Annotated in this window: 102 protein-coding genes and 1 tRNA gene (1 of these 103 only partly in view); 64 read left to right on the top strand and 39 right to left on the bottom strand. The window is 71.0% G+C overall.

Annotated features, from left to right (window positions below; all coding sequences use genetic code 11):
- The 4 genes from BLQ63_RS21900 to BLQ63_RS21885 form a co-directional block, all read left to right on the top strand.
- Nucleotides 1-84: the end of a ThuA domain-containing protein gene (locus tag BLQ63_RS21900; protein ID WP_091039659.1), read on the top strand. The gene continues 687 nt to the left of window position 1, outside the view; 84 of the gene's 771 nt are visible here — the last part of the coding sequence; its start codon lies off the left edge, out of view; its stop codon occupies nt 82-84.
- Complete coding sequence (locus BLQ63_RS21895; protein WP_091039658.1) at nt 81-1202, top strand: Gfo/Idh/MocA family protein; 1122 nt, start codon at nt 81-83, stop codon at nt 1200-1202. Before BLQ63_RS21900 ends, BLQ63_RS21895 begins: the two co-directional genes overlap by 4 nt.
- Before the next feature lie 26 nt (nt 1203-1228).
- Nucleotides 1229-2371 (top strand): Gfo/Idh/MocA family protein, encoded by a 1143-nt coding sequence (locus tag BLQ63_RS21890; protein WP_290428033.1) that lies wholly within the window; start codon nt 1229-1231, stop codon nt 2369-2371.
- 388 nt (nt 2372-2759) lie between these two features.
- A complete protein-coding gene (locus BLQ63_RS21885) occupies nt 2760-4052 on the top strand; it encodes a hypothetical protein (protein WP_091039656.1) in 1293 nt (430 codons plus the stop codon).
- Between the two features lie 7 nt (nt 4053-4059).
- Here the strand turns inward: BLQ63_RS21885 and BLQ63_RS21880 are convergent, their stop codons facing one another.
- Nucleotides 4060-4473: a DUF7144 family membrane protein gene (locus BLQ63_RS21880; RefSeq protein WP_091039655.1), complete on the bottom strand. Its 414-nt coding sequence runs from the start codon at nt 4471-4473 to the stop codon at nt 4060-4062.
- A gap of 170 nt (nt 4474-4643) precedes the next feature.
- Here BLQ63_RS21880 and BLQ63_RS21875 point away from each other — a divergent pair, with 170 nt between their 5' ends.
- Nucleotides 4644-5054, top strand: a complete 411-nt coding sequence (locus BLQ63_RS21875; protein ID WP_091039654.1) for a DUF6325 family protein — start codon at nt 4644-4646, stop codon at nt 5052-5054.
- Nucleotides 5055-5064: 10 nt separating this feature from the next.
- Complete coding sequence (locus tag BLQ63_RS21870) at nt 5065-5355, top strand: SHOCT domain-containing protein (protein WP_091039653.1); 291 nt, start codon at nt 5065-5067, stop codon at nt 5353-5355.
- Between the two features lie 92 nt (nt 5356-5447).
- On the opposite strand, the gene BLQ63_RS21865 is transcribed toward BLQ63_RS21870, so the two are convergent.
- On the bottom strand, nt 5448-6098 hold the full coding sequence (locus BLQ63_RS21865) for a PaaI family thioesterase (protein WP_091039652.1): 651 nt from the start codon (nt 6096-6098) through the stop codon (nt 5448-5450).
- Between the two features lie 269 nt (nt 6099-6367).
- Here BLQ63_RS21865 and BLQ63_RS21860 point away from each other — a divergent pair, with 269 nt between their 5' ends.
- From BLQ63_RS21860 to BLQ63_RS21845, 4 genes are all read left to right on the top strand, one after another.
- Nucleotides 6368-7390: a zinc-dependent alcohol dehydrogenase family protein gene (locus BLQ63_RS21860; RefSeq protein ID WP_091039651.1), complete on the top strand. Its 1023-nt coding sequence runs from the start codon at nt 6368-6370 to the stop codon at nt 7388-7390.
- A gap of 71 nt (nt 7391-7461) precedes the next feature.
- Nucleotides 7462-8352, top strand: a complete 891-nt coding sequence (locus BLQ63_RS21855; protein ID WP_091039650.1) for a helix-turn-helix domain-containing protein — start codon at nt 7462-7464, stop codon at nt 8350-8352.
- Entirely contained in the window at nt 8349-9014 is a 666-nt protein-coding gene (locus BLQ63_RS21850) for an SDR family NAD(P)-dependent oxidoreductase (protein WP_091039649.1), read from the top strand. Before BLQ63_RS21855 ends, BLQ63_RS21850 begins: the two co-directional genes overlap by 4 nt.
- 49 nt (nt 9015-9063) lie before the next feature.
- Nucleotides 9064-9624 (top strand): 3'-5' exonuclease, encoded by a 561-nt coding sequence (locus BLQ63_RS21845; RefSeq protein WP_177155055.1) that lies wholly within the window; start codon nt 9064-9066, stop codon nt 9622-9624.
- On the opposite strand, the gene BLQ63_RS21840 is transcribed toward BLQ63_RS21845, so the two are convergent.
- Nucleotides 9615-12071, bottom strand: coding sequence for an ATP-binding protein (locus BLQ63_RS21840; RefSeq protein ID WP_177155054.1), 2457 nt, complete (start codon nt 12069-12071; stop codon nt 9615-9617). The two genes, BLQ63_RS21845 and BLQ63_RS21840, sit on opposite strands and share 10 nt — an antisense overlap.
- Before the next feature lie 145 nt (nt 12072-12216).
- Between BLQ63_RS21840 and BLQ63_RS21835 the strand changes: the two genes are divergently transcribed.
- Nucleotides 12217-13191 carry a DUF389 domain-containing protein gene (locus BLQ63_RS21835; protein ID WP_091039646.1) on the top strand — a complete coding sequence of 325 codons (975 nt, stop codon included), beginning with the start codon at nt 12217-12219 and terminating at the stop codon, nt 13189-13191.
- A 117-nt stretch (nt 13192-13308) separates the two neighbouring features.
- Here BLQ63_RS21835 and BLQ63_RS28595 read toward each other — a convergent pair whose 3' ends face one another.
- Nucleotides 13309-13791 carry a hypothetical protein gene (locus BLQ63_RS28595; protein WP_177155053.1) on the bottom strand — a complete coding sequence of 161 codons (483 nt, stop codon included), beginning with the start codon at nt 13789-13791 and terminating at the stop codon, nt 13309-13311.
- Between the two features lie 231 nt (nt 13792-14022).
- On the opposite strand from BLQ63_RS28595, the gene BLQ63_RS21825 reads away from it, so the two are divergent.
- The 8 genes from BLQ63_RS21825 (at nt 14023) to BLQ63_RS21790 (ending at nt 20061) form a co-directional block, all read left to right on the top strand.
- On the top strand, nt 14023-14928 hold the full coding sequence (locus BLQ63_RS21825; protein WP_091039645.1) for an NADP-dependent oxidoreductase: 906 nt from the start codon (nt 14023-14025) through the stop codon (nt 14926-14928).
- Between the two features lie 47 nt (nt 14929-14975).
- Complete coding sequence (locus BLQ63_RS21820; RefSeq protein WP_091039644.1) at nt 14976-15443, top strand: MarR family winged helix-turn-helix transcriptional regulator; 468 nt, start codon at nt 14976-14978, stop codon at nt 15441-15443.
- Nucleotides 15444-15495: 52 nt separating this feature from the next.
- Entirely contained in the window at nt 15496-16398 is a 903-nt protein-coding gene (locus tag BLQ63_RS21815) for an SDR family oxidoreductase (RefSeq protein ID WP_091039643.1), read from the top strand.
- Nucleotides 16399-16503: 105 nt separating this feature from the next.
- The gene (locus BLQ63_RS21810) at nt 16504-17808 is read left to right on the top strand and encodes a replication-associated recombination protein A (RefSeq protein WP_091039642.1); all 1305 of its coding nucleotides are present in this window, start codon (nt 16504-16506) and stop codon (nt 17806-17808) included.
- A gap of 199 nt (nt 17809-18007) precedes the next feature.
- The gene (locus tag BLQ63_RS21805; protein ID WP_143015038.1) at nt 18008-18334 is read left to right on the top strand and encodes a WXG100 family type VII secretion target; all 327 of its coding nucleotides are present in this window, start codon (nt 18008-18010) and stop codon (nt 18332-18334) included.
- A 35-nt stretch (nt 18335-18369) separates the two neighbouring features.
- Nucleotides 18370-18867: a WXG100-like domain-containing protein gene (locus tag BLQ63_RS21800; RefSeq protein ID WP_091039640.1), complete on the top strand. Its 498-nt coding sequence runs from the start codon at nt 18370-18372 to the stop codon at nt 18865-18867.
- A complete protein-coding gene (locus tag BLQ63_RS21795; RefSeq protein WP_091039639.1) occupies nt 18860-19594 on the top strand; it encodes a YwqJ-related putative deaminase in 735 nt (244 codons plus the stop codon). The genes BLQ63_RS21800 and BLQ63_RS21795 overlap by 8 nt, the downstream gene beginning before the upstream one ends.
- Nucleotides 19591-20061 carry a toxin-antitoxin system YwqK family antitoxin gene (locus BLQ63_RS21790; protein ID WP_091039638.1) on the top strand — a complete coding sequence of 157 codons (471 nt, stop codon included), beginning with the start codon at nt 19591-19593 and terminating at the stop codon, nt 20059-20061. The genes BLQ63_RS21795 and BLQ63_RS21790 overlap by 4 nt, the downstream gene beginning before the upstream one ends.
- Nucleotides 20062-20321: 260 nt before the next feature.
- Here the strand turns inward: BLQ63_RS21790 and BLQ63_RS21785 are convergent, their stop codons facing one another.
- On the bottom strand, nt 20322-20915 hold the full coding sequence (locus BLQ63_RS21785) for a TetR/AcrR family transcriptional regulator (protein WP_091039637.1): 594 nt from the start codon (nt 20913-20915) through the stop codon (nt 20322-20324).
- An 84-nt stretch (nt 20916-20999) separates the two neighbouring features.
- On the opposite strand from BLQ63_RS21785, the gene BLQ63_RS21780 reads away from it, so the two are divergent.
- Nucleotides 21000-22016, top strand: coding sequence for an NADP-dependent oxidoreductase (locus tag BLQ63_RS21780; protein WP_091039636.1), 1017 nt, complete (start codon nt 21000-21002; stop codon nt 22014-22016).
- Here BLQ63_RS21780 and BLQ63_RS21775 read toward each other — a convergent pair.
- A complete protein-coding gene (locus tag BLQ63_RS21775) occupies nt 21966-23066 on the bottom strand; it encodes a WD40 repeat domain-containing protein (RefSeq protein WP_091039635.1) in 1101 nt (366 codons plus the stop codon). The two genes, BLQ63_RS21780 and BLQ63_RS21775, sit on opposite strands and share 51 nt — an antisense overlap.
- Nucleotides 23067-23471: 405 nt before the next feature.
- Here BLQ63_RS21775 and BLQ63_RS21770 point away from each other — a divergent pair, with 405 nt between their 5' ends.
- Entirely contained in the window at nt 23472-23864 is a 393-nt protein-coding gene (locus BLQ63_RS21770; RefSeq protein ID WP_091039634.1) for a hypothetical protein, read from the top strand.
- A 415-nt stretch (nt 23865-24279) separates the two neighbouring features.
- Nucleotides 24280-25929 (top strand): RCC1 domain-containing protein, encoded by a 1650-nt coding sequence (locus tag BLQ63_RS21765; RefSeq protein ID WP_177155052.1) that lies wholly within the window; start codon nt 24280-24282, stop codon nt 25927-25929.
- Nucleotides 25930-26141: 212 nt separating this feature from the next.
- Here BLQ63_RS21765 and BLQ63_RS21760 read toward each other — a convergent pair.
- Nucleotides 26142-26216: transfer RNA gene (locus BLQ63_RS21760), tRNA-Val, on the bottom strand.
- 197 nt (nt 26217-26413) lie between these two features.
- Here BLQ63_RS21760 and BLQ63_RS29705 point away from each other — a divergent pair.
- Nucleotides 26414-28735 (top strand): rhamnogalacturonan lyase, encoded by a 2322-nt coding sequence (locus BLQ63_RS29705; protein ID WP_091039632.1) that lies wholly within the window; start codon nt 26414-26416, stop codon nt 28733-28735.
- A 197-nt stretch (nt 28736-28932) separates the two neighbouring features.
- Nucleotides 28933-31170 (top strand): hypothetical protein, encoded by a 2238-nt coding sequence (locus BLQ63_RS28590; RefSeq protein WP_091039631.1) that lies wholly within the window; start codon nt 28933-28935, stop codon nt 31168-31170.
- Nucleotides 31171-31256: 86 nt separating this feature from the next.
- Here BLQ63_RS28590 and BLQ63_RS21745 read toward each other — a convergent pair whose 3' ends face one another.
- Entirely contained in the window at nt 31257-32300 is a 1044-nt protein-coding gene (locus BLQ63_RS21745; protein WP_091039630.1) for an ABC transporter substrate-binding protein, read from the bottom strand.
- 143 nt (nt 32301-32443) lie between these two features.
- Nucleotides 32444-33502, bottom strand: a complete 1059-nt coding sequence (locus BLQ63_RS21740; protein WP_143015037.1) for an ABC transporter substrate-binding protein — start codon at nt 33500-33502, stop codon at nt 32444-32446.
- 91 nt (nt 33503-33593) lie between these two features.
- On the opposite strand from BLQ63_RS21740, the gene BLQ63_RS21735 reads away from it, so the two are divergent.
- The 3 genes from BLQ63_RS21735 to BLQ63_RS21725 are packed head-to-tail and all read left to right on the top strand — an operon-like array spanning nt 33594 to nt 36609.
- Nucleotides 33594-34673, top strand: coding sequence for a FecCD family ABC transporter permease (locus tag BLQ63_RS21735; protein ID WP_290428019.1), 1080 nt, complete (start codon nt 33594-33596; stop codon nt 34671-34673).
- The gene (locus BLQ63_RS21730; protein WP_218125418.1) at nt 34670-35749 is read left to right on the top strand and encodes a FecCD family ABC transporter permease; all 1080 of its coding nucleotides are present in this window, start codon (nt 34670-34672) and stop codon (nt 35747-35749) included. Before BLQ63_RS21735 ends, BLQ63_RS21730 begins: the two co-directional genes overlap by 4 nt.
- On the top strand, nt 35746-36609 hold the full coding sequence (locus tag BLQ63_RS21725; protein ID WP_218125416.1) for an ABC transporter ATP-binding protein: 864 nt from the start codon (nt 35746-35748) through the stop codon (nt 36607-36609). The genes BLQ63_RS21730 and BLQ63_RS21725 overlap by 4 nt, the downstream gene beginning before the upstream one ends.
- Before the next feature lie 79 nt (nt 36610-36688).
- On the opposite strand, the gene BLQ63_RS21720 is transcribed toward BLQ63_RS21725, so the two are convergent.
- Together BLQ63_RS21720 and BLQ63_RS21715 are read right to left on the bottom strand one after the other, a co-directional pair.
- On the bottom strand, nt 36689-38077 hold the full coding sequence (locus tag BLQ63_RS21720) for a sensor histidine kinase (RefSeq protein ID WP_091039627.1): 1389 nt from the start codon (nt 38075-38077) through the stop codon (nt 36689-36691).
- A 3-nt stretch (nt 38078-38080) separates the two neighbouring features.
- Nucleotides 38081-38842, bottom strand: coding sequence for a response regulator transcription factor (locus tag BLQ63_RS21715; RefSeq protein ID WP_091039626.1), 762 nt, complete (start codon nt 38840-38842; stop codon nt 38081-38083).
- Nucleotides 38843-39086: 244 nt separating this feature from the next.
- Here BLQ63_RS21715 and BLQ63_RS21710 point away from each other — a divergent pair, with 244 nt between their 5' ends.
- Nucleotides 39087-40352 carry an SDR family oxidoreductase gene (locus BLQ63_RS21710; RefSeq protein WP_091039625.1) on the top strand — a complete coding sequence of 422 codons (1266 nt, stop codon included), beginning with the start codon at nt 39087-39089 and terminating at the stop codon, nt 40350-40352.
- A gap of 171 nt (nt 40353-40523) precedes the next feature.
- On the opposite strand, the gene BLQ63_RS21705 is transcribed toward BLQ63_RS21710, so the two are convergent.
- Together BLQ63_RS21705 and BLQ63_RS21700 are read right to left on the bottom strand one after the other, a co-directional pair.
- On the bottom strand, nt 40524-41537 hold the full coding sequence (locus BLQ63_RS21705; RefSeq protein WP_091039624.1) for an S-adenosylmethionine:tRNA ribosyltransferase-isomerase: 1014 nt from the start codon (nt 41535-41537) through the stop codon (nt 40524-40526).
- Nucleotides 41534-42256: an SDR family oxidoreductase gene (locus BLQ63_RS21700; RefSeq protein ID WP_091039623.1), complete on the bottom strand. Its 723-nt coding sequence runs from the start codon at nt 42254-42256 to the stop codon at nt 41534-41536. The genes BLQ63_RS21705 and BLQ63_RS21700 overlap by 4 nt, the downstream gene beginning before the upstream one ends.
- 124 nt (nt 42257-42380) lie before the next feature.
- On the opposite strand from BLQ63_RS21700, the gene BLQ63_RS21695 reads away from it, so the two are divergent.
- On the top strand, nt 42381-43733 hold the full coding sequence (locus BLQ63_RS21695; protein WP_218125414.1) for a GAF domain-containing sensor histidine kinase: 1353 nt from the start codon (nt 42381-42383) through the stop codon (nt 43731-43733).
- Complete coding sequence (locus BLQ63_RS21690) at nt 43726-44364, top strand: response regulator (RefSeq protein WP_091039705.1); 639 nt, start codon at nt 43726-43728, stop codon at nt 44362-44364. The genes BLQ63_RS21695 and BLQ63_RS21690 overlap by 8 nt, the downstream gene beginning before the upstream one ends.
- A 7-nt stretch (nt 44365-44371) precedes the next feature.
- Here BLQ63_RS21690 and BLQ63_RS21685 read toward each other — a convergent pair whose 3' ends face one another.
- Complete coding sequence (locus BLQ63_RS21685) at nt 44372-45076, bottom strand: alpha/beta fold hydrolase (RefSeq protein ID WP_218125412.1); 705 nt, start codon at nt 45074-45076, stop codon at nt 44372-44374.
- Between the two features lie 396 nt (nt 45077-45472).
- Here BLQ63_RS21685 and BLQ63_RS21680 point away from each other — a divergent pair, with 396 nt between their 5' ends.
- Nucleotides 45473-46477 (top strand): hypothetical protein, encoded by a 1005-nt coding sequence (locus BLQ63_RS21680; protein ID WP_091039622.1) that lies wholly within the window; start codon nt 45473-45475, stop codon nt 46475-46477.
- A gap of 58 nt (nt 46478-46535) precedes the next feature.
- Here the strand turns inward: BLQ63_RS21680 and BLQ63_RS21675 are convergent, their stop codons facing one another.
- The 4 genes from BLQ63_RS21675 to BLQ63_RS21660 all read right to left on the bottom strand — a co-directional run bounded on the left by BLQ63_RS21675 (nt 46536) and on the right by BLQ63_RS21660 (nt 50211).
- Nucleotides 46536-47363: an aldo/keto reductase gene (locus tag BLQ63_RS21675; protein ID WP_091039621.1), complete on the bottom strand. Its 828-nt coding sequence runs from the start codon at nt 47361-47363 to the stop codon at nt 46536-46538.
- A gap of 124 nt (nt 47364-47487) precedes the next feature.
- Complete coding sequence (locus BLQ63_RS21670) at nt 47488-48324, bottom strand: aldo/keto reductase (protein WP_091039703.1); 837 nt, start codon at nt 48322-48324, stop codon at nt 47488-47490.
- Nucleotides 48325-48454: 130 nt separating this feature from the next.
- Entirely contained in the window at nt 48455-49441 is a 987-nt protein-coding gene (gene gmd, locus BLQ63_RS21665; RefSeq protein ID WP_218125410.1) for a GDP-mannose 4,6-dehydratase, read from the bottom strand.
- On the bottom strand, nt 49438-50211 hold the full coding sequence (locus BLQ63_RS21660) for a TetR/AcrR family transcriptional regulator (RefSeq protein ID WP_091039619.1): 774 nt from the start codon (nt 50209-50211) through the stop codon (nt 49438-49440). The genes gmd and BLQ63_RS21660 overlap by 4 nt, the downstream gene beginning before the upstream one ends.
- A gap of 363 nt (nt 50212-50574) precedes the next feature.
- On the opposite strand from BLQ63_RS21660, the gene BLQ63_RS21655 reads away from it, so the two are divergent.
- The 7 genes from BLQ63_RS21655 (at nt 50575) to BLQ63_RS21625 (ending at nt 61116) form a co-directional block, all read left to right on the top strand.
- Nucleotides 50575-52092, top strand: coding sequence for a high affinity choline transporter 1 (locus BLQ63_RS21655; RefSeq protein WP_091039618.1), 1518 nt, complete (start codon nt 50575-50577; stop codon nt 52090-52092).
- A gap of 244 nt (nt 52093-52336) precedes the next feature.
- On the top strand, nt 52337-53197 hold the full coding sequence (locus BLQ63_RS21650; protein WP_091039617.1) for an urea amidolyase associated protein UAAP1: 861 nt from the start codon (nt 52337-52339) through the stop codon (nt 53195-53197).
- Nucleotides 53194-53841 carry an urea amidolyase associated protein UAAP2 gene (locus BLQ63_RS21645; RefSeq protein ID WP_091039616.1) on the top strand — a complete coding sequence of 216 codons (648 nt, stop codon included), beginning with the start codon at nt 53194-53196 and terminating at the stop codon, nt 53839-53841. The genes BLQ63_RS21650 and BLQ63_RS21645 overlap by 4 nt, the downstream gene beginning before the upstream one ends.
- A complete protein-coding gene (locus BLQ63_RS29700; protein WP_091039615.1) occupies nt 53838-57566 on the top strand; it encodes an ATP-binding protein in 3729 nt (1242 codons plus the stop codon). Before BLQ63_RS21645 ends, BLQ63_RS29700 begins: the two co-directional genes overlap by 4 nt.
- 237 nt (nt 57567-57803) lie before the next feature.
- The gene (locus tag BLQ63_RS21635) at nt 57804-58949 is read left to right on the top strand and encodes an alkaline phosphatase PhoX (protein WP_091039614.1); all 1146 of its coding nucleotides are present in this window, start codon (nt 57804-57806) and stop codon (nt 58947-58949) included.
- 131 nt (nt 58950-59080) lie between these two features.
- Nucleotides 59081-60049, top strand: coding sequence for an NAD(P)/FAD-dependent oxidoreductase (locus tag BLQ63_RS21630; protein WP_091039613.1), 969 nt, complete (start codon nt 59081-59083; stop codon nt 60047-60049).
- Between the two features lie 101 nt (nt 60050-60150).
- Entirely contained in the window at nt 60151-61116 is a 966-nt protein-coding gene (locus BLQ63_RS21625; protein ID WP_091039612.1) for an NAD(P)H-quinone oxidoreductase, read from the top strand.
- A gap of 331 nt (nt 61117-61447) precedes the next feature.
- Here the strand turns inward: BLQ63_RS21625 and BLQ63_RS21620 are convergent, their stop codons facing one another.
- Complete coding sequence (locus BLQ63_RS21620; RefSeq protein ID WP_091039611.1) at nt 61448-61882, bottom strand: MerR family transcriptional regulator; 435 nt, start codon at nt 61880-61882, stop codon at nt 61448-61450.
- Nucleotides 61883-62041: 159 nt separating this feature from the next.
- Between BLQ63_RS21620 and thrS the strand changes: the two genes are divergently transcribed.
- Complete coding sequence (gene thrS, locus BLQ63_RS21615; protein ID WP_091039702.1) at nt 62042-64072, top strand: threonine--tRNA ligase; 2031 nt, start codon at nt 62042-62044, stop codon at nt 64070-64072.
- 45 nt (nt 64073-64117) lie between these two features.
- Here thrS and BLQ63_RS21610 read toward each other — a convergent pair whose 3' ends face one another.
- The gene (locus BLQ63_RS21610) at nt 64118-65611 is read right to left on the bottom strand and encodes a potassium/proton antiporter (RefSeq protein ID WP_091039610.1); all 1494 of its coding nucleotides are present in this window, start codon (nt 65609-65611) and stop codon (nt 64118-64120) included.
- Between the two features lie 81 nt (nt 65612-65692).
- Between BLQ63_RS21610 and BLQ63_RS21605 the strand changes: the two genes are divergently transcribed.
- The 6 genes from BLQ63_RS21605 to pdxS all read left to right on the top strand — a co-directional run bounded on the left by BLQ63_RS21605 (nt 65693) and on the right by pdxS (nt 70656).
- Nucleotides 65693-66238, top strand: coding sequence for an HIT family protein (locus BLQ63_RS21605; RefSeq protein ID WP_245681044.1), 546 nt, complete (start codon nt 65693-65695; stop codon nt 66236-66238).
- Between the two features lie 117 nt (nt 66239-66355).
- A complete protein-coding gene (gene pgsA, locus BLQ63_RS21600; RefSeq protein ID WP_091039609.1) occupies nt 66356-66979 on the top strand; it encodes a phosphatidylinositol phosphate synthase in 624 nt (207 codons plus the stop codon).
- Entirely contained in the window at nt 66972-67874 is a 903-nt protein-coding gene (locus BLQ63_RS21595; RefSeq protein ID WP_091039608.1) for a phosphatidylinositol mannoside acyltransferase, read from the top strand. Before pgsA ends, BLQ63_RS21595 begins: the two co-directional genes overlap by 8 nt.
- A gap of 10 nt (nt 67875-67884) precedes the next feature.
- Nucleotides 67885-69003: a glycosyltransferase gene (locus tag BLQ63_RS21590; protein WP_091039700.1), complete on the top strand. Its 1119-nt coding sequence runs from the start codon at nt 67885-67887 to the stop codon at nt 69001-69003.
- Between the two features lie 75 nt (nt 69004-69078).
- Nucleotides 69079-69582: a hypothetical protein gene (locus BLQ63_RS21585; protein WP_143015036.1), complete on the top strand. Its 504-nt coding sequence runs from the start codon at nt 69079-69081 to the stop codon at nt 69580-69582.
- Between the two features lie 153 nt (nt 69583-69735).
- A complete protein-coding gene (gene pdxS, locus BLQ63_RS21580; RefSeq protein WP_091039606.1) occupies nt 69736-70656 on the top strand; it encodes a pyridoxal 5'-phosphate synthase lyase subunit PdxS in 921 nt (306 codons plus the stop codon).
- 55 nt (nt 70657-70711) lie between these two features.
- On the opposite strand, the gene BLQ63_RS21575 is transcribed toward pdxS, so the two are convergent.
- On the bottom strand, nt 70712-71146 hold the full coding sequence (locus tag BLQ63_RS21575) for an SSI family serine proteinase inhibitor (protein ID WP_091039605.1): 435 nt from the start codon (nt 71144-71146) through the stop codon (nt 70712-70714).
- A gap of 125 nt (nt 71147-71271) precedes the next feature.
- On the opposite strand from BLQ63_RS21575, the gene BLQ63_RS21570 reads away from it, so the two are divergent.
- Nucleotides 71272-71568: a hypothetical protein gene (locus BLQ63_RS21570; RefSeq protein ID WP_091039604.1), complete on the top strand. Its 297-nt coding sequence runs from the start codon at nt 71272-71274 to the stop codon at nt 71566-71568.
- Here BLQ63_RS21570 and BLQ63_RS21565 read toward each other — a convergent pair.
- Nucleotides 71565-72179, bottom strand: a complete 615-nt coding sequence (locus tag BLQ63_RS21565; protein ID WP_091039603.1) for a hypothetical protein — start codon at nt 72177-72179, stop codon at nt 71565-71567. The genes BLQ63_RS21570 and BLQ63_RS21565 overlap by 4 nt on opposite strands.
- 55 nt (nt 72180-72234) lie before the next feature.
- Complete coding sequence (locus BLQ63_RS21560) at nt 72235-72645, bottom strand: hypothetical protein (protein WP_091039602.1); 411 nt, start codon at nt 72643-72645, stop codon at nt 72235-72237.
- 182 nt (nt 72646-72827) lie between these two features.
- Here BLQ63_RS21560 and pdxT point away from each other — a divergent pair, with 182 nt between their 5' ends.
- Nucleotides 72828-73463, top strand: a complete 636-nt coding sequence (pdxT, locus tag BLQ63_RS21555; protein ID WP_091039601.1) for a pyridoxal 5'-phosphate synthase glutaminase subunit PdxT — start codon at nt 72828-72830, stop codon at nt 73461-73463.
- A 20-nt stretch (nt 73464-73483) separates the two neighbouring features.
- Nucleotides 73484-74245, top strand: coding sequence for a YebC/PmpR family DNA-binding transcriptional regulator (locus BLQ63_RS21550; RefSeq protein WP_091039600.1), 762 nt, complete (start codon nt 73484-73486; stop codon nt 74243-74245).
- A gap of 55 nt (nt 74246-74300) precedes the next feature.
- On the opposite strand, the gene BLQ63_RS21545 is transcribed toward BLQ63_RS21550, so the two are convergent.
- Entirely contained in the window at nt 74301-75554 is a 1254-nt protein-coding gene (locus BLQ63_RS21545; RefSeq protein ID WP_218125409.1) for a multidrug effflux MFS transporter, read from the bottom strand.
- 272 nt (nt 75555-75826) lie between these two features.
- Between BLQ63_RS21545 and ruvC the strand changes: the two genes are divergently transcribed.
- The 6 genes from ruvC to secF all read left to right on the top strand — a co-directional run bounded on the left by ruvC (nt 75827) and on the right by secF (nt 81841).
- Entirely contained in the window at nt 75827-76378 is a 552-nt protein-coding gene (gene ruvC / locus BLQ63_RS21540) for a crossover junction endodeoxyribonuclease RuvC (protein WP_177155051.1), read from the top strand.
- Nucleotides 76375-76974 (top strand): Holliday junction branch migration protein RuvA, encoded by a 600-nt coding sequence (gene ruvA / locus BLQ63_RS21535; protein ID WP_091039597.1) that lies wholly within the window; start codon nt 76375-76377, stop codon nt 76972-76974. Before ruvC ends, ruvA begins: the two co-directional genes overlap by 4 nt.
- A 3-nt stretch (nt 76975-76977) precedes the next feature.
- Entirely contained in the window at nt 76978-78057 is a 1080-nt protein-coding gene (gene ruvB / locus BLQ63_RS21530; protein WP_091039596.1) for a Holliday junction branch migration DNA helicase RuvB, read from the top strand.
- A 98-nt stretch (nt 78058-78155) separates the two neighbouring features.
- Nucleotides 78156-78626 (top strand): preprotein translocase subunit YajC, encoded by a 471-nt coding sequence (yajC, locus tag BLQ63_RS30000; RefSeq protein ID WP_218125408.1) that lies wholly within the window; start codon nt 78156-78158, stop codon nt 78624-78626.
- 179 nt (nt 78627-78805) lie between these two features.
- Nucleotides 78806-80632 (top strand): protein translocase subunit SecD, encoded by a 1827-nt coding sequence (gene secD, locus BLQ63_RS21520; RefSeq protein WP_091039595.1) that lies wholly within the window; start codon nt 78806-78808, stop codon nt 80630-80632.
- A gap of 6 nt (nt 80633-80638) precedes the next feature.
- Nucleotides 80639-81841 (top strand): protein translocase subunit SecF, encoded by a 1203-nt coding sequence (gene secF, locus BLQ63_RS21515; RefSeq protein ID WP_091039594.1) that lies wholly within the window; start codon nt 80639-80641, stop codon nt 81839-81841.
- Between the two features lie 84 nt (nt 81842-81925).
- Here the strand turns inward: secF and BLQ63_RS21510 are convergent, their stop codons facing one another.
- Entirely contained in the window at nt 81926-82120 is a 195-nt protein-coding gene (locus BLQ63_RS21510; RefSeq protein WP_091039593.1) for a hypothetical protein, read from the bottom strand.
- Nucleotides 82121-82271: 151 nt separating this feature from the next.
- On the opposite strand from BLQ63_RS21510, the gene BLQ63_RS21505 reads away from it, so the two are divergent.
- Nucleotides 82272-83483, top strand: coding sequence for an FAD-dependent oxidoreductase (locus tag BLQ63_RS21505; RefSeq protein ID WP_091039592.1), 1212 nt, complete (start codon nt 82272-82274; stop codon nt 83481-83483).
- A 3-nt stretch (nt 83484-83486) separates the two neighbouring features.
- On the opposite strand, the gene BLQ63_RS21500 is transcribed toward BLQ63_RS21505, so the two are convergent.
- The 4 genes from BLQ63_RS21500 to BLQ63_RS21485 form a co-directional block, all read right to left on the bottom strand.
- Nucleotides 83487-83966: a hypothetical protein gene (locus BLQ63_RS21500; protein ID WP_091039591.1), complete on the bottom strand. Its 480-nt coding sequence runs from the start codon at nt 83964-83966 to the stop codon at nt 83487-83489.
- Nucleotides 83967-84233: 267 nt separating this feature from the next.
- On the bottom strand, nt 84234-86606 hold the full coding sequence (locus tag BLQ63_RS21495; protein WP_218125406.1) for a RelA/SpoT family protein: 2373 nt from the start codon (nt 86604-86606) through the stop codon (nt 84234-84236).
- A gap of 106 nt (nt 86607-86712) precedes the next feature.
- Nucleotides 86713-87609 carry a peptidylprolyl isomerase gene (locus BLQ63_RS29695; protein ID WP_091039590.1) on the bottom strand — a complete coding sequence of 299 codons (897 nt, stop codon included), beginning with the start codon at nt 87607-87609 and terminating at the stop codon, nt 86713-86715.
- Nucleotides 87610-87641: 32 nt separating this feature from the next.
- A complete protein-coding gene (locus BLQ63_RS21485) occupies nt 87642-87965 on the bottom strand; it encodes a hypothetical protein (protein WP_091039589.1) in 324 nt (107 codons plus the stop codon).
- A gap of 162 nt (nt 87966-88127) precedes the next feature.
- Between BLQ63_RS21485 and BLQ63_RS21480 the strand changes: the two genes are divergently transcribed.
- Both BLQ63_RS21480 and hisS read left to right on the top strand, forming a co-directional pair.
- Nucleotides 88128-88802 carry an MBL fold metallo-hydrolase gene (locus BLQ63_RS21480; RefSeq protein WP_091039588.1) on the top strand — a complete coding sequence of 225 codons (675 nt, stop codon included), beginning with the start codon at nt 88128-88130 and terminating at the stop codon, nt 88800-88802.
- Nucleotides 88803-88872: 70 nt separating this feature from the next.
- Entirely contained in the window at nt 88873-90195 is a 1323-nt protein-coding gene (gene hisS / locus BLQ63_RS21475; protein ID WP_091039587.1) for a histidine--tRNA ligase, read from the top strand.
- 49 nt (nt 90196-90244) lie between these two features.
- Here hisS and BLQ63_RS21470 read toward each other — a convergent pair whose 3' ends face one another.
- From BLQ63_RS21470 to BLQ63_RS21440, 7 genes are all read right to left on the bottom strand, one after another.
- Nucleotides 90245-91063: an RpnC/YadD family protein gene (locus BLQ63_RS21470; RefSeq protein WP_143015035.1), complete on the bottom strand. Its 819-nt coding sequence runs from the start codon at nt 91061-91063 to the stop codon at nt 90245-90247.
- A 180-nt stretch (nt 91064-91243) separates the two neighbouring features.
- Nucleotides 91244-92440 (bottom strand): NAD(P)/FAD-dependent oxidoreductase, encoded by a 1197-nt coding sequence (locus BLQ63_RS21465; protein ID WP_091039585.1) that lies wholly within the window; start codon nt 92438-92440, stop codon nt 91244-91246.
- A gap of 81 nt (nt 92441-92521) precedes the next feature.
- Nucleotides 92522-93457: a sigma-70 family RNA polymerase sigma factor gene (locus tag BLQ63_RS21460; RefSeq protein ID WP_091039697.1), complete on the bottom strand. Its 936-nt coding sequence runs from the start codon at nt 93455-93457 to the stop codon at nt 92522-92524.
- Between the two features lie 10 nt (nt 93458-93467).
- Nucleotides 93468-94658, bottom strand: coding sequence for an NAD(P)/FAD-dependent oxidoreductase (locus BLQ63_RS21455; RefSeq protein WP_091039584.1), 1191 nt, complete (start codon nt 94656-94658; stop codon nt 93468-93470).
- Nucleotides 94659-94770: 112 nt separating this feature from the next.
- Nucleotides 94771-95715: an RNA polymerase sigma factor SigJ gene (gene sigJ / locus BLQ63_RS21450; RefSeq protein WP_091039583.1), complete on the bottom strand. Its 945-nt coding sequence runs from the start codon at nt 95713-95715 to the stop codon at nt 94771-94773.
- A 56-nt stretch (nt 95716-95771) separates the two neighbouring features.
- The gene (locus BLQ63_RS21445) at nt 95772-96596 is read right to left on the bottom strand and encodes a hypothetical protein (protein WP_091039582.1); all 825 of its coding nucleotides are present in this window, start codon (nt 96594-96596) and stop codon (nt 95772-95774) included.
- Between the two features lie 174 nt (nt 96597-96770).
- Nucleotides 96771-97721, bottom strand: a complete 951-nt coding sequence (locus tag BLQ63_RS21440; RefSeq protein ID WP_091039581.1) for a hypothetical protein — start codon at nt 97719-97721, stop codon at nt 96771-96773.
- A gap of 277 nt (nt 97722-97998) precedes the next feature.
- Between BLQ63_RS21440 and gltB the strand changes: the two genes are divergently transcribed.
- The 6 genes from gltB to BLQ63_RS21410 all read left to right on the top strand — a co-directional run bounded on the left by gltB (nt 97999) and on the right by BLQ63_RS21410 (nt 110213).
- Nucleotides 97999-102579 carry a glutamate synthase large subunit gene (gltB, locus tag BLQ63_RS21435; RefSeq protein ID WP_091039580.1) on the top strand — a complete coding sequence of 1527 codons (4581 nt, stop codon included), beginning with the start codon at nt 97999-98001 and terminating at the stop codon, nt 102577-102579.
- On the top strand, nt 102572-104041 hold the full coding sequence (locus BLQ63_RS21430; RefSeq protein ID WP_091039579.1) for a glutamate synthase subunit beta: 1470 nt from the start codon (nt 102572-102574) through the stop codon (nt 104039-104041). The genes gltB and BLQ63_RS21430 overlap by 8 nt, the downstream gene beginning before the upstream one ends.
- Before the next feature lie 180 nt (nt 104042-104221).
- Nucleotides 104222-105631, top strand: a complete 1410-nt coding sequence (gene pyk, locus BLQ63_RS21425; RefSeq protein ID WP_091039578.1) for a pyruvate kinase — start codon at nt 104222-104224, stop codon at nt 105629-105631.
- Nucleotides 105631-106524 (top strand): acyl-CoA thioesterase, encoded by an 894-nt coding sequence (locus tag BLQ63_RS21420; protein ID WP_091039577.1) that lies wholly within the window; start codon nt 105631-105633, stop codon nt 106522-106524. The genes pyk and BLQ63_RS21420 overlap by 1 nt, the downstream gene beginning before the upstream one ends.
- 184 nt (nt 106525-106708) lie before the next feature.
- A complete protein-coding gene (locus BLQ63_RS21415) occupies nt 106709-108922 on the top strand; it encodes an acyltransferase family protein (protein ID WP_091039576.1) in 2214 nt (737 codons plus the stop codon).
- A gap of 97 nt (nt 108923-109019) precedes the next feature.
- A complete protein-coding gene (locus BLQ63_RS21410) occupies nt 109020-110213 on the top strand; it encodes a sulfotransferase family protein (protein WP_091039575.1) in 1194 nt (397 codons plus the stop codon).
- A 32-nt stretch (nt 110214-110245) separates the two neighbouring features.
- Here the strand turns inward: BLQ63_RS21410 and BLQ63_RS21405 are convergent, their stop codons facing one another.
- Nucleotides 110246-110758 (bottom strand): GNAT family N-acetyltransferase, encoded by a 513-nt coding sequence (locus BLQ63_RS21405; protein WP_218125405.1) that lies wholly within the window; start codon nt 110756-110758, stop codon nt 110246-110248.
- A 177-nt stretch (nt 110759-110935) separates the two neighbouring features.
- Here BLQ63_RS21405 and BLQ63_RS21400 point away from each other — a divergent pair, with 177 nt between their 5' ends.
- The gene (locus BLQ63_RS21400) at nt 110936-111181 is read left to right on the top strand and encodes a CsbD family protein (protein ID WP_091039573.1); all 246 of its coding nucleotides are present in this window, start codon (nt 110936-110938) and stop codon (nt 111179-111181) included.
- Between the two features lie 69 nt (nt 111182-111250).
- Here BLQ63_RS21400 and BLQ63_RS21395 read toward each other — a convergent pair whose 3' ends face one another.
- Nucleotides 111251-112306, bottom strand: coding sequence for a LacI family DNA-binding transcriptional regulator (locus BLQ63_RS21395; RefSeq protein ID WP_091039572.1), 1056 nt, complete (start codon nt 112304-112306; stop codon nt 111251-111253).
- Nucleotides 112307-112396: 90 nt separating this feature from the next.
- A partial coding sequence (locus tag BLQ63_RS21390) for a glycoside hydrolase family 2 TIM barrel-domain containing protein (protein WP_091039571.1) occupies nt 112397-114399 on the bottom strand: 2003 nt, incomplete at its 5' end.

Below are 114399 nucleotides of genomic sequence, written 5' to 3'. Positions count from 1 at the left end.
GAACGCGAGACGCCGACGCTGCTGCGCTACGAGACCGACGACTTCTTCAACGGCCAGGGCTACAAGGGAGCGTTCGAGCGATGAGCTTCCGCACCGTCACGACCGACGGGCCGCTGCGACTCGTCGTGGTCGGCGCCGGCGGCATGGGGCGGGCCTGGGCCCGCACCATCCAGGCCTCCGCCGACACCGAACTCGTCGGCATCGCCGACCTCTCGTCCGCCGCGGCCGAATCGGCCGCCGAGGAGATCGGCGTCCCCGGCCTCGCACTCGGGTCCGACGCGGTCGAACTCGCCCGCCGCGCGGGCGCCGACGCCATCGTCAACGCGACCATTCCCGAAGCGCACCACCCGGTCACGACCGCGGCCCTCCTCGCCGGCATCCCGGTCCTGGGGGAGAAGCCGGTCGCGGCCAGCGTGGCCGAGGGCCTGTCCCTCACCGCCGCGGCCGAGCACACCGGCGAGCTGTTCATGGTCAGCCAGTCCCGCCGCTACCACCGCTCGCTCCACGCGGCCAAGCGCCGCCTCGCACCGCTGGGCGCCGTCGGGATCGTCGCGGTCGACTTCTACAAGGCGCCGCACTTCGGCGGCTTCCGCGACGAGATGGACAGCCCGCTCCTGCTCGACATGGCCATCCACCAGTTCGACATGGCCCGGTTCCTCCTCGACGCCGACCCCGTCTCGGTCTCCTGCGAGGAGTACAACCCCGCCTGGAGCTGGTACGCCGGCGACGCGGCCGCGACCGCCGTCTTCGCCATGGAGGGCGGGGCCCGCTTCGTCTTCAACGGCAGCTGGTGCAGCCCCGGCTTCGAGACCTCCTGGAACGGCTCCTGGCGGATCTCGGCCGAGCGCGGCTCCGTGCTGTGGGACGGCGAGGGCGAACCCGGCGCCGACCCCGACGAGGACGCGGCCGAGGCCGTGGACGACCCCGGCCAGGAGATCGCGGGCTCGCTGCGCGAGTTCGTCGCGGCACTGCGCCACGGCCGGGAACCGATGGGGCGCGTGCACGCCAACGTCATGAGCCTGGCTATGGTCGAAGCCGCGACGCAGAGCGCTTCGCAGGGACGGCGAGTCGTGATCGACGACGTGCTCGACCGCTCCTACGACGCCGCGCTCGCGACCGAGCGCGACGCGGACGTGCTCGCCGTCATGAAAGCGTGGTCATCCGTCCGCGATGCCCTGAGCCACAAAGAGGAGCGTCAGTGAGCGAAACCCAGTCCCTGAACGTCGGCATGATCGGCTACGCCTTCATGGGCGCGGCCCACTCGCACGCGTGGCGCACCGCGCCGCGCTTCTTCGACCTGCCCCTCGCGCCCCGCATGACCGCGGTCGCCGGGCGCGACCCCGAACGCGTCGCCGCGGCCGCCGCGAAACTCGGCTGGGACTCGCACGAGACCGACTGGCGCCGCCTGATCGAACGCGACGACATCGACCTGATCGACATCTGCGTCCCCGGCGACCTGCACGCCGAGATCGCGATCGCCGCACTCGAAGCGGGCAAGCACGTCCTGTGCGAGAAGCCCCTGGCGAACTCGGTGGAGGAGGCCGAGCGCATGACGGCCGCCGCCGAGGCCGCCAAGGCCCGCGGCGCGTTCGCCATGTGCGGCTTCAGCTACCGCCGCACACCCGCGCTCTCGCTCGCGAAGCGCCTGGTCGAATCCGGTGCGCTCGGGTCGATCCGCCACGTGCGCGCCCAGTACCTCCAGGACTGGCTCACCGACGAGAACGCGCCGCTGACCTGGCGCCTCGACAAGGCGAAGTCCGGCTCGGGCTCCCTGGGCGACATCGGCGCGCACATCATCGACGCGGCGCAGTGGATCTCGGGGACGAACGTCACCGGCGTCTCGGCGCTGATGGAGACGTTCGTCAAGGAGCGCCCCGTCGGCGGCGACTTCGTCGGCCTGGGCGGCCACGGCGGCACCGACGGGCCGAAGGGCCCGGTCACCGTGGACGACGCCGCGATGTTCACCGCCCGGTTCGAGGGCGGCGCCGTCGGCGTCTTCGAGGCGACCCGGTTCGCACTCGGCCGCAAGAACGCGATGCGCGTGGAGCTCAACGGCTCCAAGGCCTCCCTCGCGTTCGACTTCGAGGACATGAACTCGCTGTGGTTCTACGACGCGGCCGACGAGCCCAACGCGGGCTTCCGACGCATCCAGGCCACCGAGCCCGAGCACCCCTACACGGGCAACTGGTGGCCGGTCGGCCACGGGCTCGGTTACGAGCACGGCTTCACCCACCAGGTGGTCGACCTCGTGGAGGCCGTCGCGAACCGCGAGCAGCCCACCCCGTCCTTCGCCGACGCGCTCCAAGTGCAGCGCGTCCTCGCGGCGGTCGAGGCGAGCGCCGGCGACGACAGCCGCTGGACCGCCGTTTAGGGCCGGTCCTGCGAATCTGAACGGTCGTTATCCGGCCCATTCGCCCGCTCGCTTCGTTGTCGGGGCCGCTGCATACAACACCGGTATGCAGCGGCCCCTCCGCCTTGCGAGCGAACGAATGGACTCGGATACCGCCTCGCCCTGATTCGCAGGACAGGCCCTAACGCACGATCCGAGGCCCGGCCGCGACGGCGGCCGGGCCTCTTCGCGTCCGCGGCGCCCCGGAATTGCCGAATCACCGCCTCCGGCCCCCGCACGGCGCTTACCGTCGACTTCTGCGAGGCGCGGTCGCCTTCGGACAGGGGAGTCGGGACATGGGCACGGTCATCGGCGGCAACGCCGCGACGGCGCGCGCATCGGCCCGGCCGTCGAGCGAAGGAGCCGGGACATGTCCGACGCGGGATTGAACCGGGCCGAGCGCGACGAGCTCGAACGCCTCCGCGCGCAGGTCGCCGGCGGCGGCCGGGCCCGCCGCGGGGCGCGCTGGTCCGGCGCCGTCCTCCTGCTCGCGCTGGCCGCCGTCGTCCTCGTGCTCGCCGCCATGACCGTGTTCGCGCGCAACCAGGTCCTCAACACCGACCGGTTCGTCGACACCATGGAGCCGCTGTACGCCGACGCGGAGATCCGCGCGGCCGTCGCCTTCCGCGTCAACGCCGCGATCCAGGAGACCCTGGACGTCGAAGGGCTCGTGGACGAGGCGATAGCCGCGGTCCAGACCAGGGGCGCCCCCGACGTCCTCGGCCGCCTCTCGGGCCCGCTCGCGTCAGGGATCAACTCCTTCATCGACAAGCAGGTCACCACCGTCGTCCACTCCGAGCAGTTCACCGAGCTGTGGCGCGAGGCCACCCGCACCGCCCACGTCGCGCTCGTCGGCCTCCTCACCGGGCAGTCCGGCGGCGCGCTGCAACTCCAGGGCCAGGACCTCGTGCTCGACCTCGGGCCGGTGCTGCTGCAAGTGAAGGACCGCCTGGTCGACTCCGGTTTCGCACTGGCCGAACGCATCCCGGCGATGTCGGTGTCGTTCACCGTCGCCCAGTCCGAGGCGTTCCCGAAGCTGCGGACCGCCGCGTCGCTGCTCGACGCCGCCTCCTGGGTCCTGCCGTTCGCCGGGCTCGCGCTCCTGGCCGCCGGCATCGCCCTCGCGCCCGACCGCCGCCGCGGCCTGCTCGTCGGCGCGCTGTGCCTCGCCGCCGGGATGCTGCTGCTGTCCGCCGCCCTGGTGATCGGGCGCGGCGCCTACCTCGCGGGCCTGGGCGACTCGGTCCAGTCCCAGCAGGCCGCGGTCAACGTTTACGACACGATCACCCGCTTCCTCAAGGGCGCCGCGCAGACCGTCACGGTGCTCGCGCTCATCGTCGCCCTCGCCTGCTGGCTCCTCGGGCCGGGAGCGGCCGCCCGGGGTTCGCGCCGCCTCGGCGCCTCGGCCCGGAACGGGGCCGCCCGCGGCCTCGCCGCAGCCGGGTTCACGTTCGGCGCCGCAGGCGGCCTCGTCCACCGCCACCGCCGCGCCGTCGAAGCGCTCCTGGTCGTCGGGGGCCTGCTCTGGATCGTCCTGTGGCGACACCCGGGCGTCTCGGGCGTCGTCACGATCGCCCTCGTCGTCGCGGTGCTCGCCGCCGTCGTCGAACTGATCGGCCGCACCGCGCTCGAATCGGAGCGCACCGGCGCGCGGCCCGCGTGAGGCGCGCCTAGGTCCGGTCCGCTCCGTCGTCGAACCTGATCGCCAACCGCCCACCGGCCGTCGCGAGCGACCAGATCACGACCACGTCGAGTCCGATGAGGGCCACCGACCACAACGGCTCGATCGGCAGCCACAGGAAGTTCGCGATCAGCGAGGCCGAGGCCAGCGCCAGGCCCAGCAGGCGCGCCGTCGATCCGCCGCGGAACAGCGCGACGCCCACCGCGGCCGCGACGACACCGACGATGAGGTGGACCCAGCCCCAGGCGGCGATGCTGAACGCGAACGAGTAGCCGTCCGGCGCGGTGAAGTACCCGCCCGTGGCCAGGGCCTGGACTCCGGTGCCGATCTGCCAGCACCCGCCCAGCAGCAGGAGCAGCGCCGCGGGCAGCGTGTGCCTCGCATTGGACGATCTCGACGTCATGGGTCCCCCGATCCGCGTACCACCTCGATGATGGACCGGCGCAGGCCCGCCCGCGCCCGACTCGGCCGAATCGTCCGCCTGCGAGATTCGCCTCCGCCGTCCGTTCCGCCGTGTAGCGTTCCGGAAAGGAGCCGCCCCGGCGCGGCTGCGCACTGCGACGGGAGGCGCGTATGGACGGCAAGGCCCCGGTGGACCTGGTGCTGGTGGAGTTCTCCGGCAACCGGTTCGACGGCAGGATCCTCACCGAACTCGAACGGCTCGCCGCCGACGGCACGATCACGGTGCTCGACGCGCTGCTGGTCAGCCGCGGCGCGGACGGCTCGATCGCCTGGCTCGAGGCCTCCGGCGTCGACAAGCGCCTCGCGGCCCTCGTGGGCGAGCCCGCCGACCTCCTCGGCGCCGAAGACGCCGAAGCGGTCGCCGATGAGCTCCAGCCCGACACCGCGATCGGCATGCTCCTGTTCGAGCACTCCTGGGCGGGCACGCTCGCCCAATCCGTCCGCGACGCGGGCGGACACCTCCTGGACTGGGAGCGGGTCCCCGCCGCCGCCATCGACGAACTCACCGGCACCGCGGGATAGGAGCGAGACCATGCCTCGACGCATCGGACGACCCGGCCTGCTCGGCACGATGGCGCGCACGGCCGTCATCGCGGGCACCGCGGGCGCGGTGAACCGCTCGATGAACCGGGCCGCCTCCTCACGGGAACAGACCCAGGCGGACGCCCAGGCGTACCGCGAGCAGCAGGCCCCGCCCGCCGCCGCTCCGCCGCCCGCCGGCGACGACGTGATCGCCAAGCTCGGCCGGCTCGCGGAGCTCCACGACGCCGGAGCGCTCACGGACGCCGAGTTCGCGGCGGCCAAGGCCAAACTGCTGGCCTGAGGCCGGTGCTCATGCGGGCGCTTTGCACGGCGTTCCGGGCCCTGCCCGCGAGCGCCGGTTCATCGGCCCCGTCGTCCACCCGGCAAGTCCCGTTACAGCAAATGCTCCATGCCCGGGAAGAGCGCGCTGACCTGTTCGGGGGCGGGGACGACGAACCGGCCGTCCGCCTCCACCAGCGTCTCGTCCGGCCGGGCCTCGGCCGCGATGCGGCCCCGGACCCGGATGGACCTGCCGTCCCGCTCGGTCACCTCGGCCTCGGCGATGAGCGGTGCGTTCAGCGGCACCGGGCCGCGATAGGCGAACCTGAGGTCCACCGTCATCGAAGGGCTGCCGGTGGTGCGCGCGGCCCAGCCCATGAGCTCGTCGAGCACCAGGGCGGTGACGCCGCCGTGGGCGAACCTCGGCGGCCCCTCGTGCGCCATGCCCAGGGTGAACGTCCCCTTCACGCCGTTCTCAGCGCGCGCCATGGCGACCGGGGGAGCACCGGGATGGCCGTCGCCGGTCACGGGGCTGTAGGCGCGCCGCCCCACGCGCAGGTCGTCGAACTCCGGGATCGACCCGACCGGGCGCCGGCCCGCCGCCTCCAGGTCGGCCGCGAGCTTCTCGACCTGCTCGGCGAGGGCGTGCAGTTCCCCGGTCGGGGCCGTGGACCGCACCGCCGCCTCGGTCAGGCGCCGCAGTCCGCCGCCGAGGGCGGCGACCGCCTCGCGTCGCCGGTCGGGTTCCGATGCGTCGGTGGTCATGGCGCTCCTCTTCGGTTCGGTCGGCCGTCCGCCACCAGTATCCGCGAACCCGCCCGGCGCGCGAAGTCGCCGCCCGGCGGCGGGGTTCCCCAATGCCGCATGTCGTGACCGAATCCCCTGGTAGGAAGAAGGGCGGCGATGGCGGCCCGCGTGAGGGGTTCTGTCCGTCCCTCCCACGGGGCGGTCGGCGCGGGTTGCATCGAACGGGAGCCGGTGCCGCCGCGCGCCGCACGAAGCGGCGCGGCACCGCAGACCGAAAGGGAGCGCCCATGCGCGGAGTAGTCATGCACAGTCCCGGCGACGTCCAGGTGGAGGACCGTCCGGACCCGGAGATCATCGAGCCGACCGACGCGGTCATCAAGATCAGCGCGACCTGCATCTGCGGGTCGGACCTGTGGCCGTTCCGGGGCGTCGAGCCCGTCGACCACCTGGCGATGGGCCACGAGTACGTCGGCGTCGTGGAGCGGATCGGCGACGCGGTGCGGAACGTGAAGGTCGGCGACTTCGTGGTCGGGTCGTTCGTCACCTCCGACAACACCTGCGAGATCTGCCGGGCCGGGTACCAGTCCCAGTGCGTCCACGCCGCCTTCGTGTCGGTCGAGTCCGGCACCCAGGCCGAGCGGGCCCGCATCGCCAACGCGGACGGCACGCTCGTCGCCACGCCCGGCCGGCCCGATGCGGACCTGATTCCTTCGCTCCTGGCCGCCTCGGACGTGCTGGGGACCGGTTGGTTCGCGGCCGTCGCGGCCGAGGCCGGTCCCGGGAAGACCGTGGCGGTCGTCGGCGACGGCGCCGTGGGTCTCATGGGGGTCCTGGCCGCCGAGCAGCTCGGGGCCGAGCGGATCATCGCGATGTCCCGCCACGCCGACCGCCAGGCCCTGGCCCGCGAGTACGGCGCCACCGACATCGTGGAGGAGCGCGGCGACGAGGGCGTCGCGAAGATCAAGGAGCTGACGAACGGCCTCGGCGCCCACTCGGTGATCGAGGCGGTCGGCACGCAGGAGTCGATGATGCAGGCCATCCGCGCCACGCGCCCCGGCGGGCACATCGGCTTCGTCGGCGTCTCGCACGGCGTGGAGCTGCCGGGGCAGGAGCTGTTCTTCTCCGGCGTGCACCTGCACGGCGGGCCCGCGCCCGTGCGCCGGTTCCTGCCCGACCTCGTTCAGCTGATCTGGGACCGCAAGATCGACCCCGGCAAGGTCTTCGACCTGACCCTGCCCATCGAGCGGGCCGCCGAAGGCTACCGGGCGATGGACGAGCGCCGCGCCGTCAAGGTCCTCCTCACGGTCTGACGCGCCCGCGCCCCCTGGGGGGTTCCGTCGGAACCTCCCAGGGCGCCCGGCGCCGATCTACCGTAGGAGCCATGAGCACCAAGGACGAGGTGCGGGACTTCCTGGTGTCCCGCCGCGCGAACATCACCCCCGAGCAGGCGGGCCTGCCCGACATCGGGGAGCGGCGCGTGCCCGGCCTGCGGCGTGAGGAGGTCGCGCTGCTGGCGAACATCAGCCTCGACTACTACACGCGCCTGGAGCGCGGCAACATCCGCGGCGCCTCCGAGAGCGTCCTGACCGCGATCGCCCGGGCGCTGCACCTCAACGACGTCGAACGCGAGTACCTGTTCGACCTGGCCCGCACCGCGCCCAAGGCCGCGGTGCGCCACCGCGAGCCGGCCGGGCAGACCGTGCGCGCCTCCGTGCAGCGGGTCCTGGACCACATGACGGTGCCCGCGATCGTGCACAACGCGAGCCAGGACCTCATCGCCGCCAACCTCATGGGCCGGGCCCTGTACTCCCCGATCTACGACTCGGGCGGCACGCCGAACATCGCGCGGTTCATCTTCCTCGACTCCCGCGCGAAGGACTTCTACGTCGACTGGCCCGCGGCCCGCCGCACCACCGCGGCGATCATCCGCCTCGAAGCCGGGCGCGACCCGCTGAACGAGGACCTGACCGCGCTGATCGGGGAACTCTCCACGCGCAGTCCGCAGTTCCGCACCGACTGGGCCGGGCACGACGTGCACCAGCACCGCACCGGCACCAAGTCGTTCCGCCACCCCGAGGTCGGCGTCGTCGAGGTCGCCTTCGACGTGTTCGCGATGCCCGACGAGTCCGGGCTCCAGATCGTCACCTACAGCGTCCCGCCCGGCACCGAGTCCGCCGACAAGTTCGCGCTGCTCGAAGCCTGGGCCGCCACCCGCGAGGCCGAGCCGGTGCGCCTCCGGTCCCGTTCCACCGCAACAGAGGAGCAGACATGACCACCATTGCGATCGTCGGAGCGGGCAGGGGCCTGGGAGCCGCCGTCGCCCGCAGGTTCGGCGCCGAGGGCTTCGACATCGCCCTCGTCTCCCGCAACCAGGAGCGCCTGGACGCCCTCGCCGCCGAACTCGGGGAGGAGGGCCTGAACGCGCGCGGGTACGCCGCCAGCGTCCGGGACACGAAGTCCCTGACCGCCGCCCTCGACCGCGCGACCCAGGAACTCGGGCCGATCGAGGTGCTGGAGTACAGCCCGCTGCCGCAGAAGGAGTTCCTGCGCCCGGTCCTGGAGACCACCGCCGGCGACCTCGCCGGAGCCGTGGAGTTCTCCGTGTACGGCCCGGTTGCCGCGGCGCACCAGGTCCTGCAGGGGATGCGGTCCCTCGGCCGGGGCTCGATGCTGTTCGTCAACGGCGGCAGCGGCGCGAAGCCCAACCCCAGGGTCGCGGGCACCTCGATCGCGTTCGCCGGGGAGACCGCGTTCGCCACGATGATGCACGACGTGCTCGCCGCCGAGAACATCCATGTCGGACAGCTCATCATCCCCGGTGCGATCAGGCCCGGCCATCCCACGCACGACCCCGACCTCCTCGCCGACACGCTCTGGAGGATGCACACCGAACGCGGCGCATTCCGCCGCTTCGCCGAACCCATGGACCTGTAGACCCGCTCGCCGGCGATAAGGGATGGACGAATCCCTTACGCTGCAACGTATGGACCCCCGCACCCGGCTGAACGTGATCGACGTCGAGGCGACCTGCTGGGAGGCGCAGCCGCCGCCGGGCATGGTCGGCGAGATCATCGAGATCGGCCTGACCGTGGTCGATCTGGGCGCGCGCGAGCGCATCGCCAAGCACCGCATCCTCGTTCGGCCGCGCCGGTCCCGCGTGAGCGGCTTCTGCACCGAGCTGACCGGCCTCACCCAGGAGGAGGTCGACACCGGCGTCGAATTCGCCGAAGCCTGCCGGATCCTCGCCGACGAGCACCGGGCCGACTCGCGCCCGTGGGCGAGCTGGGGCGACTACGACCGCAGACAGTTCGAGCGCCAGTGCCGCGCCACCGGCACCCGCTACCCGTTCGGCAGCCGCCACACCAACGTCAAGCGGGTCTTCACCGACATCCGCGACCTGCCCCGCAGACCGGGCATGGCCGCCGCGCTCGACATCGCGGGCCTGCCTCTGGAAGGCCGCCACCACAGCGGAGCGGACGACGCCTGGAACATCGCCGCCCTGGTCCTCGATGTCGCGGCCCGAGGCGGTTGGCCTCAGTCCTGAGGCGTCCCCGCCGCCGAACGGAGCCGCTCCACGCGTCCCTCCAGCTCGGCCGCCTCGGGCACGCCGCAGCCCGCGTAGCCGCGGGCCGCGAGGCGCGCGTGCCGCAACTCGGCCCCAGCGTCGCCCATCCGGCCGTAGGCGTCGGCGAGGCCGTGGTGGGCCCGCGCCGCCTCATAAGGGTCCTCATGGGACTCGGCGAGGGCCGCCGCCCGCTCGTGCTCCGCGACCGCCGCCTCGGGACGCCCCGAGGCGGTGAGCGCGCGGCCGAGACCGTTCCTGGCGGAACGCTCGTCCGACGGGTACGCCAGGCCCTCCGCGTGCTCGACCGCCCGGTTCAGGTGCGCGATGGCCTCGGCGCCGCGGCCCAGGTGCAGCAGGTCTTCTCCGAGCTCGATGAGCACCGGGGTGAACCCCTCCTGAAGCCCCCGCTGCCGGCAGCGCTCGAAGCAGGAGGTGTGTATCGACAATGCCTTGACCGGGTCCCCGTGCTCGCGCGCGAAAGTCCCGTGGAAGTTCTCGATCCGCCCGACGCTGTAGTCGTCGTCGGCGTCCATGAGCCGTTCCGCCTCCGCCAGGCAGTGCCCGGCGTCCGCGAGGCGGCCGAGCCGCAGCAGCGGGACGATCATGTTCGAGTTGATGAGCATGAGCGCCGCCCCGTCCGAGGCGGTCTCGGCCAGCGCGAGCGCGCTGCGGTAGACGTCGAGGGCTTCGGTGAACCGTCCCGACTGCCGGTGCAGGAGCCCGATGTTCCTGAGCGCCAGCGTCGCGGCGCCGATGTCGCCGAGCTTCTGCTCGAGCGCGGCGGCCTGGTCGAGGCAGCCGATCGACTCCTCGCGCCTGCCGGCGACGATGAGGTGTCGCCCCCGGTCTCCCAGCGAGTGGGCCACCTTCTGCTCGTCGCCGAGCCGGCGGGCGATGTCCAGCGCGGTGCCGTTGACCGCGAGGTGCAGCTCCACGTCCCTGTCGTGCAACCGGAACGCGCTGAAGGCGGTGGCCAGGTGCCAGGCCGATTCGAGCCGCCCCTGGCGCTCGGCCGCGAACACGGCGGCCGCGAGGTTGTCGCGTTCGACCCGGTACCACGTCGAGGCGCCCTCATGGTCGGTGAGACCGGGCAGCCCGATGTCGAACTTCTTCGCTTCCTCGGTGAAGATCCGCTGGTACGCCGACGCGATCAGCGACGCCGCCTGGTAGGTGTAGTGCAGGTAGAGGCCGAGCAGCCGGGAGAAGGCCCCGTCGAGGTCGTCCTCGGTCTCCTCGGCGAGCTTGGCCGCGAACAGCCGCACCAGGTCGTGCAGCCGGTACCGCCCCGCCGAACGGGTCTCCACGAGATGCACGTCCACGAGGGACTCGAGCATCGCCGAGGCCTGCTCCTCACCCACCTCGCACAGCACGGCGGCGGCGCGGGCGTCCACGTCGTCGCCGGGGACGACGCCGATCAGGCGGAACAGGCGCTGGTGGTCCGCGTCGAGTTCGCCATAAGAGGTGCGCAGCGCCGCGGCGACGCCGCGGTGCCCCGTGTCGAGCACGTCGAGCAGCCGGTCCTCGTCGGCGAGGCGCCACAGCAGATCGGCGGCGCCCCAGAGGGGGCGGCTGCGCAGGCGGCCCGCCGCGAGGCCCATCGCGAGCGGCAGGCGCCCGCAGCGCTCCGCGACCGCGGCGGCCTCGTCGTCGGTGATCCGGCCGTCGGCCGCCGCGCTGAGCATCGCCACGGCCTCGGGCAGCGGCGGGACCTCCAGCGGCACCGAGTGCGCGTCGGTCAGTGCCGACAGATCTCGCCGGCTGGTCGCCAGGACGAGGCTGCCCGGCGTCCCCGGCAGCAGCGCCTCCAACTGGTCCGCGCTCGCGGCGTTGTCGAACACCAGGAGCACGCGGCGGTCGGCGATGGCGCTGCGGTAGCGGACGGTGAGCTCGTCGACGTCCGCCGGGAGGGCGCTCTCGGCCGCGCCGAGGCCGCGCAGCACCCGCGTCAGGACCGAGGCCAGGCCCGGCCGGGGCCCGACGGCGAACCCGTGCAGGTCGATGAACAGCTGCCCGTCGGGGTAGCGGGGGGCGAGGACGTGGGCGACCTGGACCGCGAGCGAGGTCTTGCCGACGCCGGCCATCCCGTGCACCGCGACGACCGCGGCACCTTCGGCGACGGCCGTCAGCAGTTCGTCCACGGGCCGCTGGCGCCCGGCGAACCCGGTGAGCGCCCGCGGCAGTTCGCGGGGCACGGCCGCGCTCCGTTCCGGAGCGCCGGTCAGCAGCGCCCGCTCTTCGGCTTCGAGGCCCAGCGCCTCGGCGAGCAGCCGCAGCGTCTTCGGTTGCGGCCGGACCTTCCCCAGTTCGATGTCGCGGATCGAACGCGTCCCGACACCGGCCTTGAGAGCCAGTTCCTCCTGGGTCAGCATCGCGCGCAGCCGGAGCGGCCGGAGGTTGCTGCGGGCGTCGAGCGCTCGGTCAGGCATACCGCCATGATAGGCCGCGCGGTCCGCGACCTTCCCTTCCCCGACCGCGGGGAGACCGCAGGGTCCGTCACGAGCGCCGACAGCCGGAGGTGCGACTCCGGGCGCGGCACGGCGCCGGTGGACGCGGTGGGGGAGAATGCCGCACGTGCTGCATGTTCGAGTCATCACCCCGGTCGGACTGACCGACGACGTCCTCCGCCTCGCCGTCGAGTGCCCCGCGGTCGCGAACGTGACCCGGTTGGCCGGGGCGGCGATCGACCCCGCCGGCGACTGCGTCGAGTTCGACGTCGCGCGCGAGGGCGCGAACGAGATCCTCGCCGACCTGCGCGGCCTCGGCCTCAAGGAGTCCGGCGGCATCACGGTCGAGGAGATCGACCTGTCGATCTCGGCCGCGGCCGACGAGGCGATGGAGGCGGCGCCCGGGCACTCCGAGGACGCCGTCATCTGGGAGGAGCTGGCCGCCCGCACCTCGGCGGAGACGCGCCTGACCTGGTCCTACCTGGTGTTCCTGGCGCTGGCCGTGCAGATCGCGGCGATCGGGGCGCTCCTGGACCAGCCGATCCTCATCGTCGGGGCGATGGTCCTGGGCCCGGACTTCGGTCCGGTCGCGGCGTTCTGCTTCGGTGTGCTGCAACGCGATCTGCCGCTGATCGGGCGGTCCCTGCGGACCCTCGCGGTCGGCTTCGCGGTCGCCATCGCGGTGACCTTGGCGTGCGCGGTGGTGAGCCGCCTGTTCGGCTGGATCGAACCGTCCATGCTGGACGACCGGCCGCTGACGAGCTTCATCATCCACCCGGACCGGTGGTCGTTCATCGTCGCGGTGCTCGCGGGGGTCGCCGGCATCCTGTCGATGACGGCGCGCAAGTCCCAGGCGCTGGTCGGGGTGTTCATCTCGGTCACGACGGTCCCGGCGGCCGGGAACATCGCCGTCGCGATCGCGCTCGCGCACTGGGACGAGGTCGGCGCGTCGCTGATCCAGCTCGGCGTGAACGTCGCGGGCCTGATCGTCGCCGGCGTCGGCACGCTCCTCGTCCAGCGGCTCCTGTGGCGGCGCTTCGACGTGCGCTTCACGGCCGCCGACGGCGTGAAGACGCCCGAAGGCGCTGCGGCCGAACGCTAGCGCTCGCCCGCCTGCGGCGCGGTGCCCGAGGCTGGAACCGGCCGTGTCCGACGCCGACCGTCTCGGCGTCGAACGGAGCCTCGTCCGCATCGAGGAGCACCGCGCCGCAGGCGGTCGCTAGATGTTCTCGACGGTCTCGAAGCTGCCGTCGCCGTCGGTGTCCGAGGCGGACATGTCCAGGAGGCCGTCGCCGTCGGTGTCGGACTCGACGACGTCGGCGTAGCCGTCCCCGTCGGTGTCGGTGGCGTACGTGTCGAGGTACGTGTCGCCGTCGGTGTCGAGGAGGGCCGTCTCGGCGTAGCCGTCGCCGTCCGAGTCGGTCAGGACCGTGTCGACCCAGCCATTGGAGTCCATGTCGGACTCGACGGTCTCGTTGTAGCCGTCCCCGTCCGTGTCGGAGGAGAACGACTCGTTGACGCCGTCGCCGTCGACGTCGGTGTCGGCGGTGACCGTGTAGACGTCGTCCGAGGACGTGTCGTCGGTGTAGGCGTCCTCGGTGTAGGTGTCGTCCGAGTAACCGGTGGAGTCCTCGGTCGGCTCGGTCTCGTACTCGTCCGTGGTGAACTCGTCTTCGACCGTGGGGTCGTCGTATTCGCTCATGGCTCTCCCAACCTCGGGTTTGCGAAGTGTCCGATGCTTACGATGAGCACCATAGAACTCGCCCGCAAATCGGGAGTTTCCAGGACCGATCACCCCGCGTTCGGTGCAGCGTCCGACCAAGGCGAGACGGACCTCACGGTCGAATGCCAGAAAATACTTGGCTAGCCACATAATCATTGCTAGATTTATGTGTCTAGCCACCTAACTGGTGGCGATCACGAAGGAGCCGTCATGAAAGCCATCCAGTTCGACCGTTTCGGCGACACCGAAGTCCTGCACGAGACCGACGCCGAGGTCCCCGAGCCCGGCCCCGGGCAGGTCCGCGTCCGCGTCAAGGCCGCCGGGCTCAACGCACTCGACGGGAAGATCCGTGCCGGGGCGATGGAGGCGCTGTTCCCGACGCCGCTGCCCGCGATCCCCGGCGCCGAGCTCGCCGGCGTGGTGGACGCCCTGGGGGAGGGCGTGCAGGACGTCGCGGTCGGCGACGAGGTCCTGGGCTGGTCCGACACGGGCTCCTACGCGCAGTACGCGCTGGCCACGGTCGTCGCCCCCAAACCCGCCGACCTCGACTGGCAGCGCGCCGCGGCGCTCCCCGTGGCGTCCGAGACGGCCGAGCGGGTCCTGAACCTGCTCAACGTCACCGCAGGGGAGACCGTGCTGATGCACGGCGCGGCCGGAGCCGTCGGCACCGTGGCGGTCCAGCTCGCCACCGCCCGCGGTGCCCGGGTCATCGCCACCGCCGGTGCCTCGAACCAGGACTACCTCGCCTCGCTCGGCGCCACGCCCACCGTCTATGGCGAGGGCCTGGTCGAGCGGGTCCGCGCGCTCGCGCCCGAAGGCGTCGACGCGGTCTTCGACCTCGCCGGGAAGGGCGCCCTGGAGGACTCCATCGCCCTGCGCGGCGGCACCGAGCGCATCGTCACCATCGCCGACTTCCGCGCGCGCCAGTTCGGGGTCGCCTTCTCCAGCGGTGCCCAGGAGAAATCGGCCGCCCGCCTGGCCGCCCTGGCGCAGGACGCCGCCGCGGGCAGGCTCGCCACCACCGTCACCGCCTACCCGCTCGACCAGGCCGCCGCGGCCCAGCAGGTCAGCGGCGCCGGACACGTCCGCGGCAAGCTCGTCCTCACCGTCGACTGAGCCCGGACACCACGACCGACCGTCCACACCGTCAGAGGAGCCGAACCATGCCCGCTTCCGCACCGCGCATCCCGTCCATGGCCGGCGAAGGACCGCTGAGCTACGCGATCTTCGAGCTCGCCCGATCCCATCGCGGCCGCGCCGCGGCCATGCTCCGCAAGCTGCACCTGCATCCGGGGCAGGAACTGCTGCTGATGCACCTGTTCGACCGGGACGGCCAGACCCAGTCCGAGCTGCTCGAAGCCGTCGGCCTGGACCACTCCACCGTCTCCAAGTCCCTGCGCCGCATGCAGGACGCGGGCCTGCTCGTCCGCGAGCCCGCCCAGCACGACCGGCGCGTCATGGTCGTGCACCTCACCGACAAGGGCCGCGCCGTGCGCGAACCCCTGGCGGCCATGTGGCGGGCCCTGGAGGAGGCCTCCACCCGGAACCTGTCGGCGCCGCAGGCGGACTCGTTCGTCCACACCGCCTACGCCGTCATCGACGCCATCAGCGACCGCGACGAACCCGCATGACCCCGGCCCCCACCCGAATCCGCCGGCCCGAACCGATCGAAAGCGAGACCCCATGAGCACCGATCCAGTCCTCGTCGTCGGCGCGACCGGCTCCCTCGGGAGCAAAGTCGTCGACGCACTGCTCGAACGAGGCAAGCACGTCCGCGCCCTGGTCCGACCCCACAGCGATGCGACCAGGCTCGAACGCCCGGGCGTGGCGGTCGCCCGCGGCGACATGCTCGACCCCGACTCGCTCACCGCCGCCATGACCGGCGCGGACGCCGTCATCACCACCGCCGCCGGCTACACCCGCGGCGGCAGGGACGCGCACGCGATCGACACCGTCGGCAACGCCAACCTCGCCGAGGCCGCCCACCGCACCGGCATCCGCAGATTCATCCTGACGAGCATCCTCACCAGCGACCAGACGCCCGACGTCCCGCACTTCTGGCACAAGAAGCTCGCCGAGGACGAGCTCGAACGACTCGGCGTCCCCTTCCTCGCCCTGCGCCCGGGAGCGTTCGTCGACCAGATCGCGAGCGGGGCGGGCAACCCGCTCGACAAGGGCCGCCTCTTCTGGATCGGCGAGAGCACCATGCCGCTGACGTTCGTCCACACCGCCGACCTCGCCGCCTACCTCGCGGACGCCGTCGACGCCGACGCCGAGGACGGCGAACGCGTCGACATCGGCTGGGACCGCCCCGTCAGCATCCGCGAGGTCGCCGACCAGGTCGGCCGCGCGGCCGGCACGACGATCAAAGTGCGGGCCGTCCCGGGCGGCGTCGCCCGCGCCGCGGGAGCCGTCACCGGCCGCTTCGTCCCGATCGTCAAGGACATGGCCGCGATGTTCCGCTGGTTCGACACCGGCCGCTACGTCGCCGACCCCCACCGCCAGGAGCAGCTGTTCGGCCCCGCGCCCAAGGCCGAAGACGTCCTCGCCCGCCTCGCCGACGAACTGCGCGCCTCGCGCCGGTGACGGCGCTCGGACCGGTCTCCACGGAGAATTGTCGGCACCCGGTGTCACCATTGCCGCCGGGCCGCGCCCGCCCACTGGAATCCCATTCGAACGAAGGACCCGCCGATGAGCCAAGCCGCACTACCGCTGTTCGGGGATGAGCCGCAGCGCCCGCTGGCCGACCGGCTGCGGCCGCAGTCCCTCGAAGCGGTGGTCGGACAGGACCACCTGCTCGCCCCCGACGCCCCGATCGGGCGCATGGTCGCACGGCGCCAACTCGTGTCCACGGTCCTGTGGGGCCCGCCCGGCTGCGGGAAGACCACCATCGCCCGCCTCCTGGCCGAACGCGTGAACCTGGCGTTCGAACCCCTGTCGGCCACGTTCTCGGGCGTCGCCGACCTGCGGAAAGTCTTCGGCGCCGCCCGGCAGCGCCGCGAGATCGGGCAGGGCACCATGCTGTTCGTCGACGAGATCCACCGCTTCAACCGCGCCCAGCAGGACAGCTTCCTGCCGTACGTCGAGGACGGCACCGTCGTCCTGATCGGCGCCACCACCGAGAACCCCAGCTTCGAACTCAACGGCGCGCTGCTCTCGCGCTGCCAGGTGTTCGTGCTCAAACGCCTCGACGACACCGCGCTGCGCACGCTCCTCGACCGGGCCGAGGCCGAGACCGGCCGCCCCCTGCCGCTCGACGCCGACGCCCGCGAGGCCCTGACCGCCATGGCCGACGGCGACGGCCGCTACCTGCTGAACCTCGCCGAGCAGCTGCAGGCGCTCCCGTCGGACACCGCGCCGCTGGACGTCACCGCGCTCGTCGCGCAGGTCCAGAAGCGCGCGCCGGTGTACGACAAGGCCCAAGAAGGCCACTACAACCTCATCTCGGCCCTGCACAAGTCGATGCGCGGCTCCGACCCCGACGCCGCGCTCTACTGGCTCGCCCGCATGCTCGACGGCGGTGAAGACCCGCTGTTCGTCGCCCGGCGCCTCATCCGCTTCGCCAACGAGGACATCGGCACGGCCGACCCGCAGGCCGTGGTGCAGGCGCTGGCGGCCTGGGACGTGTACGAGCGGCTCGGCTCGCCCGAAGGCGAACTCGCGATCGCCCAGGCCGTCGTCTATCTCGCGACCGCCCCGAAGTCGATCGCGGTGTACCGCGGTTTCGGGGCCGCTCAGAGCAGCGCCCGGCGGACCGGCTCCCTCATGCCGCCCAAGCACATCCTCAACGCGCCGACCAGGCTCATGAAGGACCTCGAATACGGCCGGGGCTACCAGTACGACCCCGACGCCGCCGAGGGGTTCTCCGGCGCCGACTACTTCCCCGAGGACATGGACCGCGAGACCTATTACGAGCCGACCGCCAACGGCGAGGAGGCCGAGGTGTCCCGCAGGCTCCGCCACTGGGCGGCACTGCGCGAACAACGGCGGCGCTGATCTTCACCCGCGCCGACGACGCGACGCCGCGTCCCAAGACCTGGTACCGAAGGCGCCGAGCACCCTTCGAATCTCGTTCGCATTCCTCCGGTATTGTGTCCGAACGGGAGGTCTGAATGCTCGGAGAAGACCAGATCGCACAGCGGCCCTCGCAGGTGCGGGGCGACCTCATCGACCGAGTCCGCGGAGGCAGGTGACCATGTCGGGTCTGAACATCACCCCTGAGACGATGCGGAAGTCCGCCGATGAGATCGAAGCGGCCCGGGACGAGGTGCAGGCGCTCCTCGACCAGTTCACCGGCGCGCTGCAGCAGTTCGCCGACGGCTTCGGCGGCGACATGATCGGCTCGCTGGCGGGCCCCGCGCACGATGAGTGCGTGACCACCGCGACCGAGTGCTTCACCTCCAATATCGAGGCGCTCACCGCATACGCGCAGGACATCCGCGAGATGGCCGACGAGCACGAAGCCGCCGACAGCGGCATCGCCGAGGGCTTCAAGACCCTCCGAGGCGAACTCAAACCCTGATCGGCCGCGTCCCCGGACAAGAAGGAGCCCCCTAGATGGGCATGCAACTGCCCTCCGAGTTGATCACCCTGCTGGGGGTGCTCGGGTACGAATGGCCCGAGTCGGACGAGGAGAAGATCTTCAACCTCGCGGGGGAGTGGACCGGCATGGCCGATCAGATCTCCGCTCGGGTCGAATCGCTCAGCGCGGCGTCCCGGACCCTGATCGAGAACAACGCGGGCGGTGACATCGACGCCTTCCAGACCCATTGGGAGGACGAGAAGTCGGCGATGAAGAACATCGCCGACATCGGTGATCCGTCCAATGAGATCAACATCGGCCTGACGATCGCCGCCGGCGTCATCCTGGCGCTGAAGATCGCGGTGATCGTGCAGCTCGCGATCCTGGCGGTGCAGATCGCGTGGGCCATCGCGACGGCGCCGGTCACGTTCGGGGCCTCGCTGGTGCAGATTCCCATCTTCAAGCAGATCGCGGGGCTGATCATCGACCAGCTCCTCGACCAGGCGTTGAATGCGGTGATGAAGGGTGCCTAAACCGAAGGACGGCTCGAAGTCCGGCGTCAGCACGGTCGTCAACAAGGTCCTCAGCTACCCGGGTTCGTTCCGCAAGCCCGAGCCCCGCGGCCCGTCGCGCTCCAGCGACCCTGACGTTCAGAACCTCGAGAACAAGCTCGACGACATCGGCAGGGAGCCCAAACCCCGCAGATGGGACTACATGGAGCCCACCGGCGACAAGAACAAGGACCACGAGAAGCTCAGGGAACGCTGGAACGAGTACATCGACGAGAACCCCGAACGCTGGAGCAACGCCAAGCGGATGCCGTGCGTGAGCGCCGTGTGGGACCGGAAGTCGGGGCGGGTCTACTACGACCACAACGTCCACAAGAGGGACAAATGGAATATGAACCCCGACGACCTGGACCCGATCCTGCGCGAGCGGTATAAAAAGTCCCTCGACAGGAACGGCCCCTTCTGGCAGATGCAGGAGAACCAGGACTGGCACGGCGCTCCGGGCACGCACTCGGAGACCCGGGCGACGAACCAGGCGATCAAGGACGCTCGAAACGATCCGGGCCGCGAGCCGTTCATGGAAGACTTCATGCTTCACAACGGGAACCCCAAGACCAAGAACGACATGCGCTGCTGCGGCAACTGCACGCAGATGTGCGACGGCGTCCACGGCTCCAAAGCCGGCTGGGAGGCCGGCGGCCCCGGCGGTCACCAGGTGGACAACAACTGGAGTAGTGATTTCTCAGTATGAAACCGAGTTACGACCCCGTCGCGCTGTCGGTGCCCGACGAGGAGGTCCGCGTCGACCAGGACCAGCTCTACTGGCGCGGGTCGGAGCGGTTCACCGGGTTCACCGGCGAGATGCTGGAGGGCGGCGTCTACGAGTTCCAGAGCTTCAAGGACGGCCTGCTCGACGGTCCCAGCGGCCGGATCTCGCCCGACGGCGACCTCATCGAGGAGGAGTGGTTCCAAGGCAACCACCTGTACGGGATCACCCGGGAGTTCCGGCAGGACGGGACCCTGGCGACGGCCACCGGCTACCAGTACGGGTACCCGATCTGGATCGTGCGGTTCGACTTCGACGGGACCTCCGTCCTGGCGACCGAGCACCCCGAGCCCGTGTACGGGCAGCGGGAGCTGATCGACATCCTGTGGAGCAAGCGACCGATGCCCGCCCTGCGCGGTCCCGAGGACGCCGCGGACCTCTCCAAGCACTGAGCGCGAGAACGGACTGCCGGCCTTCGGCGCTCAATGCAGGGTCCAGCTCACGACCCTGAGCGCCGAGGGCGTCAGTGCCGGCCAGGCCGGCGGAATAGACGTCGGCAGGGGCAAAAGATCTCTGGGCTCGTGCTCGGCGCGAGGGCCTGGAGCGGTTGCGAGCGCCGCTCCGGCTCAGGGCAGCCCGCCGGCTTTCAAATCACGGACTGCAGCGACCTTCTCGTCGGGCTGGTCCGCGCTCGATCGTCTGCGGGGAAGACTCAGTCGAGCAGCTCTCCTTGGCGGCGGGTCGTCGGTGCCGGCGGCATGACCGCCTCGCGCAGCTCGTCGGCGGCCTGGGTGATGAGCTGGGAGAGAGTGGTGTCCGGGTCGGTCAGCCAGCGGGACGTGGCGCGCCGGTGGATCGCCAGCACCACGTCGATGATGAAGCGTGCCTTGCCGGGCTCGACGCCGCGGCGCTCGAGCACCCGCGCCAGCGCGTCGGCGATGTCGGCGAGCTTGATCAGATCGCGCTCGACCAGTGCCGGGTTGGCGGCGATGACTCTGGCGCGGCGCAGCAGGAACTCGCGCGGGCGAAAGATCCCCTCGGCGGTCCTCAGTGCGTCGAGCACCGCCTCGATCGGCGTGAGGCCCGGGTCGGTCGCCTCGACCTGGGCGACGAGGTGGGCCTCGAGTTCGTTGCCGGCGAAGAGGACTTCCCGCTTGTCGGGGAAGTAGCGGTAGAAGGAGCGCTCCTTCAGACCGGCGGCGTCCGCGATCTGCGCGACCGAGGTGCGCTCGAACCCCTGTGTCTCGAACAGTTCAAGCGCTGCGCGCTCGAGTCGGCCCTGTGCGTCGGATTCCCATCTCGGCATACCCATCAGGGTACGACAACAGAAGTTGTCGCCACGGTGATACGGTCGATGACAACAGATGCTGTCATCAGGCGGGAGATCATCATGAAGGCGCTGCAATTCGACCGGTTCGGTTCCCCGGACGTGATCGTGCTCCGCGACGTCCCGACACCGGAGCCCGGACCCGGACAGATCCGGATCGCCGTGCAGGCGTGCGGCCTGACACCGGCCGACTGGCACCTCGTCGACGGTCTCCTCGCCGACCATCTGCCGCCGCTGCCGCGCGGGCTCGGTCTCGAGATCGCGGGCACCGTCGACGCGCTCGGTGAGGGCGTCACCGGCGTCCAGGCCGGTGACCGCGTGTTCGGCCCGGCCACCTTCGACGGCCCGACGGCCGGCGCCGCCGAGTACGCGCTGATGCCGGCCTGGGCACGCATTCCCGAAGGCGTCACCGCCGAGGAGGCCGCCGCGCTGCCGATGGCGGCCGAGACGGCGTGGCGCGCGCTCGACGACCTCGGCGTCCAGCCGGGTGAGCTGCTACTCGTCCACGGCGCGGGCACCACCGTGGGTGAGGCGGCGGTGCGCCTCGCGCTGCACCGGGGTATGCGGGTGATCGCCACCGCCGGGCCGACTCGGGCCGCCGCCCTGGAAGAGGTCGGCGCCCAGGTGACGGCCTATGGCGAGGGCATGGCCGAACGCGTCAGCGCACTAGCCGGAGGCCGTGTCGACCGCGCCCTGGACGCGGCGCCGACCGGCGGCCGGATCGACCGAGCCGACCAGCCCAGCCCGGCCGGCGGCTCACTGCCGACCTTGATCGAGCTGACCGGGGATCCCGACCGCGTCCTCACCGTCTCGGACTTCGCCGCCGCGGCTGAGCTGGGCGTCCGGATCACCACCGGGATCCGCTACGACCAGATGGACGAGTTCGCCCGGCTCGCCGGCGAAGGCGTATTGGTCGTACCGGTCGCCCGCACCTACACGTTCGACCAGATCCAGAAAGCGGCCGAACTCAGCCGATCCCGCCGACCCGGCGGCAAACTCATACTCGTCCTGCGAGCTGCGGTCGGGGAGTCAGGCGATCAGTGCCGCGAGGTCCCACAGGCGGATGGCGTCGTTGCTTGATATGACGGCTGTCGGGACGCCCTCAACCTCGGTGATCATTGTGAGGGAGTGGCCGGCCAGCACCTCGCCGAGCTGTTCACCGCGGGCTAGGTCCCATCTGCGCAAGCCGTCGCTGCTGCTGGTCAGAGCGATGGAACGCCCAGCGATGGCGGCCGTTCCCAGGCTCCCGATGGTGTTGTCGTGGCCGGTCAGGCGCGGGCCGATCCGCTCCTGGGCGTCTAGGCTCCACAGGTGCAGCGCGCAGTCGCTCGAGCCGCCACCGCTCGCCACGACCACGGCCTCGCCGTCGATCTCGGTGAGGGCGATCTCTCGCACCATCGGATCGATGCCGGTCAAGGGCTTGCCGATCGGCTCGCCGCTGAGGAGGTCCCAGGCCTGCGCGAAGTTGTCGTGGCCGCCCGTCACCGCCACGGGCCTGCCCTTGACGAGACCCGCTCCCATGCCGCCGTTGTAACTGCCCTGAATCCTTGCGACCGGCTTCCCGCCACGGCTCAGATTCCGTGCCACCAGCCGGCCTTCCTCGGAGCTGCTGACGGAGATCAGGCCCTGGTCGGAGGCGACGGTGGTGAGCGCGGTGACTCCCAGTTCATGGCCGGTGATAGTCGCGCCCACCTTGCGGCCGGTGGCGAGGTCCCAGACGCGGACCGCGCCGCCCGCGGCCTCGAAGTCGGGATGGGACAGGTCGAACCGGGCGCCGCCGGTGAGCACGACGGGGCGCCCGTCGAGGTGCGCCACGGTCAACTGGACGGCGAGATCGCTCGGATCCACCTCGACCCTGGGCCGGAGCCCCCCGCCGCCCGGGTCCTCGTCAGTGTCGTCGTCCTCGCACCATTCGCCGACCTCGTAATACCATTCGTCCTCCGGGCCCGCCCGGTCCAGCTCCAAGGGGCGCTGCACGCAGGGGCCACCGGTGAGATCGCAGGTCCACAGCACCCCGTCGCGGTCCACACTGACCGTCACGAGCGTGCCGTTCAGCGCGATGACCGGAGTGATGTCGTGGCTGTAGGCATGGGTGTGTCCGGAGTACTTGCTCAGATGTTCATCAGTCATGTGCGCACTGGCTTTTCTTGTGAGGTCCAGGACCACTTCGGGTGAGGTCCAGGACTACCTGCGGCTGCTGGTTCTTCGTCGGCAGGCCCTGCCTGAGTACTCGGTCGCGGAGGGCGACCTCGAGACGAAAGGCGCATGCACCCATCATCCACCTCGAAGTCCTTGCACATCAGACACAACCATCCACGAAGTCGTTAGGTGGTCACGGCATCGGCGCCGGTCGGTGCGGCGGCACTGTCGAAACGCCGGACACTCGGGACCAGCGCCGCGACGCCCTCGGCGTCTGTCGCGCCACTGAGGACCTGGGTCTCTTGATATAGCTTGTGGGCCAGACGGTTCGGCTCGATCCGAGACTCCACCCGCTCGGATGTGCCGAGCCCCCTTCCAACTCCAGAAGGAGTCCTGATGATCCGCAGAATCACCACCCTGTTCGTGGCCGCCACCGCGGCAGTCCTGGCCGCCGTCGCCGTTCCCGGTACCGCCTCGGCGGATCCGTCCAACCCCGGTCCGCTCACCGGATACGTCTGCACGTCTTGGGGATGCGCGTACTTCTACGAGCAGGGCGAATGGCTCCGGGTGAACGACAAGGTCGATGACGGCTACTTCGCCTATGCCGAGCTGGAGGTCTACCAGAACGGCGGCTGGGCTGACGCCCCGGACTACGTCAACTGCCTCAACGAGCACCCGGCATCCGACTCGTGGTGCGACTACGACGCCACCGACGGCAGTTCCGTGAGGATCCACATGTGGCGTGAGGGCGGCCTCAACCACACGTACAGCTCGACCTTCACGGCGTAGCAGCACCGTGGCGCGGTGCGAAAGGCGACGCTCTTCGCACCGCGCATTCGGGCAGACGGGACTTCCAAGCCGAACGTGAATCGCGTCGGGCCCGCCGCGCGTTGTTCAAGGGAGCGGAACAACTGCGCGAACCGAGGGACGCGCCGCCTCGGCATCCACCCGATCAGGTGACCGTCTACACCAGACTGCAAGTACAGTGAATCGCACTGTGCTGCTTGCAGAGTGAGTATGTGCCGTCCTCGGCGCGCCCTTGTTGCGGGCGCGGCTTCACCCAGATCACGCCTCGTCGATCGTATCGTCGGAGCGGTCAGTCGAGGAGTTTCTCTGTGTGAAGTGAGGGTGCATGCGACCGAGTGTTCGGCGAGCGCTGGCTGCGGTGACGGCTGTCGGTGCGGCTCTGGGATCGGCTCTGGCGGTGGCGAGCGCGGCCACGGCCGCCACTGGTGACGAGGCGTTGAGCTGGGGGCGCAACCAGTACGGCCAGTTGGGCAACGGCTCACTCAACTCGGCAGGGGAATGGGTGCCCGGTTCGGTGGCGCTGCCCGATGGGGCGAGCGTGACCGCGGTGGGCGGCGGCTACGGGTTCTCAATAGCCCTGACCTCCGCAGGTGCGGTGCTGGCCTGGGGGCAGAACGATGTCGGCCAGCTCGGCGAGGATTCGTTCACCAACAGCACTGAGCCGGTGAACGTCGAACTGCCGGAAGGCACGACGGTCACGGCGATCTCGGTCGGCGACGACCACGTCCTGGCGCTGACCTCGACCGGGCAGGTGCTGGCATGGGGATACAACGAATGGGGCCAGCTCGGCAACGGCACGAACACCGAGAGCGGTCTCCCCGTCGAGGTCGATCTGCCGTCGGGGACGACGGTCACGGCGATCGCCGCCGGGGCCGGCCACAGCCTCGCACTGACCTCGACCGGGGAGGTCCTGTCGTGGGGCGACAACGATCTCGGGCAGCTCGGCGACGGCACCACCACCCAGCGCACCACGCCGGTCGAGGTCCGCCTGCCCGCCGGCATCACCGTCACCGCCCTCGCCGGCGGTGACGACCACAGCCATGCGCTCACCTCCACAGGGGAGGTGCTGTCCTGGGGATACAACGTCCGGGGTCAGCTGGGGGACGGCACCACCACCACTCGCACCGAGCCCGTGGCCGCCAACCTGCCCTCCGGCACCACGGTCACCGGCATCGCGGCCGGCACCGGGTTCCAAAGCTATGCGCTGACGTCCACCGGTGAGCTGCTCGCTTGGGGCGACAACACCTACGGCCAGATCGGCGACGGCACCAACACCCACCGCAGCGAGCCCGTGTCCGTGCACCTGCCCGAGGGCACGATCATCACGCAGGTCGCCTCCGGTGACGACCACGCCGTGGCGCTGACCGACACCGGCCAGGTGTGGAGCTGGGGCTACAACCGCTACGGCCAGGTGGGCGACGGCACCACCACCAACCGCAACGAACCGGTCGAGGTCCGACAGCCTGAGGCTCAGCCGGCGGTCGCCATCGGCGTCGGCAGTTACCACAGCCTCGCTATCGCGCAGTCGCCCCAGACCACCACGACACTGAGCGCCGAGCCCGAGCGCGCCCAGGTCGGCGAAACGGTCACGCTCACCGCCGACGTGTCCTGCACCGTGGGGACGCCCACCGGCACCGTCACGTTCACCGCCGGCGGCGAGGAGATCGGCAGTGCCGCCCTCGAGGACGGCACCGCCACGCTGGTCACCGACGCCCTTCCCGAAGGCGAGCACACCATCGTCGCCCGCTACGAGGGCGACGACTCGTGCCCGGCATCAGAGTCCGGGCCGGTCACCGTGACCGTCGGTGCCGGGCAGCCGGAGTGCGATTTCCCGCCGTACGAAGACGGTGGCGACGGGGACGGGGACGGTGCGCCCGCGGATGACGGCGCGGACGGATCGCCGGGACCGTGCCGACCGCTGGCGGACACCGGCAACGACACGAGCGCGATCGCAACGGTCGGCCTCGGAGCGACGCTGCTGGGAGGCCTGGTCCTCCTCGCCGCCACCCGGGTCTTGCGCAAACGGGCGCAACAGCGCCAGCCCTAGCTTGGCGTGGACGGTGAACTGAGGTGTCATCGGAAGGGACGCGGCGCCGGGCATCGTCTACGTCTTCGGCACGCGGAATGACTCTGTCAAGGACATCACCTAGGGCGCTGACCTGCTGGATGAGGTGTTCGGCGAGACGCTGGAGGAGCCCAACTTAGAGGGTGATCGGCTCCTACGCGAAAGCCCCGGCTCAAGTGGCCGGGGCTTTTTGCTGGTGGTCGATACTGGGATCGAACCAGTGACCCCTCGCGTGTGAAGCGAGTGCTCTCCCGCTGAGCTAATCGACCGGGACGAGGCGTAACTGTACCGGAGTCGCTGTCGGCGTGGTGCGCTGGGGGGTTCGGGATAGCGGCCGTCACACCGGGCGGGGATCTTGACAGGGCTTGCCAATGTCGATAGTCTTCGATGCGTTAAATCGTTTCAATTGAGGTTCGGGACGTCCCCTCGTTGACTGGCCTCGTACGAATCCGAGGAGCTCCCCTCTATGAGTCCCCCCACCAAGTTCCGTAGGATCATTGCCGTTTCGCTGGTCGGCGCGCTGGCCGGGGCCGGGGTCACGGCCTCTGTTCAGGGCCACGGCGGTCATCATGACGAGATCCAGCTCGAACGGCTCGACCGCGGCCTCGTCGCCGCGGTGACTGACGATGGTGTCTTCCTCAGCTGGCGCCTGCTCGCCAATGAGGTCACCGGTTATAACGATTCAGGTCTGACCGGCGCGACCTTCAAGGTCTACCGCGACGGCAAGAAGATCGCCACCGTCACCGACTCCACCAACTTCCTCGACACCGGTGGTGCGGAGGACGACGAGTACAAGGTCGTCGCCGTCAAGCGCGGCCACGACGACGTCTCCGACACCGTCGAGCCCTGGTCGCAGGGCTACCTCGACATCCCGTTGCAGAAGCCCGCCGACGGCGTCACGCCCGCCGGGGAGGCGTACACCTACAAGGCCAACGACATCAGCCCCGGCGATCTCGACGGCGACGGGGATTACGAGTACGTCGTCAAGTGGGACCCCTCCAACTCCAAGGACGTCTCCCAGGTCGGCTACACCGGGCCCGTCCTCATCGACGCCTACACCCAGGAGGGCGAGCTGCTGTGGCGCATCGAGCCCGGCGTCAACATCCGGGCCGGCGCGCACTACACCCAGTTCCAGGTCTACGACTACGACGGCGACGGCATCGCCGAGGTCATGCTCAAGACCGCACCCGGCACCAAGTCCACCTCATATGTGAAGGGCGGCAAGGTCGACTACATCGACCTGCCTCGCGACGACGTCCGTGCGGGCGTTACGCACCAGGACGACTACCGGTTGTCCGCCGACGGGTACTACGACCATCTGGTGGGGATTTTTCAAGGCTGGGACCAGCACCCTGAGGTTTTGAACGGGGACTGGCCCTCGACTGTTGAAGCCGCGCTCGGGGCCGATGCCCAGTTCGACTTCTCGTACCCGCTGTCCCAGGCGGACGCCGAGACCCTGGCCGACCACTTCATCGACGTCTACGCGCCGTCGCGTTCGGCCCGGAACCAGCTGCGGAACTTCGCGGGCTTCGTCCTCGACGGGCCCGAGTACCTCACGGTGTTCAACGGCCGCACCGGACTCGAGATGGACACGGTCGACTTCCCCGTCGAGCGCGGCGACGACGGCCTCCTGTGGGGCGACTACGCGATGTCGCGCATCGAGCCGGGCAACCGGGTCGACCGCTTCCTCTCCGGCGTCGCCTACCTCGACGGCGAGCACCCCACGGCGATCTTCGCCCGCGGCTACTACACGCGCACGACGATCACCGCGATCGACTGGAACGGCCGGCACCTGACCGAGCGCTGGCAGGCCGACTCCGGCCACGCGCCCATGTCGAACCCGTTCAACAGCGGACCGCACGGCGTCGAAGGGCCCGATCCCGAATGGGGCACGCTGACGACGCAGGGCGACCACTCGCTCCAGGTGGCCGATGTGGACGGCGACGGCAAGCAGGAGATCGTCTACGGCGCCGCGACGCTGGACGACGACGGCTCGCTGCTCTACTCCTCGTACGCGACCATGCCCGAGGGCTCGGCCAACCCGGGCTCCCTGGCGAAGCTCGGCCACGGTGACGCGCTCCACGTGGGCGACTTCGACCCCGACCGTGAAGGGCTGGAGATCTTCTCGGTCTTCGAGGGCGGCACTTGGGCGCCCTACGGCTACGCGATGCGCGACGCCGAGTCCGGCGAGGTCCTGTGGGGCGGCTACACCGGCCGCGACACCGGGCGCGGCATGGTCGGCGACGTCGACCCGTCGAGCCCGGGACTCGAAGCCTGGGCCGGACTGCCGCCGGACCAGGCGGGCAACCCCGAAGGCCTGTTCACCGCCGCCGGCGAGCAGATCGAGGGCACGCCGCCCGGGACGAACATGAGCATCCGCTGGGACGCCGACCTGACCACCCAGCTCGTCCACGGCGCCGACGCCGCCACGATCGAGACCACGACGATCCGGGACTACCAGGACGGCGTGGTGCTGGACGCCCCTGAGACGCTGACCAACAACTACACGAAGGGCAACCCCGGCCTGGTGGCCGACGTGCTCGGCGACTGGCGCGAGGAGCTCCTGGTCCGCACCGCGGACAGCAGCGCGATCCGCGTCTACGTCTCCACTGAGGTCACCGACCACAAGCTCTTCACGCTCATGCACGACCCGCAGTACCGCGTGGGCGTCGCGAACCAGCAGACGACCTACAACCAGCCGCAGTACACGAGCTTCTACCTGGCCTCGGACATGGACTTCGGCGACGTGACCGTGCCCGACTATTGGACGCCGCGCTACGACCGGTAACTGAGATCGAACGGGCGGGGCGTCCTGAGGGGCGTCCCGCCTTTTTTGGTGGCCGAATGAGACATGGGATGATACGAGGAATTCACCCGGAGGCCTTGCGCTCGACCATACGTTGCGGTTGAGTGAGAACCGCCCCATCATCCCGCCTCCGGCGCGAATCCGCACCGGAGCCTCGGCATCAGCATTGGAGTCCTCCTGTGCAGTCCCTCAGACGGCGAGCGCGCCTCGCGGCGGCCGCCGCCGGCGTCGCGATCATCGGCGCCGCCGGATTCGTGTTCGCCTCCCAGGCCCAGGCTCAGGCCGACATCAGGCACATCGGTGAAGTCCAGGGTTCCATCGCCGACGGCGACACCGACTTCACCTCGCCGCTGGCCGGCCAGACCGTGTACGTCCAGGGCGTGGTCACCCAGGAGACCCTGGACCCGTCCGGCAACAAGGGCTTCTTCCTCCAGGAGCGGGCCGACGCGACCGACGGCGACCCGAACTCCTCGGACGGCATCTTCGTCTTCAACAACCAGTACTCCACGATCCGCACCCTCAACGGCTCGCCCGCGCAGACCGAGCTGGGCGCCAACTGGACCGTGAACGTCGGCGACGAGATCGTGGTGCGCGCCGTGGTCGGCACCTACTTCGGGAACATCCAGTTCAGCGGCGGCTCGACCTTCGTCTACGACGTGGTCGACACCGGCCTGGACCCGCTCGCCGAGATCGAGTCCGTCGAGGTCGACGCCCCCGACGACGCGAAGGCCTCCACCGAGTACTTCCGCCGCCACCTCGGCATGCAGCTCACCGTCCCGGCCGACTCGGTGGTCACCGCCGGCCGCGACGTGTTCTCCAGCGGCGGCGAGGTCTGGGCCATGCGCGGCGACAGCGCCGCGGCCCAGCAGGGCGGGTACGCCGCCCGTGCCTTCCGCGACGCGCACCCGCTCGACACGGTCGAGGGCAGCTTCGACGACGGCAACGGCTACCTGTTCGTCATGGGCGACCTGGGCATCCGCGCCACCGCGGGCACCACGGAGTCGATCATCGCCCCGGCCAAGACGTACGACGTCATCACCGAGGCCAACACCGGCGGCGTGTACCTCTCGTTCGCCAAGTACGCCATCGAGGTCGCCGACGACCTCGCGCTCGAAGGCGGCCTGGAGCCGGCCGAGAACGAGCCCGTCGAACCGGTCGGCAGGCACGAGGCCGCGATCGGCTCGTACAACATCGAGAACCTCTACGACACCCGCGACAACCCGAACTCCGAGTGCGACTTCGAGGGCGACCCCGGCTGCGTCGACGCCGAGGACCCCGAAGGGAACGTCAACCCGCCCTTCGACTACGTGCCGTCGGACTACACGGAGTACCAGGCGCGCATGGAGCGCGAGGCCGCGCAGATCGTGGACGACCTGCACAGCCCGGCGATCCTCATGACGCAGGAGGGCGAGGCCCAGGACGTCTGCTCGGTCAACCCCGCGTGGACGAAGCGCTCCGACCTCGGCGAGGACCGCCTGGTCTGCGACCTGGTGAACACCGGCGACGCGAACGAGCAGAGCGACGGCGCGCCCGACTCCCTCCAGGAGCTGGCCCTCCTCATCGCCGAGTACGGCGGCCCGACCTACAAGGCCGTGGGCGACCTCGACTCGGCCGACACCCGCGGCATCATGACCGGCTTCCTCTACCAGCCCAAGCTCGCCGGCCTCTCGAAGGCCAAGCACTGGGACCCGGTCCTCGGCGACGACCCGGAGGTCGACTACCCGACCGAGGCCGACGAGATCAACGCCGAGGTCCAGAACCCGAAGGCCCTCAACGCGGCGCTGCCCGACGAGGTCATCGAGCAGTGCACGAACTCGGGCGTCTACGCCTGCAACGGCTTCGACGTGTTCAGCCGTCCCGCGCAGGTCGCGAAGTTCTACCTCAAGGACAAGCACGGCAACAAGGTCGAGGAGATCTACCTGATCAACAACCACTTCTCCTCCAGCCCGAACACGCGCGTGCTGCATCGCACCGAGCAGGCGAACTACCTGGCCGCGATCAGCGCCGCGATCCTCGAGGAGGACCGCAGGGCGAACGTCCTGGCCGGCGGCGACCTGAACGTCTTCCCGCGCCCCGACGACCCGTTCGCCGAGGGCCAGACCATCGCGGGGGACTGGGTGGGCCCGTCCGACCAGCTCGCCGGGCTCTACGAGGACTCGGGGCTCTCCAGCCTCTACGACTACATGCTGGAGGACCACCCCGAGGCCGCCTACTCCTACACCTATGTGGGCCAGGCGCAGACGCTCGACCAGATGTGGGCCTCCCCGCACCTCCTCCGCGAGGTCGAGTCCGCGGTGTCCGCGCACATCAACTCGGACTACCCGGCCGACGCCTACGAGTTCGGCGAGGAGCCCGCTTACGGCAACTACGGGGTCTCCGACCACGACCCCGAGGTCGTCACCATCGACCTGAAGTAACCGAGAGGCGAAACGAAGGGGCGGATCCACGTGGATCCGCCCCTTCTCACTTTGCATTCTTCAGTTGTCGCTCTTCGGGAAAGCTCTCAGAACAGCTTCTTCGCGTTCGTGATCGCCTCGGCCAGGGCCTCGATGGAGGCGGCGGCGAGACCGTAGGAGTACATCGGCTCGGCCTCCCAGCCGACGATCTGTCCTTCCTGGACGGCCGGGAGCGCGTTCCAGGTCGGGTACTCGGTCAGCTGATCGGGCTGGAGTGACTGGACCCGGTTGTCGAGCAGGAGCAGGTCCGCGTCGTACTTGTCGGCGTTCTCCCAGGAGAGGAACTCGAAGTAGCTGCCGGTGGCCGCGTCCAGCGCGTCGGGGACGATGATGTCGACGCCCAACTCCATGAAGAAGCGGGTGTCGTTGCCCATGTTCGGGCTGGAGGCGTAGAACGTGTCGGCGGCCGCGGCGCAGGCGAGCACCCTGACCGGGTTCGCGGCGGCGGCCGTCCTGAGGGCCTCGACGGCCGCGTCGTAGCGCTCCTTGCTCGCGACGTTGTCGTCCGACTCCAGGTCGGCCCCGAGGCTCGCGGCGAGTTCGGCGTGGCGGCCGATCACCTGGTCGAGGGTGTTCGCCAGGGCTTCGTCGTTGGCGCTGAGCGCGACGACGGGGGCGAGGCTCGTGATGTCGGAGGCGCTGGCCTCGGGCACGTACCAGAGCGCGGCGGGGTCGATGTAGTAGTGGGACATGATGACCTCGGGCCCGTAGGCGGCGTAGGCCTCGACGTCGAACTCGCCGTAGACGTTGCCGAAGACCTCGAGGTCGTCGACGGGGAGGTCGCCGGCCTGGGTGGTGGCCGAGCCGTCCTCGTTCGTGGTGGGGCCGAAGACGGCCGGGACCTCGACGCCGAAGTCGTACAGCGCGGCGGCCATGCCGGTGAAGGCGACGATCTTGGTGGGCCTGTTCTCCAGCTCGGCGGTCTCGCCGCGGTCGTCGGTGAACTCCCAGGGGCCGGTGGACTCGTCGCCGGATCCGGACTCGTCCTCCCCGCCGCCGCATGCGGCGAGGGCGCCGGTCACCCCGAGGGCGCCGCCGCCCGCGAGCAGGCCGCGGCGGCCGATCTTGACGCTGTCGGCATCGAAAGCCATGTGGTGTCTCCTTCACGAAGGGCGTGTGGGGGCCGGACTGGCGGTCGGTGTTCGGGGCCTCGCCCGTACGAACCGAGGTTAGGCTAACCTAAACATATTCCGGCTCCCTGACCTGGGGTCCTCACGTGGCGTCAGCCACGCATTCAGTCGGTCAGCGAGGCGATCGGCCGCGCGGCGCCGAGCCCTTCCGCGATCCTCTCCAGCTCAACGGCCCCACCGACATGCGAGTACACCGGCTCGGCGTTCCAGCCGTACACCTGCCCGGCCGCCACCGCCGGGAGCGCCGCCCAGGTCGGCTGCTCGGCGAGCAGTCGCTCGGCCGTGATGTTGCCGGTTCGCACGTCCAGGAAGATCACGTCGGCCTCGTACTTGTCGACGTTCTCCCAGGACAGGAGCTCCCAGTAGTCGTTCTGGTCGGGGTTGTCGGGGACCACGAAGTCGACGCCGAGCTCGACGCTTTTGGCGAGCAGGTTGAACGTGGGCGGGTTGGCGATGTAGAGCCCGTCGGGCCAGGCGCCGACCGCCATGGCCTTGTATTCGTAGCCGGTGGCCTGTTGGATACCGAAGTACGTGTCCGGGATCGCCGCCATTGCGGCGCCGAACCGTTCGATGCCAGCGACATTCGCTTCGGAATCGAGGTCGGCGCCGAGCTCCACGGCCAGCTGCGCGTGGCGGTCGATGATCTGGTCCAGGGTCGGCAGCGAGACCTCGATGCCCACGCCCGGCGCGAGCGACTCGATCTCCTCAAGGCGCTCTTCGGGAACGAACCACAGGTCGAAGCCCTCGTAGTAGTGCGAGACGAGGAGGTCGGGGCCGATCTCGGCGTACTTCTCGACGTCGAACTCGCCCCAGACGTTGCCCAGGACCTGGAGGTCCTCGACGGGCATTCGCCCGGCCTGGATGTCGGGCGAGCCGTCTTCGAGCGTGGTGGGGCCGAAGACGGCCGCGACCTCCACGCCGTAGTCGTACAGCGCCGCGGCCAGGCCGGTGAACGCGACGACCTTGCTCGGGACGTGGTCGAGCTCGACCGCCTTCTGGTCGCGCTCGTCGACGAACGAGAACGAGCCCGAGCCGCCGTTCGCGCCCTCGTCACCGCCGTCTCCCTCGGAGCACGCGGCCAGGAGGGAGGCGGCGCCGAGACCGCCGCCCGCGGCGAACAGGCTGCGGCGGGTCAGGGCCCGGGGATAGGCGCGGAGTGGCACGTCGAACTCCTTCGATGGTGAACGGGGCGGGGTTATCGTGGTTAGGTTAGCCTAAACAAAACCGCAGTCAACATCCCTCCGGAGACCGCACTTGTCAACCGCCCAGCGCGCCCGGAACCAGGCCCAGCCGACCCCGGCGGGCCTCGATTCCAACAGGGGCCCAAGCGAATCGGTGCCGCAAAAGCGCACCGCACGCCGGGTCTCCGGCATTCTCGTCCTCACCGCCGCCCTCGCCGCGCTCGCGCTCCTCAGCATCGCCGTGGGCTCGCGCGCCATGGGCCTTCCCGAGGTGTGGGACGGTCTGACCGACCGGGCCTCCGACGCCTACCCGGTCGTCACCGAGCTGCGCGTGCCGCGCACGATCCTCGGACTCGCCGCCGGGGCCGCCCTCGGCCTGGCCGGCGCCCTCATGCAGGCCATGACCCGCAACCCCCTCGCCGACCCCGGGCTCCTGGGCGTCAACACCGGCGCGGCGGTCGCGGTGGTCACCGCCTCCTACTTCATCGGCTCCTTCGGTTTCGCCGGGACCATCTCCTTCGCCTTCCTCGGCGCCGCGATCGCGGCCGTGGCCTGCTATCTCATCGCGGGCGCGTCCTCGGCGACCCCGGCGCGGCTGGCGCTGGCGGGCGCGGCGGTGACGGCCGCCGGGTTCGCGTACGTGTCGGCGGTCCAGCTCATGGACGCGGCCACGCTCGACCAGATGCGCTTCTGGTCGGTGGGCTCGCTGGTGAACGCCCATGTCGCGCCGATGCTCCCGGTCGTGCTCCTCATCGGCGTCGCGAGCGTCATCGGGGTGCTGCTGGCGCGGCCGCTGAACGCCCTCGCGCTCGGGGACGCGACCGCGACCGGCCTCGGCGTGGACCCGCGGGTGCTGCGGGTCGCGGGGATCGTGGTCATCACGGTCCTGGCCGGGACCGCGACGGCGGTGTGCGGCCCGATCGTCTTCGTCGGCCTCGTCGTCCCGCACGTGGTGCGGGCCTTCACCGGGCCCGACCAGAACTGGGTCCTGCCGTACTCGGCCCTGACGGGCGCGGCGTTCCTGGTCGCGGCCGACGTGCTCGGCCGCGTGATCGCCCGGCCGGGCGAGGTCCAGGTCGGCATCGTCTGCGCCGTCTTCGGCGGCCCGTTCTTCCTCTACCTCGTCAGCCGCAGGAAGGTGGCCCGCCTGTGACCGCCGTGCTCACCAGGTCGAGTCCGCAGGCCGGAGGCGCCGCAGGGCGGTCCACGGTCCTGCGCCTGGGCGGGATGTCCGTGCGCGTCCGCCACCGCACGCTCGTCGCGGTCCTCGGCTCCCTCGCCGCGTTGATCGCGGTCGCCATGTGGTCGGCCGCGACCGGCTCGACCGCCCTCGGCCTCGAACGGGTCTGGTACGCGCTGATCGGCGAGGGCACCAAGGGCGACGAGTTCATCCTCTGGACGCTGCGCCTGCCGCGCCTGGCGACCGGCATCGCGGTCGGCGCCTGCATGGGCCTGTCCGGGGCGCTGTTCCAGAACCTCACCCGCAACCCGCTCGGCAGTCCCGACATCCTCGGTCTGACCCAGGGCGCGACCTCGGGCGCGCTCGTGGCGATCATCCTGACCGCCTCGTCGCTTCAGCTCACCACCGTGTTCGCCGCGGTCGGCGCCCTCGCGACCGGCCTGATCATCTGGGCGCTGACGCGCGGCGGCGACCCGTCCGGGTACCGTCTCGTACTGGTCGGCATCGGCCTCGCGGCGATCCTCGCGGGCATCAACGGCTACCTGCTCACCCGCACGTCCATCGTGGACGCGTTCCGCGCGGTCTACTGGCTCACCGGCGACCTCTCGGGCCGCGACTGGAGCCAGGCCAGGGCCGTCGGGCTCGTCCTCGCCGGCGGCATCCTGGTCGTCGCGCTCCTCTCCCGGAGCCTGGACGCGCTGCGCCTCGGCGAGGCGACCGCGACCGGTCTCGGTGTCCGCGTGGGCACCTCGCGGGTCGTCGCGCTCGTCGCCGCCTCGATCCTGACCGCCGGGGCCGTCGCCGTGGCCGGGCCGCTCGCGTTCGTCGCCCTCGCGGCCCCGCACATCGCCGCCCGCCTGACCGGTTCGACCCGCAGCTTCCTGGTCTCGGGGATCGTCGGCGCGCTCATCGTCACCGGCGCCGACATGATCGCCGTGGCCGGGATCGCGGGCCGCCAGCTGCCGACCGGCGTCGTCACCGGCGTCCTCGGCGGCGCCTACCTCATCTGGCTGCTCATCGCCAACCGCAAGAAAGGGGTCATGTCGTGACCGCTAGTCCGCTGTCCGTGCAGGACGCCACGATCGGGTACGGTCGCGTCGCCATCAGCGAGCACCTGAACGTGGACATCCCCGAGGGGGAGTTCACGGTCATCCTGGGCCCCAACGCATGCGGCAAATCGACCCTGCTGAAGGCGCTCGCGCGGATGCTCAAGCCCTCCGACGGGCGGGTCCTGCTCGACGGGAAGGACATCCACTCCCAGCCCACGCGGGCCGTCGCCCGGCGGCTCGGCCTGCTTCCGCAGGCCCCGATCGCGCCCGACGGCATCACCGTCGCCGACCTCGTCGCCCGCGGCCGCTACCCGCACCAGGGCATCCTCAGGCAGTGGTCGCCCGAGGACGAGCAGGTCGTCGCCGAGGCCATGGCCGCCACCGACATCACCGAACTGGCCGCGCGCGGCGTGGACGAGCTCTCCGGCGGCCAGCGCCAGCGGGTGTGGATCGCGATGGTCCTCGCCCAGCAGACGCCGCTGCTGCTGCTCGACGAGCCGACGACGTACCTGGACATCACGCACCAGATCGAGGTCCTGGACCTGTGCGCGAAGCTCCACCGCGAGGGCCGGACCCTCGTGGCGGTGCTCCACGACCTCAACCAGGCGGCCCGCTACGCCACGCACCTGATCGCGATGCGCGACGGCGCGGTCGTCGCCGAGGGGCCGCCGGCCGAGATCGTCACCGCCGAGACCGTGCACAAGGTCTTCGACCTGCCGTGCCGGATCATCGACGACCCCGAGTCGGGGACGCCGCTGGTGATCCCGAGCGCTCGCGCGAGGGACGGGGAGAACAGTCCGTCTGCTCGCGCGAGGGACGAGGAGAGCAGTCCGTCTGCTCGCGCGAGGGACCTCGTCTAAGGCCGAAGGCGCCGGCGTCGCCGCGCCGGCCGTCCTCGCCTCGTAGGTGTCTGAACGCGGAACGGCCTTGTCGCCGACGCTATTCGAGCCTCGCGACCGGCATACGCACTTCGACCGTCGTACCTTGCCCCGCTTCGGATTCGAGGCGGATCTCGCCGCCGTGGGAGGCGACGATCGAGGAGACGATGGAGAGGCCGAGGCCGGAGCCTCCGGTGGCGCGCGAGCGCGACGGGTCGGCCCGGTAGAACCGGTCGAAGACCTTTTGGCGGTGCTCCTCGGGGATGCCGGGGCCGTGGTCGGCCACGCGCAGGACGGCCCAGCCGTCCTCTTCGGCCACCGAGACGTCGATGGCGGTGTCCGCGGGCGTGTGGACGCGGGCGTTGGTCAGCAGGTTCACCAGCACCTGTCGCAGCTGGCCCTCGTTGGCGACCACCGTGACCGCTTGGGCGGCTTGGAGTCCGACGGGGTGCGTGGGGTCGGCGACTTCGGCGTCGTCCACGGCGTCCTGCGCGAGCTGGGCCAGTTCGACCAGTTCGCGGTCGCCGCCGACCTCCTCGTCCAGGCGCGAGAGGACCATGAGGTCGTCCACGAGCTTGGCCAGTCGGGCGTTCTCCGAGCCGATCCGGTCCATGGCCCGGTCGAGCTTCTCGCCCTGGGCGGCCGCGCCGGACTGGTAGAGCTGGACGTAGCCGCCGATGGCGGTCAGCGGGGTGCGCAGCTCGTGTCCGGCGTCGGCCACGAACTGGCGCAGGCGCCCGTGCTGGCGGTCCCGCTGGGTGATCGCGTCGGTCAGGCGCGAGACCATCCGGTTGAGCGCCAAGGAGAGGCGGCCCATCTCGGTGCGCGGGTCGGCGGCGGTGATGCGGTGGCCGAGGTTCCCGGAGGCGACGGTCTCGGCGTCGGCGACCATGTGGTCGACCACGCGCAGGCCCCGGCGGGTGATGATCCAGGCCGCGAAGATGCCGAGGGCGGCGACGAGGAGGCCGGTGATCACGGCGGTGCGGGTCAGGGTCGAGATGGTCGCGTCGACGTCGTTCATCGAGGTGGCGACCACGACGGTGAAGTCACCCGATTCGTCGTTGACGAATCCGGTGACCTCGAACGCGATCGCGCGGTAGTTCACTTCGCCGTCGGCGCTCTGAACGGTGAAGTACTCGTCCGATTCCGGCGGCGAGGAGATGTCGGGAAGGGCATAGGGCGACTGGATGTAGCCGGCCTGCTGCTGGCCGGCGAGCTCTCCGGATTCGTTGAAGAACAAGAGCGCGAACTCGCTGTAGCCCAGTTCCTCGGCGGGGTTGCCGGTGGGCGCGCTGCTGATGTGCCCCTGCTTGACGAAGTCGCGGAGGCTCTGGTCGACCTGCTGGGTCAGGTGGCTGGAGACCGTCTGCACGGTCACGAAGCCGATCACCGCCACGGCGATGATGAGCAGGACCGCCATGGCCGCGGCGATCTTGGTGCGAATGGCCACCGGTCACGCCTGCGGCGGGCGCAGCATGTAGCCGACGCCCCTGACGGTGTGGATGAGGCGGGGGCCGAGCTTGTCGAGCTTGCGGCGCAGGTAGAACACGTAGGTCTCGGCCAGGCTCGACTCGGTCTCGAAGTCGTAGCCCCACACCTGCTTCAGCAGCTCCGATTTGGACACCACGCGGCCGGCGTTGGCCGCCAGGTAGCGCAGCAGCCGGAACTCGGTGGGGGAGAGGTCGATGGTCTTGCCGTCGCGCGTCACCTGGTGCGCGGCCAGGTCGAGGACCAGGTCGGCCACCGCGACGGTGTCGGTGCCGCGCGAGGGCGCCGCCTCGCGGCCGATGGTGCGGCGCAGGACCGCCGAGACGCGCAGGCTCAGCTCCTCGAGCCGGAAGGGCTTCATGAGGTAGTCGTCGCCGCCCGAGCCGAAGCCGTCGCGCAGGTCGTCGGGGGCGGTGCGGGCGGTCAGGAAGATGATCGGGGTCGCGTCGCCGGAGGCGCGCATCCGGTCGGCCACGGCGAAGCCGTCCAGGCCCGGCATGTTGACGTCGAGGATGACCAGGTCGGGCCGCACCCCCTCCACGGCGGTGAGCGCCTCGGTGCCCGAGCGGGCGGCGGTGACCTCGTAGCCCTGGAAAGAGAGGGCTTCGACCAGCAGGTCGGCCAGGCTCTCCTCGTCGTCGACGACGAGGAGCCGTGCCGGGGACCCGTCGCCCCGGAGCGGCACCGCTGGCGGTGAGGCCCCGGCTGGCCCGCTGGTCGAAGTCATCCACCGCTCCTCAGTACTCGTCTGCGCACGTGATCGGTTGCCTCGGTGCGCATGATCGGTCGCCCGGCCAGCCTATTTCACCGTTTGCGCCGCTGAAAGGGTTCGCGCCCGTTTCCACGCGAGTTCTGGACGCGCTCTCAGCCAACGTTCAGCAACCGTCCGGAGTGTCGTCCGCACTGGGCTTCCCTCTGAAGTTACTCACTAGTAGTATGCGGAGGGACATCGATCACATGGAGGCGTAGCAATGGAGCCAGCCGTCAGCAACCACCCCCTCAAGGGCCGGTCCGCGTTCGTGACCGGCGCGAGCCGGGGCATCGGCGCGGCCATCGCCGTCGCGCTCGGCGCGGCAGGGGTCAAGGTCGCGCTCTTCGCCAAGACCGGCGAACCCCACCCCAAACTGCCCGGGACCCTCCACGAGACGGCCAAGGCCATCGAGGAGGCCGGCGGCGAGGCGCTGCCCATCGTCGGCGACCTGCGCGACGCCGAAGCCGTCGGCGAGGCGATCGAAGCGACCGCCGCGGCGTTCGGCGGACTCGACTTCTGCGTCAACAACGCCTCCGCCCTCGACATCTCCGGCATCGGCGAACTGAGCCTCAAGAAGTTCGACCTCATCGCGGGCGTCAACATGCGCGGCACCTTCGCCTCCATCAGCGCCGCACTGCCGTACCTGCGCGAATCCGACCACGCCCACCTGCTGACGATCAGCCCGCCGCTGAACACGAACCCGGACTGGTTCGCCGGCGGCCCCTACACCGCCACCAAGTACGGCATGACGATCATGACCCTCGGCGCGGCCCAGACCGAGCCCGGCATCGGCGCGAACTGCCTGTGGCCCAAGACGACCATCGCGACCGCCGCCGTCGAGTTCGCCCTCGGCGGGCAGCCCATGCTCGACCGCAGCCGCAAGCCCTCGATCGTGGCCGACGCCGCGCTGGCGGTCCTCGCGCGCGACCCGAACGCGTACACCGGCAACGCGGTCCTGGTCGAGGACCTCCTCGCCGAGGAGGGCGTCACCGACCTGGACGGGTACGCGGTCGTGCCCGGCCAGACCGATTTCCAGCCGGACATCTACGTCGACTTACAGGCGCGGGAAGTCCTCGCCGGTGAGGCGGTCCATCGCGTCCTGCTGCTGCTTCGCGCGGTCTCTGACCTGCTGCGGAATGTGGTAGATCACGTATGCGGCCGCCGCGGCGAGGACCAGCGCGATGATCAGCGGCACGACGCTCCAGCCGGTCGCGCGCGTGCTCCACTCGCCGAGTTCGGAACACGCGCGTACGACCTGCTCGCCGCTCGTGTTCGTCGCGGAGCACACGTCCCCGGCGTTGACCCGCTCGCCGCGGTAGGTGAGGACCCGCTCCTCGCCTGGCAGCGCCGAGATGAACAGGACCACGGCGAGCGCGAGCGTCACGGCGACGGTGAAGCCGGTGACGATCGGCGAGTCCGGGAGCGACAGGCGCCCACGCTGGCGGTCGCTCTGCTTGTGCTCGGGGGGATGGAAGTCGTCCGCTGACGAGGGTGTGAACATCGCGGGTCCCTTTCGAGCGGTGCGGCGGCCCGGTTCGAGCCGTCGCACCGATGCTAACGCGCAGCTCGCGCGGGTGCGGGCCCCGCCGCCGGACTGACGTCCCGGACACGGCGGCGGGCCGCCCCCGGCGCCGGACGCGCCGGAGACGGCCGGGCCTCACGCGATGAGGTGGACGTCGCCGAACTCGTGCCAGAGGTAGCGCTCCTCGATCGCGGCCGTGTACGAGGCGCGCAGCAGGTCGGTGTCGCAGATCGCCTCGAGCATCGACAGGTGCGTGGAGCGCGGCTCGTGGAAACCGGTGAGCAGGCCGTCCACGACCTTCACCGGGTCGGCGGTGGAGACGATGCGGTCGGTGTGGCCCGAGGCCGCGGCGACCTCGCCGCCCTCGGCCGCGGCGCTCTCCAGCGCCCGCACCGCCGTCGTGCCGACGGCGATGACCCGGCCCCCGGCGGCCTTGGCCGCGTTCACCGCCCTCGCGGTGAAGTCGCCGACCTCGAACCACTCGGGGTAGGGGTCCTCGTCGCTCTCGAGCGACGCGACCCCGGTGTGCAGCGTGATCGGTGCGACCCCCACGCCCGCCGACACCAGCCGCGTCACGATCTCCGGCGTGAACGGCCTTGCGGCGCTCGGCATCTCGGCCGAACCGGGGACGGTGGCGAAGGCGGTCTGGTAGGCGCTGATCGGCCAGTCGCGGTCGACGTAGGAGTAGCGGATCGGCTTGCCGTACTTCGCCAGGTACTCGGGCACGGACGCGAACTTCGGGCGCGTCACCCACAGCCGCTTGCCGAACCGACGCTCCAGGTACAGCTCGACGCCGCCGGGCAGGTCCACGATCCTGCCGAGCACCTCGCCCAGGTACGGCTTGTCGCGGTCGCGCAGCTCCACCAGCCACGACCCGTCGGGCCGGGTGGAGGAGAAGTGCACCCGCCAGCCCTGCCGGGTCGGAACGGACGCGGGCATCGTGCCCGAGTTGTTGACCACGAGCAGGTCGCCCGGGCGCACCAGGGCCGGCAGCGCGTCGAAGCGGTGGTGGCCGATGGCGCCGGTCGCCTTGTCGCTGACCAGCATTCGCACATCGGAACGGGAGGCGCCGCGGGCCTCGGCGGGACGGTCCGCCTCCAGTGCGGCGTCGAGCGCGAACGCGAACGGGGAGGTCAATGTGGTGCTCATTCGTGTGCCTCGATCTGTGAGTAGTCGTCCGCGGCGAACCGGCCGCTCGGGGGCGCGTCGCGTTCGCATGCGCACCAGCGGAATCCGACGACCCGCGCGATGCGTTCGGCGGCTTCGGACGGCGGGTCGGCCTGGGCCGCGTCCGCCGCGCCGACCGCGTCGGCGAGCATCGCGGTCGACATCTCGCCGGGGTCGACCGCCCAGACCGCGACGGCCGGCTCCTCCGCGCCGAGCACATTGGACAGCTGATCGAGGGCGGCCTTCGTCGCCCCGTAGTTGCCCCAGGTCGGGTACGGCCCGGTCGCGGCGTCCGAGGAGATGTTGACGATCGCCCCGCCGCGCTCGCGCAGCTGCGGCAGCGCCTCCTGGGCGAGGGCGATCGGGGCCCGCACGTTCACGTCGAACAGGCGCGGCCACACGGTCAGGTCGGACTCGGACAGCGTCGGCAGCGGCACCTCGCCGAGCGTGGACGCGTTGTTGACCAGCAGGTCCAGTCGTCCCTCGGCCAGCGCCACCAGCGCTTTGCGGTGCGCGGGATCGGCGACGTCCCCGGCCAGGTGCCGCGCCCCGAGCCGCGCGGCGACCTTCGCGAGCCGGTCCTCGCCGCGGGCGGTGAGGACCAGGCGCCAGCCGCGTGCGGCGAGCCGTTCGGCGAGCGCCTCGCCGAGTCCGGCCGAGGCCCCGGTGATCAATGCGGTGCGGTTCTCGAAGTTGCTCATGCGAATCACGCTATGGCCGCCCGCGCGCGCCCGCATCGGGCTGAAGTCGCGGTAGGCGCAGGTCCGGAAGTCCTAAGACCTGCGACCGAGGGCCGCGAGCGGCGCATTCGACTAGATTGGCACCGTGACCGCCTCCCAGCCGACCGAGCCGTCCTCGGCAGCGCCCGCCTCCGCGGCGCCGTCCCCGCAAGCGCCCGATCCGGACTCGCGCTGCCGGGAATCCACGTCGCTGCTGCACGAGGTGTCGGCGGCGGTCGGCGCGATCACCCGCCACCTGTCCGTGCACCAGGTGCTCGAGGTGATCGTCTCCTCCGCCCGGCGCCTGGTCGGCGCCGACTACGCCGCCATCGGCATCCCCGACGACGAAGGCGGGTTCGCCGAGTTCATCACCGACGGCATCGGCGAGGAGCAGCGCCTGAAGATCGGGCCGCTGCCCCGCCAGCACGGCATGCTCGCCGCGATCCTCACCGAGACCGGGCCGATCCTCCTCGACGACCTGCGCCGCGACCCGCGCTACCGGTGGTGGCCCAAGGCCCACCCGGCCATGGCCGCGCTTCTGGGCGTCCCCATCCGCGACGGCGAGCGGACCCTCGGCATCGTCGTGCTCACCAACGACCTGGGCAAACCCGGCTTCACCGAGACCGACACCGACCTCATCGAACTGCTCGCCTCCCACGCGGCCATCGCGATCACGAACGCGCGCCTGTACGAGCGCAGCCGCGAGCTCACCGTGGTCGAGGAGCGCAACCGCCTCGCCCGCGAACTCCACGACGCGGTCATGCAGCGCCTGTTCTCCCTGCGGCTCTCCGCCCGCGCCGCCCGCAAACTCGTGGACACCGACCCCGAGGCCGCCGTGGCGCGCCTCGGCGAGGTCGAGACGCTCGCTGCCGACGCCATCGCCGAACTGCGCGGGGTCATCGTCGAACTGCGGCCCGCCGAACTCGACGTCCACGGCCTGGTCGAGACCCTCCGGCGCCACGTGACGCTCTTGGACCGCCTGCACGACACCGAAGTCGCCTTCGAGGTCCACTCCCCGGTGGACCTGTCGCGGGACGGCGAGGTCGAGGTGCTGCGGCTCGTCCAGGAAGCCCTCGGCAACGCCTTCCGGCACGCCCGGGCCCGCCGCGTCCGCGTCACGGTCGCGACCGACCGCATCCAGATCGCCGACGACGGCATCGGCTTCGACGCGGCCGAGGCCGCGACGCGCGGCCTCGGCCTGCTCTCGATGCGCGAGCGCGCCAAGGCCCTCGGCGGCGACCTCGACCTGGCCACCGCCCCCGGAGAAGGCACGGTCGTGACGCTGCTGCTCGACACCGCACCCGATGATGACGACGAGCCGGACGGCGGACTTCCCGGCGACGGCGCCGAAGACGACGGCAGCGTCCCCGACGACCCTGGCCCCACCCGCGCCACCACCAGCGGCACCGCCTCCGACGGCAACGCCCACAACGACACCGAGGAGGGCGGCCGTGGCTGACCCCGTTCGCCTGCTGCTCGTCGACGACCACCCCGTGGTCCGCCGCGGCCTGCGCGGCTACCTTGAACTCGAACCCGACTTCGTGGTCGTCGGCGAGGCCTGCGACGGCGAGGAGGCCCTGAAGGCCATCGTCGAGACCCGGCCCGACGTGGTCCTCCTCGACCTGAAGATGCCCGGCCTCGACGGCCAAGGCGTCCTCGACCGCCTCCGCGGCGCCGAAGAAGGCGACGGCGACGGACCGGCCGTCCTCGTCCTCACCTCCGCCACCGACGCCGAACGCGTCCCGGCCGCCATCAGCGCCGGGGCCGCCGGGTTCGTGTACAAGGACATCGACCCGGACGCGCTGGCCAGCGCGATCCGAACCGTCCACGCCGGACAGCTGCTCCTTTCACCGATCGCCATGCGCGGCTTGATGAGCGGCTCCACCGCCCCGACCGCGCCGTCACTGACCCCGCGCGAGAGCCAAGTCCTCGGCCTCATCGCGAAAGGCCAGACCAACCGCCAGATCGCCAGGGCGCTCGGCGTCTCGGAGAAGACCGTGAAGACCCACGTCACGAACCTCCTGCGCCGCATCGGCGCCGCCGACCGCACCCAGGCGGCGCTGTGGGCGGTCCGCCACGGCATCGGCTGAGCCGGGATCAGCGCCGCTCGGAAGCCGCGACGATCGCGTCGATGACCCGCGCCGTCTCCTCGGGACGGGTCAGGAGCGACAAGTGGTCGCCCTCGACGCGGCGCACCGGCCAACCCGCCCGGGCCGCCTCCGCGGCCTCGGCGTCGTAGGCCTCGCTGCACCGGACGTACGCGCACCACCGCGGCGGCCAGGCCTGCGGGTCGGGCGCGGTCTCCGCGAAATAGGACAGCGGCATGCGCGGCAGCGCCGCGATGAACGCCTCGCGTTGCGCAGCCTCCGGCAGCAGCGCCGCGACGGCCGCGGGCGGAAACCAGTCGCTCCACTTCGGCAGGCGGTCGCCTTCGGCCAGCGAGGCGAGGCGGTCGCGCAGCTCCCGCGGAACGGTGTCGAACCAGGTCCGACTCGGGTGGGGGAGCAGCGCATCGACGAAGACGGCGCCGATCGCGGACCCGACCGACGCCGTGATCGCGGGCAGCAGCGCCCCGGCCCCGCTGTGCGCCACCAGGACGACCCGCATCCCGGGGTGTGCGTCGATCTGGTCGGCAACGGCCGACGCGACGGCCTGATGGTAGGGCCCGTCCCGCTCGAACACGGCCTCGAAGTCGGGCACCGCGACCCGGCGCCCCATCGAGCGAAGCGCTACGGCGGCGGGCCTCCAGGCCTGTGCGCCGGTCAGCGGGCTGTGCACCAGCACGAGCAGCAGATCGTCCACGAACCGATTCTGCCCCCCTCCGAGAAGGAGCGCCGAAGGCACCGGCAGGTCGAGCGTCCGGTCTTCAGGCCCGCAGCGCATCTGGAGAGCCCGTCGGCGGCGCGGCTCTCACGATCCGTTCCACAATCGAGGGTGGACGGGTCGCCTCACCGGTGTCGACCGGTGCCAAGGGCACCGTTCGCGATACACTGCCGTGTCCACAATCCCCGGGCAGACCTCCGGTGCCACGCTCATCCTCAGCCCCCGTCGGCCACCTCGAGAACCTCGGCGACGCCCTGCCTTCGTCGACGCCCCCGCGCCCACCGACCGCGAACCGGTCTTCCAACCCACCCCGCCCCTCGCCTTGCGGCGGCGCCGACCGGCGCCGACACCAGGCGTGCTCTACAAGGACCTCTCATGCCCCGCATCGCCTCCTTCGCCGCAGTCCCCGTTCTGGTCGCCGTCGCCCTCGGCGCCGCGGGCGGCGCCGATACCGACTCCTTCGCCCGCACCGCCCCCTTCGCATTGATCACCGGCGTCGAACACGACCCCTGGTGCGACGAAGGCGACGACGCGTATGTCCTCGACTCGCCCGCGGACCTACGCGGACCCCACTTCTCCCTCTCGCTCGGATGCCTCTTCCGCGGCGATGCGGTCCCGCTGGACCTGGCTGCCGCCGGATCCGATCTGGAGCACGTGGTGCCCGTTGAAGACGGCAGCGAATTTCTCATCGCGCAGGTCGCGAGCATGGCCGAGTACGAGCCCGAACTCGAGGCCGACGCCATGGCGGTCACCGCGTGGATCCAAGCCGGCGGCGAACGCATCGACCTGAACGGCATTCCGGCGGAGGGCCGATCCTTCGTCCTGAGCGTCCCCGTCGGCGAAGACGCGGTCCTGTGGGTGGACGACTCCGGACGCGCCCAAGGGCTCGACCTGCGCACCGGGGCGCAGGTCGAGCCGATCGGGTCGTATTACAACGGCCTGCGACTCAGCGAGGTAGCGATCGGCGGCTACAACACCGGGGAGATCGACGTCTATAACAGTCGGGCATCAGGCTACGTCAGATGCGCGGACGGTTCGGGAACGGCGCACCGGTCCGTCTGGCGCGAGGACCTGGGCTGGGCGGCCGAGGGCACCGTGTTCCTGGAGGTCCGGTTCAAGTGGTGCTCCGAGCTGGAATCCTCCACCTGGGAGCTCGACCGGGAACGGGCGGTCACGGTCGACCGGAACACCCCCCTCTCCTGGACCGCGACCGAGCTGGAGGGGGGCTGGGACCACTTCGCGATCGTGTTCGCCGTGCCCGCGGACGCCGATGAGATCACCGTGGACTTCACGCCGTACGGCGAGGTCGAGAACGATGAGTCCGGCACGCTCGCGTTCGCCGGGGACCTGCCGCACTTCGCATGGGTCGCCGAATTCTGAGCCGCACCGCGATGCGGGGCCCGCCGACGCGAGCGCGCCGGCGGGCCTTTTCGTCAACTCAGTGGACGGTGAGCGGGTCGCCGCCCTGGCGGACGCCGGTGTCGAGGGCGTCGATCGACGCGAGCTCGTCGTCGGTCAGCGCGAAGTCGAGCACCTCCCAGTTCTCGGCGATGCGCGCGGGCGTCACCGACTTGGGGATGACCACGTTGCCGCGCTGGAGGTTCCAGCGGAGCACCACCTGAGCGGGGGTGCGCCCCTGGGCCTTGGCGACCGCCTGCACCGCGGGCTCCTCGAAGAGGCCCTCGGCGCGCAATCCCAGCGGGCCCCACGACTCGGTGACGACGCCGTGCTCCTCGTGGTAGGCCCGCAGCTCGGGCTGGCTGAAGTACGGGTGCAGCTCGACCTGGTTGACCTCGGGCGCGGCACCGGTCTCGGCCTCGACGCGGGCGAGGTGCTCGATCGTGAAGTTCGAGACGCCGGCCGAGCGGATGAGGCCCTCGGAGCGGGCGTCGACCAGGGCCCGCCAGGACTCGACGTACTTGTCCACGTCGGGGCGCGGCCAGTGCAGCAGGTACAGGTCCAGGTAGTCGGTGCCCAGGCGCTCCAGGGACTCGTCGAGGTTGCGGCGGACCTCGTCGTAGCCGTGGTCCCAGACCTTGCTGGTCAGGAAGATCTCCTCGCGCCCGAGGCCCGCGGCGCCGATGGCCCGGCCGACGCCGACCTCGTTCTGGTAGCCGACCGCGGTGTCGATGAGCCGGTAGCCCGTGTCGAGCGCGGCGGTGACGGCGGCGGCGACCTCGGCGTCGTCGATGCGGAAGGTGCCGTAGCCGTAGCGGGGGATCACCGCGCCGCCGGAGAGGGTGATTGACGTGCTCAGTTCGCTCATGCGCGCGAGCCTACTCAGTCGGAAGGCGATTGCCCAGCGCCGCGGGCGTGGCGCTCGGCTGAACGCTACGACTGAGCGCACACGCGGGCGGGCCGGGGCGAATGCCCCGGCCCGCCCGCGTCTCTCAACGCTCGTTGCTACCCGGGTCGATGCCCTGGCGCTGACCGGACTCCAGGTCGTCGATCGCCTCCATCTCGGCCTCGGACAAGGCGAAACCGAACACGTCGAAGTTCTCGGCGATGCGGGACGCCTTGGAGGACTTGGGGATCACGATGCATCCGTTCTGAAGGTGCCAGCGGATGACCACCTGGCCCGGGCTCTTGCCGTGGGCCTCGGCCGCCGCGGTCACGGCGGGCTCGGCCAGGACCGAACCGGTGCGCTGGCCCAGCGGGCCCCAGGACTCGGTCGCGATGCCGCGCTCGGCCTGCCAGGCGCGCAGCTCGGGCTGGTTGAAGTACGGGTGCAGTTCGACCTGGTTCACCGAGGGCCATTCCCCGGTGGCCTCGTGGAGGCGCTCGAGGTGCTCAGGCAGGAAGTTCGAGACGCCCGCGGAGCGGATGAGGCCCTCGTCCCTGGCCTTGAGCAGGGCCTGGAACGTCTCGGCGTAGAGGCCCTGCTTGGGGGAGGGCCAGTGGATCAGGTACAGGTCGAGGTAGTCGGTGCCCAGGCGCTCCAGCGAGGCCTCGAGCGCGGCGCGGGCCGCGTCGGCGCCGTGGTGGTCGTTCCAGACCTTCGTGGTGAGGAAGACCTCCTCGCGCGGGACGCCGGAACCGGCGATCGCGCGGCCGACGCCGACCTCGTTGCCGTACATCTCGGCGGTGTCGACCAGGCGGTACCCGGCGGCCAGGGCGGCCTCGACCGCCTCCTGGGCCTCATCGTCGCCGACCTTGTAGGTGCCGTAGCCGATGCGGGGCATGGACACGCCGTCGTTGAGCCGGACCGGTGCGCTGAGATCAGTCATGCCCGCGATGGTATCCACGGCGACCGGCGCGAAGGCCCGGAATGCGATGTTCGATTCGTAACCCTTCGGGGGACCCCTAATCTCAAAACTATCCCCTGGGTGCGACGCGGAATTCGGTGTTCGAGGTCGTTTACGTGCCGCTTCGCAGCGCATTACGGTCGGCGTCGACCATGATGCGGGCGAGCTCGTCCCAGTACACGCGCGCCTTCCAGCCGATCTCACGCTCGATCTTCGCGGGGTCGCCGACCAGCTCCGGCACCTCGGCCGGGCGCTCGTAGCGGTCGTCGTGCTCGACATGGTCGCGCCAGTCGAGCCCGGCGTGCGAGAAGGCGGCATCGGCGAAGTCACGCACCGTGGCGGCCCGGCCGGTCGCGATCACGTAGTCGACCGGCTCGCCGTGCTGGAGCATGAGCCACATGGCCTCGGCGTACTCGGGCGCGTAGCCCCAGTCGCGGACGGCGTCGAGATTCCCCAGGTAGACCCGCTTCTCCAGGCCCGCCGCGATCCGGGCCACGGCCCGGGTGATCTTGCGCGTCACGAAGGTCTCTCCCCGGCGCGGGCTCTCGTGGTTGAACGCGATCCCGTTGACGGCGAACATGCCGTACGACTCGCGGTAGTTCACCGTCGCCCAGTGCGCGAACAGCTTCGAGACCCCGTACGGGCTGCGCGGGTGGAACACCGTGGTCTCGTGCTGCGGCGGCGCGGCCGTACCGAACATCTCCGAAGTGGACGCCTGGTAGATCCGGGTGTCGATCCCGCTGGCGCGCACCGCCTCCAGGAGCCGGATCGCGCCGAGCGCGGTGACGTTCGCGGTGTAGTCGGGCAGGTCGAAGCTGACGCGCACATGGCTCTGCGCGGCGAGGTTGTAGACCTCGTCGGGCCGGATGTCGCGGATCAGGTTCACCAGCAGGCCGGCGTCGGTGACATCGCCGTGGTGGAGGAACAGCCGGCGCCCCGAGTCGTGCGGGTCCTGGTAGACCGCGTCGAGCCGCGAGGTGTTGCCGATCATCGAAGAACGGCGCACGATCCCGTGCACCACATAGCCTTTGGCGAGCAACAGCTCGGTGAGATACGAGCCGTCCTGGCCGCTGATGCCGGTGATCAAAGCGGTCTTCACGCGCGGTCTCCGGCCCGCGCGGCGCTCGGCAGGTGCTCGGACCGGCCGATCCATTCGGCGCACAGGCGCCGGCCCTGCTCGCGGGCCGCGTCGAGGCGGTCGCTCCCGGCCAGGCGCAGCGCCCCGTCGGCGATCCCGGCGGAGTACGAGACCGGGTCCGCAAGCGGGCCGTTGTCGAGGCGGTTGTCCAACCGGGCCAGGATCACGCCTTCGACCAGGCCGAACACGAGGTGCGCGCGCTGGGCGAGTTCGCCGGGCGCGTAGTCGAGGGACGCGGCGGTCTCGCCGAGCAGGTCCCGGTAGGACTCGCGCAGGCGCTCGCGCATGCCCCGGAACGGCGCGAACGCCTCCTGGCGGAGCTCGGGCAGCAGGTACAGCGCGCCGAGGTTGTGGCGGGCCCCGGCGAGCTGGGCGGCGTCGATGCGCGCCAGCGCCCACAGTCGGGCCTCTGCGGCCGCGCCGCGTTCGGCGAGCGCCCATTCGGCGAATTCGAGCGAGGGGGCCACGGTGGCCTCCAGGAGGCTGCTGAGCAGCGCTTCCTTGGACGCGAAGTGGTAGTACATGCTGGCCTGGCGCATCCCGGCCCTGGCGGCGATGGCGCGGGTGGAGGTGGCGGTGTAGCCCTGGACGGTGAACAGTTCGGCGGCGGCGGCGAGGAGCTGGTCGCGGGGTGCCGCGTCGGCGGAGGGGCCCGGTTCCGGGGCGATCCGGGGGCGGCCCACCCGCCGCTTGGGTCGGTCCGCTGTGGGCTCCGTTGCTGCGGTGGGCATCGGTCCGCCTTCCTGTCCTGGGTGCGCGCCCCAGTGTAGTGCGCGCATCGGACGGTCCGGACCGGTCGGCGGGCACCGGCCCGACCACTCGTTCGGGTGAAGCCGCCGCCGCGGGCCGGGTTCTTGTCGCACCCGCGCGGGAAGGTTGCGGCTACCTTTCCCCGGGTGGGTGGGGGTTAGGGATGGTCTGCCGGCAGCGGCCGGTGGCGGCCGGACCCGGGCCTGCCCGTGGGGATGGCTCGCGGGGGCGTTGCCGTTGTGCGGAGGTGTTCATACCGGTGAAATAGATTCTGTCGGTCGATCGAAATCCCGAGGCGATTAATTTCTGTCATTCGATAGAAATCAACCCTCGGAAGGTGCCCGATGATACTCCTCGGTGTAGGGCTCTCAATCGTCGTCGTGCTGGTCATCGGCCTCCTGGTCTCGCGAAAGGTGGAGGGCGACTCGGCCCGCTACCTGGTCGCGGGCCGCACCCTCGGCATCCCGCTCGTCGCCGCCGGGCTCATGGCCCAGGCCGTCGACTCCAACGCCACCCTCGGCAACACCGACCTCGCCTACGGGTTCGGATTCTGGGCGGGCGCGAGCCTGCCCATCGGCCTGGCCCTGTGTTTGCTGCTCACCGGCCTGTTCTTCGCCCGCCGCATGAACGCCGCGAAGCTGCTGACGCTCCCGGACTGGTACGCCCGCCGGTACGGCCGCACGATCGAGCTCGCCGCCTCGATCGCCATGATCGGCGCGTACGTGCTCCTGCTCGCCGGGAACCTCGTCGCCGGAGGCTTCCTGTTCGAGCACTTCCTCGGTATCGACTACACCCTCGGGGTGCTCCTCATCGTCGCGGTGGTCATGACCTACACCGTCGCCGGCGGCATGTTCTCCGACTCGTACACGGCCGCCGCCCAGATGGTCATCACCATCGCGGGCACCGCCTGCCTGTTCACCTGGGTGGCGCTGACGCACGGCATCACCGTCCCCGAGGGCATGGGCGCCTTCGACCTCGGGCAGCTCACCGACCCGGCCCAGGGCGCCCCGGTCAATTGGGCGACGCTCGTGGCGCTCGGCGTCGGCGACATCGTCGCCATCGACTTCATGCAGCGGATCTTCTCGGCCAAGAGCCCGGACACCGCCCGCCGGGCCTGCTTCCTCGGCGCGGCCGGGACCCTCCTCATCGGCATCCCCTTCACTTACGTGGCCCTCTCGGCGGTCGACATCGTCGGCCCCGACGGCGGTGCGGCCGTGCTGTTCACGCTCCTGGAGGACCACGCCCCGGCCTGGCTCGCGATGATGGTCCTCGCCGCGATCGTCGCCGCCTCCTGCTCGACCGCGAACGGCGCGATCCTCGGCACCGGCGCGGTGGCCGCGCGCAACATCGCGGGCATCCGCGAGACGGACGCCGGCAGGCTCCCCGAGCTGAAGATCTTCGGGGCCGGGAAGGACCCGCTGCTGCGGGCCAGCCGCATCGCGATGTTCCCGATCGTGGGCCTGGCGATCCTGGTGGCGGTGCGGGTCCCGCAGACGGGCATCCTGCTCACCCTCGCCTTCGACCTCATGCTCGCCGGCCTGGTCGTACCGTTCGCCCTGGGCCTGTGGTGGAAGCGCGGCGGCGCGGCCGCCGCCGCGGCGTCGATCGCCGTGGGCTTCACGGTCCGCCTGGTGCTGTTCGCCCTCACTCCCACGACTTACGGTGTGCCGAACGACCTGCTGTACATCGAGAACAACGTGATCACCGCGGCCTTCGACGGCTGGCCGACGTTCATCGCGTTCCTCGCCGGGGCCTCCGCGTACCTCGTCGTGGCGCTGCTGCGCCCGGCCAAGACGGTCCGCGCCGCGAAAGCGCCGGTGTCGCCCGCCGCCGGTCCGGTCCCGGTGCCCGCCGAGGCCTGAGGGGCGCCGCTGCGAAACCCCGGCTCCCGCGTCCGTCCCACCCGCGACGGATGCGGGAGCCGCGCTCGTGCCCAGAGGGCGAACGCGCACGGCCGCACCGGGAAGGGTCGACCTCCCGGCGCGGCTCGTGCCGCCCGGGCCGTGCGATTCCGGCAATCAAGCCGAAACCCGGGAGTCACGCCGCCGAACACATTCAAGGCTAATTTCTGTCAAGCGACAGAAATTATTCGGAGCGGAGGCCTCGATGACCGAAACCCCTGAGCCGCAAGCCGAACCGTCGGCCACCGGCAGCACCTACGCCGCGCGCGACCACGCCCGCGCGCAGGAGGCCGCAGCCGCGGTCGCCGAGCGGGCATGGGTGCCCGCCGCGGCGTTCCCCGACGTCCCGGACGGCATTGACCGCGATCGGCTGCTGTGGGCGGAGACCGTCGCGGGCGGCGGCTACGCCCACCAGGCCGTCGCCCCCGGCACCGTCGTGGAGATCGCCGACATCGAGGGCGACGCGTGCGTCCACCTCGCGCTCGCCTGGGCCGGACGCCCCTGGGAGCGCCTGTGCGTCGCCGACACCGTCAAGGTCCAGTGGAACGCCTACCTCGGCCAGGGCAGCCTCCTGCTCTCCGATCAGGGCCGCGCCCTCGCGAGCCTCGTCCTCGACGAGACCGGGCGCCACGACGCCTTCTGCGGGGCCTCCACCGCCGCCCAGAACCGCGCCCGCTACGGCGACGGCGCCCCGTGGGGACCCGCCCCCGCCGCCCGCGAACTGCTCAAACTCGCCGCCGCCAAACACGACCTCACCGCCCGCGACCTGCCCCCCACCCTCGCGCTCTTCAAGGGGCTCAAGGCCGACGCCGACGGCCGCCTCCACTGGCTCGGCGGCACCGGCCCCGGCAGGCGCCTGCGCCTCCTCGCCGAGGCCCCGCTGCTGGTCATGCTCGCCAACGCGCCGCACCCCCTCGACCCGCGCGAGGACTACACCGCCACACCCGCCCGCGTCCTCGCCTGGCGCGAGCGCCCCACCGGCCCCGGCGACGCCCACTGGAACGCCACCCCCGAAGGCCGCCGCGCCCTCGCCAACACCGCCGCCGCGATCGGAGCCGCCGCATGACCGCCACGACCGTCACCGAAGCCGTCGTCCCCGCCCGCGCCCCCTGGTCCGGGCTCGTCGCCGCCGGGCAGACCCTGCGCATCACCGACCTCGGCGGCAACCAGGCCGTCGACTTCCTCCTCTTCGACGCCGCCGACACGTCCCTGCGCTACAGCGCCCAGAACACCGTCGCCGCGGCCGGAGCGCTGTTCCTCACCACCGGCTCGGTCCTCCTCGACGTCGAGCACCGCCCCCTCGCCCGCGTCACCGAGGACAACTGCGGCCGCCACGACACCATCGGCGGCGCCTGCTCCAAGGAGTCCAACACCCTCCGCTACGGCCACCAGACCTGGGGCCAGCACGCCTGCGTCGAGAACTTCCTCCACGAAGGCGCCAAGTGGGGCCTGGGCAAGCGCGACATGACCGGCAACGTCAACTGGTTCATGAACGTGCCCGTCGAGGACGACGGCTGCCTGGGCATCGTCGACGGGATCTCCGCGCCCGGACTCGAGGTCGCCCTCCGCGCCGAGCGGGACGTCATCGCGCTCGTCTCCAACTGCCCCCAGATCAACAACCCCTGCAACGCGTTCAACCCCACACCAGTGCGGGTCGCCGTGTCCGTTGACGCTTCCGCGGGCGCCGGCGAGAACGGAGCCACGGTTTGAGCTTCGACACCCTCCTCGTCGCCAACCGCGGCGAGATCGCCGTCCGCGTCATCGCGACCGCCAGGCGCATGGGCCTCACCACGGTCGCCGTCTACTCCGACGCCGACAGGGCCGCCGCCCACGTGGACGCGGCCGACACGGCCGTGCGCATCGGCGGCCCGGCCCCCGCCGAGTCCTACCTGCGCCCCGAAGCGATCCTCGAAGCCGCGGCCGCCACCGGTGCCGGCGCGATCCACCCCGGCTACGGGTTCCTCTCCGAGAACGCCGCGTTCGCGCGCGCCGTCGAGGACGCCGGGATCGCCTTCGTCGGCCCCGCCCCCGAGCACCTGGACCTGTTCGGCGCCAAGCACACCGCGCGCGCCGCGGCCGAAGCCGCCGGCGTCCCCCTCCTGACCGGGACCGGCCTGCTCGACGGTGTCGACCACGCCCTCGCCGAGGCCGAGCGGATCGGCTACCCCGTCATGCTCAAGGCGACCGGCGGCGGAGGCGGCATCGGCATGCGCCCCGCCGGGAACGCCGCCGAGCTGCGCGAGGCCTGGGACGGCGTCAAGCGGCTGGCCGAGGCCGGCTTCGGCGACGCCGGGCTCTTCCTCGAACGGCTCGTGCGCCGCGCCCGCCACGTCGAGGCCCAGGTCTTCGGCGACGGCCTCGGCGGCGTCGCCGTCCTCGGCGACCGCGACTGCACCCTCCAGCGGCGCAACCAGAAAGTGGTCGAGGAGGCCCCCGCCCCGAACGTCCCCGACGCGCTCCGTGAGCGCTACCAGGACGCCGCGCGGCGCCTGTGCGCCTCGGTCGCCTACCGCTCGGCGGGCACCGTCGAATTCCTCTACGACACCGACCGCGACGAGGTCGCCTTCCTGGAGGTCAACACCCGCCTCCAAGTCGAGCACCCCGTCACCGAAGCGGTCTACGGCGTCGACCTCGTCGAGTGGATGCTCCGCCTCGCCGCCGGAGACGCCTCCCCGATGCGCCTGCCGCTCAACGCCTCCGGACACGCCGTCCAGACCCGCCTGTACGCCGAGGACCCCGCCCAGGGCCACCGCCCCTCCACCGGCACGGTCACCCACCTCGCCCTGCCCCGCCGGGCCCGCGTCGACACCTGGATCGAGGCCGGCACCGAGATCGGTCCCCACTACGACCCGATGATCGCCAAACTCATCAGCCACGGCCCCACCCGCGCCGAGGCCGTCGCCGCGGCCGCGGACGCCCTGGGGGAGCTGCGGATCGCCGGCGTCGAGACCAACCAGGGCCAGCTCGCCGCCGCCCTCGCCGACCCCCGCTTCACCGCCGCCGTCCACACCACCGCGACCCTCGCCGACGTCCCCGACCCCCGACCCCGCATCGACGTCGTCGCCGCGGGCACCCAGACGACCGTTCAGGACTGGCCCGGCCGCGTCGGCTACTGGCAGGTCGGCCTGCCGCCCTCCGGCCCCATGGACGACCTGTCGTTCCGCCTCGGCAACCGCGCCCTCGGCAACCCCGAGGGCGTGCCGGGACTCGAATGCGCCGCGCAGGGCCCGGTGCTCCGCTTCAGCCACGCGACCACGGTCTGCGTCACCGGCGCCCCGGCGCGAGTCACGGTGGACGGCGACGAAGCGCCGCAATGGGAACCGATCGCGGTGCCCGCCGGGGCCGCCCTCGCCGTCGGCGCCCCCGAGACCACCGGGATGCGGACCTACCTGCTCGTCCGGGGCGGCCTCGACGTGCCCGGATACCTCGGTTCGGCCGCCACCTTCACCCTCGGCGAGATCGGCGGCCTCACCGGCAGCGCCCTGCGCGTGGGCGACGTCCTGCGCCCCGCCGGGGCCGGTCCGGACGGCACCGCGTCGGGCAGCGCCGGTCGGCCGACCGGCAAGCGCGCGAACGCCGGCGGCGAATTCGATCGACCGGCAGAAACCGCCGGTGCGACAACGCGCCATTTCGATCGACCGACAGAATCCACCGAGACGGCGACCCCCTATTTCGATCAATGGACCGAAATCCCAGGGCCCGTTCCGGAAGCCGACCGGCCCGTCTTCACGAACGACTGGGAGCTGCCGGTCGTCGAAGGCCCGCACGCTGCCCCCGACTTCTTCACCCGCGAGGACATGGACGACTTCTACAGCGCCCGCTGGGAAGTCCACTTCAACTCCGCCCGCACCGGCGTGCGCCTCACCGGCCCCAAACCCCGCTGGGCCCGCCCCGACGGCGGCGAAGCCGGCCTGCACCCCTCCAACATCCACGACAACGCCTACGCGATCGGCGCGGTCGACTTCACCGGCGACATGCCCGTCCTCCTCGGACCCGACGGCCCCAGCCTCGGCGGCTTCGTCTGCCCTGCAACGGTGATCGCCGCGCACCGCTGGCGGCTCGGACAGCTGCGGCCCGGCGACACCGTCCGGTTCACCCCCGTCGCCGACGCGGGCGTGCCCGCGGCCCGGCAGCGGCCCGCGGTCGCCCCTCCGTCCGGCCGCGCGCCGGTCGTCGACGGCGGCGTGCTCGCCCGGCACGCGGCCGGAACCGACCGGCCCGAGGTCGCCTACCGCCGCTCCGGCGACGACAACATCCTGGTCGAATACGGGCCCAACCTCCTCGACCTGGCCCTGCGCATGCGCGTCCACGCGCTCGCCGAAGCCGTCGCCGACCGGGTCGGCCACGGCCTGCTCGACCTGACGCCGGGCGTGCGCAGCCTTCAAGTCCACTTCGATCCGGCACGGTTGGACCAGTCGGCCCTCATCGATCAACTGACGGCAATCGAGTTCGCGCTCCCTCCGACCGCCGACCTCGCCGTTCCCAGCCGCGAAGTGTGGCTGCCGCTGTCGTGGGACGACCCGGCCACCCGCGAGGCCATCGACCGGTACATGAACGGCGTCCGCGACGACGCGCCCTGGTGCCCGTGGAACATCGAGTTCATCCGCCGCGTCAACGGCCTCGACGACGTCGAAGCCGTGCGCCGCACCGTCTTCGACGCCGAGTACATGGTCCTGGGCCTGGGCGACGTCTATCTCGGCGCGCCCGTGGCCACCCCGCTCGACCCCCGCCACCGCCTCGTCACCACCAAGTACAACCCCGCCCGCACCTGGACGCCGCAGAACGCCGTCGGCATCGGCGGCGCCTACCTGTGCGTCTACGGCATGGAAGGCCCCGGCGGCTACCAGTTCGTCGGCCGCACCGTCCAGGTCTGGAACACCCACCGCCAGCGCGGTCCCTTCACCGAGGGCAAGCCGTGGCTCCTGCGGTTCTTCGACCGCATCCGCTGGTACCCGGTCGATACGAACGAACTGGGGGAGCTGCGGGCCGAGATGGCGGCCGGCCGCTTCACGCCGCGCACCGCCGACGGCGAGTTCCGCTACAGCGACTACCGGCGCTTCCTCGACGCCAACGCCGAGGGCATCGCCGAGTTCAGGGCCCGCCAAGCCGAGGCGTTCGGCGCCGAACGCGCCGCGTGGGAGGCCGCGGGAGAGTTCGACCGCGAGCAGGGCGAGGCCCCCGCCGCCGTGGTCGAGGCGATCGAGGCCCCGCCGGGCGGGGCGGTCGCCGCCGCGCCCCTGGCCGCCGCCGTCTGGAAGGTCGAGGTCCGCCCCGGCGAGGAGGTCGCGGCGGGCCAGGTCCTGGTCGTGTTGGAGGCCATGAAGATGGAGACGCCCGTGACCGCGCCCCAGGCGGGCCGGGTCCTCAAGGTCCTCACCGAGCCGGGCGCCCAGGTCGGGGCGGGAGCGCCGCTGGTCCTGCTGGAGGGCGTCTGAGGTCCTCGACGGTCCGCTCGCCGTGCGGATCGCGGCTCCCGGGCATCGCCGAGGCCGTCGACCACCGGTGCCGCGTTCGAGGGCTCTGGCGCGCGGCCTCGACGTGACCGCGCCCGTTGGCGCCGCCGACACCAACCGCTTACCCGATGGACGTTCGCTTTTGGCGTCGTATTCGTCCGCCTCCTCCTAGGCTGAGCGGCGGATCGTACTGTCCCCCTTACTCTCAGGGAGCAACCCATGGAACGGCGCAATGTCCTCCGCGCGGCCGTCGTCGGCGCCGGATCGGTCGCCTTCGGCTTCACCATGACCCGACCCTCGTTCGCCTACCCCGCCCAGACCGGCACCGGCCCCTACGGCGCCCTCCAGGCCGCCGACGCCAACGGCGTGCGGCTCCCGGCCGGCTTCACCTCCCGCGTCGTCGCCCGCTCGTCCCAGACCGTCCCCGGCACCTCCTACACCTGGCACAGCGCCCCCGACGGCGGCGCGTGCTTCGCCGACGGCACCGGCTGGGTCTACACCTCCAACTCCGAGATCAACCCCGGAGGCGGAGCGAGCGCCCTGCGCTTCAACGCCTCCGGCACCGTCACCGGCGCCTACCGCATCCTGAGCAACACCCGCACCAACTGCGCCGGCGGCGCGACCCCGTGGCAGACCTGGCTCTCCTGCGAGGAGGTCGACCGCGGCTACGTCTACGAGACCTACCCGCTCGGCGGGACCGCCGCCGTCCAGCGCGCCGCGATGGGCCGCTTCAAGCACGAGGCCGCAGCGTGCGACCCCGACCGTGGCGTCATCTACCTCACCGAGGACGTCTCCGACGGCGCCTTCTACCGGTTCAGGCCCACCACCTGGGGCGACCTGTCCTCGGGCACGCTCCAGGTGCTCACCGAGTCGGGAGGGGCCCTCGCCTGGGCCACGGTCCCCGACCCCGACGGCTCCCCGACCGCCACCCGCAACCAGGTCGCGAACACCAAGCGCTTCAACGGCGGCGAGGGCTGCCACTACGCCGACGACGTCTGCTTCTTCACCACCAAGGGCGACAACCGGGTCTGGGCGTACCACGCCGCCGACAACACCCTCCACATCGCCTACGACGACGCCCTCACCGCCAACCCGCCGCTCACCGGCGTCGACAACATCACCGGCTCGGGCTCCGGCGACCTGTTCGTCGCCGAGGACGGCGGCAACCTGGAGATCTGCATCATCACCCCCGACGACGTGGTCGCGCCGTTCCTGCGCCTGTCCGGCCACGGCTCGTCCGAGATCACCGGCCCGGCGTTCAATCCGGCCGGCGACCGCCTCTACTTCTCCTCGCAGCGCGGCACCAGCGGTTCCAGCTCCGCCGGGGTCACGTTCGAGGTCACCGGCCCCTTCCGGGGCGCCTGACCGCATCGGGCTCGCGAAGGCGAGGACTCCGCGGACGCGCATCGGGCCGTCCGCGGAGCCCCGCCGGGGCCCTCGGCTCGCTAGGATCTGAGGAGTTGCCCGGACGACGGAGTCGGTGATCGCCCTTGCCAGTGACGACAGTGGACCTCGCGATCATCGGTGCGGGCCCGACCGGCCTGTTCGCCGCCTACTACGCGGGTTTCCGCGGCCTGAGCACCGCCGTGCTCGACACGCTCCCCGAGGCCGGCGGCCAGATCACCGCCATGTACCCCGAGAAGCAGATCTTCGACGTCGCCGGGTTCCCCGAGATCAGGGGGCGCGACCTCGTCGAGAACCTGCTGCGCCAGGCCGCCCCGTTCGAACCGGACTACCTGCTCGGGCACCAGGCCCAGCGGCTCGAGCACGTCGACGGGAAGCCGGTCCTGGAACTCTCCGGCGGCCTGCGCCTGGAGACCCAGGCGGTGCTCATCACCGGCGGCCTCGGCTCCTTCTCGCCCCGGCCCCTGCCCGCCGCGGCGGACTTCCCGGGCGCCGGCATCGTCTACTTCGTCCCCGAACTGGCCGCGCACGCGGGACAGGACGTCGTCATCGTCGGGGGCGGCGACTCCGCGTTCGACTGGGCCATGGCCCTGCACGGCATCGCCCGCAGCACCACCATCGTCCACCGCCGCGACAAGTTCCGCGCCCACCAGGCGACCGTCGACCGCGTCAAGGCGCTCGGCACCGACATCGTCGTGAACGCCCAGGTGACCGCCGTCCACGGCACCCGGCGCGTCACGGGCGTGTCGGTCGACGTCAAAGGCGAAGGGCCGCAGGAACTCCCGGCGGACGCCATCGTGGCCGCCCTCGGGTTCACCGCCGACCTCGGGCCGCTGGGGGAGTGGGGTCTGGAGCTGGACCGCCGCACCATCGCCGTCGACTCCACGATGGCCACGAACCTGCCGCGCGTCTACGCCGCCGGGGACATCGCCGCGTATCCCGGGAAGGTCAAGCTCATCGCCACCGGCTTCGGAGAGGCCGCCACCGCGGTCAACAACGCCGCGGTCGTGATCGACCCCGACGCCCACCTGTTCCCCGGCCACTCGAGCGAGAATCCCTGATACGTTGCGCTGCAACGGAGTAGGTAACTCGTTACAGTCGATACGCGACTTACCGACGGGTATGACGCCATGGCGCCGAGCCGCAGTCATACTATGCGGAGATGCTTGCCATGACCGTCGCCGACGGCAGCCTCGCCGCAGCCCAGGTGCCCGAACCCGCGCCCGGCCCCGATGAAGTGCTCATCGAGGTCGCCGCCGCCGGCGTCAACCGCGCCGACCTCCTCCAAGTCGCCGGCCACTACCCGAGCCCTCCCGGGGCGCCCGCCTGGCCCGGACTCGAAGTCTCCGGCACGATCGTCAACGTCGGCTCCGACGACAACGCGTCGTTCCTCAACGCCGAAGTCTGCGCGCTCCTGCCCGGCGGCGGCTACGCCCAGTACGTCACCGTCGACGCCGCGCTCGTCCTGCCCAAGCCCGAGAACGTCGACCTCGACGACGCCGCCGGGCTCCCCGAGGCGGCCGCGACCGTCTACTCCAACATCGGCTACCTCCTGACCGAGCCGGCCGACCGCAAGCGCCGCGTCCTCGTCCACGGGGGCGCCGGAGGCATCGGCACCTTCGCGATCCAGTTCGCCCGCAAGCTCGTCGGGGCCGAGACCTGGGCGACCGCGCGCGGCGAGTGGGCCGAGAAGCTCCAGGGCCTCGGCGCCGACCGCGTCATCGACTACCGCAGCGAGGACTTCGCCGCGCTCGCGATGGAGGCGGGCGGCGCGGACGCGATCCTCGACGTCGTCGGCGCGGCCTACTTCGAGCCCAACCTCAAGGCGCTCGCCCAGGACGGGCGGCTGGCGATCATCGGCCTTCAGCAGGGCAACGCCGCGCAGATCCACCTCGGCGGGCTGCTCGCCAAGCGCGCCACGATCACCGGCACCACGCTGCGGGCGCGTCCGCTGGAGCAGCGCCGCCAGATCCTCGCGGAGGTCTTCGAGCACGTCTGGCCCGCCCTCGACTCGGGCGAGATCGAACCGGTCGTCACCACGAAGATCCCGCTCGCGGAGGCGGCCGAAGCCCACCGGCTCATGGCGAAGGGCGGCCACTTCGGCAAGATCGTCCTCACCGCGAAGTGACGGCGGCCCGCCGCCGCTCCCGAGGGAAGCGGCGGCGGGCGTGTCACGGCGTTTCTTCGTAAAACGGACATCCGGAGTCGCCCCCGAATCAACTGTGCCCGGTGGCTCCGACAGGCCGGACGATGGTCGGCAGCCGGTCGGCGTGTTGCGGCGTTTCTTCGCAAATCGGGCGTTCGGAGTCGCCCCCGAATCAACTGTGCCTCGGGGCTCCGACGGTTTCCGGCCGGTCGGGCCGGCTCAGCGGGTCACTTCTCGCAGCAGCCGTGGCAGCAGTCTTCGCCCGCGCACTGGCACGCGTCGTCGTTGCAGCAGTTGCAGCACTCGTCGGTGTTCATTTGCACTCACCTCCCACCGCGGCCTTGGGGGGACACCAGTTCTGCGGCAGCGGCGGATCGCAGGTGCCCGCTTCGACCGCCCCCAGCATCGACGTCAGCTGGGTCCGCAGCCCTTCGAGCCGCGCGATCTCGGCGGTCAGCTCGCCGATGCGCCGCTCCAGGTGCTGCTCGGCCGGCTCGCACGGGCACGTGCCCGTGTCCCGCACCGCCAGCAGGTCCCCGATGTCGGCGAGCCGCAGCCCCGCCCGCTGGCAGTCGCGGATGAACCGCGCCCGGTCCAGCCCCTCGGGGCCGTACCGCCGGTACCCGGCGGGGCTGCGCTCGGGCGCGGGGAAGAGCCCCTCGCGCTCCCAATGGCGGAGCGCGTCGGAGGAGACGCCGACTTCCTCGGCGAGCCTTCCGACGGTCCACGATCCGATCGTCGCTGTCATGCAACGACCGTAAACCTTGGTGCCGGGTCCAAGGTCAAGCCCGGGCCCGAAGGAATTCCCGGCACTCCTCACGCGGCCGCCAATGCATTCGACCGCCTTTCCGCACGGCGACTAGCATGGACCCGAATGTCGAACACCGGCTCCGGCCGGCTCACGCGAATGAGGAGAACCGTGGCTTCCGCAGCACCGAACAACAGTCCAGGCGTCGTCGAACCCCTCTGGGTGACGGCTGGCACTACCGGTGCCGACGCGGTGGCCGCCGCCGGCCTCCCCGTGCACGGGCCGAACGCGATCGTCGTCGTCCGCGACGCCGAAGGGCGGCTCCGGGACCTCTCGTGGGCCCCCGACGCCGACGCCAAGGTCGAGCCGGTCGCGCTCAACAGCCCCGACGGCCTCAACGTCATGCGCCACTCCGCCGCGCACGTCATGGCGCAGGCGGTCCAGGAGCTGCACGAGGCCAAGCTCGGGATCGGCCCGCCGATCACCGACGGCTTCTACTACGACTTCGACGTCGCCGAGCCGTTCAACCCCGACGACCTCAAGGCCGTCGAGAAGCGCATGCTCCAGATCATCAAGCAGGGGCAGACCTTCCACCGCCGCAAGTACGACTCCCTCGACGAGGCGCGCGCCGAGCTCGCCAACGAGCCCTACAAGCTCGAGCTCATCGAGACCAAGGGCGAGGGCACCGACGCCGACGAGGTCATGGAGGTCGGCGGCGGCGAGCTGACCGCGTACGACAACCGCGACCGCACCGGCGCGAAGGTCTGGTCCGACCTGTGCCGGGGCCCGCACCTGCCCTCCACCAAGCTCATCGGCTCCGTCAAGCTCATGCGCTCCGCGGCCGCGTACTGGATGGGCTCGGAGAAGAACCCGCAGCTCCAGCGCATCTACGGCACCGCCTGGCCGACCATTCAGGAGCAGAAGGACTACCTCGCGCGCCTCGCCGAGGCCGAGAAGCGCGACCACCGCAGGCTCGGGCAGCAGCTCGACCTGTTCTCGTTCCCCGACGAGCTCGGCTCCGGGCTCCCGGTGTTCCACCCCAAGGGCGGGATCATCCGGTACGAGATGGAGTCCTACCTGCGCGAACGCCAGAAGCAGGCCGGGTACGAACTCGTCAACACCCCGCACATCTCCAAAGAGGGCCTGTTCCACACCTCGGGGCACCTGCCGTACTACGCGGACACCATGTTCCCGCCCATGGAGTTCGAGGGCGCGAACTACTACCTCAAGGCCATGAACTGCCCGATGCACAACCTGATCTTCAAGTCGAGGGGGCGCTCCTACCGGGAGCTGCCGCTGCGCCTGTCGGAGTTCGGGTCGGTGTACCGCTACGAGAAGTCCGGCGTCGTCCACGGCCTCACCCGCGTCCGCGGCATGACCCAGGACGACGCGCACATCTACTGCACCGAGGAGCAGGCGCCCGGCGAGATCAAGAGCCTGCTCGAATTCGTGCTCCAGCTGCTGCGCGACTACGGGCTCAACGACTTCTACCTGGAGCTGTCCACCAAGGGCGACTCCGCGAAGTTCATCGGCTCCGACGAGGTGTGGGAGTCGGCCACCGCGACCCTGCGCCAGGTGGCGGAGGATTCCGGCCTCGACCTCGTCCCCGACCCGGGCGGCGCGGCCTTCTACGGCCCCAAGATCTCCGTCCAGGCCAAGGACGCGATCGGGCGCACCTGGCAGATGTCGACCATCCAGCTCGACTTCAACCAGCCCGACGGCTTCGGCCTGGAGTACTCCGCGGCCGACGGCACCCGCAAGCAGCCGGTCATGATCCACCGGGCGCTGTTCGGCTCGATCGAGCGGTTCTTCGGCGTCCTGACCGAGCACTACGCGGGCGCGTTCCCGGCCTGGCTGGCCCCCGTCCAGGCCGTCGGCATCCCGGTGCGCGACGAGAACGCCGACTACCTGGAGGCGTTCTTCGGGAAGCTCCGCGCCGCGGGCATCCGCGCCGAGGTCGACCACTCGGACGACCGGATGCAGAAGAAGGTCCGCAACGCCCAGCTCCAGAAGATCCCGTTCATGATCATCGCCGGCGACGACGACCAGAACGCCGGAACCGTCTCCTTCCGCTACCGGGACGGCAGCCAGCGCAACGGCGTCACCGCGGACGAGGCCGTCGCCCACGTGGTCGACGTCGTCACCTCGCGCGTCAACGAAGGCCCTTCGGCCGCCGCCGAAGCGGCCTGACCGGACGACAGCAGGCGGCCCGTGCCCTCCGGGGCGCGGGCCGCCTCAGTCCCTGCCGTCCTCGCCGAGCCAGCGAGCCAGGCGGCCCGCCCGCGCCAGGGCCGTGAGGCGCTGCTCGGTCGCCTCCCGCAGCTTCGGGGTCGTGACCACGAGGAGCTGGTCGTTCGACCGCAGCCGGTCGGCCTTGGCGGGGACGAAGAGGCCGTCGTCGCGCACCACGCCCGCGATCGCGCTGCCCTCGGGCAGGCGCAGTTCGAAGACCCGCAGGCCCGCCAGGCCCGAGCCCTTCGGCACGGTGATCGTCAGGACCTCCCCGTCGACCGCGTCCAGCGGCGCCGTCTCGATGTCGACCTCCTGGATCACGTCCTGCCCCGAAAGCCCGAGGCGCTTGGCCACCCACGGCAGGGTCGGGCCCTGGACCAGCGTGAACACCACGACGAGGATGAACACGATGTCCCACCACGCCTGCGCGCCCGGCAGGTTCGCGGACTGCGGGATCGTGGCCAGGACGATCGGCACCGCGCCGCGCAGCCCCGCCCACGAGAGCAGCGCCTTCTCCTTGAGCGAGAAGCGGAACGGTATGAGGCTCAGCCACACCGAGATCGGCCGGGCCAGCAGCGTCAGCACCCCGCCGAGGACCAGCGCCGGCACCAGCGCGTACAGGAGGTTCTCCGGCGAGGCCAGCATCCCGAGCATGACGAACATGCCCAGCTGCGCGACCCAGCCCAGGCCGGTCGCGAACGACTGGGTGGCCGCGCGGTGCGGCAGGCGGGAGTTGCCGAGGACGAGCGCGGCCAGGTACGCGGCGATGAACCCCGAGGCGTGCAGGGTCCCTGCCGCGGCGAACGCGGCCATGCCGAGGCTGAAGACCGCCAGCGGGTAGAGCCCGGACACCGGCAGCGCCAGGCGCCGCAGGACCCACGCCCCGCCGAAGCCGACCGCGATGCCGATGAGCGAGCCGGCGCCCAGCTCCCACACGAGGGTCGCGACGAGCTCGAACGTGGTCGGCAGTCCCTCGGCGGAGGAGAACGCGAGCACCAGGATCACCGCGGGGGCGTCGTTGAAGCCCGATTCGGCCTCCAGGGTGCCGCTGAGCCGCTTGGGCAGGCCGATGCCGCGCAGCTCCGAGAACACGGCCGCGGCGTCGGTGGAGGCCACGACCGCGCCGATGACCAGGGACGCCTGCCAGCCGAACCCGAGCAGGAAGTGCGCCCCCAGCGCGGTCACCGTCACCGAGACGCCGACGCCGAGCGTCGCGAGCATCGAGGCGGGCGCCAACTGCCCGGAGATCGCCCGCCAGCGGGTCGACAGGCCGCCCTCGATGAGGATGAGCGCCAGCGCGAACGTGCCGAGGACCTGCGCGAGTTCGAAGTCCTCGAACGGGATGCCCACGCCGTCCTCGCCCAGGAGCATGCCGATGCCGAGGAACACCAGGAGCGCGGGGAGCCCGAGCCGGTGCGTGGCCCGGATGGCGGCGATCGAGGCCAGCACGGTGACGCAACCGATGAGTACCGCGAGGTACAGCTGGGGCAACGTCACGTGCGGAGTTTATCCGCTGTGGCGTGTCGCAGGGATTTCGTCGCGTTTCACCGATGCGGCATCGTGGCCTAGGATCGTCCCGTGGAAGAGCGCGAAGGCGAAGGCGTCGGCGTCCCCGACGGGTACGAGCGGCTGTGGACCCCCCACCGCATGTCCTACATCCAGGGCGAGGGGAAGCCGACCGGCGACGACGCCGACGTCGAGGGCTGCCCCTTCTGCGAGATCCCCAAGCTGGAGGACGCGGACGGGAACATCGTCACCCGCGGCACCCACATGTACGTGGTGATGAACAAGTACCCGTACAACTCCGGCCATCTCATGGTCGTGCCCTTCCGGCACGTGCCCGACTACACCGACCTCGACGTCGAAGAGGTCGCCGAGATGGGCGCGCTCACGCAGCAGGCCATGGCGGTGCTGCGCTCCTCGATGGGCGCGCACGGGTTCAACATCGGGATGAACCAGGGCCAGGTCGCGGGGGCGGGCATCGCCGGCCACCTGCACCAGCACATCGTCCCGCGCTGGGGCGGGGACGCGAACTTCATGCCGATCATCGGCCGCACCAAGACCCTCCCGCAGTACCTGTCGGACACCCGCGAGCAACTCTCGGCCGCATGGGAGCGGGTGTGACCGGCCGGGCACCGTTAGAGTCAGTGGTGTGCCCGCCTCCGGCCCCGCCGCCGGGGTGAGTGCCGCACCCACTTGCCCGAACACCCAACTTGGGCCAGCCTGAGAAAACAGGAGACCATGGCGAAGTTCCTCCGGACCTCCGGCCGCGCCGGCCTGCGCCGATACGTCGACGCCGCTGCGAAGGTCCTCATCCGCGTCGGCGTGTCCGCCAACGCCGTCACCATCGCCGGCACCGCGATCGTCGTGGCCGCCTCGGTGCTGCTGCTGTCGCAGGGGCACCTGCTCGCCGGACTGATCGTCGTCGGCCTGTCCGTGTTCACCGACCTGCTCGACGGCGCGATCGCCCGCGTCAAGGGCACCACCAGCCGCTTCGGCGCACTGCTCGACTCGACCTGCGACCGCCTCGCCGACGGCGCGATGCTCGCGGGCCTGGGCTACTGGCTGCTGACCGAGGAGCGGTTCCTCGGCTGCGCGCTGGCCCTGTTCGCGCTCATCGCCGGGCAGGTCGTCTCGTACGTGAAGGCCCGGGCCGAAGGGCTCGGCGTCGTGGTCACCGCGGGCATCGCCGAGCGCCCCGAGCGCCTGATCCTCGCCGGGGTCGCGGTCCTGGCCGAGGTCGTCGGCGTCCCGTGGGCGATGGAGGCCGGCATGGGCCTGCTCGCCCTGCTCGCCTCGATCACGGTGGTCCAGCGCCTGGTCCAGGCGCGCGAACTGCTCGACGGGGAGCGCGTCGATGTCTGAGCGCCTCACCGAGCTGGCCTACCTGGCCGCCTGGCGCGGCGTGCGGCTCCTGCCCGAGTCCGCCGCGTACGCGCTGAGCCGGACGTTCGCCGACCGGGCCGTGCGCAAGGACGGCCGGCCCGTGCGCCAGCTGCGCAGGAACCTCGCCCGCGTCGTCGGCGCCGAACCCGGCGAGGCGCTGATGCGGGACGCGATGCGCTCGTACGCGCGGTACTGGGTCGAGTCGTTCCGGCTGCCGTCGATGAGCACCGCCCACCTCCAGCGCCGGTTCGAGATGAACGGCTACGAGCCCGTCCACGAGCGCGCGAAGCGGGGCCTGGGCTCGATCGTGGCGCTGCCGCACTGCGGCAACTGGGACCTCGCCGGGGCCTGGGTGCCCGCCGTGGCCGGAGACCGCCTCACGACGGTCGCCGAACGGCTCAAGCCCGAAGGGGTCTACCGGCGCTTCCTCGAATACCGCGAGTCGCTGGGGATGACGATCATCCCCGCCTCCGGCGGGGACCGCAATCCCCAAGCGGCCCTAGGCGAAGCGCTCGAAGCCGGGCACGTGGTCGCGCTCGTCGCCGACCGGGACCTGGGCCGCAGCGGCACCGAGGTCGAGTTCTTCGGCGAGGCCACGACCTTCCCGACCGGTCCGGCCCTGCTCGCCATCCGCAACAAGGTCGAGCTGTTCACCGCGGACATCCACTACGAGGCCGACCGCGCCGTCTGCCACATCTCAGGGCCCGTCGACACCGGCACCGGATCGTTCCGGGACCGCGTCGCCTCCACGACCCAGCGCATGGCCGACGCGTTCGAGGCCGGCATCCGCGCCCACCCCGCCGACTGGCACATGCTCCAGCGGTTCTGGAGCGCCGACTTCGCACCCGCACCGGCCCCGGAGAGATCGGCCTGACATGGGCGACCTGCGGATCGGGATCGTCAGCCCGTACTCCTTCGACGTCCCCGGCGGCGTCCAGTTCCACATCCGCGACCTGGCCGAGACCCTCATCGACGCCGGTCACGACGTCTCCGTCCTCGCCCCCGCCACCGAGACCGAGGGCCTGCCCGACTTCGTGGTCTCCGGCGGCAAGGCCGTCGCGGTGCCCTACAACGGCTCCATCGCCCGCCTCGCGTTCGGGCCCCGCTCGGCCGCGCGCGTCCGCAAGTGGTGCAGCGAGGGCGACTTCGACGTCATCCACGTCCACGAACCGCTCACCCCGAGCCTGTCGTGCCTGGCGGTCCTCAACGCCCGCTGCCCGGTCGTCGCGACCTTCCACACCGCCATGACCCGATCCCGGATGCTCGCCGCCGGCAAGCACATGGCCCAGCTCGTCCTGGAGAACCTCTCGGCCCGCATCGCCGTCAGCCCCTACGCCCGCAAGGTCCAGGTCGAGCACCTCGGCGGCGGCGCCGTCGAGATCCCCAACGGCGTGCCCGTCGCCTTCTACCGCAAGGCCGCCCCCCTCGCCGAGAAGCCCGACGGCCCCACCATCGGCTTCATGGGCCGCTACACCGAGTCCCGCAAGGGCTTCCCGATCCTCCGCGAGGCCTTCGCGCGCCTCGCCGCCGACCGCCCCGACCTGCACATGCTCGTCGTCGGCCGCGGCGACCCCGAGGCCGCCGTCGCCGGACTCGACCCCGACATCGCCTCCCGCATCCGCTTCCTCGGCGCCGTCGCCGACGAGGAGAAGGCCTCCATGCTCGCCGGCGTGGACCTCTACGTCGCCCCCAACACCGGCGGCGAGTCCTTCGGCATGATCCTCACCGAGGCCATGGCCGCCGGGACCTGCGTCCTCGCCTCCGACATCGAGGCGTTCCGCTCCGTCCTGGACGACGGCAACGCCGGCGGGCTCTTCGCCGTCGGCGACGCCGCCGACCTCGCCGACAAGGCCGGGCGCCTCCTCGACGACCCGGGCGCCCGCACCGCCTACGTCGAACGCGCCAACGAATGGGTCAAGCGCTACGACTGGCCCGAAGTCGCCGCCCGCCTCCTGGAGGTCTACCGCGCCGCCATCGAGGCCGGCACCGAACGCCGCCGATGAGGGCCCCGAAGCGGCCGTGACCCGACCCCGGGGCGCCTTCGGCCGGACACCCGGCCGTCGCAGTATGCCCGTACGATGATCCCGATGTGGTGGCTGGCCGTACTCGTGACGATCGTGGCCGTCTTCGGCGCGTACGCGACCTGGACGGTCACCCGGGTGGAACGGCTGCACCGCCGCGCCCGAGCCGCCGAGTCCGCGCTCCTCGCCAAGCTCGACGACCGCGCCGAGACCGTCCTCAAGTTCGTCGGCAACCCCGGCTTCGAAGAGGTCGTCGCCCTCGCCCTCTCCGTCGTCGCCGTCCCCGCCGACACCCAGCGCCAGCGGGAGCTGCGCGAGTACGCCGAGAACGACCTCACCCGCGCCCTGCGCGACCTCGCCGAGAACCCCCTGTGGTCCGACGACCTCGACTCGGCCAACCGGCGTGTCGCGCTGGCGCGCCAGATCCACACCGACTTCGTGCGCGACGCCGTCGCCTCGCGCTCGCTGACGATGGCGGTCGTGCTGCGCCTGCACCGCCGCCTCCCGCGCCCCGAGTACTGGGACATCGACGATCCGAGCAGCGAGTTCGGCTCCGTCTGAGCGGTTGGTGTCAGCGGGCTTGTGAGGCCGGTCGCGGCGTAGAATCGGCCAGGTCAGATCACCTCTCAAGGCGAAGCGTGCGAGCCTGGGGCGTGCCCTCGAACAGGGCGGCCCGGCGCGCAGGTCAGCCCAGACCGCGACGTACTACCTCAGATGGAGCCGGTGACCGTGTCAGAGACCCACAAGACCGAGGCCGAGATCGGGACCGCCCGCGTCAAGCGCGGCATGGCCGACATGCTGAAAGGCGGCGTCATCATGGACGTCGTCACCCCCGCGCAGGCCAAGATCGCCGAGGACGCCGGAGCCGTGGCCGTCATGGCGCTCGAGCGCGTCCCGGCCGACATCCGCGCCGAGGGCGGCGTCTCGCGCATGTCCGACCCCGACATGATCGACGGGATCATCGAGGCCGTCTCGATCCCGGTCATGGCCAAGGCCCGCATCGGCCACTTCACCGAGGCCGCCGTCCTGGAGTCACTCGGCGTGGACTACGTGGACGAGTCCGAGGTGCTGACCCCGGCCGACGAGGCCAACCACATCGACAAGTGGCAGTACAACGTGCCGTTCGTGTGCGGTGCGACCAACCTCGGCGAGGCCCTGCGCCGCATCTCCGAGGGCGCGGCCATGATCCGCTCCAAGGGCGAGGCCGGCACCGGCAACGTCGTCGAGGCGACCCGCCACATGCGCCAGATCCGCCAGGACATCGGCCGCCTCACCACCCTCGACTCGACCGAGCTGTACGCCGCCGCGAAGGAACTGCGCGCGCCGTACGAGCTGGTCGCCGAGGTCGCCAGGCTCGGCAGGCTCCCGGTGGTGCTGTTCACCGCCGGCGGCATCGCCACCCCGGCCGACGCGGCCATGATGATGCAGCTGGGCGCCGAGGGCGTGTTCGTCGGCTCGGGCATCTTCAAGTCCGGCGACCCCGCCAAGCGCGCCGCCGCCATCGTCAAGGCCACGGCCTTCCACGACGACCCGAAGGTCATCGCGGAGGTCTCGCGCGGCCTGGGCGAGGCCATGGTCGGCATCAACGTCGACACGCTCTCCGAGGAGCAGAAGCTCGCCAAGCGCGGCTGGTAGCCCCGAAGACGCCGACAGGGCCCGAGCGACACCGCTCGGGCCCTGTCGTCTCGTCTCAGGAGAGGTCGAAGACCGCGCCGCCGGTCGCGTGCAGGCCGGTGCAGTAGTTGGAGAACTCGTGCTCGTAGGACACGAACTCCTCCTCCCAGACCCCGAATGCCCGGAACGTGACCGGCGCGTACTCCTTGGTGCAGAAGCCGTCGACCGGGTTCAGCGCCTCGAGGTCGCCGCCCGCGGCGGTCAGCTGCGTGCAGGCCTCGAAGCCCTGCGCGTGGCCCTGCCCGTCGGGGCACAGGAGCGCCCGGGCGTCGTTCTCGCCGCTCTGACCGGAGACCGACAGGAACACCAGGCCGGCTCCTCCATCGCCGATGCCGGGGTCGACCGGCATCGGCTGCGCCTCCTGGAGCGACAACGCTTGGGCTGGTGCGGAACTCAGGGCGACGAACGCGGCGGCGGCCGCGATCGCGGCCCCGACGGAAAGCTGCTTCATGAGCCGATCCTAAGGAGCCGAAGGCCTCCGATCCCGCTCCGACACACCGTCATCCGTTCAGGGCCTGTCCTGCGAACCGGGCCCGACCTCGCCCCGACTCGCGGGAGAGGCCCTAGGCTGGGGCCATGAACGCAAGCGATCTCGACCAGTACGCCACCCCGGAACTCCAGCGCCGCGCCTTCGCCCTGGCGCGGGAACGCCGCGACTGGCGTTTCTTCATCGACCTGTTCCGGCACACCCCGACCGCGCTCGAGGCCGAGGACATCGACCCGGACGTGTCCGAGATCGGCGTGGCGATCGACGACCTGCTCAGCATCTGGCACGAGGGGACCAAGGGCGAGTGGGGCGCGGCCGAGCCGCTGGCGCGCGCGGCCTTCATCGACTACATCGGCAAGCACGGCGCCGAGGAGTCGGCCGACTAGGAGTCCTTCGGCTCCGCCGCGGGCTCGTCGTCGGTCTCCTCCGCCTTCGCGGCCCTCGTGGTCTGCGTCTCGCCCATCCACCAGCGCACGTCGCTGGAGAACAGCCACCACAGCGCGAGCACCGAGGCGAAGACCCACGGGGCCACGTACAGCATGAACACCGTCGACATGAACATGCCGACGATGAACAGGACCGCGGTGGCGCCGACGGCCCACCAGCGGACGGCCTTCAGGCGGGACTTGAAGCGGATCGCGCACAGGGCCGCGACGATCGCGGCGAGGACCGCGATGCCGGCGATCACGAGGTTGGAGACCAGGAAGTTCTGGCTCTGGTACAGGTCGTACGCCTGCTGGGCGAGTTCGGCGGGGTTCTCGACCTCGGTGGGGGAGTCCTCGTAGATCGCGGTGAGGTCCGCGATGGTGGCCGAACGGAGCGAGATCGCGTAGAAGGCCAGGATGTTGCCCGCGACGACGGCCGAGACGACCTGGATCCACATCGCGATCTGGAGCCGGAGGAGCTTGCGGGGCTTCGCGTCGGGGTCCGCGGACTCGGGTTCGGGCGCGCCCTTGGCGGGTTCTCGGTCGCGTCCGAAGTTCGGTTGCGGGAGCATCAGCGTCAGCCTCTCAATTGTCTTTCAGACCGAGGGATCGGTCGCCGCGCGCGCCCTAGTGGTTGAACCAGCGGCGCGCGAAGCGTTCGGTCAGCGTTCCGATGATCGTAATCGGCACGATCGCGAGGCCGATGCACAGCGCCCAGTAGAGTCCGCTGGTGAACAGCAGCCAGCCCAGGCCCGCCAGCGCGGCGACCTGGACGGCCAGGACGAGCACCCACAGCACGCGCCACTGGAAGTGCAGCAGGATCGTCGCGAGGATCAGGAACAGCGCCAGCGCGCCGAGGCCGACCGCGCCGCGGTAGACGTCGTCCTTCGCGACGGGCGGCACGAAGTCGCGCTCGGTGTGGTGCAGGAGCACGATCAGGCCCCCCGTGACCAGGGCGATCACCGCTTCGAGCCACATGGTGTTGCGTGCGGCCCGGACGGCACGGGGCATCGGGTTGCGCTTCGAGGTCTTGGCCATGTGTTCGTTCTCCCGGGCAATAAGGGGTGCATCACGTTCGATCGCAGACTTTAACGGATCGCCACCTGCCTTTCGAGTTCAGGCCGGTTTCGGTCACAGTGCCGATCGCGCAGGTAGCCGGGCGGAGGAACCGGATTTACGCTTGAGGCGCCCGCAACCCCGAGTTTCCTTGGAGTTCTCTGATGACCGTGCCCCAGATCGGCGTGCTCGCCCTGCAAGGCGACGTGGTCGACCACATGCGCGCGCTCGAGGCCGCCGGCGCCCGGGCGGTGCCGGTGCGGCGCGCCTCGGAGCTCGACGACGTGGACGGCCTGGTGATCCCGGGCGGGGAGTCGACGACGATGAGCAGGCTGCTCGACGTGTTCGACCTGTTCGATCCCGTCAAGAAGCGCCTCGACGAGGGCATGCCCGCGTTCGGCTCGTGCGCGGGCATGATCCTGCTGGCCGACGAGGTGCTCGACGGCCGGCCCGACCAGCGCTCCTTCGGGGTCATTCCGATGACCGTGCGCCGCAATGCTTTCGGACGCCAGATCGACTCGTTCGAAACCGAGATCGGTCTCGACGGGATCGCGGGCGGGCCGTTCCGGGCGGTGTTCATCCGGGCCCCGTGGGTCGAGCGGGTCGGGGAGGGCGTCGCGGTGCTGGGCCGGGTCGACAGCGGTGGCGATGCGACTGCGGCGCCGGGCGGTAGGATCGTCGCCGTACGTGCGGGCGACTGCCTGGCCACCTCCTTCCACCCGGAGGTGACACCCGACGCGAGGGTGCACGAGTACTTCGTGGATATGGTCCGCAGCGCAGACGCCGGACCGGTCGAGTAAGAGGAACGAGGGACGCCGGAATGAGTGGCCACTCCAAGTGGGCGACGACCAAGCACAAGAAGGCCGCGATCGACGCCAAGCGGGGCAAGATCTTCGCGAAGCTCATCAAGAACATCGAGGTCGCGGCGCGCACCGGTGGTCCTGACCCGGCGGGCAACCCGACGCTCTTCGACGCCATCCAGAAGGCCAAGAAGAGCTCGGTCCCCAACGACAACATCGACCGCGCGGTCAAGCGCGGCGGCGGCCTCGACGGCGGGGGCGTGGACTACGAGACGCTCATGTACGAAGGCTATGCGTCCGGCGGCGTCGCGGTGCTCATCGAGTGCCTGACCGACAACCGCAACCGGGCCGCGGCCGAAGTCCGCGTGGCGCTGACGCGCAACGGCGGCTCGCTCGGCGAGGCCGGCTCGGTCGCCTACATGTTCTCCCGCAAAGGCGTCATCATCGTCCCCGCCGATGAGAAGCTGACCGAGGACGACATCCTCATGGCGGTCCTCGACGCCGGCGCCGAAGAGGTCAACGACCTCGGCGAGGGCGGCTTCGAGGTCCTGTGCGAGCCGACCGACCTGGTCGCGGTACGCACCGCGCTCCAGGAGGCCGGGATCGACTACGACTCGGCCGAGGCGGGCTTCCAGGCCTCCATGAACATCGAGGTCGACCTCGAGGGCGCGCGCAAGGTGATCCGCGTCGTCGACGCGCTGGAGGACTCCGACGAGGTCCAGAACGTCTGGACCAACGCCGACATCTCGGACGAGGTCCTCGCGCAGCTCGACGAGGAATGAGCGACGCCGAAGGGCCCGAAGCGCGATGTGCTTCGGGCCCTTCGGCGTCGGCGGATCAGACGGCGGCGGCCGGCACCGGGTCCTTGCGGTAGACCTTGATCGTCCACGCGACCGCGAGGGCCGTGGCGACCGCGTACACGCTCACGCCGATGGTCATGTTCGCCAGCGTCACGCCGCCGATCGTGGCCAGCGCGGGCATCGCGCCGCCCGCGCCCATCTGGATCGAGCCCATGAACGCCGAGGCGGTCCCCGCGACCTGCGGCGGCTGCGAGGACATCGCCGCGGCGCCCGCGTTCGGGAAGACGATGCCGCAACCGAACATCATCAGGATGATCCCGGCCGTGACCGTCCACAGGCCCTCGATGCCCGCGAACTGCACGCCCGCGATCCACGCGACGCCGGCCAGCGCGATCACCATGCCGACGATCATGCGCTGGTGCGGCTGGCTCCGGTCGATCATGACCATGTTCGCCTGGTTCCCGGCGAGCAGCGCCAGCGTGCCCACGGCGAAGACCAGCGAGTAGAAGCCCGCGCTCGCGCCGAGCTCCTGCTGCGAGATGAAGCTGAACGTCGAGACGTACGTGAACAGCATCGAGAAGTTCATGATCACCACGAGGGTCGGCGCGATGAAGTGCGCGTCCCTCACCAGTCCGGCCACCGTGGACGCGAACTCGCGCCCGCCCATCGCGCGCCGGTCCTGCGCGGGCAGGCTCTCGGGCAGGAACTTCCACACCAGGAACGTCGACAGCAGCGACAGGACCGCCATGAACACGAACACCGTCTGCCACGGGCCGAAGCGGATGAGCTGCGCGCCGACGACCGGGCCGAGCATGGGCGCCAGCATCGTCACGAACATCATCTTCGAGGTGAAGCGGGTCATGTCGTCGCCGGAGAAGTGGTCGCGGATGACCGCTCGGGCCACCACGACGCCCGCGGCGCCGCTGAGGCCCTGGACGAACCGCATGGCGATGAGCAGGTCGGCGCTGGTCGCGACCGCGCACACCAGGGAGGTCAGCGTGAAGACGATCATGCCGACGATCAGGGGCTTGCGGCGGCCGATGCGGTCCGAGAGCGGACCGATGAAGGCCTGCCCGATGCCCATGCCGATCATCATCGACGTGAGGGTGAGCTGGATGCGGCTCTCGGGGGAGCCGAGCGCGTCGGCCATCGCGGGGAAGGCCGGAAGGTAGAGGTCGATGGCGATGGGCGCGGTCGCGGAGAGCGCGCCGAGGACGAACACCATCGTGGCGATGAATCGGCGAGAGTGGCCGTCGGCGGCGACGGGCGGCATGAAGGCAGCAGCAGACACAGTTGTTCCCAACCAGTGGTTCACGGAGCGGTAGAAGGCAGGCCGCGCCCGTCGTTCGCCTCGTTGCGCCGATGGGGGGCGAGTGCGGTGCGACCGGCCTACCTCAACGAAATCACGTCACTTGCCGACCGGCAAGTGGTTTATGGGCAAGGCCACCAGTCCGATTTGCGACCCGCGGCGGTCAGCGCCGGAACGCACCCGCGGACGTGCTTGCGGGCCGATCGTCGGTGCGGCCGGATAAGCTGACGCGAATCGAGCGACAGGAGGAGCGCGTGCGCGTCATGGGGATCGACCCGGGCCTGACCCGCTGCGGCGTCGGGGTCGTCGAAGGGCGACCCGGAGCGCCGGGCACGATGGTCGCCGTCGCGGTGGTCCGCACCGACCCCGAAGCGCCCCTTGCCGAACGGCTCCTCGCACTCGACGACGGACTCCGGGCGCTCCTGGAGGAGCACGAACCGGAGGCCGTCGCCGTCGAACGCGTCTTCTCACAGCACAATGTGGCCAGTGTCATCGGCACCGCGCAGGCCTCGGGCATCGCCCTGCTCGCCGGCGCCCGCCTCGGCCTGCCCACCGCGACCTACACGCCCTCCGAAGTGAAGAACGCCGTGTGCGGCAACGGCACCGCCGACAAGCGCCAGGTCACGACCATGGTCACCCGCATCCTCCGGCTCAAGGAGGCGCCCAAGCCCGCCGACGCGGCCGACGCGCTGGCCATCGCGATCTGCCACCTGTGGCGCGGGGGCGTCAAGGCCCGCATCGCCGAGGCCACCGCCCGCGCGCTCGCCTCGCAAGCCGCACCGACCCGCAGGGGGACCGCCCGATGATCGCTCAGCTCACCGGAACCGTCGCCGCCGTCGGCGAGTCGTACGCCGTGGTCGACGTCGGCGGGGTCGGCTACGCCGTGCACGCCGGGGCCCACACCCTCGCCAACCTCAAGGTCGGCTCCCAGACCGTGCTCGCGATCTCCACGATCGTGCGCGAGGACTCGATCACCCTGCACGGGTTCAACACCGCCGAGGAGCGCGACCTGTTCGAGCTGCTCCAGAACGCGCAGAAGATCGGCCCGCGCATCGCCCGCGACGCCATCGAGGCGCTGCGCCCCGAGGTCATCCGCCACGCGATCGCCACCGGCGACACCACCACGCTCTCGCGCATCCCCGGCGTCGGCAAGAAGAGCGCCGAGCGCATCATCCTCGACCTCGCCGACAAGATCGGCCCGGTCGACCTCGGCGGCGTGCCCAAACAGGTCGGCGGCCGCCCCGGCGGCTGGCGCATCCAGGTCGGCCAGGGGCTCCAGGCGCTGGGCTGGACCGCGAAGGAGGCCGACACCGCCATCGAGAAGCTCGACGCCGAAGGGGCCGACGGCACCGATGTGCCCACGCTCCTCAAGCAGGCCATCCGACTCCTCGGGAAGCGATAGGCGATGGAAGAACCCGAAGACTTCTCCACCGAGACCGGCGTCAGCCCCGCCGAGTGGGACGCGGCCCTCACCGCCGCCGAGGCCACCGAGCTCGACCGCCTCGTCGAAGAGGGCATCCGCCCCGCCAAGCTCGACGACGTCATCGGCCAGACCCGCGTCCGCGAGCAGATCAGTCTCCTGCTCGAAGGCGCGAGGCGGCGCGGCAGCTCGCCCGACCACCTGCTGCTGTCGGGCCCGCCCGGCCTCGGCAAGACCACCCTCGCCATGATCGTCGCCGCCGAACTCGGCGTCGGCATGCGCCAGACCTCCGGCCCGGCCATCGAGCGCTCCGGCGACCTCGCCGCGATCCTCACCAGCCTCGGCCCGAACGAAGTCCTCTTCATCGACGAGATCCACCGCATCGCCCGGCCCGCCGAGGAACTCCTCTACACCGCGATGGAGGACTTCCGCGTCGACGTGATCGTCGGCAAGGGCCCCGGCGCGACCGCCATCCCGCTCGAACTCGAGCCGTTCACGCTCGTCGGCGCCACCACCCGCGCCGGGCTCCTCACCGGTCCACTGCGCGACCGCTTCGGCTTCCTCGGGCAGCTCGAGTTCTACGACAAGTCCGAGCTCGAGGCGATCGTCACCCGCTCGGCCGGCATCCTCGACGTCGCCATCGACCCCGCCGGCGCCGCCGAGATCGCCGGGCGCTCGCGGGGCACGCCCCGCATCGCCAACCGGCTCCTGCGCCGCGTCCGCGACTTCGCGCAGGTCCGGGCCGACGGCGTCATCAACGTCAAGGTCGCCTCCGCAGCCCTCGCGCTCTACGACGTCGACGACCTGGGCCTGGACCGCCTCGACCGGGCCGTCCTGCGCGCCCTCACCGGCACCTTCAACGGCGGGCCGGTCGGCCTGTCCACCCTCGCGGTCGCCGTGGGGGAGCAGTCCGACACCGTCGAGGAGGTCTGCGAGCCGTTCCTGGTGCGCGCCGGGCTCCTGGCCCGCACCCCCCGCGGGCGCGTCGCGACCGCCGCCGCATGGCACCACCTCGGGCTCCAGCCGCCCAGCGCCGACGGGCTGTTCGGTTCCGGCGACGCGTAGGGTGGGCTTGGGCGGGGACGGAACGTCACCGTACGCGGGATAGACTCCGCCCACGTCACGCACCGAGACAGTGACCAACCACAACGAAAGGCACCATCGTGCTTGCATCCGCAGACGTCCTGGCACAGGAAAGCGCCGGCGGCTCGAACATCATGTTCCTCGTCATGATCGTCGGCTTCATCGCCCTCATGTACTTCGTGATGATCCGCCCGCAGAAGAAGCGGCAGCGTGAGCAGCAGAGCATGCAGAACACGGTCGCGCCCGGTGCCCGCGTCATGACCATCGGCGGCCTCTACGGCACCGTCGTCGACTCCGACGACGAGACCGTCACCCTCGAGGCCAGCGACGACAACTTCCTCGTCTTCGCCCGCCAGGCCATCGCCAAGGTCGTCACCCCCGCCGAGACCGAGCCCGAGGCCGCCGAAGAGCCCGTCTCCGAAGAAGAGGCCACGCTCACCGACGAGGACCTCGACAAGCTCCGCGACTCGGCCGCCGACAAGGGCGCCGAAGAGACCGGCGGCGACGACAAGGGCAAGCACGCGGGGAACCCGGACCGCAAGGAGTACTAGGCCCTGATTCGCCTTTGAGGCACCCGTCCTAGAATGAGCCCCGCCGAGGGTACGTGTGCGAGCCCACTCCCTCCGGTCGGAGCGCTCACATGACGGGCGCGCCGATCGGCGCCCGCTACCGTCTGGCGTGGGCCCCATCGCGCCCACCCCTATCCGAGTTCTGAGGAAGAGACCGTCCATTGGCTGCAGAAACGGGCGCCGACCGCCCACGGAAGAAGATCCAGCGCAAGCGACTGCCGGTCGCACCCTATTTCGTGGCGCTGCTGGTGGTGCTCGCGGTCCTGTGGGTCTCCGCGCTGGGAGGTGCGGGATGGAAGTTCCCCACGCCGAAGCTCGGTCTGGACCTCCAGGGCGGCCTCTCGATGACCCTCACGGCCTACCAGCAGGGTTCCGACGAGCCGCCCACGGCAGAGACCATGGAGCAGGCCCGCCAGATCATCGAGGGCCGTGTCAACTCGACCGGCGTCTCCGAGCCCGAGGTCTACGTCGAAGGCACCGAGAACATCGTGGTCAACGTGGCTGGCGACGACATCGACGAGACGGCGCTTCGCGATGTCGGCGCCCCGGCCGAACTGCGCTTCCGGATCGTCACCAACTCTGTCGCCGACACCTCCGCGCTCGAGGAGTCCCTCGCCGAGGAGACCCCCACCGACGAGGCCACCGAGACCCCCACGGCCGAGTCCGGTGAGACCCCCACCGAGGAGTCCTCTGAGACCCCCACCGAGGAGACCACCTCGGAAGACACCTCCGGCTCGGGCCAGGCCGAGAGCACGGACGACGCCGACGTCACGCTCGACGACGTCTGGGCTAAGGTCGGCCCCGACGCCGCCGCGGCCGCGCAGGCCCTCACCGCCGCCCCCGCCGACGAGGCCACCATGGCCCTGCTCGAGCCGTTCGGCGAGCTCACCCCCGAAGAGGTCTCCCTCCTCCCGGCGAACGTCCAGTTCTTCGTCCCGCAGATCACCTGCGAGCAACTCGACAACCGCCCGCCCGGCGCCGTCCAGCAGGCCGACATCGAAGTGGTCGCGTGCTCGGCCCCCGAGCCGGCCACTACCGACGACCCGTCGCTGACGTTCTCCTACAAGTACCTGCTCCAGCCGGCCACCGTGCTCGGGTCCGACGTGACCTCGGCCGACGTCGGTACCGACCAGGCCAACCTCAACCAGTTCGTGGTCAACGTCCAGTTCTCCTCCGAAGGCGCCGACAAGTGGAGCGCCCTCACCACCGAGGGCCTGGGCTCCCAGGTCGCGATCGTCCTCGACAACGAGGTCGTCAGCGCCCCCACGATCCAAGAGGTCTCCTCGAACTCGACGCAGATCTCCGGCGAGTTCACCGCCACCGAGGCCAACCAGCTCGCCGACCAGCTCAACTTCGGCTCGCTCCCGACAACGTTCGTGGTCGAGACCGTCAACGAGGTCACCGCGACGCTCGGCGTCGACCAGCTCGAGGCCGGCCTGATCGCCATGATCGCGGGCCTCATCCTGGTCTTCCTCTACTGCATGGTCTACTACCGTCTGATGGGCTTCGTCGTCCTCGGCAGCCTTATCGTCGCCACCGTCGGCCTCTACCCGACCGTGGCGCTGCTGGGCTCCCAGATGGGCCTGACGCTCACCCTCGCCGGAATCGCGGGCTTCGTGGTCTCCATCGGCATCACGGCCGACTCCTTCGTCGTGTACTTCGAACGCATCAAGGAGGAGATGGCCGGAGGCCGGTCGGCCCGGTCGGCCGTCCCCAGAGCGTGGGTGCGGGCGAGGCGTACCATCCTCTCCGCCGCGGCCGTCTCGATGCTCTCCGCCGTGGTCCTGTACATCCTGGCCATCGGACCGGTCCGCGCCTTCGCGTTCGCACTCGGTCTGTCCACCGTGGTGGACGTCCTGGTGGTCTACCTGTTCACCCACCCGATCGCCGAATGGCTCTCGCGCGGCAACCTCCTCAACAAGACGAACTTGTCGGGCCTGCACACGAAGACGACTCCGGCCACCGGCGACGCGGCTGCGAAAGGCTAGGCGACAATGAGCACCAAGCAGACCGAGAAGCGTCCCGGTATCCTCAGCCAGCTCTATCGCGGTGAGACGAACTTCCAGTTCGTCGCCAACCGCCGGAAGTACTACCTGGCCTCGGCCCTCGTCATCGGCGCGCTCGCCGTGATCATGATCGTCAAGGGCTTCGTCCTCGGCATCGACTTCGCGGGCGGCATCCAATACAGCGTCCCCGCAGGCGACACCTCCGTGTCCCTGGAGGACGTCGAGGGTGCGGCAGAGGCAGCCGGGGCCGAAGTGGCCTCCGGCCAGGTCGCCGGTTCGGGCGACGGCAGGTCCTACATCGTCCGCGTCGGGGAGCTCGACACCGACCAGGCCGAGGCGGTCCGCGCCGCCATCGCCGACGAGGCGGGAATCGGGTCCGACTCGATCTCGGTTTCCGAGGTGTCGGCCACCTGGGGCGCGTCGGTCTCAGAACAGGCCCTGATCGCGCTGGTCGTCTTCCTGGTCCTGGTGGCGATCTTCATTTGGATCCGGTTCGAGCGGCGCATGGCCGTCGCCGCCATCGCGGCGCTCCTGCACGACCTGGTGCTGACCGCGGGCTTCTACTCGCTGGTCGGCTTCGAGATCACGCCCTCGACCATCGTCGGCATGCTGACCATCCTGGGCTACTCGCTCTACGACACCGTCGTGGTCTTCGACAAGGTCCAGGAGAACACCGCGCAGCTGCTCCAGACCCGCAGCAAGACCTTCGCGGAGGGCGTCAACGACGCGGTCAACCAGACGCTCATGCGCTCGATCAACACCACCATCATCGGCGTCCTGCCGGTCGCCGCGCTGCTGTTCGTCGGGGTGGGCGTCCTCGGCGTCGGTACGCTGAAGGACCTCGCATTGGTGCTGTTCGTCGGCATGATCGTCGGCACGTACTCCTCGATCTTCCTGGCTTCGCCGTGGCTGGTCGACATGGCCGAGCGCAGCGCGGTCTACCAGCGCCACAACCAGAAGATCGCCGCGAAGCGCGCGGGCGAGGACGGCACCGACAAGCCGGCCCGCAAGAACGCGCGGACCGCGTCGGACGACGATGACGAGGACGACGACCGCCTCGTGCTCGCCAAGACCGACGAGATCCCGCTGGAGCTCATCGACGAGCCCGCCCCGGCCAAGGCCGGCGCGGGTCCGCGCTCGGGCGGCTCGAACACGCGCTCGAGCAACGCCAAGAAGCGCAAGCGCCGCTAGGGCGCACCGACGGCACGCGAAACGGCGGGCGGATCCAATTCGGATCCGCCCGCCGTCGTCAGCTGGTGGCTCTTCGGGAGCCGGCTACCGGCCGCCCCGGCCGCCCTTGAACTTCCCGGCGGCGTCCTGTGCCTTGTCCTTCACGGAGTCGGCGATGTCGTTGAGCTTATCGCCGGCCGGAGACTCTTTCGCCTTGTTGTAGAGCCCTTCGGCCTTGTCCTTCATGTCCTCTGAGTTTTCCGAGAACTTGTCCTTGGCCTCGTTGAACTTGTCTGACATCCCCACGATGGAACCCCTCCTTGTGTGAGTCGATTTCACTATAGGGGCGGGTGGGGCGCCCCGGAGCGAAATCGACGTACAACCCCGGTCGAATCCCGAACGCTACCGGAGGATGACGCGGCGGGCGCCGATTGGCCAATACCGTCGCCTCATGACGAACACACCGCACCTCACCAGCGCGAATCCCGCCCGCACCGCGATCGTCGTCGGGGGCGGCGTGGCGGGTCCGGTCGCCGCGATGGCCCTGAGAAAAGCCGGCATCGAAGCCGTCGTGTACGAGCCGTACGCGCCCGGCACCGGCAACCGCGGCGGCCCGATCACGCTCGCGTCGAACGGGCAGAGCGCCCTGGCGCTCGTGGGCGCCGACAAGGCCGTCCAGGACGCCGGATGGGCCACGCCGCGCATGGTCATCCAGAGCGGCACCGGCAAGGTCCTCGCCTCGCTCGACGACCTGCCCGGGCTGCCGCCGCGCGTCACGCTGCCGCGCGGCGAGCTCGTGGGCGCACTCCAGCGCTCGGCCATGGAGCAGGGGATCGAATTCCGCTTCGGGAAGCGCTTCGCGGACGCGGTGGAGACCGGGCACAGCGTCATCGCCCAGTTCGACGACCACACCACCGCCGAGGCGGACGTGCTCATCGGCTGCGACGGCATCCGGTCGACGGTGCGCTCCCGGATCGACCCGGCGGCGCCGGGTCCCCGCTACACGGGCCTGATCGGCCTCGGCGGCTATGTGGACGGCGCCGGCGTGCCCGACTCCGGCGGCGCCTGGCACTTCATCTTCGGGCGCCGCGCCTTCTTCGGCTACATCGTCCACGGCGACCGCACCGGCTGGTTCGCGAACCTCCCGGTCAAGCGGCTCGACCGGGAAGCGGTGCGCGCCACCGAGTTCGACGAGTGGATGCGCCGGATGTGGGAGGCCTTCGCCGACGACGCCGGCCCCGCGCTCCAGGTGCTCGACCGCGTGACGCCCGAGTCGTTCGCGACGCCTTCGCCGCTGGAGGACGTCCCGCACGTCCCGGTCTGGTCGAAGGGCCGGATCGCGCTCATCGGCGACGCCGCGCACGCCACCTCGCCCTCGTCGGGCCAGGGCGCGAGCCTCGCGGCCGAGTCGGCGGTCGAACTGGCCCGGTGCCTGCGGGACCTCCCGGTGGGGGAGGCCTTCGCCGCCTACACGAGCCGGCGGCGCGGCCGGGTCGAGCGGGTCATCGCCGAGGCGGCGCGCACCAACCAGTCCAAGGCCGCGGGACCGATCGCTGCGCGCATCAGGGACGCGCTCATGCCGTTCTTCATGGAGCGCTTCGCGACTCCGGAGAAGTCCGCCTGGCAGTACGCCTACCGGATCGACTGGGAGGCGACGGTCTAGGGCCTAGCGGCCCACGGCGGCCGTGAGCTGCTCGATGAAGAGCTTCTCGCCCTCCGAGATGTCGACCTTCCTGCTGAAGAAGCCGGCCTCCTTCGAGCGGGCGGCCTTGGCGACCTCGGTGGCGATGCGCAGGAGCCAGTCGGCGTACGCGTCGGCGTCGGTCGCGTCGCCGCGCTCGCGCAGCAGTGCGAGGGCCTCTTCGGCCTGCTTCAGGGCGGCGGTCATGGCCACGTCGGTGAACGGCAGCTCGTGGTCGTTCTCGACGCCGGTCCCGCGGTCCTTCAGGGCGGTCGCGACGGCCTTCACGAAGGCGTTCTCGTGCCGCTGGGCCTCGCGGAACACCTTGGCGCCCGCGGTGACCTCCTTGAGGAACGCGAGCGCGTTCTTGGAGCCGTCGGCGACGATCGCGCCCTTGAGCACCACGCCGGGGGTTTCGATGATCCGGTCGCGCTCGTCCTCGGTGAATGCAGAGAGTTCCGTCAAGACTGGGCCTTCCATTGCGCTGGTGAACGACGGTCACACCATACTGCGACGCCCCCTCGCGCCGCGAACCCGGGCAAAACTCCGACCGAGGCACCCGAACGGGTGGATCCGGCCCCGAGATCGTCAGTCCACATGGGACGTTCGACGGATATCAGGAGGACGCGTTCGACAATCTCGCCCTGGCGTGGACGTACCACCCCGACGACGGACTGAACATGACCATCACCAGGACCGCTTGAGCACGGCCGCCCTCGCGGGCGGCCGTCGCTAGTTGGCGCGCTCGGCGCCCGTCAGGCGGTAGGCGTCGTACACGCCGTCGACCTTGCGGATGACCTTCATGATGTGGTCCAGGTGCTCCGGGTTCGCCATCTCGAAGGTGAAGCGGGACAAGGCGACCCGGTCGCGCGTCGTGGTGACCGTGGCCGACAGGATCGACACCCGCTCGCCCGACAGCACCTGCGTCACGTCCGCGAGCAGGCGGTGGCGGTCGAGCGCCTCGACCTGCACCGTGGCCACGAACGTCGCCTGGTCGTCCTCGTGGGACCAGTGCACCTCCAGCACCCGGTCGGGCTGGAGCTCGATGCGCTCCTCGGCGTTCTCGCAGTCCCTGCGGTGCACCGAGATCACGTGGTAGCGCGTCGCGAAGCCGATGATCGAGTCGCCCGGGATCGGGTTGCAGCAGTGCGCCAGGCGCACCGGCATCTCGCCCTCTTCCATCCCCGCCACGGTGACCGCGGCGTGGATGTCGCCGTGCGCCTCGGGGACGATCCGCGCCGGCTGGGTCGGGGCGGTGGCCTCGGCCATGTCCTCGGTGGCGCCCTCGGCGCCGCCCTGGACCTCCAGGAGCCGCTGCACGACCGACCCCGGCGTGATGTGGTGCTCGCCCAGGGCCGCGTACAGCGCCTCGACGTCCTTGAGGTTCATGTCCTTCGCGAGCGAGGTCAGATTGTCGTGCGTGAGCATCCGCTGCATCGGCAGGCGCCGCTTGCGCATCGCCCGCGTCAGCTCGTCCTTGCCCAGCTCGATGGCCTCTTCGCGGCGCTCGCGCTTGAAGTGCTGCTTGATCTTGGTGCGGGCGCGCGGGCTCTTGACGAACCCGAGCCAGTCCTCGCTCGGCGTCGCGTTCTCGGAGTTCGACGTGAAGACCTCGACGACGTCGCCGTTCGACAGCGTCGACTCCAGCGGCACGATCTTGCCGTTGACCTGCGCGCCGATGCATCGCTTGCCGACCTCGGTGTGGACGGCGTAGGCGAAGTCCACGGGGGTCGAGCCCGCCGGGAGGGCGATCACGTCGCCCTTGGGCGTGAACACGTACGCCTCGGAGGAGGCCAGGTCGAACCGGAGCGCGTCGAGGAACTCCGACGGGTCGGCGGCCTCGCGCTGCCAGTCCAGGAGCTGGCGCAGCCACGCCATGTCGTCGATGTGCGCCGGGGGACCGGCCACCGTCGAGTTCTTGGTCTCCTTGTACTTCCAGTGTGCGGCGATGCCGTACTCGGCGGTGCGGTGCATCGCCCACGTGCGGATCTGCATCTCGACGGGCTTGCCGTTCGGGCCGATCACCGTGGTGTGCAGCGACTGGTACATGTTGAACTTGGGCATCGCGATGTAGTCCTTGAAGCGGCCCGGCACCGGCTGCCAGTTCGCGTGGATCACACCGAGGGCCGCGTAGCAGTCCCGCTCGTTCTCGACCAGGATGCGCAGGCCCACCAGGTCGTAGATGTCGTTGAAGTCGCGCCCGCGCACGATCATCTTCTGGTAGATCGAGTACAGGTGCTTCGGGCGCCCGGAGACCTCGGCGCGAGTGCGCGCCTCCTTCAGGTGGTCCTTGACCTGCGCGACGACCTGCTGGAGCAGCATCTCCCGCTGCGGGGAGTGCTCCGAGACCAGGCGCGCGATCTCCGCGTAGCGCTTCTTGTAGAGCGTGGCGAAGGACAGGTCCTCCAGCTCCCACTTGATGGTGTTCATGCCCAGGCGGTGGGCCAGGGGAGCGAGGATCTCGAGCGTCTCGCGGGCCTTCTGCTCCTGCTTCTCGGGCGGCAGGAACGTCAGGGTCCGCATGTTGTGCAGCCGGTCGGCGAGCTTGATGACCAGGACGCGCGGGTCCTTCGCCATCGCCACGACCATCTTGCGGATGGTCTCGGCCTTCGCCGCGTCGCCGAGCTTGACCTTGTCGAGCTTGGTGACGCCGTCGACCAGGAGCGCGACCTCGCCGCCGAACTCGGCCGAGAGCTCGTCGAGCTCGTAGTCGGTGTCCTCGACCGTGTCGTGCAGCAGCGCGGCCACGAGCGTGTTCGTGTCCATGCCCAGCTCGGCCAGGATCGAGGCCACCGCGAGCGGGTGCGTGATGTACGGGTCGCCGGACTTGCGGAACTGACCGGTGTGCAGCTCCTCGGCCCGCGTGTACGCCTGCTGGAGCAGCCGCACGTCGGCGCGCGGGTGGGCGGCCCGGTGGGCGGCCACGAGCGGTTCCAGGACCTCCGGAAGGGTCGAGGACTGCCAGGGCGCGTTGAAGCGCGCCAGCCGGGCACGCATGCGCCGGCCCGTCGGGGGCCCCGTGGGGCCGCCCGAGGTCGGCGCGGCGTCGGCGGACTTGCCCGCCGCGGCTCGCTCGGTCACCACGCACGCCTCCTCGGTGTACACACGGCTCTACAGCTTCTCAAAAGCTCAACAAAGCTTCGAACCCAATCCTAGCCGGGCGGCGCTGTCCGGTTCGCCACTGATTGGTGCGACGGCGCACACCTTCGCGCTACATCGCTCCTGCGGCGGCGACCTGCTCGACGATGTCGAGGCCGGAGGTCACCTGCCCCAGGATGGTGTAGTCGGCCGGGAGCGTCGTGTCCTGGTAGACGATGAACAGCTGGCTGCCGGTGGTGCCGGGGCCCGCGTTCGCCATCGCGAGGGTCCCCGCCGGGTAGTTGGCCTCGGCCTCGACCGGGAGGTTCTCCTCCTCGAACGAGTAGCCGGGCGAGCCCGCGCCGGCCATCTCGGGGGTGCCGGCCTCGATCGCGGCGCGCGCGTCGGGGTCACCGCACTGGAGGACCCAGATGCCGTCGGTGGTGAGCCGGTGGCACTGCTGGTCGTCGAAGTACCCCTGCATCGCGAGGAACGTGAACGAACCGGCCGTGCACGGGGCGTCGGCGGTTTCGATGTCGGCGGTGATCGCGCCCAGGTTGGTCACGACCGTCATCTCCTGCTTCCCGGCCGCGGGCTGCAGCGACAGCGGGGTCTCGGAGACCCCGTCGGCGGACGTGAACATGCACGACTCGGAGGCCGAGGCGTCCGGGGTGCTCAACTGGACGCACTCGAGGTAGACGTCCTGGGCGGGGCGCCCGTCCGTCAGGCCCTCGGTGGGGGTGCCGAGCGCGCCCTCGCCGCTGGGCTCGACGCCGTCGCAGCGGGTCGAGGCCTCCTCGGCGTCGTTCACCAGGGCGGACAGGTCGGGGTCGAGGCCGCCGGCCTGGTCGTCGTCGCCGCCGAACCACACGACCGCACCCCAGGAGAGGAGCGCGAGGGCGACCAGGACCGCGACGCCGCCGACGGCCCAGCCGACGGTGCGCTTGTGCTTCTCTTCCTCGGCCTTGGCGCTCATGCGCTGCTGCAGCTGCTGGCGGGCGGCCAGGCGCTGGGCTTGTTTCGACGCCACCGTCGGATCTCCTTCGCGCGGTTCTTAGGGGTTTACTCGGTCTCGGACTCGGACGGGGTCTCGCTGGACTCCGCGGTGGGGGTCTCGGTCGACTCGGCCGTGGCCGACTCGGTGCTCTCGACGGTGGGGGCGTCGGTCACCTCGGAGGTGGGGGTCTCCTCGGCCGCGGGCTCCTCGTCTGCGAAGAACCCCGACTGCAACAGATACGCCAGGGTCAGCACGGCGGCGATGGCGAGCAGGCCGCCGAGCGCCTGAAGCCGGCGCCGACGGCGCAGTCTACCCGCGAGCCGCGCGTTCTTCTTCGCGTTCGCGATGCGCTGCTTGCGCTGCTCCATGTGCTTGGACTTGGCGGGCACCTGGCCTCCTACTTATGACCGGTCTCGGTGTCGCATGCGAGTCGTAACGCTGTTCGACTCGATACGGGGGGTACGAGTTCCGCAGTCTAACCGGGCGAAGTCAGACGCATCACCGCAGGATGCCCGGTGTATCCTGGGCCCGCGACGGAGGAGGGGGAGCGGGTGCTCATCGAGACGCTGGTGGCGGATGCGTTCGGCACGAACTGCTACGTGCTGTCCGCGGGCCCCGGCTCCGAGTGCGTCGTCGTCGACCCCGGCATCGGCATCGCACCCCGCCTGGACGACCTGCTCGCCGACCGCGGCCTCAAACCCGTCGCCGTCGTCCTCACCCACGGGCACCTCGACCACACCTTCTCGGTCGCCCCCGTCTGCGGCGCCAACGACGTGCCCGCCTACATCCACACCGACGACGCCCACCTGCTCGCCGACCCCTCGCAGGGCTTCAGCGCGAACATGATGTCGCTCCTGGGCACCGGCCTCGACTGGACCGAACCCGACGACGTGCAGCCCCTCGCCGACGGCGGCGTCATCGAACTCGCCGGGATGCGCTTCACCGTCGACCACGCCCCCGGCCACACCGCCGGCTCGGCCATGTTCCACACCGCCGACGCGGACGCGGCCTACACCGTCACCGGCGACGTCCTCTTCCGCGGCGCGATCGGGCGCACCGACCTGCCCGGCGGCTCCGACGCCGCCATGCAGGACACCCTGCGGCGCAAGGTCCTCCCGCTCGACGACGCCACCGTCGTGCTGCCCGGCCACGGGCCCGGCACCACCATCGCGGCCGAGCGCGCCCGCAACCCGTACCTGAAGCGGGCGGCGGCCGGCGGCCATTAACCGCGCCCGCACGCCCCCGCACGCTTTCGCTCCGTCACTTCAGCAACCCGATCGAATCCAGGAGACACCCATGTCACGACCACAGCCGCTCTCGGGCTTCCCCGAACTGCTGCCCCGGCAGCGGATCGTCGAGCAGCAGGTCGTCGAACACCTCGGCCGCGTCTTCGAACTGCACGGCTTCGCGAACATCCAGACCCGCGCGATCGAACCGCTCGACCAGCTCCTGAGCAAGGGCGAGACCTCCAAGGAGGTGTACGTGCTGCGCCGCCTCCAGGCCGACGCCGACGGCGGCGACGCCGGCCTCGGCCTGCACTTCGACCTGACCGTGCCCTTCGCCCGCTACGTGCTGGAGAACTCCGGGAAGCTCAACTTCCCGTTCCGCCGCTACCAGATCCAGCCGTGCTGGCGCGGCGAGCGCCCCCAGGAGGGCCGCTACCGCGAGTTCTGGCAGGCCGACATCGACGTCATCGACCAGGGCGAGCTGCCCGCGCACTACGAGGTCGAGGTCGCCCTCGTCATCGCCGACGCGCTCCGCGGCCTGCCGATCCCGCCGGTGCGGATGCACGTCAACAACCGCAAGCTCTCCCAGGGCTTCTACCAGGGCGTCGGCATCGAGGACACCGAAGCGGCCCTGCGGATCATCGACAAGCTCGACAAGATCGGCCCCGACGCGGTCGCCAAGCTGCTCGTCGACGAGGTGAAGGCGAGCCCCGAGCAGGCCGAGGCCTGCCTCAACCTCGCCTCGATCAGCGCCTCGGACACCTCCTTCGTCGGCGACATCCGCGCCCTCGGCGTCACGAACGACCTCCTCGAAGAGGGATTGACCGAACTCGCCGCCGTCGTGGAGGCCGCCAACGAGGCCGCGCCGGGCTTCGTCGTCGCGGACATGAAGATCGCCCGCGGCCTCGACTACTACACCGGCACGGTCTACGAGACGGTCATGGAGGGCTACGAGAGCCTCGGCTCGATTTGCTCGGGCGGCCGCTACGACAAGCTCGCCTCGGACGGCAAGAACACCTACCCGGGCGTGGGCCTGTCGATCGGCATCTCGCGGATCCTGGTGCCGCTGCTCCAGGCCGGGAAGCTCGACGCGACCCGCGAGGTGCCCACGTGCGTGCTCGTCGCCGTCGCGAACGAGGACGAGCGCTCCAACGCGAACGCGCTGGCCCAGCGCCTGCGTCGCCGGGGCGTCCCGACGCAGGTCTCGCCCTCGGCGGCCAAGTTCGGCAAGCAGATCAAGTTCGCCGACAAGCGCGGCATCCCGTTCGTGCTGTTCGCGAACGAGGAGGGCACCCAGATCAAGGACATCCGCTCGGGCGACCAGGAGACCATCGACGTCGACCAGTGGGACCCCCCGGTCCAGGACCTGTACGCGCGCATCGTCACCGGATAGCACGAAGGCGGGCGCCCATCGGGCGCCCGCCTTCGCATTATTCGGGACCTCAGTCGAGGATGTCCTCCACCGTCGGCACCGTGACCGCCCGTTTCGCCCAGGCCCTGAGCTGAGTGATGTCCTGGCAGTCTTCGATGCGGCGGCGCTGGTTCTCGCTGATCCGCAGGCCACGAGCCTCGACGACGTCGAGCAGCGTTTCGGCGATACCGCGTGCTTCTCCACGCGCTTCACCTCGTGCTTCTCCACGCGCTTCGCGGTCGGCGAGGAGCTTGCTTTGGTACGGGTACGTCTCGTTCTGCATCAGGGCCTCCAGGATGGTGCGGGATCGCTCGCCGAGCTGTCCCAACATGTACTCAGTGTATCGTTTGGCCACTTCTACCGGGCGCGGCGCGAGTTCCGCCTCCGCGGCGGTGAGGAGTTGCTCGATGTCTTCCGCGTGTTCGTGGATCAGGGTGCCGAGCACCATGCGCTCGGCGAGTTCGCCCGTCCCCGAAGGCTCGGTGAGCTTCGGATAGTTGGCCGGGCTGAGCACCTGCATTCGGAAGTCGCTTCCGGGCTGCCCGGTCTCGATCGGCTCGGTCGCCCATGCGGCGACTGAGGGCTTCGGGCAGATCACGATCAGCAGCACCGGTGCTTGGATCCGATGGCGGATGTTCGCCTGGTAAGCGGGCCAGGAGAACCGCTTGTCCTTGTCCTTTCCCCGCTGGACTTCGATGATGATGCCGAGCCGGTTCTCGTCGCCTCCGCGACAGACGACCACGTTGTCGGCGTTCAGGTCGCGCACTTCGACATCGGTTGCCGATTCGGAATAGGGGAGTATTTCGTCGTGAACGGGGAGCGGAAGATCGAGGATCTCTGCGAGTTCCACGGCGAACTGCGGCCGAGCTCGGCAGAGCTTCAGCGGGGTGTCGTGTATGTGAGTAGTCACCGGAACGACGCTACGAACCGCCTGCGACAAGCCAAGGCCCCGTAACGGATCGGGCTGTTCTCGTAAGCGATGAACGTCACGCCCGCCGCATCCGCGGCGGGCGTGCGGTCCTTTGGTCTGTCAGGCGTGCGCTTGGACGGTCGAGCCTTTCGGCTTGTCCGAGGCGGCGATCGCGCGGCGGCGGACCGGCAGGCCGAACAGCGGGTTGGCCACGCCCCAGGCCGCGCCCTTGCAGATTAGCTCCTTGTAGATCGCGGCCTTGCGGCCCCGCATCATGCCGTTCTTGGCCCGGTCGTCGGGCGTCACGAGCTGGATCAGGCCCTCCTTGCGGCCCAGGCTGACGCACTGCTGGTTGTACTTCAGCGGCGCGTTCTTGGCCTTGCCCCCGGTGAGGCGGGCGGCGATGGTGTCGGCCGCCTGCCAGGCCGTCGGGATGCCCGAGGCGCACGACATGCGCAGCGGTTCTCCGGCGTCGCTGATCGCGAACGCCGCGTCGCCGACGACGTACACCTCGGGATGCGAGACCGAGGCCATCTCCCGGTCCACCTTGATCCGACCGCTCGGCGTGGTCGCCAGCGTCGTGGCGGCGCTGATCGTGTGGACGGCGAAACCGGTGGTCCACACGGTCGCCGCGGACGGGATCGCGACGCCGTCGGCGGTGACGACGGCTCGGGACTCGACGCGGGCGACCTCGGTGTGCTCGTGGACGGTGATGCCCAGGCCCGCGAAGACCTTGCGCAGGTGGCGCTGCGCCTTGGGCGACACCCAGTCGCCGAGCCCGCGGCGGGCGATCAGCGCGACCTTCAGATCGGGCCGGGCCTCGGCGAACTCGGCGGCCGCCTCGATGCCGGTCAGGCCGCCGCCGACGACGGTGACCGTGGCGCCGGAGTCCAATCGGGCCAGGCGCTCGCGCAGACGCAGCGCCCCGGGGCGACTCGCGATCTCATGGGCGTGCTCGGCGGCGCCGGGGACGCCCTGGTCGTCGCTGCGGCTGCCGAGGGCGTAGACGAGGGTGTCGTAGGACAGCTCGTCCGCGCCGCCCGCGTCGATGACGGCGACGGTCTTGCGGTCGGCGTCGACGGCGGTGACCTTCGCGAGCCGCACCTCGACGCCGGTGCCCTTGAACATCTCGGCGAGCGGGCGGACCTTGAGGTCCTGGCCCGCGGCCACCTGATGCAACCGGATGCGCTCGACGAAGTCGGGCTCGGCGTTGACGAGGGTGATGTGGACGTCGTCGGTGCGGAGCCTCCTGGCGAGGCGCCCGGCCGCGAGGGCTCCGGTGTATCCGGCGCCGAGGACGATGATGCGATGCTTCATTTCCCTGCTCCTGTCTAGGTGGTTTCGCGTCTTGAACCGGATGGCGGCGCGAAACCTGACAGGAAGCTTCGGTGATGTGGGTCACCAGGAGGCGATGAGCGGTGCGTCGTGCTCCTGACCCGCCCAGACTCTGCTGAAGCGGTCGAGCCGGGCCCGGTCGGCGACGCCGTGCACGACCGAGACCAGGCCGTCGCGCATGCCGAACACGACCAGGCCCACCGCCGCGCCGTCGACCATCGCGACCATCGCGGGCGAGCCGTTGACGACCGCGGCGTGGATCGAGGGGACGCCGCCGGCGATCCGGTGCTTGGCCTCGGACGGGCGCATCGCGTGCCGGAAGGTGCCCGCGATCCGCTCGGGAGTCGGCAGCCGCATGAGTTTCGTGCCCAGGCCCGCGCCGTCCGAGACGCCCGTGGCGTCCTCGGTGAGCAGCGCGACGAGGCGGTCGGTGCGCCCGGAGGCGGCCGCGTCGAGGAAGGCCTCGACGATCCGGCGGGCCTCGGCGCCGTCGACTGCGTCGCCGCGCCCCTCGCTCGCGAGGTGGCGCCGAGCGCGGTGGAGGTGCTGCTGGCTGGCCGACTCGGTGATGTCGAGGATCTCGGCGATCTCGGTGTGGCTGTGGGTGAACGCCTCGCGCAGGACGTAGACGGCCCGCTCGGTCGGCGACAGCCGCTCCATGAGGGTGAGCACGGCCATCGACACCGATTCGCGCTGCTCGGCGGTGTCGGCGGGCCCGAGCATCGGGTCGCCGGCGAGCAGCGGCTCGGGCATCCAGGCGCCGACGGAGCGCTCGTGCCGGACCCGGGCCGATCGGAGCCGGTCCAGGCACAGGTTCGTGGTGATCTTGGTCAGCCACGCCTCCGGGACCTCGATCAGGTCCCGGTCGGCGGCCTGCCACCGCAGGAAGGCGTCCTGCACGGCGTCCTCGGCGTCGGCGGCCGAGCCGAGCAGACGGTAGGCCAGGGAGGCCAGCCGGACCCGGCTGGCCTCGAACCTGTCCACAGCGGTGCTGTCCATGAGCCCCAATTTAGGCCGCGATCGCCTCGCCCGCACGCTCGGCGGCGGTCGCCAGGCGGTGCCGGCGCTTCGGGATGCCGAAGGTCGGGTGGTGCACGGCCCAGAGCGACATCGAGAGGATGTCCGCCTTGACCCGCGCGGCCGTCCGGCCCTTCAGCGACCGGGGCTTCGCCTGCGCGTCGCCGTCGACCAGTTGGAAGATGGCGTCCTTGCGGCCGAGGCTGATGTGGTTGCCGATGTACGACAGCTTGGTGGTCTCGGCCTTGCGGCCCGTCAGGAGTCCGACGATCGAGCTGACGGCCTGCATGCTCGTGTATCCGGCCGAGCCGCAGGACATCGGCATCGGGCGGCCGTTGTCGCCGATGACGAAGACGCTGTCGCCCACGGCGTAGACGTTCGGGTGGGAGAGCGAGCGCATCTGGCGGTCGACGGCGATCCGGCCGCTTTCGGTGACCTCCAGCCCGGCGGCCGCGGCGATCGGGTGGGCGGTGAATCCGGCCGTCCACACGGTCGCGTCGGACTCGAAGACGGTGCCGTCGGCGGCGATCACACGGTTCGCCTCGACGCGTTCGATGTCGGTGTGCTCGTGGACGGTGACGCCGAGCCGGTCGAAGGCACCCTTCAGGTGGCGGCGGGCCCCGGGCGAGAGCCAGGCGCCCGGCTCGCGGTGCGCCACGAGCGAGAGCGAGAGGTCGGGCCGGGCCTCGGCGAACTCGGTGACGGTCTCGATGCCGGTCAGGCCCTCGCCGACGACCACGACCTCGGCCCCTTCGCTCAGGCCGTCCAGGCGCTCCTTGAGGCGCAGCGCCGCCGGGCGGCTGGTGACGTGGAAGGCGTGCTCGGCGACGCCGGGGACGCCCTGGTCGGCGACCGTGCTGCCGAGCGCGTAGACGAGGGTGTCGTAGGCGAGTTCGTCGTCGCCGTTCTCGTCGGTCACGGTCACGGCGTTGCGCCCGGGGTGGACGGCGGTGACCCGCGCCAGGCGGAGCCGCACCCCGGTGCCCGCGTAGACGTCGGCGAGTTCGGGGGCCTTGACCTCTCGGCCGACCGCGAGCTGGTGCAGGCGCATGCGCTGGACGAAGACCGGGGCGGCATTGACGACGGTGATCTCGAAGTCGTCGGGGTGGAGGCGGTGGGCCAGGATCCCGGCGGTGGTGGCCCCGGCGTATCCGGAGCCGAGGACGACGATGCGGTGCTTCATGGTGGTGCTCCCGTCTAGGAGGTCTTCACGAACTCCTGGTTCGTGTGCCCTCTGAACGGGGCGGCGCGCGGATTCATGACAGGAGCGCGCTGTGAAGCACCGCACAGGTCGGTCAGAAGGCCCTGAGCAGCGGCGATCCGTGGTCGGAGGCCGCGAAGCGCGCGGTCGCGCGTGCGAGCTTGTCGGGGTTGACCTGGTTGCGGAACGCGGCGATGCCCTCGTCGGTGACCTCGATGCAGATGACGCCGACGACCTGGCCGTCGACGACCGCGATGGCGGCCGGCGCCCCGTTGGCGCTGGTCGCGTAGATCTCGGGGGAGCCGCCGACCATCTTGCGCTTGGCCTCGCCGGGCTTGAGCAGGCCCCACATGAACTTGGCGACCGCGGCGGCGCCCTCGAAGGCCCTGGCGCGGGCGGGGACCTTGCCGCCGCCGTCGCCGATCGCGATCGCGTCGGCGGTGAGCATGCGCACGAGCGGTTCGGTCTCGCCGCTGGTGGCGGCCGCGAGGAACTCCTCGACGATGCGGCGGGCCGCGGCCTCGTCGATCGCGGTGCGGGCCTTGCCGTCGGCGAGGTGCTTCTTGGCGCGGTGGAAGGTCTGCTGGCTGGAAGCCTCGGTGATCTCCAGGATCTCGGCGATCTCGCGGTGCGGGTAGTCGAAGGCCTCGCGCAGCACGTACACCGCGCGCTCCACAGGAGACAGCCGTTCCATGAGGGTCAGGACCGCGATGGAGACCGACTCGCGCTGCTCGGCGGTGTCGGCCGGGCCCAGCATCGGGTCGCCCGCGAGCAGCGGTTCGGGAAGCCATTGGCCCACATACGTCTCGCGGCGCACCCGCGCCGAGGTGAGCTGGTTGAGGCACTGGTTGGTGAGCACCTTCGTCAGCCACGCCCCGGGGACCTCGATGCGGTGGCGGTCGGCGGCCTGCCAGCGCAGGAACACCTCCTGCACGGCGTCCTCGGCCTCGGCGGCCGAGCCGAGCAGCCGATAGGCGATGGCCTCCAGGCGGTGCCTGGAGGCCTCGAACAGGTCGACGTCGTCGATCGTGAGGGCCATGGCCCGATCCTAACGCCGGTGTTCCGTTTTCACGTGCGTCGCGCGATCGCCTTGCGCTACTCCACTTCTTGGACGCAGTAGATCGCGGTGATGGTGTCCACGTCGGGGTCCCAGTCGCGTCCGGCCGCGATCGCGGTGTCGGTGAAGTAGTACTGCGTGTGGCCCGAACCGTCGCACGCGTCGGCGGCGGCGACGGAGTGCCACTCGTCGGTCGGGTCGGGGTCGGCGGGGTTGGCCGCGATGCGCAGGACGTACCAGTACGCGTCCGCCGAGGCGCAGTCGACGACGTAGAACCCGGAGGTCACGTTCTCGATGCACTCGCCCTCGACCGGGACGCGGTAGACCGAGTCGCCCTCGGTGGTCTCCGCTTCGGTCGTGGGGGCGGCCTCGGTGGTCTCCTCGGCCCCGGTCGTGGCCTCCTCCGAGGTCTCCGCGGCGGTGGTGGCCCCCTCGGTGCCGACGTCGGCGTCGTCGTTGCCCAGGTTCATGGCCAGGACGATGCCGCCGGTGGCCACGGCGAGGACCACGACCACGAGCGTGATGATCAGCGGCATGCTGGAGTTGCCGCCCGGCGGCGGCGGGGCCGCCATCCCGGGTTGGAACGCGCCCCCGGGCGGGCCGGGCGGCGGGGGCGGGCCCGGCTGGTACGCGGCGGGCTGGCCCGGCACGTAGGCGGGACCGGGGGAGTACGGCTGGCCGGGCGGGCCGCTGCCGGGCTGCACGTTGAGCGGCGGGTTGCTGTAGCCGGTGCCGGGCCCGTACGGGTCGGGACGCGAGTACGGGTCGGCGTCGGTGGTGTAGTGCTGGGGCACCGAGGGCTGGCCGTATCCCGGCGACGACTGGGAAGGGTCGTAGGGATTGCTGGGGGGCGGGTAGGTCATGGGGTTCTCCGTCGCGTGGCCGGGCACTGGGGCGTGAACGATCCGATCCCGTCAATCATATTGCTCCCTTGCGAACACCGGCCCCTCCAGGAACGCGAGGGACCGATTCGTCCGGTGATGCGCGAAAGCCGCCCCCGGAAACCGGGGGCGGCCATCAGACCGATCAGGATCGGGTCAGGCGTTGTCGCTGGTGCACATGGCACCGTAGATCAGGCCGTCGGCGCCGTAGAGCGCCTGGGCGTAGTAGCCGGAGTTCGGGCACCCGCCCACCGCGGTCTCGTAGTCGAACGCCGCGTCTTCGATCGGCGGGTCGTAGGTCTCGGTCTCGTCGACGGTGTACAGCGCCGCCGGCAGCGAGCACTCGATGGTCCAGTAGCCGGTGGAGCCGTCGTCGGTGCAGGTCCCGGCGTCGGGGACGATCGGACGGCGCCCGTCGGCGTCCTCCTTGTCGATGGCCTCGACGCAGTACAGGTAGTCGACCGGACCGCCGGTGCCCGAGATCTCCTCGGTGTACACGTACTGGTAGCTCAGCCACGGCTGGCCGGGCGTCCAGCCCATGTACTCCTGGCCGCAGATGGAGGCCGCGATCGAGGGGTCGGTCAGCTCGCCCATGATGTCGACCTCGGCACCCGAGTCGTCGGAGACCTGGGTGATGGTCCAGAACGCGGCCGCGTCGTCGCAGGGGACGACCAGGTCCGCGTCGACGGTGGCGAGCGCGTCGGACATGCAGTCGCCGACCGCGGCGGCCTCGGCCGCCTCGACCTCGTCGTTCGAGAGCGTGGTGTCGCTGCCGGTGTCCGAGGAGTCGCTGTCGTCGCTGATGACGTACCGGAAGATCACGAAGCCGATGGCCAGGACGAGCACGCCGACACCGCTGAGGATCTTGGCGACCAGACCGCCGCCACCGCCGCCGGAGGCCGGGGGCATGGGGGGCGGGGCGCCGTAGCCGCCGCCGGGCGGGGGCGGGAAGCCGGGCTGCTGGGGCGGGTACCCGGGCTGCTGCCCGAACCCGGGCTGCGACGGCTGTCCGGGGGGCGGCTGGGGCGAGTACCCGCCCGGCTGCTGGGGCGGGTAACCCGGCTGCTGCGGCTGCTGTCCGTAGCCCGGGGGCGGGGGATAGGTCATTGGTGCAATGCTCCTTGCGAACGTACTCTGGAAGGGGTGTCCAAGCACGGGGGATGGGCGCCGTGCGATATGCGTTCACTCTAACCACCGGTCGCAACTGCCGACATCGGCCCGCCTCTTGTTACGGACCTGTTGCGAAGCGATTGCCGCAGCGCCGAAGGCGCGGGGAGAAAAACCTCGCCACCTGCTCGGATCGTAGGACGATGGTGTCCGCCAGATGAGCGATGGATTACACTCGTCTGACACTTTGCATTCTCTCGGGCCGACGTCGTCCCGTATGAAACACCGTTGTGCTCCAGCGCCCCCACCTGCTGCGAGTGCTCGACGACGAAGGAGGCCACGGTTGCGTTCTGCCCTGAATTCAGCACCCGGTCTTTACCGCCCCGCATGGGAACACGACGCCTGCGGCGTCGCCTTCGTAGCGGACATGCAAGGCCGGCCGGCTCACAGCGTCATCGAGCAAGGCCTGTCCGCGCTCGTCCGCATGGAGCACCGCGGCGCGACGGCCCCCGACCCGAACTCCGGCGACGGCGCGGGCATCATGCTCCAGATCCCCCATGCCTTCTACCGCGAGATCGCGGACTTCGACCTGCCCGAGGCCGGCCACTACGCCGCGGGCCTGATCTTCACCCCCGAGAGCGACGACGCGGCCCTGCGCGCCCGCGCCATCGTCGAGAAGTACGCCGTCGCCGAGGGCTGCCGCGTGCTCGGCTGGCGCGACGTCCCCACCGACGCCTCCGGGCTCGGCGCCGCCGCGCTGGCCTCCAAGCCGCGCGTCTCCCAGGTCTTCATCGCCGCCGAGGACGCCGCCGCCGAGGGCCTCGCCCTCGACCGGCTCACCTTCGCCGTCCGCAAGCAGGCCGAGCGCGAGATGCGCGAGCGCCACCTCGACGGCTCCGCGATCGTCAGCCTCTCGGCCCGCACGATCGTCTACAAGGGGATGCTCACCCCCGCGCAGGTCCCGCAGTTCTACCCCGAGCTCGCCGACGAGCGGATGGCCAGCGCCATCGCCCTGGTCCACTCGCGGTTCTCGACCAACACGTTCCCGTCGTGGCCGCTGGCCCACCCGTTCCGGATGGTCGCCCACAACGGCGAGATCAACACCATCCGCGGCAACCGCAACTGGATGACCGCCCGCCAGGCCGAGCTCGCCACCGACGCCCTGCCGGGGCGCCTGCGGCGGCTCTTCCCGATCAACACCCCGGGCGGCTCGGACTCGCTCAACTTCGACGAGGTCGTCGAGCTGCTGCACCTGGGCGGGCGCAGCCTGCCCCACGCGATGCTCATGATGATGCCGGAGGCCTGGGAGCACAACGCGACCATGGACCCCAAGCGCCGCGACTTCTACCGCTACCACGCCTCGATCATGGAGCCCTGGGACGGGCCGGCCGCGGTCTGCTTCACCGACGGCGTCCAGATCGGCGCGGTCCTCGACCGCAACGGCCTGCGCCCCGCCCGCTGGTGGCGCACCACCGACGACCTGGTCGTCCTCGCCTCCGAGACCGGCGTGGTCGACATCGAGCCCAGCCGCGTCGCCCAGAAGGGCCGCCTGGAGCCGGGCCGCATGTTCCTGGTCGACACCTCGCTCGGACGCATCGTCGACGACGAGGAGGTCAAGGACGCCCTCGCCAAGGAGCACCCCTACGGCGACTGGCTCCACGCCGGGCTCATCCGCCTCGAGGAACTCCCCGAGCGCAAGCCGCGCACCTACGACCGCGAGTCCGTGCGCCGCCGCCAGCTCACCTTCGGCTACACCGACGAGGAGCTGCGCATGTTCCTCGCCCCCATGGCCGCCAGCGGCGCCGAGCCGCTCGTGTCCATGGGCTCGGACACGCCCATCGCCGGGCTCTCCAAGCGCCCCAAGCTCCTGTTCGACTACTTCACGCAGCTGTTCGCGCAGGTCACCAACCCGCCGTTGGACGCCATCCGCGAGAAGCTCGTCACCGCCCTGGGCACCACCGTCGGACCCGAGGGCAACCTGCTCGAGCCCGGCCCGCACTCGTGCCGCCAGATCGAGCTCGCGCGCCCCATCCTCTCCAACGAGGAGCTCGCGAAGATCCTCCACATCGACGAGGACGGCGACATGCCCGGCTTCCAGGCCGTGCGCGTCTCCGGGGTCTACAAGGCCCGCCACGGCTCGCGGGGCATGAAGGACCGCCTGGTCGAGATCTGTCGCCACGTCTCCGAGGCCATCGAGGACGGCGTGCGCATCCTCGTGCTCTCCGACCGCGACTCCACGGCCGACCTCGCGCCGATCCCCTCGCTCCTGCTGACCGCCGCCGTGCACCAGCACCTCGTCCGCGAGCAGACCCGCACCAAGGTCGCCCTCCTGGTCGAGACCGGCGACTGCCGCGAGGTCCACCACGCGGCGGTCCTCCTCGGCTACGGCGCGGCCGCGGTCAACCCGTACCTGGCGTTCGACACCATCGAGGAGCTGACCGCCCAGGGCGTCATCGACCTCGAGCCCGCCCAGGCCGTCGAGAACTACATCAGCGGCCTGTGCACCGGCGTGCTCAAGGTGATGTCCAAGATCGGCATCTCCACCATCGCCTCCTACACCGGCGCGCAGATCTTCGAGGCCGTCGGCCTCGACGCCGACTTCGTCGACCGCTACTTCACCGGCACCGACTCCTCCATCGGCGGCATCGGCCTCCAGACCCTCGCCAAGGAGGTCGCCGAGCGCCACCGCGCCGCCTACGAGCGCAAGATCGAGACGTCCGAGCCGCTGCCCCCCGGCGGCGACTACCAGTGGCGCCGCGAAGGCGAAGTCCACCTGTTCAACCCCGAGACGGTGTTCCTGCTCCAGCACGCCACCCGCTCGGGCCAGTACGACGTGTTCAAGCGCTACACCGAGAAGGTCAACGCGATCGCCGCCGACTCCGGGCTCCTGCGCGGGATGCTCGGCTTCGACGACACCCGCGAGGCCGTCCCGCTCGACGAGGTCGAGCCCGTCTCGGCCATCGTCAAGCGGTTCCACACCGGTGCGATGTCCTACGGCGCGCTCTCCTCGGAGTCCCACGAGACCCTCGCGATCGCCATGAACCGCCTCGGCGGGCGTTCCAACTCCGGCGAAGGCGGCGAGGACACCGAGCGGCTCTACGACCCCGAGCGGCGCAGCGCCATCAAGCAGGTCGCCTCGGGCCGCTTCGGCGTCACCTCCGAGTACCTGGCCACCGCCGACGCCATCCAGATCAAGATGGCCCAGGGCGCCAAGCCCGGGGAGGGCGGCCAGCTGCCGGGCAACAAGGTCCACCCGTGGATCGCCAAGACCCGCAACGCGACCCCGGGCGTGGGCCTCATCAGCCCGCCCCCGCACCACGACATCTACTCGATCGAGGACCTCGCCCAGCTCATCCACGACCTCAAGCACGCCGGCGGCGGCGACGCGGAGGTCCACGTGAAGCTCGTCAGCGAGGTCGGCGTCGGCACCGTCGCCGCCGGGGTCTCCAAGGCCAAGGCCGACACGATCCTCATCTCCGGCTACGACGGCGGCACCGGCGCCTCCCCGGCCAACTCGATCAAGCACGCGGGCACCCCGTGGGAGATCGGCCTGGCCGAGGCCCAGCAGACGCTCGTGCGCAACGGGCTGCGGGACCGCGTCCGCCTCGAAGTCGACGGCGCCATGAAGACCGGCCGCGACGTCGTCGTCGCCGCCCTCCTGGGCGCCGAAGGCTACGGCTTCGCGACCGCCCCGCTCGTGGTCGCCGGCTGCGTCATGATGCGCGTGTGCCACCTCGACACCTGCCCGGTCGGCGTCGCCACCCAGGACCCGGTCCTGCGGCAGCGCTACACCGGCGACCCGGAGTTCGTCGAGAACTTCTTCCGCTACATCGCCGAAGAGGTCCGCGAGCTCCTCGCCGAGCTCGGCTACCGGTCCCTCGACGAGGCCATCGGCGACGTCGAGCGCCTCGAGCAGATCCCCGGGCCCGGCCGCAAGGCCTCCCGCGTGGACCTGTCGAACGTCATCGCCGCGCCCGTCGCGGGACCCCGCACCCAGGCCACCGTCCAGGACCACGGCGTCCAGGACACCCTCGGCGCCCGCCTGGTCGAGATCGCCCGCCCCGCCGTCGAATCCGGCGAGCGGGTCACGGCCGAACTCGACATCCGCAACACCGACCGCTCGGTCGGCGCACTCCTGGGCGCCGCGGTCTCCCGCGCGCACCGCGAGGGCCTGCCCGAGGACGCGATCAACGTGACCTTCCGGGGCACCGCCGGGCAGTCCTTCGGCGCGTTCCTCACCCGCGGGGCGAGCTTCAAGCTCGTCGGCGACGCCAACGACTACGTCGGCAAGGGCCTCTCGGGCGGGCGCATCGCGCTCATGCCCGACGCCGGCGCCCCGTTCAAGGCCGAAGAGAACGTCATCGCCGGCAACACCATCCTCTACGGCGCGACCTCCGGCGAGCTGTACGTTCGCGGCAAGGTCGGCGAGCGCTTCGCCGTCCGCAACTCCGGCGCCGTCGCCGTCGTCGAAGGCGTCGGCGACCACGGCTGCGAGTACATGACCGGCGGCACCGTCCTGGTGCTCGGCCCGACCGGCCGCAACTTCGCGGCCGGCATGTCCGGCGGCGCCGCCTACGTGTGGCGCCTGGACGAGTCGCGCACCAACACCGCGCTGGCCGACCTCGACCCGCTGTCGGCCTCCGACATCGACCTGGTCCACTCCCTGCTGCTGCGGCACGGCCGCGCGACCGGCTCCGGCGTCGCCGCCGAGCTGCTCGCCCAGTGGCCCCGCGCCGCCAGCGGCTTCACGAAGGTCATCCCGCGCGAGTACAAGGCCGTCCTCGCCAAGCAAGCACTGGACAAGGTCATGACGCGCACCCTGGTACTGACCGAGAAGAAGGAGGCCGCGAATGCCTAACCCCAGCGGATTCCTGGAGCACGGCCGCGAGGTGCCGAAGAAGCGACCGGTCCCGGTGCGCATCCTCGACAACCGCGAGGTCTACACCCGTGCCGCCAACGAACTGGTGACGGCGCAGGCCGCGCGCTGCATGGACTGCGGCATCCCGTTCTGCCACAACGGCTGTCCTCTCGGGAACCGGATTCCGGAGTGGAACGACCTGGCCCGCACCGGCAGGTGGGGCGCGGCGATCGAGCAGCTGCACGCGACGAACAACTTCCCGGAGTTCACCGGGCGGCTGTGCCCGGCCCCCTGCGAGGCGGCGTGCGTGCTCGGCATCGGCGACGACCCGGTGACCATCAAGAACATCGAGGTCGAGATCATCGACCGCGCCTTCGACGACGCGAACGTGACCCCGCAGCGGGCCGGGGCCGCCAGCGGCAAGTCCGTCGCGGTGGTCGGCTCGGGCCCGGCGGGCCTGGCCGCGGCCCAGCAGCTGGCCCGCGCGGGCCACGCCGTCACGGTCTACGAGCGCGACGACGCCCCCGGCGGCCTGCTGCGCTACGGCATCCCGGACTTCAAGCTGGAGAAGCGCCACATCGACCGGCGCATCGACCAGATGCGGGCCGAGGGCGTCGAGTTCGCGTGCAACGTCAACGTCGGCGTCGACATCACCGCCGAGGACCTGCGCGAGCGCCACGACGCGGTGGTCCTGGCCGTGGGCGCCCTGGAAGGCCGCGAGACCGGCCAGCCCGGTCGCGAGCTGGCCGGCATCCACCAGGCCATGGAGCACCTCGTGGGCGCCAACCAGGTCGTGGCGGGCAAGGCCCCGTTCGCGCCGATCGACGCCAAGGGCAAGCACGTGGTCATCATCGGCGGCGGCGACACCGGCGCTGACTGCCTGGGCGTGGCCCACCGGCAGGGCGCGGCCTCGGTCCGCCAGCTCGACCTGTACCCGACCCCGCCCGAGCTGCGCGACGACGAGCGCGACCCGTGGCCCACCTGGCCGGTCATCGTGCGCAACTACCCGGCGCACGAGGAGGGCGGGGAGCGGAACTACGCCTCGGCCGCCGCCGAGTTCATCGGCGACGAGCACGGGCACGTCCGCCAGATGCGCTTCAGCGAGGTCAGGGTCGACAAGTCGACCGGGCAGCGCCTCATCAAGCCGGTCGAGGGCACCGAGCAGGTCGTCCCGGCCGACCTGGTGCTCCTGGCGATCGGCTTCGCCGGCACCGAGGAGCAGCCGCTGCTGCGCCAGTTCGGCATCGAGCGGTCGCGGCGCAACGTGATCGACTGCGGCGAGGACTGGCAGACGGACGCGCCCGGCGTGTTCGTCGCGGGCGACGCCCACCGCGGCGCCTCGCTGATCGTGTGGGCGATCGCCGAGGGCCGCGCCGCCGCGGCCGCCGCGCACAAGTACCTGGGCGGCCAGACGGCCCTGCCCGCACCGGTCGCCGCGAGCGCACAACCGCTCGCCGCATAACGTGCAATAGACGGAATAGAGCGCAGTGAATATGCTCATGCGCGGCTTGCAAGCTGCGCCGCCGGGCGCTCCGCGCTCTATTCCGCATACCATTCTTTCGCATTCGGACGGCCGTGAATCGCAGCTCTCATCTGCGGTGACCCCCTGAGTGCGAGTGTGCGTCCGATATAAGCTCGCAGGGTGACTCGTAGAGCAAAAATCGTCTGCACCATCGGGCCTGCCACCGCCACGCCCGAGCGCATGGCCGGACTGATCGACGCCGGCATGAACGTCGCCCGCATGAACTTCAGCCATGGCGCCCAGTCCGACCACGAGGCCGTCTATCAGATGGTCCGGGAGGCCGCCGAGGCCGCCGGGAAGCCCGTGGCCATCCTCGCCGACATGCAGGGCCCCAAGATCCGCCTCGGCACCTTCGCCAACGGCGTCGAGCAGTGGGACGCGGGCGACCGCATCAAGATCACCTCCGACGACGTCGAGGGCACCCACGACCGCGTCTCCTGCACCTACAAGAAGCTGCCGGGCGAGGTCACCAAGGGCGACCGCCTCCTGGTCGACGACGGCAAGCTGGCGCTCGAAGTGCTCGGCGCCGACGACACCGACGTCGAGTGCCTCGTGGTCGAGGGCGGCCCGGTCTCCAACAACAAGGGCCTGTCCCTGCCGAACGTGAACATCTCGGTCCCGGCACTGTCCGAGAAGGACATCTCGGACATGAAGTTCGCGCTCAACCTCGGCGTGGACCTCATCGCGATGTCGTTCGTGCGCAGCCCCGACGACGTCCGCCTGGGCCACAAGGTGATGGACGAGGTCGGCGTGCGCCGCCCGATCGTCGCGAAGGTCGAGAAGCCCGAGGCCGTCGCGCGCCTCGAGGAGATCGTCCGGGCCTTCGACGGCGTCATGGTCGCCCGCGGCGACCTGGGCGTCGAGATGCCCCTCGACGAGGTTCCGATCGTGCAGAAGGAGATCGTGCGCCTCTGCCGCGAGAACGCCAAGCCGGTCATCGTCGCGACCCAGATGCTCGACTCGATGATCGAGAACGCCCGGCCCACCCGCGCCGAGGTCTCCGACGTCGCCAACGCCGTCCTCGACGGCACCGACGCCGTGATGCTCTCGGGCGAGACCTCGGTCGGCAAGTACCCGATCGGGACCGTCCGCACCATGGCGAAGATCGTGGAGACCACCGAGTGCGGCCCGATCCCGCTGCGCGAGCTGGTGCACGACCCGAAGACCAAGCCCGGCGCGGTCACCCACGCGGCCGTCGAGATCGCCGAGGCGATCGGCGCGAAGGCCCTCGCGGTCTTCACCCAGACCGGTGACACCGTCAAGCGACTGGCCCGCCTCAAGCCGGACCAGCCCATCATCGGCCTGACCCCGATCGAGTCGGTCCGCAACCAGATGGCGCTGTCGTGGGGCACCGACTCCTACCTCGTCGAGCACGTCGACCACACCGACCAGATGTTCCAGCTGGTCGACAAGACCATGCAGGAGCACCACCTGGCCGTCCCCGGCGACCTCGTGGTCATCGTGGCGGGCACCCCGGCGGGGACGCCCGGCTCGACCAACACGGTCCGGGTCCACCAGATCGGGTCCTGATGCCTGAGGTCCTCGTGGGACAGGACGCCGTGGACTCGCTCCTCGGCGTCCTCGACCTGGAGCAGATCGACACCGGCCTGTTCCGCGGGCCCCGCGCGGAGGTCGGCCTCCAGCGGGTCTTCGGCGGGCAGGTCGCGGGCCAGGCCCTGGTCGCGGCCGGACGCACCGTCGCGGGCGACCGGCGGGTCCACTCGCTGCACGGGTACTTCGTGCGCCCGGGCGACTCGACCAAGCCGATCCTCTACCAGGTGGAGAACATCCGCGACGGCCGATCGTTCTCCGTACGTCGTACGGTCGCGTTGCAGGGCGGGCAGACGATCTTCTTCATGTCCGCCTCGTTCCACACCGGCGAGCCCGGCCTGGAGCACGCCGACCCCGCCCCGGAGGGCCTGCCGGCCCCCGAGTCGATCCCGCCGCTCTCCGAGCAGCTCAGGTCGCACCCCGACCGGCTCGGGATGTGGGCGCGCGTGCCGCGCCCGATCGACGTGCGCTACATCGGCGGCTCGGGCTTCTCGGCCTCGGGCGAGCGCCCGGCGCTGGAGCACCAGCGCGTGTGGATGAAGGCCGACGGGAAGCTCCCCGACGACCAGCTCATCCACGTGTGCGTGCTCACCTACGCCTCCGATCTGACGCTGCTGGACTCGGTCCTCAGCCGCCACGGCGCGGTCTGGGGCAACGGCGGCTACCTGGGGACGAGCCTGGACCACGCCCTGTGGTTCCACCGCCCGTTCCGCTTCGACGAGTGGACCCTCTACGACGCGGTCTCCCCGACCGCCGCCGACGGGAGGGGCCTGGCCCAGGGCCGCTTCTTCGACGCCAACGGCCTCCACCTCGCCTCGGCCACCCAGGAGGGACTCCTGCGCCAGACGCCGGAGGCGCCCGGAATCCCGTAGGGTCAACGGTGCGCCACCCTATAATTGAGGTGGATATCACCCGTTTCGAGGGGGTCGGGCCGTGTAAACGGGGAATGTTAGGGTCGGCGTTCGTCCCCCCGGTACCGATCCCCCTGACCGACCGGCCGCCGCCCGAGCGGCCGGGCCGACCCTTGCCCGGTGAACCATTGCGGAGACCGAACCTATGCGTCTGACCAACGCTGACAGAACGGCGACGCCCTCCAGCGCCGCCCGAATAACCGAGCCGACCGCGACCGCGGACGGTCAACCGAAGGCCGCCAGCGCACGCCCCAGCCACTGGAGACCCGACATCGAAGGCCTGCGGGCCGTCGCCGTGGGCGCCGTGATCGCCGCCCACATCGGCTTCTTCTACTCCGAGGGCGGCTTCATCGGGGTCGACGTCTTCTTCGTCATCTCCGGCTTCCTCATCACCTCGCTGCTCCTGCGCGAGATCGACCGGACCGGGCGCGTCTCGATCGCCGGGTTCTACGCCCGCCGCGCCGTCCGCCTCCTGCCCGCCGCGGCCGTCGTCCTCCTGGCCACGCTCATCGCCTCCTGGATATGGCTGCCGCGCACCCGGCTCGGCGACATCGCCACCGACGCGGCCACCGCCGCCCTCAACGTCGTCAACGTCCGCCTGGCGATGGAGGGCACCGAGTACCTCAACGCCGACGTCGAGCCCTCGCCGCTCCAGCACTTCTGGTCGCTCGCCGTCGAAGAGCAGTTCTACCTGGCCTGGCCGCTCATGCTCCTGGCCATCGCCCTGGTCGCGCGGCGGATCTGGGGCGGGCGCTTCGCGCGCCGCGGCCACCTGCACCGCCGCCGCGCCTCCGCGATCGCCCTCGTCCTGGTCCTCATCGCCGCCGGCTCGCTCCTGCTGAGCGTCACCCAGACCGGACCTGACCCCGTCTGGTCCTACTTCGGGATCCACACGCGGGCCTGGGAACTCGCGGCCGGCGCCCTCGTCGCCGTCGCCGCCGCCCGGCTCGGGCGCGTCCCCCGGCCCTTGGCGGCAATGGCCTCCTGGGCCGGGCTCGCGCTCATCGTCGCGTCCGTGTTCGTCATCGACGAGCGCACGCCCTTCCCCGGGTACGCCGCCGTCCTGCCCGTCGCGGGCACGGCCCTGGTCATCGCCGCCGGCTGCGCGCCGCACCGCTTCGGCGCGACCGCGGTCCTGGGCCTCGCACCGCTGCAGTACATCGGCAAGATCTCCTACGGCCTCTACCTGTGGCACTGGCCGCTGATCATGATCGGGCCCCGCATCCTCGGCCTCGAATCGCCGCGCCTGCGGGACTACATCCTGCTCATGGGCATCGCGTTCCTGCTCACCATCGCCACGTTCTACCTCGTGGAGAACCCCATCCGGACGAGGAAGCCCCTCGTCCAGGTGCCCTCCCGGGCCCTCGCCATGGGCGGCGGCCTCATCACCGCCGCGCTCGCCGTCTCACTCCTCGCCTCGGTGCAGCCGATGCCCACCACCGACAACGAGGACGCGGTCGAGATCACCGGTGACGAGACCACGGTCTGGGACCTCCTCGGCGAGGCCTCCGATGTGGACACCGTTCCGGCGAACCTGACGCCCTCGCTCGAAGACGCCGCCCTCGACGCGCCGTCGATCGCCGCCGTAGACGGCTGCCAGACCAGCCGAGACTCGGTCGAGGTCAAGTCCGAGTGCTGGTACGGCGACCCCGACGGCGAGAAGACCATCGTGCTCTTCGGCGACTCCCATGCCGCCCAATGGTTCCCGGCCCTCAACCAGCTGGCCGAGGCCTCCGGCTGGCGGCTCCTGGCCATGAGCAAGGCGAACTGCTCGGTCGCCGACGTCACCGAGATCGACAACAAGCTCGAACGCGAGTACACCGAGTGCCCCGAGTGGAAGGAAGGCGTGTTCGACCTCCTGGAGGAGATCCGGCCCGACGCGGTCGTCACGACCGCTTACGACGACAAGGAGGTCGTCGCCGACGACCCCGACCAGGCCTGGATCGACGGCTGGGTCGACAGCGTCGAACGCCTCCAGGACGTCGCCGACGAGGTCTACTACATCGCCGACAACCCCGATTTCACCGTGGACCCGCCCAGCTGCCTCGCCGAGAACCCCGACGACGCCACCGAGTGCGTGGGGCAACTCGACGAATCCGTGTTCAAGCCCGATCGCCGCGAGGACCTCATCGAGGCCGTCGGCGAGACCGGAGCCACCGTCATCGACCCCATCCCGTGGGTGTGCGACATGGAGCAGGGCACCTGTCCGGTGGTCGTGGGCAACATCCTGATGTACCGCGACTCCAACCACTTCTCCGCGCGCTTCGCCGCCGAACTCGCCCCGCAGCTCGCCTCCGCGATCCCGCTCGAGGCCGCTTCACCCGAGGACGACGGCGGCGAGGCCGCCGAATCCGAGTAGTCCCGCAACACACTGCGCCGCACCGAGGTGGGCCCGCATTCACACTCGAATGTAGGCTCACCTCGGTTTCGTAAGCAGGACAAAAGGAGTGCTTTGGATGGAACGCGTAGCGCCATGGCTCAAAGCGGTCAACACGGTCCTCACCCCCGCCATCGCGGGCCGCCGCAAGAAGATCGACCGCATCATCGACCGCGCGATCCGCGAAGCCGAGCACCGCACCGCCTCCACCGCCCACGGCGACGAGGAGTTCATCGACGGCCTGAAGGTCCTCCTGCGCGGCTACGCCGACATCGACGACCTCACCCTCACCGGCTGGGTCACCATCCAGCAGGAGGTCACCGATCGCCTCGAGAACCGCCTGCGCATCCGCAAACTCCACGCCCTCCGCCCCGAGATCGCCGACGAACCCGTCTCCCGGCCCCTCGTCGTCACCGGCCTGCCCCGCACCGGCACCACCATGCTCCAGCGCCTCCTGGCCGTCCCCGACGGCCACCGCGCCCCGCTCCTGCACGAACTCATGAACGCCGACCTGACCGGCACCGAGCATCGCCACCGCGCCGAACGCATCGTCGACGCCATGGGCAAGGCCGTCCCCACCTTCGGCGCCGTCTACGACATGGACGCCGGCAAACCCGACGCGGACGTGTTCGTCCTCCCGCACGGCATCGCCCACCTCGTGCGCGCCCAGCCGCCCGGCTACGTCCAGTGGATGCTCGACCGCGACGGCGCCGCCGACTACCGCTACCTCAAGCAGACCCTCCAGGTCCTCCAGCACGGACGCCCGCGCCGCCGCTGGGTCCTGCGCGCCCCCGCGCACCTGTGGCACCTCGGCGACCTGATGAAGACCTTCCCCGACGCGCAGATCCTGTGGACCCACCGCGACCCGGCCACCGCCCTCGCCTCACTGTGCTCCATGACCGAGACCGCCACCGCGCTCAACACCGGCCGCGTCGACCCCCAAGCGATCGGCCGCATGTGGCTGGGGCTCATCGCCACCGGCCTCGACCGCGCCCGCGCCGCACGCCGGCGCCTCCCCGGCTACGCCATCGTCGACGTCCCCTACCGCCACCTCACCGACGACGCCGCCCAAGCGCTCCCGGGCCTCTTCGGCCGCCTCGGCGCGCCCTGGGGCCCGGCCGAGCAGCGCGCACTCGACGCGTCCCTGGCCGACCGCCGCACCGGCCACCCCTACGACCTCGCCCGCTACGGCCTCACCGACCGCGACGTCGACCAGGTCCTAGGCGACTACAAGCGCGTCTTCGGCGAATACCTCTACCGGCCCAACCGCTAGCGCGCGCAAGGAAACCGCCGGCGAAGCACGCCCTAGAAACCCAGCCCGAACGCCAGCAGGTCGACCCCCGGCACGGGGGACCAGTCCAACTCCGGGGCGCGCTCGAAACCGAGCCGCACGTAGATCCGGTGCGCCGTCCCCATCGTCTCCTGCGAGCACAGCACGACGCGCTTGATCCCCGGCTCGGAGCGCGCCCGCTCGACGCACGCCGCCGCCAGCGCCGACCCGACGCCGCGCCCGTGCGCGGCCGGATCGACCGCGAGCATCCTGATCTCGGCCTCGCCCGGCCCGCCCAGCTCGGCGAGGGGGCTGCCGGGGAACGCGAGGGTGACCCCGCCCAGGAGCGCGCCGTCGGCGCCGGCCGCGACGAGCACGTGGGCGCTGGCGGCCCGGTGCGCGACGTCGCGCAGCCGCGACGTGTACGGGTCGTCGAGGCCGCCCAGGAGGAAGCCGCCGTCGAGGTAGGAGCGGACGGTCAGGTCGCCGAGCGCGTCGTGCTCGGCGGGGAGGATCGGACGGATCTGGTACGCGCTGTCTGTGGCCACCCGGAAATTCTGCCCCGCGGCGGCGCCGTCCGCCACCGGCGGTCCCTCCGGCGCGAATCGCGCCCGTACGGCCTCCATCGCCGCAGCTCAAGCCGGGTGCCGAGCGTCTCATGTGTGATCGGACCTTGAACGGGTATCCCGAAGCCACAACACTTCGTTCGTGAAAGGAGCGAGCTTATGGGCGCTTTCGACAAGGCGAAGGACAAGGCCGAACAGCTCAAGGGCAAGGCCAAGGAGAAGTTCGGCGACGCGACCGACAACGAGAGCCTCGAGAACGAGGGTCGTCGCGACCAGCTCAAGGGCAAGGCCAAGGAAGAGTTCCACGACCTCCGTGAGAAGGGCGAGGACAAGCTCGGCGACGCCAAGGATCGCCTCGTCGACGACGACCGGAACGACGACCGGAACGACGACCGCCGGGTCTGAGCGCGCGTCGGTCACCTGAACCGTACGGGGCCGGGCCGAAGGGTCCGGCCCTGAACGCCGCCCGGCGCCTCAGGCTCGCCGGCGCGGCGGGGCGACGGTCTCGCGCACCACGATGTGGGTGCCCAGGACCACCTGCTCGGCCTCGCGGCGCAGGCCCAGGCGCACCGCTTCGCGTCCCAGCTCCTCGTGCGGCACGTGCACGGTCGTCAGCGCCGGGGTCAGGTCCGAGGCGAGCGGGATGTCGTCGAAGCCGACCACGGACATGTCCTCGGGGACGCTGATCCCGGCCTCGCGCAATGCTTTGAGGACGCCCGCGGCGACCATGTCGGTGGCCGCGAAGATCGCCGTGACGTCGTCGCGCCCGCCCACGAGTTCGCGGGTGAGGTCGTAGCCGCTCGACTTGAGGAACTCCCCGGGGATGAACAGCGACTCGTCGATCGCCACGCCGTAGTCCTCATGAGCGCGCCGGAAGCCGCGCACCCGCTCGTCCGTGGTCGAGAAGCCGACGCCGACGCCCATGTACGCGATCGTGCGGTGCCCGGCCGAGAGCAGATGCGAGGTCATCGCGTAGGCCCCGCCCTCGTTGTCGTAGTGGACGACCGAGGCGGGGACGTCGTCGCCCAGCGAGGGCCTCCCGCACAGCACCAGGCGCGAGCCCGAACGGTCGAGCGCGGAGGCGAAGTAGCGCATCCGCTCGTGGTACTTCCCGTCGTCCCAGGAGCCGCCGACGACGATCACGGCCTCGGCGTGCTGCTCGCGCATGAGCTCGACGACCGCGAGTTCCCGCTCGGGGTCGCCGTGCGTGGTGCACAGCAGGCACAGCCGCCCCTCCGAGGCGGCCTGCTGCTCGACGCCGCGCGCGATGTAGGCGTAGAAGGGCCCGGTGACGTCGTCGACGACGAACGCCACGGTCTTGGTCGTCGCCCCGGCCAGCGCGCGGGCGTGCGCGTTGACCACGTAGTCGAGTTCGCGCATGGCGCGCAGCACCTTCGAGCGGGTGGCGGGGGCGACGGGGTAGTTCCCGGCGAGGACCCGCGAGACCGTCGGCACGGACACGCCGGCCCGTGCGGCCACGTCCCGTATCGTCGGGCGCTTGCCGTTCTCGGCGTTCGACTTCTTGGGCACTGGGCGCCTTCTCTCAACGTTCGTGCTGATGCGACGGGTCCGCGCGGCAACGGGCTGCGTCCCATTGTGCGCGAACCCGTCGCATCATGGTCACTCGGTCACTTCGAAGCCGAGGGTGAAGGCGGTCGCCCGCGGGAGCAGGCGGTGCTCGGGCAGGACGCCCGGGCCGCATGCGGCCGATCCGATGCCCTGGAGGGCGGCGTCGAGGTTGACGTGGAGCCGGTCGCCCTCGACGAGGTCGTGGGGGTGCTTCGCGGCCTCCAGGTCCTCGCTGGTCCACCGCCGCACGGTGAGCGCGAAGTACGGCGCGCCGAGGACCGTGAAGGTCTGGTCCCCTCCGCCGGAGAGGGTCGCCCGGCGCACGTCGATGCGGGAGCCGTTCTCCTGCGGGAAGACGTACGGGGTCTGGAGCTCGGCCACCGTGGCGGTGAAGCGGCCGACGCGGGCGGCCTCCCGGGTGTCGGCGTAGGCCTCGCCGGGGCCGCCGCCGAACCACACGACCCGGTCGAGGTGCTTCGGGAGGGCGGCGCGCACGCCCAGTCGCGGCAGCGGGAAGTCCCACTCGCCCTTCGGGTCCACCGCGACGGTGAGCCACAGGCGGCGGCCGTGGAGGCGCCACTTGTAGACGGTGTCCATGCTGATCGCGGCCCCGCCGGCGCCGACGCGAGTGGCGACGGTGAGGCCCTCGTCGTCCGCCCGGACGTCGAGGACCTTGTGCTCAAGGCGGTGGAGCGCCGCGTTGCGGTCCTTCCACCGGTCGTTCAGGGCCCCGTTGGCGTGCCAGCCGCGCAGGTCGTTGTCGGTGGGGGCCCGCCACAGGTCGAGGCGGGGGCCGTCGATCTCCATGCCGCCGATGGCGGTCAGGCGCCCGAGGGCGTCGAAGGCGGCGTTCCCGAGCCGGTAGCCGCTGCCGGCGGTTTCGGCGGGGGCGGGTGCGCCGGTCGGGCCCGGGGCGCTGATGGTCGCGAGTGGCCCTTGGCCCCAGGCGATCTCGTGCCCGGCCTCGGCCCACGGCTCGTCCTTGGCGAGGACGGCGCGGACGGTCAGCCACCGTTCGCCTTCGGCCGCGTCGAGGGCGGCGATCTCGGCGGGGAAGGGGACGACCGCGGCGTTGCCCGGGTCGAGTGCGGGGAGGTCGAGGTCGCCGTGGGCGACCCTGCGGCCGCCGTCCTCGACGGTCCAGGTGAACCGGAGGTCGCCGGTGTCGGCGAAGTCGCGGTGGTTGGTGACGGCGATGGTCTTGGCGTCCGCCTCGACACCGACGCGGACGGGTTCGACGACCTTCTTGAACTCCACGAGGCCGGGGGAGGGCTCGCGGTCGGGGAAGACCAGGCCGTCGACCACGAAGTTGCCGTCGTGGATCGGTTCGTCGAAGTCGCCGCCGTAGGCGAACCACTCGCGCCCGTCCTCGGCGCGCATGCGCACGCCGTGGTCGATCCACTCCCAGATGAACCCGCCCTGGCAGCGTTCGTGCTGCTCGAACAGGCGCTGGTACTCGCTCATGCCGCCGGGGCCGTTGCCCATGGCGTGCGCGTATTCGCAGAGGATGAACGGGATGCCTCGTCGGTGCTCGTCGAGGGCGGGGTCCTTGGTGGCGGCCTCGGCCTTGAGCCCGATGCGGTCGGTCTCGGCGTGGTCGGCGTACATGCGGCTGTAGACGTCGACGTAGCCGCAGTCCCAGTCGCCTTCGTAGTGGATGGGGCGGCCGGGGTCGCGCTGCTTGGCCCAGGCGCTCATGGCGGCGAGGTTCTGGCCGGTGTGGCTCTCGTTGCCCAGGGACCACATGATGACGCTCGGATGGTTCTTGTCGCGTTCGACCATGCGCGCCATGCGGTCGAGGCACGCCTCACGCCAGGCGGGGTCCTTCGCCGGATTCTCCCGGAGACTGAGGAAATCGAAGCCGTGTGTTTCGAGGTCGCATTCGTCGATGACCCAGACGCCGAGCTCGTCGCACAGGTCCAGGAAGCGCCGATCCGGCGGATAGTGGCTGGTACGCACGGCATTGACGTTGTGCCGCTTCATGAGTTCGAGGTCGCGGCGCATCGTCTCGACCGACAGGGTGCGGCCGGTGTCAGGGTCCCACTCGTGACGGT

This window comes from Glycomyces harbinensis (assembly GCF_900101745.1).
In the GTDB taxonomy this organism is placed as follows: domain Bacteria; phylum Actinomycetota; class Actinomycetes; order Mycobacteriales; family Micromonosporaceae; genus Glycomyces; species Glycomyces harbinensis.
Note: the sequence above shows the minus strand (reverse complement) of the source record. Positions and strands in the feature narration are given on the sequence as shown.

Bases quoted from the DNA above. Each gene is read 5' to 3' on its own strand.
- gltB (WP_091039580.1), top strand. From the start codon at position 97,999: ATGAAACACCGTTGTGCTCCAGCGCCCCCACCTGCTGCGAGTGCTCGA.
- BLQ63_RS21620 (WP_091039611.1), bottom strand. From the start codon at position 61,882: ATGACAGCGACGATCGGATCGTGGACCGTCGGAAGGCTCGCCGAGGAA.
- BLQ63_RS21775 (WP_091039635.1), bottom strand. From the start codon at position 23,066: ATGACTGATGAACATCTGAGCAAGTACTCCGGACACACCCATGCCTAC.
- BLQ63_RS21645 (WP_091039616.1), top strand. From the start codon at position 53,194: ATGACCGCCACGACCGTCACCGAAGCCGTCGTCCCCGCCCGCGCCCCC.
- ruvA (WP_091039597.1), top strand. From the start codon at position 76,375: ATGATCGCTCAGCTCACCGGAACCGTCGCCGCCGTCGGCGAGTCGTAC.
- BLQ63_RS21420 (WP_091039577.1), top strand. From the start codon at position 105,631: ATGCCTGAGGTCCTCGTGGGACAGGACGCCGTGGACTCGCTCCTCGGC.
- thrS (WP_091039702.1), top strand. From the start codon at position 62,042: ATGAGGAGAACCGTGGCTTCCGCAGCACCGAACAACAGTCCAGGCGTC.
- BLQ63_RS21785 (WP_091039637.1), bottom strand. From the start codon at position 20,915: ATGCCGAGATGGGAATCCGACGCACAGGGCCGACTCGAGCGCGCAGCG.
- BLQ63_RS21885 (WP_091039656.1), top strand. From the start codon at position 2,760: ATGTCCGACGCGGGATTGAACCGGGCCGAGCGCGACGAGCTCGAACGC.
- BLQ63_RS21680 (WP_091039622.1), top strand. From the start codon at position 45,473: ATGCCCCGCATCGCCTCCTTCGCCGCAGTCCCCGTTCTGGTCGCCGTC.
- BLQ63_RS21745 (WP_091039630.1), bottom strand. From the start codon at position 32,300: ATGGCTTTCGATGCCGACAGCGTCAAGATCGGCCGCCGCGGCCTGCTC.
- BLQ63_RS21655 (WP_091039618.1), top strand. From the start codon at position 50,575: ATGATACTCCTCGGTGTAGGGCTCTCAATCGTCGTCGTGCTGGTCATC.
- BLQ63_RS21670 (WP_091039703.1), bottom strand. From the start codon at position 48,324: ATGACTGATCTCAGCGCACCGGTCCGGCTCAACGACGGCGTGTCCATG.
- BLQ63_RS21430 (WP_091039579.1), top strand. From the start codon at position 102,572: ATGCCTAACCCCAGCGGATTCCTGGAGCACGGCCGCGAGGTGCCGAAG.
- BLQ63_RS21460 (WP_091039697.1), bottom strand. From the start codon at position 93,457: ATGGACAGCACCGCTGTGGACAGGTTCGAGGCCAGCCGGGTCCGGCTG.
- hisS (WP_091039587.1), top strand. From the start codon at position 88,873: ATGTCACGACCACAGCCGCTCTCGGGCTTCCCCGAACTGCTGCCCCGG.
- pdxT (WP_091039601.1), top strand. From the start codon at position 72,828: ATGACCGTGCCCCAGATCGGCGTGCTCGCCCTGCAAGGCGACGTGGTC.
- ruvB (WP_091039596.1), top strand. From the start codon at position 76,978: ATGGAAGAACCCGAAGACTTCTCCACCGAGACCGGCGTCAGCCCCGCC.
- BLQ63_RS21625 (WP_091039612.1), top strand. From the start codon at position 60,151: ATGCTTGCCATGACCGTCGCCGACGGCAGCCTCGCCGCAGCCCAGGTG.
- BLQ63_RS21850 (WP_091039649.1), top strand. From the start codon at position 8,349: ATGACCACCATTGCGATCGTCGGAGCGGGCAGGGGCCTGGGAGCCGCC.
- BLQ63_RS21770 (WP_091039634.1), top strand. From the start codon at position 23,472: ATGATCCGCAGAATCACCACCCTGTTCGTGGCCGCCACCGCGGCAGTC.
- BLQ63_RS21565 (WP_091039603.1), bottom strand. From the start codon at position 72,179: ATGCTCCCGCAACCGAACTTCGGACGCGACCGAGAACCCGCCAAGGGC.
- BLQ63_RS21705 (WP_091039624.1), bottom strand. From the start codon at position 41,537: ATGAGCACCACATTGACCTCCCCGTTCGCGTTCGCGCTCGACGCCGCA.
- BLQ63_RS21845 (WP_177155055.1), top strand. From the start codon at position 9,064: ATGGACCCCCGCACCCGGCTGAACGTGATCGACGTCGAGGCGACCTGC.
- BLQ63_RS29705 (WP_091039632.1), top strand. From the start codon at position 26,414: ATGAGTCCCCCCACCAAGTTCCGTAGGATCATTGCCGTTTCGCTGGTC.
- BLQ63_RS21870 (WP_091039653.1), top strand. From the start codon at position 5,065: ATGCCTCGACGCATCGGACGACCCGGCCTGCTCGGCACGATGGCGCGC.
- BLQ63_RS21790 (WP_091039638.1), top strand. From the start codon at position 19,591: ATGAAACCGAGTTACGACCCCGTCGCGCTGTCGGTGCCCGACGAGGAG.
- BLQ63_RS21635 (WP_091039614.1), top strand. From the start codon at position 57,804: ATGGAACGGCGCAATGTCCTCCGCGCGGCCGTCGTCGGCGCCGGATCG.
- BLQ63_RS21560 (WP_091039602.1), bottom strand. From the start codon at position 72,645: ATGGCCAAGACCTCGAAGCGCAACCCGATGCCCCGTGCCGTCCGGGCC.
- BLQ63_RS21880 (WP_091039655.1), bottom strand. From the start codon at position 4,473: ATGACGTCGAGATCGTCCAATGCGAGGCACACGCTGCCCGCGGCGCTG.
- BLQ63_RS21510 (WP_091039593.1), bottom strand. From the start codon at position 82,120: ATGTCAGACAAGTTCAACGAGGCCAAGGACAAGTTCTCGGAAAACTCA.
- BLQ63_RS21660 (WP_091039619.1), bottom strand. From the start codon at position 50,211: ATGCCCACCGCAGCAACGGAGCCCACAGCGGACCGACCCAAGCGGCGG.
- BLQ63_RS21810 (WP_091039642.1), top strand. From the start codon at position 16,504: ATGAGCCAAGCCGCACTACCGCTGTTCGGGGATGAGCCGCAGCGCCCG.
- pdxS (WP_091039606.1), top strand. From the start codon at position 69,736: ATGGAGCCGGTGACCGTGTCAGAGACCCACAAGACCGAGGCCGAGATC.
- pgsA (WP_091039609.1), top strand. From the start codon at position 66,356: ATGGCGAAGTTCCTCCGGACCTCCGGCCGCGCCGGCCTGCGCCGATAC.
- BLQ63_RS21445 (WP_091039582.1), bottom strand. From the start codon at position 96,596: ATGACCTACCCGCCCCCCAGCAATCCCTACGACCCTTCCCAGTCGTCG.
- BLQ63_RS21575 (WP_091039605.1), bottom strand. From the start codon at position 71,146: ATGAAGCAGCTTTCCGTCGGGGCCGCGATCGCGGCCGCCGCCGCGTTC.
- sigJ (WP_091039583.1), bottom strand. From the start codon at position 95,715: ATGGCCCTCACGATCGACGACGTCGACCTGTTCGAGGCCTCCAGGCAC.
- BLQ63_RS21595 (WP_091039608.1), top strand. From the start codon at position 66,972: ATGTCTGAGCGCCTCACCGAGCTGGCCTACCTGGCCGCCTGGCGCGGC.
- BLQ63_RS21550 (WP_091039600.1), top strand. From the start codon at position 73,484: ATGAGTGGCCACTCCAAGTGGGCGACGACCAAGCACAAGAAGGCCGCG.
- BLQ63_RS21675 (WP_091039621.1), bottom strand. From the start codon at position 47,363: ATGAGCGAACTGAGCACGTCAATCACCCTCTCCGGCGGCGCGGTGATC.
- BLQ63_RS21805 (WP_143015038.1), top strand. From the start codon at position 18,008: ATGTCGGGTCTGAACATCACCCCTGAGACGATGCGGAAGTCCGCCGAT.
- BLQ63_RS21890 (WP_290428033.1), top strand. From the start codon at position 1,229: ATGATCGGCTACGCCTTCATGGGCGCGGCCCACTCGCACGCGTGGCGC.
- BLQ63_RS21865 (WP_091039652.1), bottom strand. From the start codon at position 6,098: ATGACCACCGACGCATCGGAACCCGACCGGCGACGCGAGGCGGTCGCC.
- BLQ63_RS21650 (WP_091039617.1), top strand. From the start codon at position 52,337: ATGACCGAAACCCCTGAGCCGCAAGCCGAACCGTCGGCCACCGGCAGC.
- BLQ63_RS21860 (WP_091039651.1), top strand. From the start codon at position 6,368: ATGCGCGGAGTAGTCATGCACAGTCCCGGCGACGTCCAGGTGGAGGAC.
- BLQ63_RS21710 (WP_091039625.1), top strand. From the start codon at position 39,087: ATGGAGCCAGCCGTCAGCAACCACCCCCTCAAGGGCCGGTCCGCGTTC.
- BLQ63_RS21415 (WP_091039576.1), top strand. From the start codon at position 106,709: ATGCGTCTGACCAACGCTGACAGAACGGCGACGCCCTCCAGCGCCGCC.
- BLQ63_RS21780 (WP_091039636.1), top strand. From the start codon at position 21,000: ATGAAGGCGCTGCAATTCGACCGGTTCGGTTCCCCGGACGTGATCGTG.
- BLQ63_RS21400 (WP_091039573.1), top strand. From the start codon at position 110,936: ATGGGCGCTTTCGACAAGGCGAAGGACAAGGCCGAACAGCTCAAGGGC.
- BLQ63_RS21875 (WP_091039654.1), top strand. From the start codon at position 4,644: ATGGACGGCAAGGCCCCGGTGGACCTGGTGCTGGTGGAGTTCTCCGGC.
- BLQ63_RS21585 (WP_143015036.1), top strand. From the start codon at position 69,079: ATGATCCCGATGTGGTGGCTGGCCGTACTCGTGACGATCGTGGCCGTC.
- BLQ63_RS21855 (WP_091039650.1), top strand. From the start codon at position 7,462: ATGAGCACCAAGGACGAGGTGCGGGACTTCCTGGTGTCCCGCCGCGCG.
- BLQ63_RS21410 (WP_091039575.1), top strand. From the start codon at position 109,020: ATGGAACGCGTAGCGCCATGGCTCAAAGCGGTCAACACGGTCCTCACC.
- BLQ63_RS21715 (WP_091039626.1), bottom strand. From the start codon at position 38,842: ATGACTTCGACCAGCGGGCCAGCCGGGGCCTCACCGCCAGCGGTGCCG.
- BLQ63_RS21800 (WP_091039640.1), top strand. From the start codon at position 18,370: ATGGGCATGCAACTGCCCTCCGAGTTGATCACCCTGCTGGGGGTGCTC.
- BLQ63_RS21820 (WP_091039644.1), top strand. From the start codon at position 14,976: ATGCCCGCTTCCGCACCGCGCATCCCGTCCATGGCCGGCGAAGGACCG.
- BLQ63_RS21700 (WP_091039623.1), bottom strand. From the start codon at position 42,256: ATGAGCAACTTCGAGAACCGCACCGCATTGATCACCGGGGCCTCGGCC.
- BLQ63_RS21465 (WP_091039585.1), bottom strand. From the start codon at position 92,440: ATGAAGCATCGCATCATCGTCCTCGGCGCCGGATACACCGGAGCCCTC.
- BLQ63_RS21840 (WP_177155054.1), bottom strand. From the start codon at position 12,071: ATGCCTGACCGAGCGCTCGACGCCCGCAGCAACCTCCGGCCGCTCCGG.
- secF (WP_091039594.1), top strand. From the start codon at position 80,639: ATGAGCACCAAGCAGACCGAGAAGCGTCCCGGTATCCTCAGCCAGCTC.
- BLQ63_RS21825 (WP_091039645.1), top strand. From the start codon at position 14,023: ATGAAAGCCATCCAGTTCGACCGTTTCGGCGACACCGAAGTCCTGCAC.
- BLQ63_RS21455 (WP_091039584.1), bottom strand. From the start codon at position 94,658: ATGAAGCACCGCATCGTCGTCCTCGGCTCCGGATACGCCGGGGCCACC.
- BLQ63_RS21505 (WP_091039592.1), top strand. From the start codon at position 82,272: ATGACGAACACACCGCACCTCACCAGCGCGAATCCCGCCCGCACCGCG.
- BLQ63_RS21440 (WP_091039581.1), bottom strand. From the start codon at position 97,721: ATGACCTATCCCCCGCCCCCGGGCTACGGACAGCAGCCGCAGCAGCCG.
- BLQ63_RS21815 (WP_091039643.1), top strand. From the start codon at position 15,496: ATGAGCACCGATCCAGTCCTCGTCGTCGGCGCGACCGGCTCCCTCGGG.
- BLQ63_RS28595 (WP_177155053.1), bottom strand. From the start codon at position 13,791: ATGAGCGAATACGACGACCCCACGGTCGAAGACGAGTTCACCACGGAC.
- BLQ63_RS21570 (WP_091039604.1), top strand. From the start codon at position 71,272: ATGAACGCAAGCGATCTCGACCAGTACGCCACCCCGGAACTCCAGCGC.
- BLQ63_RS21895 (WP_091039658.1), top strand. From the start codon at position 81: ATGAGCTTCCGCACCGTCACGACCGACGGGCCGCTGCGACTCGTCGTG.